Source organism: Maribellus luteus (genome assembly GCF_003576475.1).
Taxonomy (GTDB): Bacteria; Bacteroidota; Bacteroidia; order Bacteroidales; family Prolixibacteraceae; genus Draconibacterium; species Draconibacterium luteum.
This window is the reverse complement of record NZ_QWGR01000001.1, coordinates 634385-737606: the sequence shown is the minus strand read 5'-3', so window position 1 is coordinate 737606 and position 103222 is coordinate 634385. Positions and strand designations below refer to the sequence as shown.

Genomic DNA, 103222 nt, shown 5'->3' with positions numbered 1-103222 from the left:
TGGGCTACTTTCATTAACTGAGATCAACTTTACTAAAATGGAAAGGGTGCGAAGAAAATAAGTATGCAAATCCTAAAAGGATATATTGGCTCAGAGAGGTTAAAGTAGAGTATGACAAATTAATTTAACATACAACGCAAATCACTATACATCAATGCCATGCAAGGGTATCTCTACTTAAAACATTCAGCTATATTTCAACCTGCCTCCAGATTATTTTAGTTTTTCCTCTTCAGATATGGCATTGGTATGTCGAAAATAAAAAAGGTCACTTAAAGTGCGAGAATTAGTTGTTTTTTGCCTTTTCGGAATCGCGGATTTCAATCCTATTCCTGAAATAACGACTTAAATATTTGACATTTCTTTCACCTTGATAATCTAATAAAAAAGCCGAAGTAAAATTTCAGTACCTTTTATATTCTTATCATACCTAAAATTCCGTATTTCGATAGTTCCACACCACCTTCTGGTATGGAGCCACGAATCCCCCGTCATAAAATATTCGATGGCATTCCCAAAGATGAAAATCCACCATGAACTACGTCATTGGCTCCAAGTTGCATTTTGTGATTAACGACAAAGTGGAAATATTGAATTTTGTTATCACTTCCGAAGATACCTATGACAGGGAACCATTGAAGGACAAAAAGTTTATCAAAAAACTTAAAGAGAAACTCTATACTACAAAGGCCATGTCTCACAGAAACTTACAGAGATTTTGTTTATTGATGACTTGCACCTAATTACTCACATCCCTAAGAATTTGAAAAACGTACAGATAGAAATGAAAGACAAAGCCTTGCTCTGTAAACGACCCGTAATTTAAACTCTCGAAGATCAGCTGAAAAACATCCGCTCAATTGAACATTTCCGTCACCAGTTACTTAAAAACTCATCCCAAACCTGATCTCAGTCCTAATTGCTTATTGCTTTTTTTCTAAAAAGCCCGCAATAAAATATGAGGTGATTAAAACCGATCAAATTGCCCTGTTCTAAAATCGAACTCAGGTCAGTAGTATGCGGTATGCGATTGTTGTATTCTGTCATTGCAACCGAAAAATAATCAGAAGAAAATGAATTATTCCTTACTATACAATCTTCCATTTGTTGTTTCATTTCGTTGGGTTGTAATGTGCTGTCCAAAATATTTACTTCAGTCACATATTCATTCACTATGAAGTAATTATGTGTGACCAGCGAATCAGCATCTTCTTAAACACTTTATATGCCTCTTCTTTTCGGATATAGTATTTTTTCCCTTAAAAAACACCACTCTGGCCCTCTCTTCTATTTGATTATCCGACATAGATATTCAAATCATACAATACAAGGAAAGTAGTGAATATTATAACATTTTATCGACTCTCAATGTATTCTGGATTTATTTCGATAGGACTTGGTGCTTTTATCACCTTTCTCCATTCATTTAAACTCCTTAATAATTCCTCCACTATCTCAGGATGAGAAAAATTCAGATTATGTCTTTCCTCAATATCTGTTTTGAGGTTGTATAATTCAATATCATTATTCTCAAAATATTGAATCAACTTCCAGTCCCCATATCTTATCGCAGATCCGGGGCGGGTTCGGAATAGTGGGTCTTGAGTCTCCTCGTTTCCTCCATCCAGGTATATTGGGAAATGCCAGTATAAAGCCCTGTCTGCCGGCCTTTGGGATTCAGTCAACAAGGGCAGAAGACTAATTCCGTCTAAAATTTTATCACCAGGTTTATCAATATTGGCAGCATCCAATAATGTTGGATAAAAATCGAGGTTACTCACCGGAACATCTGACCGGGAGTTTCCACTAATTTTGTCTTTCCAGTAGAAAAATGTTGGGACCCTGATACCTCCTTCATAATAAGATCCTTTACCAGCGCGTAAAGGCCACTGCTTTGTTATATTGTAAACACCGCCATTGTCCGAAGTAAAAACAATGAAAGTATTATCCAATAGACCTTTTTCTTTCAGCTTTTTTATCAGGCGCCCTATTTGAGTGTCTATGTTTTCAACCATGGTTGCATATTTCATATTATCCTGACCATTCCATTGCTTCTTGTTCTGGTATTTAGGTAACAACGATTTTACCGGTTGAAGAGGTGAATGCACAGCATATGGTGCGTAATAGAGGAAAAAAGGATCGTTGTTAACGGAGTCAATAAAATCCAAAACATTGTCCATGATTTGGTTGGTCAAATAGTCATCTTCCGATATAGCTTTTATGGAAGGAACATTCTTATACGGAGGGTAATAACTTCCCGGATTTCCGGCATGGCTACCTCCGATGTTGTATTGAAATCCAAACGTTTTAGGATCGTCGGATAAATGCCATTTTCCGGCATGACAAGTAACATAACCTGCATTTTGCAAAACTTGTGGCAACAGTAGATTATCCTCGGAAATGTAATCATTGTTCTTTATCGGAATAAGTTTTCTATCCTGTTTTTTACCTCGTTCCGATGAGTCAACAGTGTAAATTCCATGTCTCGGAGTCCATTGTCCGCTCATCATACACGCCCTGCTTGGTGCACAATTCGATGCTCCGGCATATGCATTTGTAAAAGCCATTCCTTCAGAAGCCAGTTTGTCGATGTTAGGCGTTTCATAATATTCAGACCCCATAAAACCGACGTCACGCCATCCCATGTCATCAATGTTAATAATGAGTAGGTTTACTTTCTCCCTGTTTTGCTTGTCAGATGCAAATGATACGTTGTAAACAGAAAGTATCTGAACCAGGAGTAGTAATCGGAAAATAGTTTTCATCGAGAAAATCAATTATCAACTGGTTTATTATTCTGCATTGCTGTGGCTGCGTTTTCTGCCATTTCCATCATCTCTCCGACTACTTTAGGATTCGCCTCTGCTACATTGTTTCCTTCTCCCTGATCGTCATTAAGATCATATAGTTGAGGTGTTTCAAAATTGCCTGTCCAATGCTTACCCGGAAGAATAAGCTTCCAATTTTTGTAGCGAACGCTCATTAATTTGCCATTGGCTGTAAATCCATAAACCGCTTTATGTGGCGAATGGGCATCTTGTTCACCTTTCATTAATGGTTGAATGTCTTTCCCGTCAATTACCCTGTCGGTTGGAATTGAAGCACCGGCAACATCGGCAAAAGTGGTAAACAAATCCATTCCAGTAATTATTTCGTCACATTGAGTAGAAGCCGGAATATTTCCGGGCCACTTCATGATGCATGAAACACGGATACCGCCGTCGAAACGTTCCTGGTACTTACCTTCGCGCAGAATGTGATCACGTTTTTCATCGGTAAAACCGAATTTTCCGTAGCAGTTTTCCAGTTCTTCGTCGCGGTGCACCAGCGGACCATTATCTGAAGTAAATACAATAATGGTATTGTCTTCAATTTTCAGTCTTTTTAATGTATTCAGAATAATACCCACTGAGCGGTCAAGATATTCAACAGCGTCGCCATAGGCACCGGCTTTGCTTTGCCCCTCGAAACCTCGTGGTACAAAATAGGGAGTGTGTGTTTCTATGTTGGCATACTGAAGATAAAATGGTTTATCTTCCTGAACTGCACGATAAATGAATTTACAGGCTTCGCGTGTAAAAAGTGCCGGAAGTTCTGCCAGATCATTGTTGTCGCATCTTTTGATTACCTGAGCTTGCTCGATTAGCGGAATTTGAGGATCGCTGATTCCGTTCGGGCGCCAACCCGAGTTACCAATCCTCTCCGGACCGTGATCGTTGGGATACGGAATACCAAGGAATTCATCCAAACCGTGAACATAAGGCAGGTACTGGGGTAAATGCCCCAAATGCCATTTTCCGTATAAACCTGTAGTGTAACCTTGTTCCTTTAATAACTCGGTTATCGAAACTTCCAGTTCATCTTCCAGTCCGGTGGTTGAGTGCGGAAAAAGCACATACAACCCTGTATTGTTGTTAACCCTGCATGCATAACGCCCGGTTAAGACAGAAGCACGTGAAGGTGTACAAGTTCCGTGAGGGGTATAAAAATCAGTGAATTTCATCCCATCGGCAGCCATTTTATCTAGGTTAGGTGTCTTAATGTCTTTTGCGCCAAAACAGCCTAAATCGTCATAGCCTACATCGTCCGCAATAATATGGATGATGTTTGGCCTTGTTATTCCCTGAGCATTTATGAAGGGTGAAAAAAGGGCAACAAGAATTGAAATAAAGAATATGGTTTTTAAATACATAAGATTTTTTTTTGAAGTTTTGCTTTACTCTTCAACTTCTACATCATCGCCAAGCGCTTTCATTCTAAAACGCCCCGATTTAGCCATTTTGTGCTCTTTTTGCATGATATCTTCCATTTGTTTAATGATATCGGGATGTTCTGAAGCGACATCATTCAATTCCTGAATGTCGTTACTTAAATCGTAAAGCTCCAGTTTTAGATTTCCGGTTTTTATAATGTCTTTTCGAATGCCTTTCCAGTTTCCGATACGAACCGCCTGTTGTCCCCCATATTCCGGATATTCCCAGTAGAGATAGGGATGCTCGGGTTGCTCTGCGCCAAGCAGTGTTGGCAGAAAGCTCATCCCGTCGGCATTTGACGGAGAAGCGATACCTGCAATGTCGCAGAATGTTGGCATTACGTCCCAGAATGCAGAGATATGGTCTGAAACTTTGCCCGGTTTAATTTTATCAGGCCATGATGCAATCATCGGAACACGAAAACCGCCCTCGTGCACAAACCCTTTACCCCAGCCGTATTCGCTTTTGAACGGACCGCCACTGTCGAACCAGGGTGAATCTGTTCCGCCATTATACGTGGGACCATTGTCGGAGGTGAATATAATGAGTGTATTATCATAAACTCCCATATCTTTTAGTTTCTGAACCAGTTTCCCAATGTTTTCGTCGAGATAAGAAATCATTGCAGCATATGCAGCATGCGGGTAGCGTTGTGGAAAATAGCCTTTGTCTCCTAGATAAGGTTCTTCGTCGCCAAATTTTTTCACGTAATAGTCAATCCAGCGCTGCGGTGCCTGCAGCGGTGCGTGCGGGATCGTTGTGGCCCAATAAAAAAAGAATGGGTCATCTTTGTGTTCATCCATAAATCCCATCATTTCCGAAAACATAACATCCGGAGCATAATGTTGCAAGGTGTATTTTGAATAACTGGCTAAATTGTAAGGATCAGCTTCCGGATCGAGTTTGGTGTTAGGTGCAACCGTATCGTTGCCCAGGTATAGTCTTTTGTCATTTTTGTACAGATGAACCGGATAAAATGTATGGGCCTGTCGCTGGCAGTTGTACCCGACAAAGAAATCGAATCCTTTTTGGGTTGGAGTACTGGTGGTGTTTGGCGCTCCGAGTCCCCATTTCCCAATCATGCCGGTTGAATAACCTGCTTTTTTCATCAGACTTGCCAGTGTTTCTGTTCCTTCCTCCAATGGCCGCTGGCCCTCAAGCGTAGAATCAGCCAGCTGGGCTAAATAATTCCAAACGTCGCCTCTTTCTTTCCACTCGTCATTACCCCTAATTTGAGAATGACCGGTGTGTTGTCCGGTTAATAATACACACCGGGACGGAGCACAGACGGGTGCCCCCGCATAATGCTGAGTAAAACGCATTCCTTCAGCAGCAAGCTTGTCTATGTTCGGTGTTTCAATTAATTTTTGTCCATTGCAACCTACATCTCCATACCCTAAATCGTCGGCCAGAATATAGATAATGTTGGGTTTGTTCGCTTTGTTTTCTACTTTTTTATCCTGATTGGAACAGGCTGAAAGAAGTAGAACCAAGCATGAGATTGCCAGCACTGAGCTGCCTTTAGCAAATAATTTCATTTCAAATATGTTTTATCTTGTATACTTTTTCTGAATTAGTAGCTGATCACCTTTTCGGTTTCCAGCGTATTCCCTGTTTTTACCCTTGCAATGTAGATTCCCTTTTTTGCGGGAATTTCATTCATTCCGGGATTTAATTGTTGAATGGTCAGTAAACTTCCCTTTATATCGTATAGGTAAAAAAATGAAAGATCAGCTATATTAAGTTGGACTTTTATCATTTCATTGCCTGAAATCATGACAACTTTTTTTTTGTCTTTTTGAATAAAGATATCGGTTTTCAATCCACAAATATCACTGATCTCAGCATCTGACAGGCTTTTGCTGTATAAACGAACATCATCAATAGATCCCGGGAAATAATAATCGGCATACTGAACCGATCCGATGCGGATGTTATTTTCATTTACATCGGTATTTATACTCACATCCTGAGAGCGATATGACTCGCCTGTTCCATCCGGGCGATTAGAGTCATACTGTCCGTCGATATATATTTTTATGTCTTTCAATTTGTCTCCGTCAGCCGGATTATAAGTTACCGCAACATGATGCCATTGTCCGTCATTCAACCCGCCAGAGTATGATTGTACATTACAACTGCCAGCTTCTACCCTTATTCTTCCATTCTCAAAAACCATCAGGTTAAACATCTGTCCTTCTGAATTTCGACCCCATGATACGATGGTTTTTCGTGCCGGCCCCGTTGAATTGGTTTTAAACCATGCAGTAACAGTACGCTCCTTGTTCCCTTCAATGCCTTTGTATCCGGCAGACAGGTACTGATTGTTATTTCCCGGGGTCAGATAAGCTTCGTTGGAATTGCCATTTCGGTCACTTGTAAATTCAGGTGTATAATCGCCAAACGCTATCAAATTCCTTTTGTAAGAAGAAAGATCACTTAAATCGTTATCAAACGCATAATGTACCTGGAGATCTCCGGAGCCACTGTTTTCCGTCACAGTAATATAGCTGTTTTTTACGATCGAATCTTGTCCTGCTTCGTTGCTTACTTTCAATTTTACGCTATATGTTCCTGCTGAATTGTAGGTTACTGTAGGATTTTGTTCTGTACTGCTTGCAGGTTCACCCCCTTCGAATGTCCATTCCCATTTCAACGGAAGGTTTAAAGATGCATCACTGAAAAGCACAAAGCCACCTGTAAAAACGATGGTATTATTTGCTGTAAAATCAGCTTCGGGAGTCATCACAGGATTAACAGTTATGTTTTTACTTTTTTGGATGGTTCCTTCACTGTTGCTTACTTCCAATGTTATTTTATAAGATCCGGGCTTGTTAAAAACTACGACAGGATTTTGTTCAAATCTCACAGACGGTGAACTTCCTTCAATGATCCATTTAAAAGTACTAACCGGATCGTCGGGCGATGTGTTTGTAACGCTGATGGTCTCGGAAGTGAATACGTTGTCTTTATCAACCGTAAAATCGGCAACCGGCTGCTTTCCGTTTACTCCGTAGAGTAATGAGCGCCAGAAACCGCGGCCATCGGTAGAAATCGTTATAAAACTATCATCACGGTTATCACCGTAATAAATATCCATTCCCGATACACGTATTCCGGGTAAGTCTTTCGAATAATCAATCCAGGAGGTCATTGTGCTGTCCTTGTAATACACTCCAATATCGGTACCAATATAAATCCCTTCCTTCGCTGTTTTATCAAGTGTCATTTCCAGCAGTGCCACACCCGGAAGATTTTCCGTTATATTGCTCCATGTATTACCCTTGTCGGCTGATTTGTAGATTTGGCTTCCCAGTAAGATATAAACCAGGTTAGCGTTTGTGGGGTGTGTTGCAATTTCAGAAACCTGGCCTGAAGCTGGCAGCTTTGATGTCAGGTTCGAAAATGTTGGCAAACTTTCACTTGCATTATCACTCCTGTAAAATGTGCTTCCCCTCGCAACATACAAAATATTTCTATCGGCGGAACTTTGCTCCACTTTTTGTATTTTTTCAGAACCTCCAAAATTTGAAATCTTTTCCCAATCAACATTTGCAGCACGGGCATTTTTTGTGCGTTCTACTTCCAACAATCCAACATAAAGCATATTCGGGTCAGCATGATCCAGGGTTCCCGTTCCGGTATAATATCCCCGGTCGGCATCTTGTGCATTAATACGCTGAAAATGAAATCCTCCGTCTGTTGATCGGCTTATCTTTTCATATTTTAAATGATAAATATAGTTTTCGTTTGTTGGATCAATGATGCAGGTTGCTTCATCGCCTCCCCAAGGTGTAAACCATTCGCCGTTGTAGTTTAGTTTTACACCGCAGTGCATCGTGCCGCCTGCAACATTCGTTTTCATGGTTTGGCTCTGGGTACATTCATAAACTTCGGCAATGGGCAATCCATCGGTTAGCGGCCTGAATTTTTTGTCTTTCTGAAGTAAATAAACCCCGCCGTCGTTTACTGCAAAAATATTATTATCATGCGGAGAGTAAGCCCAGTTCAACTGGTCAAGATGCAGTCCGCCACCATCCGTAGTATTATCATTAAATGCCAGGCTCCAGGTTTTGCCTTTGTCTGATGATTTCCATGATTTTACTCCACCTGCATACACAATATCGGCATTTACCGGATCAGCACAAATAAAGAGGTTGTAATTGGGTTGCCCTCTTGAAATGGAACCATCATCGTTATACCCCGAAATACAAGGAGTGATGCCAGATTGTTTGGTGAAATTTAATCCTGCATCCATAGAAAGATAAAATCCTTCAAAAGAATCCTCTCCCAAATGATCACGAAGATTAATCAAGTATACATAATCAGGCTGGGCGGGTGTTATAGCAACTCCCATAAAACAACCTTTTTCGAAAGTGGTATTTTTTGTCCAAGTCTCGCCACCGTCGGCAGAACGGAAGAATTCGCTTGTGGCGCCATTGGTTGCTGCATACATTATTTCAGGATTTGAAGGGTGTGAATCAAGATCTTCCACTTTATCGGCCACCTGAACCAACGTCCAACTTGTTCCACCATCTGTTGAGCGGTAAATTCCAATCTCTGTTCCGGCGATTATCACATTCTGATTGTTGTTTTTCAATAATAACGATTTTGTTTCAGAACCTACCGGAGTTGGTTCCCAGCTTTCGCCATCATTGATTGATTTATAAACACCAAGATCGGTTCCGATATAAATAGTATTGGGATCATTATTATCAATTTCACAAACATACACCTGTTCTGTCAGGTTATCGGTAAGTGGTGCCCACGATGTTCCGTAGTTTTTTGTACGAAACAAACCTCCTTTGAACGTTGAAACAGAAAAGATACTGCTGTCAGTGGGATGAAATTCAATGTCTTTCACTCGTCCTCCATCTTTTTTCACACCCGAACGAGGGCCGACACCAATTGGGCCGTAGTTAAACCAGTTTCCCTGCATTTCAGCACCCGATTTTAGTTTCAGACGTTGAAATTCGGCGCTTACCTGCTTGGCCGAAATCACTTTTCCTGCCTCGTCAAGTCTGCGCGAGTTGACGGTATACCACTGTTCAAATTGTTTGCTGCGATCTCCTCTGAAATGTTGATGGTTCTCCCAGTACTGATCGAAAGCTTTACGGACTTCTGCCATTTTAACATCAGGTTGTTCCATCATTTCTATCCACACAGGATAATCATCAGTATAATTTTCGACTGATTTTTTATTCTGGCACGAAATCCCCCCAATGAATAAAATAATGGCAAGTATTCCTTTTATGGTTCTTGTTGGTAAGGTATCCTTCATTGTATTACAGATCAAAAACAGTTTAATATATTCATAACAGGTATCAGAGAGTTAGAAAAGAGGGCAGCAACAAACGCTGCCCATTAACTATCCTATGAAAAAACGGTCGGAATGTGCTCATCACTACCTTTTCTCTGTTAATTAATATCACTCAAGAATTTTATTTGCTCTGGCGTCAATGCAGAATCGTAGATACGAACGTCATCAATAAGGCCCTGGAATAAAGAACCTCCGAGTTGAGATCCAATATTAACATTGGTTTCTCCGGCAACACCGGTATCGATTATTGCATCCAATGTTGCATCTTCAACTCCATCAACGTAGAGTCTGATCGTTGTCCCGTCATAGGTAAAAGCCACATGGTGCCACGCGTTGTCGTTTACCGGAGTAACTCCGTTAATACCTCCTCCTTGAAATTCGTATCTGATCACTCCGGTATTTTGGTATTTAAACGACGACCTGCTTTTTGTGCCAGAGGCTCCCCAATGAACAAGCCCCGAGGTACTTCCCCATTCGGTTTTTATCCAACAGGCAACGGTTCTGGAATTAGCTCCGTTTATGCCGGTATAACCGCTGAGAGTAACATCTCCGGAACCCGTAAATTTAAGTGCAAGTCCACCGTATTTTGTCCGCGGTTCGTAAATGTTTGATCCGCCTTCGGGGGAAACTGAAACTGAACCTTCGTTGTCGAGGTTATTTTCGAAACGCATTTTTATGAGTGGCGTTATAGCGAGATCGGGAATATTGAGCGGAGTTACTTCGATGTACTTTGTTATTTCATCAGCTCCGGCATCGTTCCTAACCGTTAGTGTAACGGCTTGTTTACCTTCTGAAATAAACTCTACTTCTACGCTCTTCTGGTTGCTGTATGTAGGATTTCCGCCTTCTACGCGCCATGTGAATAAATACGGTGCGTTTTCTGAAGCGTCTGTAAATGTAACTACTTCTCCCACTTCTATTGAGAGGTCGTCATCGCTTGCCGAAAAATCAGCTATTGGCAGGTTCCCTGAGGGAGCAGAATCATCGTCATCACTGCAGGCCGTGATCCCAACAAGAAGTGTTGAGAGCAACAGGAAATATATATTTATCTTTTTCATGATTCAAAATTTATATAGTTATGCTAATCTGCTTATTTCCATCCCGGGTTTTGGTCTAATTGCGGATTCAACACACGCTCCTCTGAAGGAATCGGATACAGATAGTAGTAATCTTCGAAAGCCGGCGGAGTGCCTGAGACCAATTGCACATAACCTTCCGCGGCATTGTCTTGAATTGGGATTACTTTGCCTGCGTAATCACTTTGTTTGATCCATCGGCCCAGTTTTGGTTGAGTAGCCCATTCCATTTTTTTCCAGCGTCTCAGATCAGGAGTACGAAAACCTTCTCCCATAAGTTCAATGCCTCTTTCCCGGCGGATTTCCCATAAAATCGGATCAACTGAGGGATCACGTGAGGGATCAAAACTTGCATCAATTTCGGCAACAATGAGTGGCGCTACTTCTCCACGTTCTCTGGTTTTATTAATGGTAGCATCTGCAGTGCTTTGATTAAATTCCCCAAGTTCATATGCGGCTTCTGCATGATTTACCAATACTTCTCCCATGCGGAAGATAGGACCATCGTTAAAATCTTTGGATGATGTACGGTAACTTACGTTGCTGAAATATTTCCAGAAACGGTAACCTGATGATGTTTGTGTAGGTAAAAGCCCTGTGAAATTTGGTACTGAAGTGGTGATACGGTCTGACCAGTTTCTGTCGGGCAATTGTTTAAAAGGAGACGTAAGATCCTGATCTGGTGAAGCACCGCTTATCCGAACCATTTCATCAAACCATTCCTTGTCAGCTTCGATGCCAGTATGTGTCCAGTTACCGGTTCCTGAAGAATTTACCTTGTACGGAGGCGGTGTCATAATCAGAATACGTGTGTCACGGCCTCTGAATTCAGCGAAAGCGTCTTTGTCTCCCTGGTATAACGAACTGTTCCAGATTGTTTTGCCGTCTTTACAAAGGAACATGTCGATTCCTCTGCGTGTAATATCAATTTGCTCGTTCGTAGAACGCAAATTAGTTGATCCAATATGGTACCCGGCATCGTCCTGAATGTAATGACGATAAAGAATAATTCCCGGTTGGTTGATCAAATCTTCGCTGTTGAAAATCTGATCGTACACCGGCATTAAAGTAGGGTATTTACTAATAAGAATAGTTGACGCAGTCTTGCTGGCACTCAGGTATTTTTCTGATTCTCCCAGGCTGTGGTATTTTCTCCATGTACCTTCAAATAAACCGTAGCGCGACATTAAAGCACGGGCACAGTCAGCGTTAATAGTATTTTCACCATCACCCTCTTCTTTGATGTTATCGATGGCAAACTGAAGGTCGCGCAGAATATTTGACGCTACCTCATCGCGTGTAGAACGCGGACCATAAAGAATCTCTTCATCCTGTTCATTAATGGCATTCTCAACCCACGGAACGCCGCCATATTTCTCGAGTAGCTTGAAATACTCAAATGAACGGAAAAACAAAGCTACACCGCGCCAGTGTGCTTTTTCCAGATCAGTCATTTCTGAATTATCCAGATTGTCGAGCATTAGGTTTGAACGGCGAATATTTGTATAACCTTCTGACCAGTCTGCATCGGATGCAGGAATATTTTCCCTTCCCCAAAGATACGATTGTCCGTTAGTTGCGTAGCCGTTTTCAAGGAGGTCTCCGTCGCAATCCTGCAAAGATGGTCGGTGCCGTAAATTATTGGCGTAACCACCGGGATAGGGATTAAGCGTTTCATAAAATCCCCATGCAAAAACTTTACAGTTGTCATACGTTGAGAACATCGTGGCTTCCGACAATTCATCCTTGGGAGCCAGTGTTAAAAAGTCGTCATTACACCCGGAAATAAATATTAGGAGTAATAAGATTACTGATATGTTTTTTATACGATTCATCTTCATTTCTTTTAAAATTTAGAATGTCAGGTTTAATCCCACTGAATAATTTCTCATAAACGGATAGGCTCCATTGGCACTTTGATCAGGATCAAGACCCTTTGGAAGTTTATCGAATGTGTACAGGTTGTCGCCAGCAACAAATAATCGTAGTTTTTCAATTCCGACTTTACTTAACAATTGAGTCGGGAAGGTGTAGCCAAATGTTATATTCTGAATCTTCAGGTAGCGACCATCCGAAAGATATTTGGTTTGTGTATACCTGTTGCGTCCGTAATTGCTGTTTGTATTTCCTTCAGGATTTCCATAAATACGCGGATAAAAGGCATCCTGATTATCAGGTGTCCAGTAGTCGAGTTGATGCTTGTAAATATTATCAAATTCGCTTGGGTAGGGCCATATCACGTCTGAACTCAAGTTTAGATCGCGTTTCCCTACACCACTCAAAACAAAGCTGAAATCAAACCCCTTGAATTCGGCATAACCGTTAATCCCAAACTGGTACTTTCGACTGTTGTTGCCGATCACTTTGCGGTCGCCCGGACCAGTATGAGGAATCATGTTTCCGTCTTCGTCGTATTCAGTAATCAATGTGTTGTTTCCTGAATTTATGATTCCATCCCCATTTAAATCTTTGTACTTCACATCGCCAGGGAGTGGAACGGGAGCATTTTCGATGTAAGTTACACCTTCTTTTAACTGGCGGTCGGGACCATAAAGATGGGCGTCGAGTGTGCCTTCAACAAAGTCTCCGACAGTGTAATAACCATCTGTTACATAACCCCAAATTTCACCTACTTCTTGTCCAACATAGTAATTGTTGATTAACATACCTTCGTTTAAGAATTTTGTAATCTCTCCCCGGTTGTTTGACAGATTAAGGTTAATGCCATAGCGAAGATTACCTTTGCGATCGTGCCAGCCTAATTCCAGTTCCCATCCCTGAACCTTTAGATCCGCAATGTTTTGTTTTGGAGCTTCGGTTCCAAGGGTACCTGGCAGTTGAATACCCGCACTAAGCATTCCGATGGTTTTACGTTGATAAACATCAAGGTTGGCCTCCAGTCGATTCTGGAAAAAACTAATATCCATTCCAAGGTTGGCGGTTTGAACGCGCTCCCAGGTAAAACCTCCGCTTACAAGTTGTGCCGGATTAAACGACGTGTAACGCATATTCAGGTCACGATCGATCCAATACGGATTGTAAGCTTCATACCCTGCTATATAAGGATAATAGTCGCGTGAGCCCCCAGACCGAACCAGCTGATTTCCGATTTCGCCCCACGAAGCACGCAACTTAAGAAGTGTCAGTTTTTCAAAACCATCCATGAATGGCTCGTGAGCAATGTTCCAGCCTGCTGATGCTGATGGCAGAAACACAAAACGGTCACCTTCAGCAAAAGATGAAGATCCATCATAACGTCCATTAAATTCAAGAAAATATTTATCTTCAAAATTGTAGTTGACACGCCCAAAGTAGCCCATAACGGCCCAGTCGTAATAGTTGTCGCTACCATCGAATTCACCAAGAGCAAGGTTTAATGATGGTTGATCAACGGAGATCAGCGTTTTACGATTTACACTGAAGCCGTTGTATTCTTTCTTTTCCCGGTTATAGCCTCCAAGGAAGTTCAGACTATGATCGCCCTTAATCCATTTATATTTGGCATATAAATTAAAACCGTGATATTTATCATCCGATGAACTCCTGAAAAGACGGGTGTTTTCATAACGTTGTTGAACGGTACTGTTTTCTGTAAATTTGAAAGCACTTACAAAACCGGTTTGCTCTTCTACCCGGCTGAATTTATAGAACTGTTTTTCAAAAGTATATTCGCCTGTGAGCGTTAAATCTTTGGCAATAGTGTATTCCAACTTTTGGAAAATACGCAGATTGTCATTATTGGTATATCCGGGTTCAGAATATCTCACTACGTTCCCCGGAGAATCGAAAGGAAGAATATTTGAAGACTCGAGCCCCAGGGTTCCTGTTGGGTCAAGTAAATCAATATGCCCGGTTGGATCATACATCCGCAGTTGTACAGCTTCACTGTAAGTTGCTTGAGGTTGCGATTGCAGACTACTTCTGTAGTTGAATTGTGTAGAAGATTTCATCCGCTCAGTCAAATCAGCATTCAACAAGGCATTTGTAGTGAACTTTTCGTATTTGTCTTTATCAGTCACCATTACTCCATCCTCAAAACTGTAACCAGCGTTTATTCTGAACGAGATCTTTTCGTTGCCGCCGCTCATCGTGAAGTTATGAATGGTTAAGTATCCAAAATCATTGAGAAAGTCGCCAACAATATCCGACTCTCCCAGTGGATAATACTGTCCGGAAGGATCAACAATGATTGGATAGTTTTCTCCGGTAACAGGATCTTTAACATAGGTAAGTGATCCCGGATCTGTTTCATACAAGTCGAGGTATTCGATCCATTTGTCTACATTTTGCCCGGCGAAATATTCATATTGTCCCCATTCTTTAAGAGCTTCAACAAACTGCCGCGTAGTTGCTTTGTCAAGAAGCTCCATTGGTTGCGACAAACTGGCAGTTGTTGAATATTCAAATTTCATTGGTTGGTTTTTTTGCGCTGTTTTGGTAGTAATAAGTATAACTCCAAATGCAGCTCTAGAACCATATATAGATGAAGCTGCAGCATCCTTTAAAACCGAAACTGACTCAATATCACGAGGATTGATGTCGTTGATATCGTCAATGGGTACGTTGTTTACTAATATTAAAGGAGAACCTCCGTTAATAGACGTCATACCGCGAATGTTCAGGCTGGTACCCGTACTGCCGGGTTGCCCGGAAGTAGAAACAACCTGCAACCCGGCGCTAACACCTTGCAGTGCCTGCGCTGAGTTGACAATTGGACGATCTTTTAAAATCTCATCCATTTTTACAAATGAGGTGGCCCCGGTGATATTTTCTTTTTTCTGGGTCCCAAATCCCACCACTACCACTTCATCAATATCAGTTACGTCAGATACCATTGTTACATCCATTCTGGTGTTCCCATTTAACGGTACTTCCTGGACCTTAAAGCCTATAAAAGAAAAAACAAGTATAGCATCCGGACTATTCACTGTTATTTGATATTCACCATTAATGTTTGTAACTGCGCCGTTGGTTGTACCTTTTTCGAGTACCGTGACACCCACAAGCGCTTCCTGCTCATCGCTAATCACTTTCCCGTTAATTGTTGTGTTCTGCGAAAACACAGCTAAACCACAGAAAATGAAAATCAGAAGTAAGAGTTTTTTTTTCATATCATATTTGTTATAGTTAAGTATTCATTTTGTGTCAAAACTACATCCTTTTTCTCCGGACATCGGGGAATCTTTGTTCCACGCTTAGGACGCAGTAATTTATTGATAGAATATTTCATTCGTATTTTAGGCTAAATCATTCATTAAATAAGTTTATTTTCTTGGATTCAATCACTTATGTTCTTAATTTCGGGACGTTGGAGGAAGGACTCAGGATAGACTAACCTAATGATTTGACTTATGAAGAGACGTATTCTGACACTTTTTGTGTTCCTTTTTACTGGATTTCTGCCGTTATGCGCACAAGTGAACTTTACTCATATTACTATTGAAGATGGTCTTTCGCAGTCTAGTGTAAAATGCATTTTTCAGGATTCAAAAGGTTTTATGTGGTTTGGGACAGCTGACGGACTCAATAAATATGATGGTTATGATTTTATTACCTACAATAATAATCCTGATGACAAGTTCTCTATCGGAGGGAATGATGTATCATGTGTTTATGAGAATTCTTTGGATTCCATTCTTTGGATTGGGACGCAGGATGGTGGCCTAAACCGTTACGACAGAAAACTGGATCGTTTTATCTCTTTTCAAATAAGTTCAAAACAGTTACATCGAATTCCGTCCAATCATATTCGCGATATTTTGGTAAGCAGAGACAGTATCCTTTGGATTGCTTCTTTCAATGGTGGAATATTTTCTTTTAATCTTGCTGATACAACATTTTATCAGCCGGAGTTTTCGAAATCGCCGGCTTTTGTTAATACAAACTGTATTAAGGAAGATAAAACAGGCACTATATGGCTTGGAACTACACAGGGACTTTTTAAATGGAAATTGAACGATCGTAAGAAAGGGTTGGAACCACAAAAAGTAAAATTTGATTCTACCAATATGCCCGGAAATGTGCGGGCATTGCTTATTGATTATAGCGGTCAGATATGGATCGGAACCAATGCCCGTGGATTGTACGTGTATCATCCGGTATCCGGAGAGTTTAAAAAATATTTGGCATCTGACGATTTATCCATTATGCCATCAAACCAGATTCGTTCACTTATGCAGAGCCGCAATGGTGATATTTGGGCGGGCACCTTAAACGGTTTGGTAAAATTCGATGGTCGTTCTTCGGAAACAACAACCTATAGGAATCGTGAGGATAATCCCAATTCATTAAATAATAACATTGTTTATTCTCTTTTTGAAGATCGCTCCGGGATACTTTGGGCGGGGACCTATCTTGGTGGGATTAATAAATATGATCCATTGCAGGCACGTTTCCCCGTGTTTCGAAATATAGTAAAAGGCTATTCCTCCAGGATCAACGATACACGTTCGATAACTGTTGACGATCGTGGAAATTTATGGGTTGGCACCACTGAAGGCCTGATACAAATAAATGAGAAGGATTTGAAGGAAGGCAAACTGAACGGGAGAGTACATTTTGAGTATCAGTCTGTTTTTGAGGTTGTAAGTCTACCTGGCGTTGGAATGATGGTCAGCACTTCAAACGGAATTTATCTAGAAAATGCCTCGGGAAAGTTTATGAATTTAAGCCCTGATATTGACAAACAGACAGGTGAAAATATCATTAGTTTTTATACCTCTTGTTCAAGCTCAGACGAAGAAGTTTGGCTCGCTGCAGGGCAGGGATTACTATGTTTTCGCAGCCAAGATCGTCGTTTTAGTTATTACGCTCCTACAGGACCGGATGGTGAACGGATATCGTTAGCAGGATTGGCACTCTTGGAAGATTTCACCGATAAAATTTGGATTGGCACCCTTAACGGAGAGCTGTATTCGTTTGATAAACACACCCATGAGTTTGAACGAACCAGAATTGATAATGAGATGGCTAGCTTTACAAAAATATTCTCATTATGCCAGATAAAACCGGGAGAATTATGGATGGGGACAAACCGGGGATTGTACCAGCTTAACATGGAAACTTTGGCTATCAAGCGATTTCTCACGAGTGAAGGTTTGTCTAATAATGTTGTATATACTGTTTTGTCTGATGATAATGGTAACCTATGGACCTCCACAAATAAAGGTGTTTCCTGTTATCATACACGCGAAGGGTATTTTCAAAATTATACTCAAAAGGACGGATTACAAAGTAATGAGTTCAACCAGAATGCTTATTTCAAAGCTGCAAATGGTACAATCTATCTGGGCGGAATTGATGGCCTGAATATTTTTCACCCCAAAGATGTAATGGTTAATGAATTTGTTCCGCCAGTTATTATTACAGATATGGAAATTCAGTATCAAAGGATTTCTCCGGCGCAAAATCCTGATCTATTGAATGAACAAATCAGCGAGACCAAAGAGGTGAAATTGAGTTATAAAAAGAACACGTTTAGCTTTGAATATACGGCACTTAGTTACAGTTTGCCAGAACGTAATCATTATGATTATTGCCTGACGCCGGAAGGGGAAAGGGATAACTGGATTGAAGCGGGTAACCGGCGATTTGCCACTTTCACCAACATAGATCCGGGCACATATTCTTTCAAAGTAAAAGGATCAAATTCGGATGGGATATGGAATGAAGAGCCCGCATATGTGCGAATAATCATTAGGCCTCCATATTGGCAAACCTGGTGGTTTAGAATTATTATGACGTCGACTCTTCTAATATTTGTATATCTGTTTTTTTATCTACGATTACGCGCTGTTCAGTTGCAGAAAGTGACGTTAAAAAAACGTGTGGAAGAAAAGACACAACGGTTACTTGAACAAAAGGACCGAATTGAGGAGCAAAACCGTGAACTGGTTATTTTGAATGAGGATATGAAGCATAAGAACAAATTGCTTAATAGTCAAAACAAACAAATAAGTTTACAAAGGGATAATCTAGTGCTGATGGCGGATCAGCTTAAAGAAAATAACCAGGCAAAGATCCAGTTTTACACTACTCTTTCTCATGAGCTAAAAACACCACTAACTCTAATTCTTGAACCAATTAAGGAGATTCTGCAAAAAACAGATCGGCTGTCAAAAGGAGAAATCATAAAGAAACTAAGCATTGTCCAAAAAAACGCTGCGCGATTATTTATTACTGTTAATCAAATACTTGATTTCAGAAAGGCAGAGATTAATAAAATGGAATTAAGTGTCTCCAAGTTTGATCTGGTGGCTTTTGTTCGGGAATCAGCTTCGTTTTTCAACGATTTGGCCAGTAAGGGGAAATATGATTATGTGCTGCATGCAAAAGCAGAAAATATAAAAATATGGGCTGACAGAGATAAGCTTGAAAAGGTAATATTCAACCTGCTTTCAAATGCGTTTAAATACACTCCTGAAGGAGGTTCAATAGGAATACGGATCGAATTAAAAAAAGATGACCCCAAGACAGCCTTGGTATGTATCGAAGACAGTGGTGCGGGAATACCTGAGGAGAATTTATCCGGAATTTTTGAACGTTTTACACAAGCACACGGAGTACGGGTAAGCAACATGGCAAGCAGCGGATTGGGATTGGCCATTGCAAAGAAGTATATTGAGCTTCATAAAGGATCCATACAAGTAAATAGCGAGTTGGGGATAGGAACAAATTTCACAATAGAACTCCCACTTACTCGCGGCCATTTTGATGCTGATGTAAAATTTGTCGATGAATTCGTGTCAGATAAAGAAGTGTTGATCTCCAGCATTGGCAGTCTGCAAAAACAGGTTAGTAGCGGAGTTGAAACTTCTGAAGATAGACAGAAACCTCTAATGCTGTTAATCGAGGAGGATGTTGAACTACTGGTATATCTGAAAGAATATTTAACTCAGGATTTCCGGATAGAAGGGGTGAACGATCTTTTAAAAGGAGAAAAGTTTCTTAATGAGAAACACCCCGAAATAGTTATTTGCGATTTGCCAACTGATGAGAAATCGGCACTTGATTTTTGTCGGCGAGTCAAAAATGAGTTCAATACACTTCATATCCCATTTATTCTGATAACATCTGGCAGTAGTACTGATACAAATATTGAAGGACTCAGTGCCGGCTGTGACATACTGATAGTCAAGCCAATAGACATGCAAATTTTATTGTTTAGTGCCACAAACTTGATTGAAGGCAGAAAAAGACTTCGGAAGAAGTTTGATGCATTGGAGATAATCCCAGAAGGTAAAGATGTTAGCAGTGCCAATGATCAGTCTTTTCTTGATGAAGCAATCCGACTTGTTGAGGCTAACCTCGATAACACAAATTTTAATGTTGAAATGTTGTGCAAAGAACTAAACCTCAGTCAACCGCAGGTATACAGAAAAATTAAAGCACTTACTAAACTAAACATTACCGAGTTTATCCGAAACATCAGGCTTAAAAAAGCAGCTCAGCTTTTACGAACAGGAACACTTAAGGTGAACGAAGTGGCATATGAGACAGGTTTTAACGATCCGAATTATTTTACTAAGATTTTCACAAAAATTTATGGGATGACTCCCACCGATTATTGGAAATCATTTTAGTGTTTATGTGTAAAGTATCGATAGAATCGTTACAAAACTGAGTCCATTTTTATTTAGAGTATTTCTATCTTTCTTCAATGAAGAACAATATAAGAAAAATTAAAGCCCGAGAAAAGTCCGTAAAATCTATATCGAGTTGAGTTCTATAACAAAAGCGGCACTTAGATGTGAGATTTCTCGCCCAACAAGTTATAGTTAAATAAAAAGGTATGAAGAAGAAGGTTTTGCAGGACTGTCAAATAAATTTCAACGCCCTAAAATCCTTGTGAGTACTATGTTTGATGAAGAATTATAAAAGACAATTTTTAAAATTAGATAAAAATTTAATTGGGGGCCTCAACGAATCTCAAACTATTTGTTGCGTACCAAATGGTTGCGAATATCGCCAATGACCGTATGGAGAGTCTTAGATAGCAACAACGCCAAGCCCATTTTAAAAAGAAGAAAGAAGGCGGAATTTAAGCGATATAATAAATTAATACCAAGTGGGCGGATTCAGCTTAACAACACTTAGGAATAAAGCTTACCTGTTTACTGCGAATGATGATTGTTCCCGCTTGGAATCAATCAGGCTTTACGAGAGTTAAAAGTGCTAATGTTCAGTTCACCTTTTAGTAGATTTACTCGATGATTTCAGTTTCCAAATCCAGCGTATCCTAAATAGATTGGGGTACTGAGTTTTTCAATTTCAATTTTCAATCAATTAGAGCTACAGGACATTTTATAAAATTTAGATAGGTAAAGCCCCAAAAGTCCTGTCTTAAAGGGAAAAGTAGAAAGCACACAGCAGACCGATAAAATAGGATTTTGGCAGCATATTATTTTGAGCGAATCCTTACAGATTCTCAGAAAACTTAACCAAAGCTGGCAAGATTTTTACAATAACAAGCTGCCACATTATTCCTTGGAGGGAAAAACTCCCTTTCAGAAATTGAAAACCTTAGAAAAATATATACCAATTCAGCCTAAGTAACTTTATTATTTATGGATTCCGGTGAAACTATCTACCCAGGAAGATATTAATACTTGAAACTGAGAAACAAAAAATGACTCACAATGGGGATGTTTCTTTAATCTGTTGATATAGCACAGTTTAGTTCATTTAAAATATCTTTCAAAAGGTTAAATCCATTATCCACAAATTTTGTATCGTATGCCATTTTTTCCAATGAACCGTTAATAATTTCATTTTCAATTTTCAATACCCCGGAATCTGCTTTATACTTTGCCACTGCCCACTGAATGTACTTATTCTCGGGATATTTATTCAGTAACTCTTCATACAGATTTTGAGCATCATCTTGTTTGCCGTTTTCCTTTAAAATGCGCAATTGCAGGTATAATTTCGAATTTTCTTGTTTAAATTCAGAACATTTGTACCCCATCACTCTTTCTGCAAAATATGTTGCCATTTTTTTATTGCCTTTGCCCATGTATGCTACATGAAGAATGTAGTCTTCCAAACGCTCGTCAAGATCGAACGGCTGGCCTACCCCCAAATTTAAAGGCCATAGTTTTGCTTTTTCAGCCAGTTTTATAGCAAAACTGTATTCGCTATTTTTTAATGCCAACATAGCAGACCGTACACAAACCTCATTATACAAATCGCGACCAATAGTTGCCCCTTCGAAGGGTAATAATTCATAATTTTCCAGAAATTTTATAGCTTCTAAATATTTTTTTTCTCCACTCAAACATTGAGCATAACACAAACCTATTGCAGATTGCTCAGGTTGTGTATTCAGGAATGGCCAGATAATATTTTTAGCTTTTGCTGGCAAATCCTCAGCAAGGTAATATTCTGCTAGAGCCAACGCCGCTCTCCAGTTTTGAGGTTCTAATTCGTTTGCTCTTTTAAGACATTCGAGTTGCTTTTCTTTCGAATTCAACAAATTCATTTTTGCTAGGTAAAATCCTGGAAAATCGGGTTCGTTGCCACATGCAACAAATTGTTCACTGGCTTCTTCTATCCTCCCCTGGTTCCAGAGAATAAGTCCGTAATAATACCTGAATTTCCAATTTACATCATCCTTTAAAAGTCTTTGTAAAATACTGGCTGTTTCTGTTCTGTGTGGAAAAACGAATTCTGCAGGTTGCTGAGTAACTACATTTAAATATTCCGTCTGTTTTTGAGTATTTAAATGCGCCAACCATAAATTGACAATAGGATTTTCAGGAGCTAGCTCCAATACTTTTACTGCTTCCTGATTGCAGCCTTTTTCGTAATAGGAAATTGCCAAGTCAAGATAGGATTCATGTGGTAGTTCATTGCTGATTCCTGCTATAAACCTCTGTTTGTTATCCAAATTACCGGACAGCAAAAACGCTTCAAAATTGATGAAGTGGTTGATTCCATCCAGTTCTCCAATTTGCGTCAAAATCTCCTTTGCTTTATCAACATTCCCAGATTTTCGGTAAGCCAGTGCCAAATTTTGCATCGCTTCCAAATTATAAACATTATAAGCCAAAGCTTTTTGAGCATAATCTTGGGCTCTTGTCCAATCATTTTCTTTTAGGAACAAACCAGCCAATTCAGTTGCTGCAGCCGAGCGAAAGGCTACTTTACCCATGGCAATTGAAAATCCACTTTTGGCCGTGGAGATATCGCCAGTTTTTAGACAAACCAATCCCAACAAATAGTTGGCTTCTCCATCATAAGTGTCTATTGCCAATGCTTTGTGCACGAATGCCAATGCCCGGTCATAATCCATTTGGCGAAAATACCCAAGAGCAAGCCGAGTAATTGCCGGAAGAAAGCCAGCATCCTGCTCAAAAGCTTTCAAGTAAGCCGTTTTTGCAGCATCATAAACTCTTTGTTTCTCCAATTCCAGTCCTTTTAGAAATTGTCCGTACGCTGAATCCCAATTAAATTCTTTATTAGGAAGCATTGGACGGTTAACCAACGTTTCATTTTTATTGGAAGAATAAATAAGTTTATTTCCGCCCAAAATAATTTCTATTTCATCATTAGCCTTTACATCTATTATTGTTTCAAACAATTCTAAAGGTTTTAGTTCTATTTTTTCAGAAATAAAAAATTCTCCATTTTTGTAAATATAAAGTTCGTCGTTTATTTCTTGCAATGCACTTAAAACAACTTCCTGTTTTCCTTCATTATCCAATATGTTCAGCACTCCATATTCAGAAACGGCTTTCATTCCTTTTGTCCCTTTCAACGGAAACCAGATTTCATTCATAATATCAGCATCATGAGGAGCAAACTCTTTATGCTTAAATGGTGTTTTAGTACTACTACTGGCCGCTTGATTAAATAATTTTCCGGCCTGAAATTCGATGTATTGCCCGTCGGTATCGGTCATTAAATCTTTCCAAATCATACCTTCGGGAGCCAAGCCCCAAATCCAAAGTTTTTTACCTGGTTTTTCGTCAAAATCGCTGTAATGTCCAAATCCAAAATCTTCGTTATGCCAATAACCGCCAAAGTAATCGGAGTATGAATTCATTACGTGATACGATTTGTAACTACCAAAATTGTTGTTTTTGTACCAGTTGATTTCGCGTTCGTTATCGGTTGGCCAGTCACCGGTTTCTTCGCCATGTCCAATCCAGTTTTTCCCTGGATAGATAAATTCCAGGTCATCACCAGCTTTCGCGGCTGCATTCATCCAATGGTAGTAAGTGCAGGGCAATTCTGTATTATTAAACCAGCTTACCTTGGTTTCGAAAAAAGCTTTACCGGGCGATACTTTTATTTCCACATTCCATTTTGTGCCCGATGGCAAATCAATAGCACCAACCACACATGATACACTACCATCTTCATTTTCTTTTGTGGTGTAATCAACCGGAGTAGCGCAGGTTGGAATATGTCCAATATCTCCAAAATTGTACTCAAGCCCACCCGATGTCCAGGCTCCGCGCATTGCCACGTCTCTGAATTTAACCACATGATTGTAATAGAGAAATTCTTTCCCTGTTGACTTTTCGATGGCTCCCCAAATTTTTCCACCAATGTCAGGACAAACAAATACTTTTATGTATTCGTTTTCTAGCACCACCATTTTCCATTTCTGCTGAACTGCATTATTGGTATAGCCATGAAAATAAAAGTATGGGTATATTCGGTTAATTTCAGGTACCGGGTTCGGATCGGAAAATGGATATGTTTTGAACTCGATTAACTGTTCAGAAACTTTTGTTGTTTGTCCGAACACTATTTTACTGAACAACAACACTAAGATTATTACAAAAAGGTATTTTGAATGCTTCATACTCTGCTCTTTTTCATTCACCTGAACTTATAACTTAATATTTAAAATTCCTTCTTTGGGAATTTCGAACAGTTTACCATCGTGGAGGTGTTTGAAGGTACCTGTTGCTCCTGGGATTCCAGTTATTTTTGCCCAAACCAACATTCCATCCTTCCAGCTCATATCCACTACAAAACCGCCGCGTGCTTTCAATCCTTTAACATGACCATTTTGCCATGCAGTTGGTAAGGCAGGGAGCAATTCTAAAGTTCCTGTGTGCGACTGCAGAAGCATTTCAGCAATTCCGGCACATCCCCCCATATTTCCATCTAACTGAAACGGTGGATGAGCACAAAGCAAGTTGGAATAGCTACCACCTCCACTCATCATATCAGTTTTCTGTTCTCCGGTCGGGCGTAACAGGCGTTTGAACAATTTATAGGCTCGGTCACCATCTTTTAACCTTGCCCAAAAGTTCACTTTCCAGGCCAGCGACCAGCCGGTTCCGCTATCGCCACGGGCGTTTAGACTAACTTTTGCAGCCTCTGCCAAGCCAGGGGTGTTTTCAGTGGTAATTTGCTTTCCAGGGTGAAGAGCGTACAAATGTGAAACGTGGCGATGCTTGTTATTCGGGTCGTCAACATCCTCCTTCCACTCTTGCAATTGCCCCCAGTTTCCAATAGCTGGTGGGTAAATTTGTTCTCTTGTTTTTATTGCCTGTTGTTTAAATTCGTCATCAATACCTAAAACATTGCAGGCTTCAATGCAATTGTTTAATAAATCCCATGCCATTTGGTGATCCATTGATGCACCCCGCGATATTCCACCATGTTCGGGCGAATAAGAAGGAGAAGATACCAAATATCCATTTTCGTCTTCAACCAAATAGTCTATCCAAAAGAGTGCGGCTTCTTTCATTAGTGGAAATCCGGTTTCTTCTAAAAACTGTTTATCGCGTGTAAAATCGTAATGTTCCCAAACGTGCTGGCACAACCAAGCTGCCCCGCCCGGGAAAAATCCCCACGGGAATCCCCAGCCCGGTGCAGTATAACCAAATGGGTTATTCATTGTATTTACAATCCATCCGCGCGTTTTAAAAAACTCTTTTGCCGAAATTTTCCCGGGTTCAACTAAACTTTCCATATAATCAAATAGCGGAAGGTGGCACTCGTCTAGATTGGTAACTTCGGCTGGCCAGTACAACATTTGCTGGTTTATGTTCATGTGGTAATCGCATGCCCAGGGTGGATTAGTGCTGTTGTTCCATTTCCCTTGTAGGTTTAATGGCATGGTTCCGGGGCGCGAAGCAGCAATCATCATATATCGGCTGTATTGAAAGTAGGTTTGCTCCAACCCGGGGTCAGTTGAACCTTCTGCATATTCCATTAAACGTTGGCTTGTAGGAATCGAATCCCGATTGTTTTCTCCTAAAACTAACTCTACCCGAGTAAATAAATCCCGATAGTCTTTCTGATGCTCATTCCGTATTTCTGCGTATGATTTACCTTCTAGTTTTGACAGGGATCTTTTGTTGTCGGCAATAAAATCAAAGCCTTTATAATTTGGATATTTTAAAGTATAATCGGTTGCAGCAACGTGATAGATGATAAGGTATTTGGCATCCGTAACAAGTAAACTTCCCTTTTCAAACAATACCTCGCCATCGGTATCAATTTTCAAACAGGTTTCATATTGCATTCCGTTATCTTTAACTTCTCCCTGATGGGAGTATATTGAATTGGAAAAAGACTCTTTGTTTTTTTTGTGAGGCGATTTGTATTCAACCGAGTAATCTGCTTGGGTAGTACTTTCAAAACGATAAACCATTGCTTTTGCCGGGTAACTTCCAAAATACGTCCTTTTATACTTCTCTCCAGCAATTTCGTAATACACCCGCGCCTCAGAATTCGTAATATCAAGTTCACGTTTGTAACTGCTGGGAGTGCCTGCATGTTCAACCTCTATAAAAAGGTCGCCCATGGTTTGCTGTGCCCCGTAATCGCCAAACATGGCGCCTCCTTTTTCGTGTATCACACCGGTTAGCTGCCTGCTTGCCAGTTCATGGGCTTCATCCATTTTACCGGCATCCAGCAACTCCCGAACATTCTCAAGATTCTTCCATGCTTCTTCACGCGTACCAAAATTATATTCAGGATTTGAACCTGGCCCTCCACTCCAAAGAGTTCCTTCGGTAAACTGTATTTGTTCTTTATCAACTCCACCAAAAAACATGGCTCCCATATAACCATTTCCAATGGGTAAAGCTTCGGTCATCCAATCGGTGGCAGGTTTGTCATACCAAAGTTTTAGTGGCTTCTCACCTGTAGGTTGTTTTGAGCAGGCTGTCGTACACAACAGACTAATCACTACGAATAATATCAAAGTACTCTTCATAAGTTAAAATTTAGAATGGCAGTATTATAAATCCAAAAGAAACCGGTTTGTTCCCATTAATTGTATATTTTTTATGTGTTCGTGCCCCCCAGGAATCGTCGCCCCCAACTCCATGAATTTTATAATCAATATTGATGTTAATAAAATCGCGATGTTTTATTTCATAATCGTGTTTAGCATCTTCCAAATCACTTTCGAGGTATGGCCACGCTCGGAATGAAAAGGGCTTTATGCCATTTATTCTTATTCCTTCGCCCGATTCGTTTGTAAACTGAGCAAAACGTGTGTCGCAGCGGTTGCTGTTATCCTGGGGGGATATGTAGTGGGTTATGAAGTTGTCTAAATCAGAAGAATATTTACCTAAAAATGCACCATATTTTCTGTCCGGGTAATTTTCGTGTGGTCCCCTGCCATACCATTTTATTTTATCAAATTGTTTTGGAATGGCCATCCGAAAACCAAATTTTGGCATTAAGGGATTTGAATTTCCCGAAGGTTCATAACTTGCATCCACCTGAATTTTACCTTCAACATCAATACTATAAACCAATTTATATTCAGCCTCAATCTTATCTAATTCAAGATCGAATTCAACAGTTAACAGGTTACTTGTTGGATCTTTCCGAACATCATACTTTAGTACTTTCCTGTTTTGTGCAGCCTCTTTCCAATCGCCTAAGCGATTAACATATTCATTGCGCTGCTGATTGTTATTGGGTGGCTTCCAGAAATAGGGTTCCAATGCATGAACCAGATATTCCTGCCCTTTTACCTTGTAACTTGTCAATGCTCCATTTCTTGAATCAATAGATATACTAAATTCATCGCCATTGATTTCAATCACTTCTTTGCTTTCTTTAAACCGAACCGGATCATCCAAATTCCTATTCAATGAGCCCCAGTGATATGGGCTTAAAACAAATTGTTCTTTAGCAGCAATATACCCGGGATTTGCCCATGCTTGCTTTTCTTTTGGCGTAGCATATACCTGAAGAGTATATTCACCTGAGGACTTATTAATTTCAGGATAATCAAGTTCTAAGGTAACAACCTGATCTGGTTTTGCCTGAATATCCCTTAATTGTCCGGTTGTAACTTCCCTTCCATTTAACGACAATACCCAAGAGAAATCAAATTGATCTAAATCTATAAAGTCATACTTATTTGTAATTCTCAAGCTTCTTTTATCTTCTCCCTGTAAATCAAAGAATATGGATTCATGGACTTTTTGTACCTCGTAATAATGTGGATTCGGTATTCTGTCCGGTCCTATTAAGCCATTTATACAAAATTCACCATCGTTGGGAAAGTCACCAAAATCCCCCCCGAACGTAAAGAATTCATCATCTGCTAATTCAAGATTCGTCGGATCACTGGGATAACTCAACTTTCGTCCATCAATTGGTTTTGCCAATCCTTGATCTACCCAATCCCATATGGCCCCACCAACAAAGCGGTCAAAATCGTAAATAACATCCCAATAGTCTTTTAAATTACCCACCGAATTGCCCATCGCATGAGCGTATTCACGCATAATTAAAGGACGATCTGTATTCAATGCTACAAATTCAAGAACCTTATCCGGATGCATATAGGAGTAATCATACATGTCTGATACTTCCATATCACTATCACAAAACACAACAGCATTTGGGATTACCTGCCGGATAGCTTTTGCCATTGCCACAAAATTACGGCCGGCTCCCCCCTCATTACCTAATGACCAGATGATAACACTGGGATGGTTTTTATCTCTTTCTACCATTGACAAAGCACGATCAACATGCGCTTTTGTCCAATCAGGATTATCACCAATTACTTTATTACCAATTTCAAAATCATGCGATTCCTGATTTGCTTCATTCATTAAATAAATCCCATATTTATCGCACAGCTGATACCACTCCGGACAATTGGGATAATGGCTTGTTCTAACAAAATTTATATTGCATTGCTTCAATAATTCAATATCTTTTATCATGGTATTGTAATCAACTTGCCGACCTGTACGTGGATGATGTTCATGACGATTAACCCCTTTAAGTTTTACTAATTGGCCATTCACTTTAAAAAGATCACCCTGTATTTCCACTTCCCTGAATCCAAACCTGCAAGGAATATTCTCAAGCTCTATTCCATTTTTATCTTTCAATTTAATGAGTAACGTGTATAAGTTTGGTGTTTCGGCATTCCATTGCAAGGGTTTTTCAACCAGCATGCTCAATTTAATATTTGCTTCATTGCCAGCACCAATTTCAGGGCATTTATATTTCAGAATTGAATTACTCGATTGAATAATGTTTTGCTCATTATCATAAATAGCAGCCTCTATATTTACTTCTTTTAATTCAGATTGTGATGCATTTTTAATCTTTACATCAACGTTCAATTGTGCATCGATATATTTGTCATCAAAATCGGTACTAATTGCAAAATCGCTGATATGTACTTTATTCTTAGCCAAAAGCGTTACATTTCTGTAAATTCCACTTAAACGCCACATATCCTGATCCTCCAGATAACTGCCATCGGACCAGCGATAAACTTCTACTGCAACTTGATTTTGCCCTTGTTTGATGTATTGAGTAATGTTAAACGTAGCAGGGGTCATACTCCCTTGGCTATAACCCACTTTTTGCCCATTAATCCACAAATAAAAAGCTGATTTTACACCATCAAACCTTATGAACACTTCCTTGTTTTTCCAGATATCATTAATTAAAAAAGTACGCCTATAACTCCCAACAGGATTTCGCAATTCATAGTTTGTAAACTCCTCATCGGGTTCGGCAGTAACTCTTGGAGGTACCTTTCGAAACGGATATTTAATATTCGTATAGATTGGCTTACCATATCCCTGTGTTTGCCAATTTCCGGGTACTACAATCTCATTCCAATCCGCATAATTATACTCAAGCTCGAAAAAATCCAATGGCCGATCGTTGGGATTAGAACACCAGTTAAATTTCCACTTACCATTTAATGATTGCTCATTTTCCGATGGTAAAAAACTTAGCGCATTTTTTTCGTTATTGTAAGTTTTAAATGTTGCAGCAGTTGCTTCTTTGTTGATACCTATTATTTGTGGATTTTCCCAATCGTGTGGAATTTGAGCCTTCACCAAAGCAATTAGGAAAAACGAAATAAGAAAGATAATGTATCGCATTATTAATAATTTTTAGTACTGTTACTTTTGCCTGTTATTTATTTTTTATTCTCTGCCGTTACTTGGCCCGTAAGGCTTACTTCTTTTTGTCCGGGTTGTGAAATTACTACCCTCATATCAAGGCGTTCGTTTATACTGTATCTCATCGGCCTTTCAATTTTTACGATTCTCTTTTCGAATGGTTGAAGAGGTTCAATTTCAGCCGAAGCAAATCGTTCCCATTTGTCATTTCCCATTATTTCTATTTTCACACTTGAAGTTTCAGATGCAACTTGCCCGAAGTTTTGAACCTCAAGCTCAATACTTCCTTCTTCTTGTTGTGCAAAAATTTTGGGCAAACATGCTGACAGAGCAGACTGTAAATAATCAACACCTGGCAGGCGAGCATAGCCAAAAAGTAACTTACCATTAGTTGTTTTTCCTATGAGCTTTGCTGCAAAGTTATCTTCTGAAATCCCATTCCCTTGCCCTTCAAAAGTGAGTATTAAGTTCTTTCCATCTTTCTCAGAATCTAATAATTTACTCCCTTTTCCAAAGTTCACTTCTTCAGGAGCACCAAAACGCAATGAAGCCAGATTAATATCTCGATGTGGATTAAATCCTTTTTCTGCCTGAACTATAACTTTTATGGTTTTAGTTTCAGTATTAATGGGTTTTTCATTCAATATGGTAAGCAAACGGCCATAAGTTAAAGGAATACCGATATTTTTAGAACTGTGGTTATCGCTTCCCAAATCGTCCCATTTAATGGTATCAATTACGGCAAAATTTGCCTGAATTGCACGCCCGTATTCGTCCTGTAACATTTTTATACGTTCGTATTTAAACCAGTTTTCATTGGTTCCATCCTCGTATACTGCAATTCCGGGAATATATGCTTCGCCGGGGTCGAGTTTCCAGTTTATACCATCTTTCGAGCGCATGTAATATGCAATTCTCCCCAGCCAGTCGTGTACAATGGCATGATATTGAATGTTTGTTTTCCAGATAACAGGGTCTTCGTACCTCCCATCGTAAGGTGGGTAAACTCTGTTTTCGGTATATAAATTATAGGTCGACTGACCATCTTTACTAAACCAAATACTTCCGCCACGACACATCATTATATAAGAACCGTCTTCGCGTTGGGCAAAAGTAAGGTTCGACAAGCCATCCGGTATTTTTCTATCACGGGCATTAAATTCAAACTGCCGGTATTCCCAGGGGCCATTAATATTGTCAGAGTAGTAATGACCATCAATTACATAAATTATATATCCGCCATTTTTGAGTTTGAACACCTCCGGATTATGCCCTTTGCCAATTACATGTTTTACTTTAAATGGCCCTAAGCTATTTTCGCAAATAGCATGAACAACAATAGAACGAGACCATTCCATATGTCCTTTTGGGGCATCTTCGCGCCAACGACAAACAAATAAATGATACAGTCCCTCATCGTCTTTCAGCATGTTTCCTCCCCAGTACGACCATTCTTTTTCTTCGATGCCATTGTCCACATAACGTGGAATTACATCGTCGGCGCCCCAGATCTTATCTCTTAGTTCGCCAATTATTGGAATGGGTTGAAAACGGTCTAAAAAGCGTCCGCCTTCCACCAGATTATCCCATTCTTTTGGGCGCTCGCGTTCCGTAATTTGAGACCATACTTGAGTTGAAAACAGTATGATAAGTAGACTTAATATGATATGTTTTCCCATTTTTGAAAGATTGTTATCTGATTTTTTGAGATAGTTTTCTTTTGCCAATTATATACACCCAGTGAATTTTCTAAATTCTATTTTAAGTAAATCAGCCACCCTTTTCGAGCATCAACAGTTATCTTTTTTCCAATATTCCATTCCTTTGCTGTTTGAAAATCCTGAACCTCGGGTGCTATTAGTTTTACTTTTTCCGGATTTAACCCCAATTCTTCAAAATTAATTTTCAATGAAATAGTTTTTTGCGAATCGAAGAAGTTACCTATGGAGATAAGTGTTTTACCCTCCTTTTTATACACAGTAGCCTTCACATCGGGATGCGATGTTTTAACTGGACAAGAGTCTTCCCAGAAGCCAATCATTTCAGCATCCTGAATCTGAAATTCATCCCATATCTTCCAGATCGGGCGGGGATCACAAATGACGCCATCTGTCATCCAGGGGTGACGGACAGTCATACCATAAAGCATTCCAAGCCAACGGTTACCGCCCCGGTGAAGCATATCTCCCATCAAGCCAAACGGAATACCAGACACTTCAACCAGCCAATTTTCTGGTGACATCTCATCGTAACGAAAACTCTCCCCAAACCAAAGCTTATCGATGTAGGGGAAAAATTCTGCGTACTGCGTGGCCGGCCCCTTTGAAAAACCGGTATTCGAATGCAAGTCGAGCATACAACCGGGTTTAGTATTGTCAAGTACCTTACGAATACGTTTTACTGTTCGGCGATCGTATGATACATCATCGAGATATAATCCGTCAATGTCGACATTTTCGATCAGCCACTTCAGCCCTTCTATATAGTAGTTATACCATCGAGAATCTCCCGGAGAATTTACAACCGAGGCATCTGCGCTTTTATCGGCAAACCATTGGTACCACTGGGGACGATAACCGTATACCAAATGTTCGCGTAACCAGGGATAACCGCCCCCACTTCCATTACCCAAGATTTCGTTACCTAAACTGCGTAAAGCCCAAATCTCGGACGTATAATTGGTAAGCTCACGAATGGTATAATAAATTTTTACTTTCTGATTTTTTTCGTGCATTTTATCCACAAACCATTTCATGGAATCAACTGCTACAAAGGGATAATTAATGTGCGGATTGTAATTATTGGCATGGTGCAGGTTTACAATTTTCACTCCGCTTTCCAGATCCTCGTAAGATGGAGTTGGGTTGCCACCATTGTGATAGTAACGGTCGGTAAACTGGCTTTTATAGTTAATATCCTTTACCGGTGTAAGCAACATCGACCATTCAAACTCAATCTCCTCCCCTTTTGGCAACTTGCGGCTTCCTGAAAACACCTGCACCTTTACTTCACCATTTAAGCTCTTTATTTCAAAACCACCTTTGTTTTCATTGTACCACGACTCAGGGAAATCCGGCTTAAACAGGTTTAACATTGGCCCGTGGTATTCACCACCACGTAACTCACACCAAATTCCGGCATGTTCGTTCCCCACCCAAAAACTGTCGTGTGGGCCTTTCCATTTGGCTGTGTGTTTTTGTGGCACAGTGGTTCCGGGCAAATCCATGCCCATCATGTATTTGGGCACTTCGCTTTTAAATGGGATTTCCAGGCGGATATCTTTTGCTTTTACATCCTTTAAAGCCTTTAACTTTAATTTGTAATTTATAAATCCGTCGGATTCGATGGTTCCAACTCCCTCTATTTTTATATTTTCAGAAATACTTTCCCAAGAGCCAATCATTACTTCAGGTGAGTTTTTCTGCAATTGGACATTCTGAGGTGCCGAGAAATTCTCTGCGCCCTTTTGGGTTTCCACTACAAAGGAGATGGGCCGGTTTAGGATTTCGGTTTCTTTTACTTTTAACGAGCGCGGGAAACCGCTTTCCGACATTTGTAACGTTTTGCCTGTAAAGCCATAGGTTTGTTCTCCTAGAACAGAAATCGGCTGATAGTCTTTGGTTGGCTCATCATCAATGCCCAAGGTTGAGTTTAACCAACGGAGCCGCGAATGTCGCCAGGCTTCGCTATCGCCACGGTCAGCCAGCACTTCATTGCCAATCTTCAACGAAAGCTGTACTGTTTGTTTTTCCGTATCTTCAGCCCAAATGGTTGCTGTTCCCGTATAAGTTCCGGCTGGAATATCCTTCGAAATATCCACTCCAATCCACAGTGGCTGTACTTTCCCCTGAGCCAGGTCTACCCGCTTTACAAACGGATCGCCGTAAGGACCAATTCCCCCGGTATTGAAGCAAGTCAGCTTGTCGGCTGTAATTTCGCTGTCACCTTTTTGCAAGCCTGAAAACTCAATTTTTAGATCCTGCAAATCCTTTCGGGCAGCAAAAACACCTAGCTGAAAGGCATAGTATTCATTTTTAAGCGCTTCACCCTTAAAAACCGTTGAAGGACCACTTTCAATCCATTTTTGAGGGATCTCATCAAGCATACGAATCGGGAATAAACGATCCTCCGGGAAAATCAGGAAGTCTTGAGGATACCTGTTCAAGATAGAGTCCTTTTCTGACTTCAAAGCGATTACCTCCATGGGGTAAAAGCTGTCAAATTCGGTTCGCGACTGAAAATCAACCAGTTTTGCTTTCAACAGCTTGGCAACATCAAGCTTATGCTCCCAATCAGCTGCGGGCTTCGCTTCCGGTTTTAAATACCCTTTATTGTAAAACCCATAGTTCTCCTGAACCAAATAGGGCAAATAATAGAAAAAGTATTTCCCAGGCTTATTCAAAGGGCCGAAAGCCAATTTACACCGCTCATTATCCACCGCAATTCGATGAATATTCTCAATAGTGTCTCCACTTTCATGAATAATAGTGAATCGCCTATCAGCCGGATCTCGATCGTGCCGACGCCAATCAATATCAATCAAAGCGGCTTCTGCTGATTCTTCAACCTGAAGCACGGCACGATGGTTTCCAAGTGATTCTTCCCAAGGTGTATCGGGAACAGAATAAAACTTGTTCTCCTCCGGCTGACATGCTATAGATAAAAAAATCAGAAAGAATGCCCAATTAGGGCTAGTGGATATTCTTTGTTTCATTAGTTGATAGATTTTATATTAACAATTTCGCCTTCTTGCATTTCGATGACGATATTTTCGCCTTCAAGTTGATAGTCTCTATCAATTTCGAACTTACCAGAAAATGGATTTTGCATTCTGACCACTCCCCCCTTCTCTGAAAAAATCTTTACATTCTGAATAAAACCGTTTTCTTTGTTTGCCGAAATAACAAACGCTCCGTAGCCTCTTAATTTATCAAATGAACAATCTTTCCAATCTTGGGGAATTGCAGGAAATACTCTGATAACTCCAGAGTGACTTTGTAACAACATTTCCTGAATAGCCGATGCAAAAGCAAAATTTCCTTCCAATGTAAACGGGCGATAAATAAAATCGGAGTGTCCAGCCTTACACTGATCGCCGTTTACATGAAAAGAGTTTTTTAAGCAAAAACATTGTGAAAATGTACGCAAAACTTCAGCAGCCTTATCCCCTTCAAAAGCGCGGGCATATAAATTCCCCATCCAACTAAACGAATAACCAACCCATTGAGAAGAACCTTCCTTTTCTAGAGCTACCAGCGTATTTTCTATCACCTCCCGTTGCTCATCCCCTTTTGATATATCAAATAAACCCAGCGGATGATAAGCCATTTGATGCGAAAAATGACGATGCGATTCATCATACGGAAAACCTGGGGCAAACATTAATCCCGTTTCCGGATCTATTGCAAGTGTTGGACACTCTGATAAAATCTGCTCCCACTTTGCAGCTTCATTTTCCAATTTTAGTTCACGTGCCAGCTCAGCGGCCTTTTCGTAAGTCCAGCGGATCAATGCCAAATCGTAGTTTGTAGTCTGGGAAAACCATGCTTTCTTCGAGTTATTGTAGATCTCTGGACTTGAACTCAATAGTAGTTTACGTTTACCTTTGTCTGTTTTTATAGTTAAATTATCAAGAAAAACAGCCACATCTTTAATCCATGGGTATGTCCGGGTTTTAAGAAACTCTCTGTCCATTGAGTATTTCCAGTGCAGATAAAAATGATGAGCAAGCCAAGCCGACACTGTTGGACTGTAGGAATATTGAATCCATCCTCCCATAGGATCACCTTCAAGGGTTGTAACTCCTGGTACATTTAGCCCCTCTACTCCAAAATATGTTTTAGTATAATCTTTAAAGGTAGAGCGGTGTCTCCACATCCAGTTCAAAAATCCTTCTTCCAGTTCAAGATAATTTCCGGCATAAGCTGGCCAATAGCTTAGTTGAGTGTTCAGGTCGTGGTGAAAGTCACCTTTCCAAGGGGGAAGTTTTCCATGGTCAGCTGTCCAAACAGCCTGCAATGAGATGGGGGGAGTATTACTGCGTGCTGCTGCTCCAAACTTGTACATTTCAAGATTGTACTGCTTTTGAAGCAATGAATCAGGTATTTCGACCACTGACTTTGACCAATAATTTGCCCACCAGTCTTTATGCTTTTTTACAGAACTTTCATAACCAAGCTTCAATTCATTTTTTACCACTTCACTAGCTTTAGGCAATTTCTCCCAGTCTTTATTCTCCGAAGAAACTGACCAGCAACCAACCAGTTTATTCCCCTCTTCCTTCCACGAAGTATGTATTTGGTAAACAAAATCACCCCACCCTTTTTGATTGTACGTATAAGAATAATCGTTTTTTATAATTTGTCCTTGATCGTACCCTAATTCATCAAGATCATTACGCGATTGACTGGTATGACTTTCCTCATTTTTACGGTTATATGCAGGAGAAATTAATTCAATAGCAATGTGTTCTGGCAGGTTCTCGAATTTGTACCAGCCCAAAGGTTTTTCAGCATGAACAAAAGTAGTTAGCTTTGCTTTGTTCTCCCATTCAACCACACAAGTAGCTGTCTCAATATCAAGCCTTACTGTTTTTACTTTCCCTAAGGCTTCAATATCAAACTCAAGCGCCCCTCCCGGAATTTTTGAAGGTGCAGCAACCTTGCTATAAGCCGAATCAAATTCCTTTATTACAACATCATAATTATCTCTTTCCCAATGCTGATATACACTTGCATAATTCCATTTCTTGAAATCCATCCCTTCCATTGGACGCAAATCCCAAAGGTCGGCCCGGTCTAATGAAAACCGCATCTTCCCGTTTTTCTGCCACACCAATGCCCCAACCATTCCGTTTCCAAGTGGCATGCCTTCATCCCAAGTGGAAGCAAGTTCATGAAATACTAAAGTATGCGTTTCGTTTTTTCCAAATGCCTTTTTTGGCGAACAGGAAAAAAGGGAAACTGCAATAAATGCAATCAGAATAAGTTTCATATTATCTAGATTCATTTCGTTACTCAGTTTGATTATTTTTTCTTTGTATTATTGCTTTTACTTCTAACTTGAATTATTCGCAATGACATCTTGCAAGTCTAATATTCGGGTTCTTTTTCCAAGCCTATTTTATATCCTTTAAAAGCATAGAACACAATAAATAAAAGAGCTGGAACAAATAACCAATAAGCTTTTTGAATATCTAACGTTACATCTTTTAACCATCCGAAACATAAGGGCAAGATCGCACCTCCAACAATCGCCATAACCAAAACAGAAGCTCCAGTTTTGGTCAAGTTTCCCAGCCGAGCAATAGCCAAGGGCCATACAGCTCCCCAAACCAGAGAGATCGCAAAACTTACCAGAGATACAAAATGGATCGCAACCTGGGGAGGGAGTAGCACAATTAGAAACGAAAAAAATAATCCGGTAAGCGAACCGATTTGAAGAATGGCCAACTGTGAAATGTAGCGAGGAATAAGAATAATCCCCAATACACACCCCACTGAGGTGGCGACAACGGTATGCATAGTATAGCGCTCAGGATTATTCAGTCCAAGCGTATTGGCAAAATCTACCGGAGACACAAGAGCAAGTGTATCCACCCCAACATAAAAGAAGAGTGTCACCATTCCTAAAAGCAAATGCGGAAATTGCCAGATATGTTTTTTAGGAGGATCTATACTTTCTATTTTAGCTGATTCGGCTCTCTCTCTTTCTTCACCCTCTCCTTCTGCTTTTATTTCGGGCAGAGGAGCAAATCCAGTGGCAATTCCCAACAAAACAAAAACTCCAATAATAATGTAAAAGGGTAAATATATATCCGAGAGTCGAACATTAGCTTGTGACAAATCGAGAAAAAGGGCTAAAAATATAGGAGCAATAGCCCATCCAGTCCTGTTACTGATCACCATAATACTCATTCGCTTCGCTGCTGAATTAATCGGACCCAGTATCGTAATATAAGGATTTACCGCAGCTTGCAGCAACGTATTAGCAGCACCGCTAACAAAAGACGCGATCAGAAACAGGGGGAGACTTTCATACTTTGCAGAAGGAATAAACAGATACAAGCCAATTGCAAAAACAACAAACGAAATCATAATCCCTTTTTTATAGCCAAGTGCCTTTACCAACATGCCCGATGGATATCCTAACACAACAAAAGCACTAAAAGTCGCTGTTAATACAAGATAGGAATCAGCATTACTCAACGATAGCCCTTTTTGAAGGAAAGGAATTAGCAATCCATTGATTCCAAGTGCAAACCCAAGCAAAAGGAAAAGCATTCCTACAAACATTAAAGGGATCAGGTAATTGGAGTTAGTATGATTATTCATATTACATGTTTCCCTTTAGTGAATGAATTGTCTGACTCAAATTATACCGGTTTTGTTTTAGTGCCCGGTAGGCTTCCTCCTGGTCCAGATTGAATAAAACTTTTAAAACAGACTCTGCCCTCTTAATTAGTTTTTCATTAATACACTCCAGATCAGTCATGTAACAACCATGCACTTTACCCATTCTTACCATAACAGAAGTAGAAAGAAAGTTTAATACTTTTTTTGTTGCTGTCCCTGCTTTCATCCGCGTGGAACCAGCCAACACCTCATTTCCCGATCGAAGGGCGATTACGGTATCACAAAAAGATAAGCTTTCTGCAAATTCTTCCTGAATTAGCACACTATAGGCTCCAACCGACCTGGCAAAGCCGAGTGCCGACTGGACATAGTAAGCAGAGCCACTGGCCGATATCCCAACAACAACATCTTTTTCCGACAAGTTGGCATACAACAGGTCTGGGACGCTGCTCGCATCTTCCTCAAAACGGGTTTCAATATCGATGGCGGCATCTGCGATTCCCCCTGCAATGAAGGTTAAAACCTTTTCTCGCGGAAACCCAAATGTGCAGGCAATTTCTACCGTATCGATAGCTGCTAAACGCCCACTCGTTCCCGCTCCTACATAGATCAAACGTCCTCCATCGGCTAACTTCGCAGAAAGTTTCTCTACAACCGTTGCGATGTGTGAAACGGACATTTCCAGATTCAGACCAGCCTCCTGTTCTGCTTGCCACAATAAACGAATAAGATCGGTTGACGACAATTCATCCAGGCACAGCGTTTCTGCATATGGTTTTTCGGTTCCAAAATCAGTATATTCCCGCTGATAGCGTAAGGACTGAGCTTTCTCCTCGCCCATAGCCAGCAGAACACTGCCAATCAAAGGAAGAAGATTTCCCTCTGGAATAAGTTCAACTTCAACCCGCGAACTGGTAAGCAAAGATTCTTTCTTTAATTCGGCCATTAATAATTTAGCAAGCGGAAAGTCAACACTTGTTAAAGCATCGGCTAATCCTCCACCAACCAAAATTTTATCTACTCCATATATAATATGCGCGGTGGAAATAGCTCCTGCCAGATTTTTGATGTACTTTTCCCGAGAAACCTCATGTTCGCTTTTGGTAAAAATATTACACAAGTTTCCTTCATCATCCAACGCAGCCAAAGAAGACGCACTACACAAGTTATCGTAATAGCCATCCGAAGAATAAATGCATCCTAAAAGAGGCAGCGAGAAATTGGGGGTCCAACGTCGACCGTTGCGGGAAACAGAGAATCCAACACCTGTTCCAACAGGCATCACTCCGATAATCTTGTTACCACTCAGATACCCCAAAGAGGCAGCACCAATTGAAGCGGCCTCGGCATCATTGATTACCGTTACATTTACGCCAAAACTATTCTGCAAATAATCCATCCAACCCTGCTCTAAAAGCACCTGAAGATGTTTGGAGGCTGTTAAAAGCCGCGTGCCATGATAATCGACAATCCCCGCAGTTGAGATGCCAATTCCCCGAACACAGTCTCCCTCTTGAAGTAACCTGTTGAATAGTTCATTCAAAGCCCCTATAAAATCATCCGAAGTGGCATCTACTGCCAACCGGCTTCTAACTTTCACTACAGGTAGGGCTTTCATCAATTGAGGCAACGAATGGAATGGCTTGTTCCCATCCCACTCAACAGCCATTCCTTTAAGCCAGCTTCCTCCAATATCGATTCCGAGATAAATATTTCGAGTCATATTAATTGAGTCCTTATTTTTCAATGTTGTTCACGAGTAAAGTCAATATTCCTGCAGTCATTCAATCACTTACCGATCATTAACTCTACCCTTCCATACGACTCAGTTCCACCCTCACATTTCACCACAGCCCTGATGCTACATCCGTTGTTTCCACTCACCTCTGAAGAAATATTGAATCGATAATGATTTTTATGATTTGGTTTTCCTGCAAAGCCTTCGTGCAGATCTGTTGCAACAACTTTCCCATCTGCAATAACGGATACTTCCCGGATATCGAGACGATGGTTACCCCGTGTATAAACAAAGGTTACTCCATTCATCGCTTTCAATTGGGCTACGGTTATTGGCCATTCCACTACCTGCCATTCATCCCCCACGTTGGCCGGTGACCATTCTCCGATAGACTCGCCTGTTGCTTTCTTCACTTCAGGCAGTGGTTCACTCAATGCTTCCTTCAACAATTTAACAGCTGCAGCTACAGGATCGACATACGGTTCAATCTTACTGATACCACTTCCCTCTGCCCATTGTTCTTCCCATGGCACGGAAGCGAATTTTTCACCGTTTTTTAATGACTCCAGCACTTTACGCATTCTTTCGCGGTAGAAATCACGCACCAATCCACTCCATACCCTGCAGGCATAATCATTCACAGGAGGCCCCCATACCGTAATAATCCAACGTGCATTCACCTCATAAAATCTTTTTAGTGCTTCGCCACCACCATGTTTCGTGGTAAATTCCAACCAACGCTCCAAACGGTTTACTGGATGTGATTCCATTAATCGGTCAAGTTCAGTAAGAAGCTCCAAACCTCTCGCGCCGGCACGATCTCCCGTCTCAATATCTCCTTGCTGATAAGCATCCGATGCGACAACAAACCACTCATCAGCTTTTAATCCCAGGCTCAGTGCTGCCCGTTCAATGGCATCGGCTTGATAATTGGCAGAACTGCCCAGTTCTTCGGAACACGATAAAAACTTCAAGGTCGACTCCTGAAACTTAGGGTCATTATTTACACTTCCAATACGACATCGTCCTAACTGCCATCCAAATTGGGGATGAGGAACCAGATTGCTATAGCAGCTTTCGCGCAGCAATTTCCACGACGCATTCATATTAGGAGGACATCCACCATATCTGTTCAGGCTGTATTTATCAAGCCAGCCATCCAAGTCGATTGAATCATTAGACCAGGCCACATCTGCCAAAAGCTCGTAAACCACAGTATTGTTTTCCAAACCTTCGCCTGAAATGGTGAACCCCACCAGGTTCTTTTTATTGGGCGAATGCAACGCACGTGCTGCGCCTGAAGCGTACAGATGTAAATCACCCGTATAGGCTGTTTTCCCTCCCATATTTGGAACAAATCCATACACCCACTGCTTGCCATTGAAACTGTTCATGGGCTCCCAGTTGTTGTTATAATCGTTAGCGTAGTCGAGGATAATCACTTCATCATCCGGTACCCGGCTGAATAAAGCCTCTACTGTCTCGGGATTCCAGATATATCTCTGGTAGGCAAACATCCAACCCTGGATTACCCAAACGGCATCCGGATTACCTGACTTGACCGCCTTATAAGTTTTCTCTCCGTATTCTGCAAGAAGTTCAGTTACCGGCTTATCGCTTTCAGGTAGCTGAAGTTCATTAAAACTATCTACCAGGTAATAGTCTTCTTTACCAAATTCTTTCTGCCATTCTTCCATGAACATTTGGGTTATTGTGGCAAAAAGAGCCTGGTCCGGCCCCAGTAAAACCGGTCGTTTTTCCGGCGGGAAACCAGCATTCCAAAGAGTGGAATGTAACTCAGCTTCCGGATAAAGCCGTGCAACTGCGTTGGGAACAAACCCACCAAACGATTGCACTACTGGAGTCATTCCTAACTCCCGCATGCGTGCCAAAATTTTGTGCTGCAGGGCGATCTGGTCTTCATGCCATTCAGGAGGAAGGTAGCCTCCAAGATCCTGTACACAGCCCATTCGGTGCCAGGGCATGTGAGCCGGGCCTCCATAAAAATCTTCAATTTCCTCATCGGTAAGTCCGAGCCTTTCCCACACTCGTGTGGCTATGGCCTCAGTACCCACTGAAACCATCAACATATTAAATCCATGCATAGATTGCCAGTCGAGTTCCTGCTCCCATCGCTTCCAATCCCAGTAAGGAGTGGTGTAACCCGATGTGACTGCATTATAGGCATGTCGTATTTTAAATGGAGTTACAACTTTCTTAAGCTCTGCATCGGGCCACTCTTTTGGTATACGAAAATGAGGTCCGCTCCAGTCCAACATGCCCAACCCATTATCTTTAAGGTAATCGTACACCCCACGGGTTAGTGAGTTTACACTTGAGCCACACACTGTTAATTTTCCTTTTGAGGCCAAATAAGTGTATTGATCATTCCCTTCTTCTTTGGGCATAAATTCGAGATAAATATGCTCGATATCAGAATTAAGCGTACGTTGAAGTACTTCTTTTGCCGCCCTTACTTCATCTGGCAAGTTTTGATCTGTTTTTGACTGATTACAACCAAATGTTACAATGGCAAACATAACGAATATAAAACCCCTCATAGTTTTCACCCTAAATAAAAATAACTGAATTAATTTTTAACCTGAATTTAGAAATAATCGAATTTGAGGTTAATAAATTTGCTCCGACAATTAAAACATGAAGAAAAATGGACATCTTTATAGATACCCATTCTTCTTCTATCTCAAATTCAATTTATTTAAAAACCAATTTTGTATCGAACAATATAACTCCATTAGTTTAGAGATAATGCAAATCGAACGCTTTCGTGGTCGTATTCTATATTGAATATTTACCCTTTTCAGGAAACATTTCTACAACCACAAATATTCATCCTTTTTACTCTTAACTGCTGCCTTTATTTCAATACAAAGACGTCGGAATATAGACCAATATAAGGGTCATTCGTTTGTGATCGATAATTAATAGTAAACTTCTTGGCTATGGGATCATAACTGTTTACCGCACCAGGCACCATTTCGCCAACTATATTTCCGGCAGCATCATGTTGTGTTACGGTCACGCTGTTGTCTGCATTCACTTTAAGTCTAAGTGAATACCCACCCGTCCATATTGATGCTCCGTGTGATGCTACACAGGTCGTTTCGTCAAAAGAACTCAAGTACACCTCTCTGCTTGTATTGTAAAGATCACCCTGACCATCAAAATGGGTCCCGTCCCAATACATTATACCTGTACACGCATAAGCTCCCTCGTACTGATTAATTACGGGTAGTGGATTTACTTTAACTGTCCAAATTTTAGTGGTTTTCCCGTCGGCTGCAGTTACTTTGTATTTGCGTTCTACCGAAAAGTCACCGGGAACACCTAATTCTGGTGCACCATCAAGTGGTTCTACCTTGGAAGCCGGTGATAATTTAAAATATCCTGCAATATTTTCCAACGAAATAGATCGCCTGATTTCCTGGGTAAAGATTTGGGTGGGTGGCGGAATAGTTGCTGTTACCGTAATAATCGCATTTTCTGATGAAATATCAACGCTACTATTAAGTTTTGTAAAAACCACTGATTCAACACCATTGGCATTCTCTGTTGTATACCTGTGCTCCAAATCAAAAGAAGTGATCTCAACTTCATCATAGAGAGGGAGCTCTTCCAACCCCCAGTTTATGCAGGAAGTTAATGTAGAAACCAATATGGCCAATATATATATATTTTTTTTCATTTTATTAATTTTATGTTAATCATTAATTCCAGTCTGGATTTTGTGTTAGCTTATCATTTTGTCGGATTTCACCGTCAGGTACCGGGAAATACAAACGTTTTGGATATTCAAAATTCATAGAAACAGCCCATGGGCTTTCTATTACATTTACTAATCCATCCCATTGCATATCCAAGCCATGAAGTTTATAACCATCTAATTCCGGTATTGAGTTTGCTTCTTCTGCTTTTGCCCAACGTATTAAAGACCAATAACGGTCATCCTCCTGAACCATTTCAACACGTCGTTCAATTTTGTAGTATTTCCAGAAATCAGCTTCGGAAGCTCCGGCATCCAATGCAGGTAAACCTCCATGAGTTGTACGAGTTTTATTCATATACTCAATAGCCTTTGGAATATTTTTTTTGCGCCCATATGCTTCGGCCTTATTAAGATAGACCTCACCTAACCTGAAGATTGGTTCGGCCCAATCTACCGGATAATTATAAAAAAAGAAGTCTTGTTCATACATCCATTTACGGAACATATATCCTGTTTTTGACATACCCCACGTGCTAAGAGGATTAGAAGTCCAATGTGAATTACCACCCACTCTATAAGTAAAAATTGAATTTCTATATTGTGCCGAATCGTGAACTATCGATTGTTCAAAACGGGCATCACGATTTTGCCACATTAAGCGTGAAGGTTGCCCCTGAAAATCAACACCTGCTTTTTGCGAAACAACCCCGTTTTCATTAAATAGATAAGCATCTACCAATTCCTGTGAAGGCCAACGTTCGGGCCACGCATTAAAGATGTCATCTGGATCAAATTGAGGTATTGCCGTCTCAAGTAACTTTTCACCATTGTATACATTACACAGGTTTGCAAACATTCGTGTATCAATGTAGTTATTATGATCAGCGCCCGCCATAAATACGAAAATTACTTCGGGGGAAGATAGTGTACCGTTATAACTATTGAACATATTACTATAGACAGGATCAAGACTGTAGTTAAACTCTTCAACAGCATCTGCAGCTTCTATTACCTTGTCGTAGTCGGCATCTTGTAATGCCACCATGCTTTCAAAAGCATACGCTGCTGCCTTATTCAATCTACCTGGTGCCGCTGTTTCTCCCAATCCTGAGATGGCAGCTGAAATGTCATCATAAATGAAATCATAGACAGCCCTTTCGTTCGCTCTTGGTAATTGCATCTCATCTTCGGCTGTTAAAACGTTATCGACCAACATTACTCCACCAAATCTTCTAGCCATCCAGTAATACATCATCCCACGCAAAAGGTGGGTTTCGGCCAATAATAGTTTTCTAGAGCTTTCATTAATGGTAGACTCTTCATTCGAAAGCTTATCAATAGCAAGGTTGCACTTACGAATAATTCCATATTTATTCCAACCATAATCGTTTGTATTTTCTATCGACCCACTTTGCTCAGTACTACTTCCACTATTTGGTACGCTGTTATCTGTCCAGGTGTCTGTATTCTGATTTTTATAATGACCTATTACATCAGCATAAATGTCAAAAACAAATCCTTCGGCAAGTGGGCCGTCATTCCACACATCAATTTCCGAGAATTTGTCAAGGGGTTGTTTATTTAACAGGTCTTTTTCACAAGAAGTACTCAGCAGACCCACTATTGCTAGTATTATATATATCTTTTTCATTTAATATTTCTTTTGTAGTTATTAAAATGATACGCGAACTCCAATATTATAAGTTTTTTGTATCGGATATCCATAATTATCACTACTGGCGGTTTCTGGATCGATATAATACTTGTTTAAGGGCGAAATGGTAAACAAGTTAGTTGCACTTAAAAGTAATTTGAAGCTCCCTACGCCATCAACATTTTTTAATAATGTAGATTTTAGGTCATAGCTCAAGGCTAAACTTTTCATACGTATATACCATGCATCTTTTAACCAGTATGAAGAAGTTACAGTGTTATTACTTCCATTAACCCCTGTATTCATACTTGTTCTGGGGAACAAGGAATTTGGATTTTCGGCGGTCCAGGAATCTTGCTGAATTGTGTACAATTTATGGTTAATTTCGCTTTGCCACATGTATCCTAAATAAATCTGCCTGTTACTTGTTCCTTGAAATAGGGCCTCAAGTGCAAAACCCTTGTACCGGGCACCCAAGTTAATACCATACAGAATATGTGGGAAATCACTCTTCCCAATACGAGTAAAATCATCACCATCGATCCTTCCATCACCGTTGAAATCCTGATATTTAAGATCTCCAGGCTTAGTTTCTGTAGAACCTAACCTGTGCGGTGAATTAATAATATCATCAATACTCTGATAATATCCTAAACTGGTATAAGCAGAGGTATAATAATCTTTTTCGTGCGTTTGCCTGGTATAAGGATTTAGTAATGCAGTAGAGTCCTCGGTGTACATTTTTTCCCATAACTGATCATAATAGGATATGTTACCTCCAACATCAATTTTAACTTCACCAATCTGGGTATGGTATTGCATATTCAGCTCAAACCCACCTCTGCGATGTGCAGAATTGGTATTAATCTGAGGTAGTGATTTACCTAATGGAGTAATATAAGTGTCTTTTGGGCTTCCTAAATAACCTGTTGTTCGGTAATAAAACCAATCGAACGAACCTGATACTTTTCCTTCCAAGAATCCAAAATCAACACCCAGGTTCTTTGATTCTCTTTCGTACCATGAAAGGTCGTTGCTAACCAGATTGCCCTCGCGAAAAGCTGCTTCCCAGGTACCATCTACAAAATACCTGTCGGTTACCAAATCATATGCCGATATGTAGGCAAATCTGCCAACACCGGCGGTACTCCCCAGAATACCCCAAGAAGCTCTTAGCTTAAGCGAAGATAGATAAAGCTTTTCCAGAACGGGTTGAATAAATTCTTCCCTGTCTATATTCCAGGCGGCAGACACTGATGGGAAGAAACCATAACGTTTTCCATCCGGAAAGTTATCAGAACCATCATATCTAAAGTTTCCTTCAAGGATATACTTTGAATCAAAATCATATTTCATCCTGCCAATATAACCTACACTTGCTGATTCGCTAGCATTACCATTATTGTCTTTACCAACTGCAGAGCCCGCAAAAAGTTGATCAACAGCAGATGATAAAAAGTCTCTTCGTGATGCACTGAATCCATCATAACGAGATTCGCGCTGCGTATAAACCCCTGTCAATTCAACCGTATGTTTGTCAGCAAAAGTGCGAATATAAGTTGCATGGGCTTCAACATCGTACATATATGTTCTGGCTGATGATTGCGATAAACTTGCTTTTCCTAAATCTTCAGGAGTATTATCCCAAAGATATGTTTGTGCGCGATATTGTTGATTGGCATTCCAATTCTTATAAAAACTATTTACCAACTGATAATTGCCTAGAGCCTTAAAACTTAAGCCTTCAACCCCCGGGACATTCCAAACGAATTCCAAACGACCATTTACTCTGTTATTTTCGTCGTGCACATAACCGGCACCTTCTGCAGACTCGGCAAGTGGATTTTGCCCCGAATTATAATTTCCGTCCGGATTATAAAAATTGTAGAACCCACCAACATTTCTTACATGGCTCCATATTTCTCCAGTACCCATCGGAGGTTCTGTTCTTACACTTCTTTGAAGCGAAACATTCCCGTTTACTTTTAATCCAATCTCTTTAAAGTTTTGACTGATATTTGATCTAAAGGAGTATCTGTTTAACCCATGGTTATTAGCCTTGTAAATATTATCCTGACCAAAATAATCGAGAGACATGTATATATTTGTTTGATTGATTGTTCCATTTAAACCAATATTATGCCTGCGTTGTCCTGAGAAGTCTTTTGCTACTACACCAAATGGGTTTTGATTTGGATACCTCTCCGGGTCAAGATTGTTTTTCATGATGTCTAGAATATCATCACTTATAACCTGTGGCAATCCATCGTTATACGCAGCCTCATTTTTCAAGATCGCATTTTCATACGCTGTCATATACTCAGGAATCAGAGTGGGTTGTTGCATTGAAAAGTCACCACTATATGTTAAAGTAATTTTCTCGGAACTTCCTCTCCTTGTTGATATTAGCACAACCCCATTGGCTGAATTAAAACCATAAACCGCGGCAGCAGCAGCATCCTTAAGCATTGATATAGATTCAATATCTCCAGGAGGAAGCATTGAAAATTCATCTTTTGATGCTCTAATTCCGTCAATCACATAAATGGGTTCGCCACCACCTCGAAGTGAAATTGTTGGTAAAGAACCTGGTTCACCTCCATTATCACGAATAAATAAACCAGGAGTTCGACCAGCTAATCCACTAACAACTGATGTGTATGGAGCATCAGCTATTGCCTCTGTTGTAATTGTCGAAATTGAACTTGACATTTTCCGTTTAGTTGTTGTACCGTAGCCAATTGCCACCACTTCATCAATGCCGATCGCATCAGTTTGCAACGTTATATCTATAGTAGTCTGACTTTCAACTGCAACTTCCTGCGTAAGCATTCCAACAAAAGAAAACTGCAAGACGGCATTCTCAGGAACATTGGTTAATTGGTAGTTACCTTCTGAATTAGTAACTGTCCCCTGAATAGTACCTTTCACAAGAACCGTAACACCAGGAAGAGGTTCTCCAATTTTGTCTTTTACTGTTCCTGAGATAGATTTTTGTTGTTGTAGAATATTTTTGGAGTCTCCTTTTGAATTCTTTGAGCGCACCAAAATCAAGTTGTCTTTTACCTCCCAGGTTAAATTGGTATCGTCTAATAATTCATGTAAAATATCAGATAACTCTTTATTCTCTGTTCTTATCGATACTTTTTTCAACAGATCCTCCTGAGCATTGTCATAGAAAAAACGATAGGAACTTACATTCTCAATTTGTTCAAATACATCGAAAATAGTGGTGTTCTTGAGTTTCAAATCGAGCTTTCCGGTTTGCGAATAGCTATTTGCTGAAATTTGCATAATACTAATCAAAATAAACAGTGTCGTTAACTTCGTCATAAGCATTATTTTTCTCAATGAAGGGCAAACATACCTTTCCCCCTGTAATCTAATTTTTTTCATACATTTGTAGTGTTAAGTTTATGAATATACCCGGTTTATGGTATATTCTTTTTAATGAATAAGAAACGTAATGTTTCGGTGAAAGGCGGGAGATGTTGACGCATTTTCCGCCTTTTTTTCATAAGTTTTTGTTACATAGGCAATACCATTTTATTTATATTTGATATATAGTTTATTTTTCTCATAGCGGTATACTATTGGTTCTATCGATGTACTTTTTATAGCTTCGATAAACGTAAAGATATTATCGTTAACACTGATGGTACCACTAAACCTCTTTTGTTTTAATTCGTCATCTTCAAAAACAAGTTGAGTATTAAATATCCTGTCAATTTTTAACGCAAGGTCTTCCATAGTTTCGTTTCTAAACTGGTAAATACCTTTATGCCAGTAGTCGTAAAAACCATCAGGGACTCTTGATTCATAAAGCTTCCCTGTGGTTTTATCCCAAACTAAACTATGAGATGGCTTCACAACGTACGAATGGAAGCCACCTTTGTTATTTGCAATTTCAAATTGAATTCTACCTTCCACCAAGTCAGTACGAACCTCATTATCGTCGGGGTAAGCTGTTACGGAGAAATGTGTTCCCAATACTCTGATACGGTTTTCTCCAATATTTACAACAAAGGGTTTCCTCGGATTATGAGTCACTTCAAAATAAGCTTCTCCTTCAACTTCGAGTTCTCTGGTTCTTCCTATAAACTCAGATGGAAATTTTATTGAAGAATTATTGGACAACCAAACTTTAGTTCCATCGGGTAGATTAAAAGTAGAACGGCTTCCTTTGGGAACCGAAATCTCTTGGTAAACTATCTCTCTCGTGGGACTAAAAATATTGTCAATAACCAAAACAGATGCCATCAAAAGAAACAGAATCCCTGCGACCCGAAGTATATAATAAACAAAGGGGCTTTCTGTTTTTCTTTTTTCAAATTGCTTTTTACGATACAGATATTTTCTATAAATAGAAGTATTATCATGAGTATCACGAGAATTGTATTGCCAAATCTGCTGCAGACGATCGTACACATTCTTGTTTTGCTTATCTTCTAATAACCATTCTTCTACAGATGCGTTTTCGGCATTATTAAATTCGCCGGTTATTTTATTTGTAATACTTTCCCAGATTTTCTCGTTATCCATTCAAATAGCTCTTATAACTCTTATGACAGGAGAATTATTAAAATCTCCTAAAAGCAGCCTTAAAAAAGCTATATTTATTGAATAGAGGGTGTAAACAATTGAAACAGTATAATAAAACGGTCGTCGTCTCCCTGCTCTTTAAGATAATTCCTGATAGTATCTCCTATTTTTTTCATCGCAATGCTGAGTTGATGATTTATAGTTTTTACCGAAATATCAAGGAGTGCACCAATTTCTTTATACTTCATTTGCTCCACCTTAGCCATTTTATAAATGATTCTACATCTTGGAGGCAAATCTTCAATTGCTTTTTCAATAAAGACTTTCAGTTCTTTATTAATAAGTTCTGTTTCAGGACAAATGAGATCAATACCAAGGTCAACTTCCACATCTTCCAGAGAAATTGCTTTTTTGCGTTTTGCCTCATCCAGATAATTAAGCGAAGTATTGTATGTAGCCTTAAAAAGGTAAGCTTTAATATTTTCGATATTAATCAGTTCAGTGCGGTTTAGCCACACCTTAAAAAAAACATCAGAAACAGCCTCTTCTGCTATCGACTTATTCTTAATAAAAGAAAATGAAAACTGATAAAGCCGCACGGCAAACAGATCAAAAAATTGTTTGAATGCACGTTCATCATCCTCGTTTGCAATACGTCTTACCAGTAGTTTTATGTCCTGGTCTATTTTCAAGTTAGTTTTTTGAGTTTGTCAAAATTAGTCATTTTTTGAATTATAACTAATACGATCCATGATTATCAATTTTATTAGTTATATAGATATCAATACTCACATTAACAAAAGTCAGTCTATTATCCTGTTACAAAAATCTGCCTTTTGAAAATTCTGGTACAAAATTCCTGAATTACAATCGCACCATAGATGGCAAAGATGATTAAATCCAGTATTGTCCATAATATATTTCTTCCAGACTCTTAAATTTCTTTATTACAGTAAGGCCGAAAGTTTCTGTTATTCCAGTCCCACCTGGCTCGTTGGAAAATTACTTACGCGAAACCTTTCATTTTTAAAGTTAGACTTGAAAAATAGAAATATTATACGATCTTTTTCATGCCATCAGTTTTTTGATTATACCTTAAACTGAAAACTCATCCAAAATGAACGGCCATAGCCGTCAACACCCGAGCCATGAATCCGGTACGCCTTATTTAATATATTTTGTAACCCGACATTTACCGAAATTTTATCCCAGGTATATCCGGTTTTAAAATTCAATATGCTCCACCCAGGCGTTCCTCCTTCCGGAATGCGGTGATCGTCAATATCGCCAGACGAGAGTCGGTCCTGTGGGCTTGCGAATAATAATTCGGTTTCGCCAAAAATTCCGGCTTGAGAATATTGCAATGCCAGCTTTCCGTTTAACGGAGGAATTCGGCGCATTGGTTCGTCGTTTTCAAGATCTTTGCCATATAGCCAAGTGAGGTTATTGATAATTGCCAGTCGCCTGTTCAGCTGAAATCCCGATTCAAATTCAAGACCCACAATATTCGACTTTGCCACATTTGCTTTTTTATAAACGCGCTCGCCATCAATGAACTCCTCTCCTTTATATGTGGATTCCACGCGTACAATCTGGTCTTTTAAGCGCGTGTTAAATGCGGTGAATGCCATTGAAAATTGTTCTGCCGATTTTTTATAGCCACCTTCCACAGTAAATGTTTTTTCGGGAGAAAGATCTGACGAAGGAATTTCAATTCCGTAATCGAACGAGCCAAAAGTACTGATATCGTTAATATTTGGAGCCCTAAAGGCCGAGTGCGCAGAAACAATAAACTGCTGAGTTGGAGAGGAAAAATACTGGAGCGAGATGTTTCCGACCAGCGAATTGGGTTTAAGTTTGATTTCGCCAAATTCGTTATCGCTTGATCGTATTTGAAAAGTATTGAACCGGCCACCAAAGTTTAACTGCAAGTTTTTATGTTTTATGGAATGCTGGCTAAACAAACCGAAGTTCTGCATGCCTGAACCGTCGGGGTAAAGTCCGCGTGAAGGAGTTTGGCTACCAGTCGCCAAATCAGTGGTTGTTTTCCCCGACTCAACTTTGTCGGCATAAAATTCAGCGCCCGAAATTGCCTCCCAGTTTTTTTGTATCAGCGAGTTGCATTCCAGCAAAATTCCGTTGGTTTTAATCAAATCGCTTTCCTGAGTGAAAATGGTAGAATTTTCCTTTTGTTTTTTTCGGGTTTCATCTGAAAGTTGGTTTGAAAGCGTAAGCTTTACTTTTCGGAACCAATTATTTTCACTGTAGCGTTCTACTTTAACATATGCAAGCCGGTGAATCTGTGGGTCGTAACGATACAACAGATAGCCGCGTTGCGCCACCTGATCATAGCGTCCAACATTGTTTTGCCTGAGGTACTGTAATGCCGATGTTATTTGCCAATTTTCTGAAAACCTCGCTTTGGCTTTCAGGTTGAATCCATTTTCATCGTAGGCAGAAGGACGTTCGTAGTTCAAGGAGCCGCCTGCATAAATATCACCAAAGTCTTTGTAGTTCGCGCTTCCCGAAATGGCAAAATTTTTCGTTTCATAAAGCACTTCACCTAAGCCTGATTTTTCCATGCCTTTGTTCATGTACTTCAGCTGCCCCCGGCTGCCAAAACACGATTGCCCGGATGTATACTGAGGAGTTCGTGTGAGTACATTTATTACCCCGCCCAAGGCATCGCTGCCATACATTACTGAACCTTTTCCGCGAATAACTTCCACCCTATCGACCGAAAAAACATCGATGGTATTAAAATACTGATTGGGACCATAACGAAAGATGGCATTGTTCAAACGTATTCCGTCAATCAGCAAGAGGGTTTGATTTCCTGTTAGTCCACGTACAAACGGAGAGCCACCTCCATGATTGGTTTTTTGCATCCAAACACCGGTAGCACCAATTAATGCTTCCGCCATAGAACGGGGAGCATTGTTTTTTAATTCCTGCCCGGTAATTACAGAAACCGCGTCAGGCGTCTGAAACGACAAACGTTCGTTTCCGGTGGCTGTAACTACAATGCTTTTGTTTAACTGAATTGATGCAGGACGCAGTTGAATGCTGAGTCTTTTATTTTCATCCCGGTCGACTTCAACCTCCTGTGTTTCGAACCCGACACACGAAATCAGCAACCTTGCGTTTTGTTTTTCAGGAAGCGAGAGTAAAAAAAGTCCCCCGCTGTCGGAAACAGTTCCCTGCGCTGAATTTTTTACCAAAACATTTACATGTGCAAGTGGTTTGTTGGTTTCAGCATTTACAATACTACCTTCAATTACCTGCGAAAAAAGCTGCATTGTAGAAAATGCAGCTAATATTGTTAGGAAAATTTTCTTCATTTTAATCTTACTTTTCCCGGTTCTCAAGTCGGTCTTCATCTCTTTCCTTGCTTTCACGAATCATGTCATCTTTATTGTCCATCTCAGGTGCCTCTTCCAGCGCTTTCCAGTCAAAGTTTTCATCAAAAGGATCAAGTGCTTTCTGTGGCTCAAAAATGCGTGAATCAACCGCGATGGCATTGTAGGGAGCGTAGTTTGGCTTATCGGTAAAAAAATCGTGTAGATCGTTGGCTCCGGCATCGTATTGGTTGAGATAAGGCATTTCAAGGATATTCCAGAAGGTTTTAAAAATGCTTCCGAAACTGTAATGCATATGACTTACGTAGTCTCGTTTTACCCATGGCGAAACCAGCATCAGAACACTGCGGTGTGCATCCACATGGTCAACACCGTTTTGTGCATCGTCTTCCGTAATTACAATCAGCATGTTTTCCCAGTAAGGTGTGTGCGAGAGAAATTCCACAATTCTACCCACGGCCAAATCGTTATCGGCCATATAACTTTCGCGGAAAGGATATCCCGCATCCGGACGTTCGCCTGCACCATGATCATTCGGGATAATTACGGTGAGGAACGATGGCATTGTTCCATTTCCGTTCATCCATTTTTTGTTGAATTCTTTTTTGAACTGATCGATTCTGAACTGATCGGGAATGGCCGTATTGTAGGTTGGATATTGTTTCGATGTTCTGTCCCAGATAGGTTTTGGCAAAGGATAATTGACATAATGCCTGATTCCTTCGTATTTAAACTTTTCACTATATAATCCGGGTTCAAACATGATACTGAATCCGAAGTTAAAGAAGTCGATGTTGTTGCGTTCAAGGTGATCCCACATGGAACCGGCTTCGTTGTAATCTTCCGGATAAATGGCCCCGGCTGCGCCATTCATGCCATATATTCCAGGAGCTTTCGAGTTGAATTTGAAACTTCGGTTCCCGCCGTAACTGGCGGCAGTACAGGTTTCGCACCATTCGTTTGGGTAGGTATTTACCAGCCAGCGGTGGCCATCGGCTGAAACATCAGAGTCGACATAGAAATTATCTGAAATGGCGAAATCGTTTGCAAGTTTCAGGTGGTTTACCATTACATCGGCATTTTCAACAGTAACTGTTCTTTTATTGTTACTAAATGAAACTCCTTTGCCATATCGAGCCAACATAGGGTCGCCTTCACCTTTTTCAACCTGTCCGAAAACTTCGTCGTAAGTACGGTTTTCTTTTGATATGAATACAATGTGTTTTATCGGAGATTTTTTTTCGCCGGGATAAAGCGGTATCGGATTATTTCTTCGCGTTGCAAATTTTCCTGACGATGCCTTGTCGAAACTAAAATTGTTGGCTATTACCTGTTTCGTATATTCTTGTAATTGATTATCCGACGGGATATCCAATACCTGAACACTCCCTTTCATCAGAGATCCAATATAACTTCCTTCGAGGCCACGATTAAACGTTTCGCCACCGTTCGGTCCGCTACCAAAACCCTTTGCATTGGTAACAATCAATTTTTCCCCGTTGTTACTTACCTCCACTTTGGCCGGAAACCATCCGGTTGGGATGTAGCCAGTTACATCGAGTTTTTGAGCATCAATTACTGCTATGGCATTAATACCAGAACAAGCTACAAACAATTGTTTTTTGTCGGGCGAAAGCGCCAAGCCAAATGGAATGACACCACGGAATTGCTGTACACGTTTATCCGGTTTCAGATAAATGGTATTAACTACGGTGTCTTTCTCGATCGAGATAACCGAAATGTTGTCATTTGTTCCATTGGTAACAAAAACATAATCATCGGTAGCAACCAGCGAATTGGGGCTTGCACCTCCAACGGCAGGAATGTCTTCAACCAAAGCTCCAACCAAGTTACCTGTTTTTGTTTTGGCAATCACTTCAGGCTGGTCGGGATTTTCAATACTAACCGTAAAAACAGAAAAAGCTTCCGGAGCATTCATTTCTCCCAGACCCGGAACTGAAACACTGTCGTTTTTAAGGCCTTCAATCATCTCCTTGCTTCCATAAGCAAAAGCCGGATATTTCAGTGCCTTTTCATTCGCATTCTCGTTGGTAATTCCATCAATCAAATTGTATTGAAACATACCCACATTGGCAACATACACTTTCTTTTCGTCGGGCGAAAGGCAAATTCCAAACGGATATCGGCCAACCGGAATGCTGTGTTCCAGTGTGTTTGTTTTGGTATCAACTATCACCATCCGGAATCCGATTTGATCAACAGCATACAACTTCTTACCGTCTTTTGAGAGTACTAAATCGCCAATGTATCCATGCGTATAATCTGCATCTCCCGATTGAACAGAGCAGTCGATAAATCCCTGCTTCTCCCCTGTTATTACATCGAAAATGAAAATTTTGTTTTCCTGTCCGCCGGCTACGTAAACCTCACTGTTATCATTCGAAATTGCCAGACCCATAAAAACCGAAGCCAGCACTCCCCTGTCGGTAGATGGGCCGGGAGGAACCTGCTGCACCTCAGGATTTTCGGAAAGAATATCGCGAATAAAAGTTATTGAAAGTGGATTGGTTCCGGAGTTCGCCGTTACTGCAGTGTTGCCATCAGGACTTAAAGTAAGACCATAAGGATGCGGCGCAACCTCTATACTCTTACCTGCCGGTGTGAGCAGCCGTCCGTTGGGAATAACCGTTGTACCGGTTTTATCGATACTGGTAAACTGATTACCTGAAGGCGAGGTAACTATCCATGGATCAACTTTCGTGTTTTGTGTACAGGCAACAAGAAAAACCAAGGCAAAAAATGCCATTCTTTTCAAAATCATAGGTGTTGATTTTTAATTATTTACAAAAATATGATAATGCACAAAAATCAAATAAAAATTCTCTTATTTCCCCCAACCTAGATCAAGGTATTCCAAGTCAACATCGGCACCTTTAATAATAACTTTTAATAGTCGAAACTTAAAAATTTATATGCTTTTGAGCATGCATCAATTTAAGGTTCTCCCCCTCAAACGTCAGAAAATTTTCCATAAAATTAAGTTTAGTTTTTGGAGAGAACATCATCCCAATCGCCATACATATTATTTGGCAACACAATAAATTTGTCGCCGAAAGAAGACGCGCGGTTCTTTGTCCGCTCAGTCATTTCAGTTCTATCTAAATGATCAAAATAACTACTAAAATCTCCCATCTTGTCGCCAAGATACAAAACAACTTCACAATCTTCACCAATACTTAACCGTCTTGATTCTTTACTGTTATCTTTCAAATTCATTAGGAATACGTGTTCTTTGTCAGCATAAGGAAATCCCCATTTTTCAAGATTTTTAATTGTCGGCAGTAATTCTACTTCCAAACGGTTGCTGATATAATAAATGGTAACGCCCTTTTTGTCGGCATATTTCAAGAAATGACTGGCACCCGGAATCGTATCGCATTTTATTTCAGCAGTCCATTCAACCCAGGTAGAATCGCTATATACTTTTCCTTCCCGGGCAAGATTGATAAAATATGGACTGTTATCAAGAACAGTTTCATCAATATCCGTAACAATAACCAACTGTCTTCCTGAATCATTTTGCAGTTTTTCATCTAAGCGCAGGCGGGCAATATTGTATGCCTGATAACAGAGCGCTTTGTATTCGGCTGCTTGCTGTTGATATAATGCGCCCCATGCCTGTCCTGTAGGCTGAAGTTGTAGTTCTGAAAGTGGTTGAGCCTGATGCTTGCATGCTACACAACCAAGTAAAAAGATGATAATAAATATATTTATGATAGATATTTTCATTTATAATTATTTTAATGAATATGATACTAATGTTTTTAGTCAATAAGTTATGTTCCTACAAAGTAAAAGTAAAACGAGAAAACGGAACGCTAACGATTGTAGTTTTCGACAGATAACCTTTATCAATCAGGCTATTTTGCTTCCCAGCCATAATCGACATATTCCCAGCCGAAATCATCACCATTGATGCTGACCTTTAAATAGCCCTCTTCTGTTCCATGGTAATCACCGCCCCACCAACTGGCGGAAACTGCACCTGCGGTAATAAATTGCACTCCTTTTACTTTAATTTCTTCGTATAAATGCATGTCCCCTGCAATACCAGTTTAAGATTTTTCCCATCAAACATATCCCAGATTTCTTTAAAATTAGAAAAGGTATCGGCGCTTGTATATTTCCCGTCTAATGCCGGATAATAAACGGATAAAAAAGGAACGTGTGTTGCAATAACAATTGGTGTTTTAGCATCAATATTTTCCAAATCACTGCTAAGCCATTGTTTTTGTTCTTCATCGACAACAGAGTTGGCAGTATTCAAAACAATAAAGTGCCAACCTTTATGATCGAAAGAATAGTAGCTCTTATTTACATATTTTTCAAACAAGCCATCGTTATACAATTGATCATCATTGGGGCATCCCCAAAATCTGTCGTGGTTACCTATGGCTGCATAATAATCAACTCCGGCATTGTGGATAATTCTCGCATATTTTGAATATAGTGTGTGAGCAATTTGCGCGTCTTCTGTTTTGATGGCATCAATATCAACGTTGTCGCCGCCGGTCATAATAAAATCAACCTTTTGTTTTTTTGCATCTGCGATTGCTTTTTCTATACCCTGGAATCCGCCATGATTCTTTTCAAGATGGTTCTTATTCAGGTGAATATCTGTAAAAAAAGCAAAACTGAATTTTTTGTCGTTCTTTTTTGATGCGAACATTTGCATAGTAAGCAGTAATGCAAATGCCATTAAAAAGAATTTGGTCTTCATTTCGTTCATTTTTTCTCTAAATATAGGCCGAAGGTGTACACGCTTCGGCCTCTTAATCTAACTAATCTAAATCTATGCGAAAATTGCTTTTATTGGGATACTGTAAACGGATAATATTCTCCTCCTATATCGTAACCACTAAATTTCAAGTTCAAATGTAAAATGTTTGCAGTTGCATCGTAAGTCCCGGCAGGTCCTGCATGGAAAGTCATATCTGCTCCGTAAGACGAGAAATTCACATCGTTAAGCAAAGTAAGTTCTCCGGTAAAAGTATCAAAATCAATCTCGCCAAGCTGCAGTTCGAGTGTAACTACTGCTCCTCCATCGGCCCAAAATGCGAATGTAATGTTTACTCTTTGGCAGTCGTTATTAACTTTTACACCAGTGCAGGCAGCCGGGCTATAGCTTGCCCAAACTCCGTCAATGCAGGTAACATCTCCACCCCACCGGTCGGCCAAACATCCTACCGGAGGAATATATTCTGCCAATACAACAGTCCAGTCAGCTGAATTTCCGGTAGGCGCAGTAATACGGTATTTTGCCGGTTTTGAAAAATCGCCGTATTTCCCAAAACCGGGAGCACCTTCGAGCGGAACGGCAACACAACCCGGAGCCAAATTACCACGCAAATAAACGTTGGAATAATCTGCCGTTCGGTCTTTTATCCAGATTGTATCAATCTTTGTATCATTGTCAATCGCGTTTTCAAGTGGTAATTTCCCGTTTTCATTTCCTACAATAATTTCAAGAATTGCGGGATTGTCAGGAAGTTCGCCTTCCTGGTCGAAACTGGGAACACAACTTACTGCAAGAGAGAGAATAGCTATGAATTTTAAATATATCCTTTTCATAATAATTTGTTTTACCGGTTAAATTACTCCCATCCAAAAATTTGTGTCAGGTTTGGATTTACCGTAACATGAGTCTGTGGAATCGGGCGATAATAATATTTAGGCTCGAGGAATGTTCCTCTTTCTTTTACAGATAAAATATAACCTTTGTTGTCGCCGCTGATGTATACCGAGGCATCGCTATCTTGCTGACCAACACGGTAATAAATCAATGTTTCACCTTTTGAGTTAATTTCTTTGTCATTTGCTGCGGGAATAGATTCGCTTATATCAAGCAAAACAATATCTTCTGCACCATCACCATTCAGGTCATATTTCCCAAGTCCGGGAAAATACAAACCAACAGGTTCTTTTTCCAGAAGTTTACCTGCCGCCCAACGCATTAAATCATCGTAGCGGTAGCCTTCAAGTGCCAGCTCAATTCTTCTCTCCCTGCGAATTTCCAGGATTTCATTTTTCAGTGGTGAAGCTACATTCGGATAACGGCTTTCCTGCACCGATTCAACTGCCGGATTCAATGTCATGTGTGGCATTTGTACACGGTCTCGAAGTTTATTAATCGATATGTCCAGGTCATTCTGTGTTAATTCACCTAACTCGGCTTTTGCCTCAGCATAAATTAAAAGAATTTCGGCATAACGTAATGATGGAAAGTCGATACTGTTTTGAACTGTAGCATCTTTATCGTTTACAAATCCTTTAATCTGATGGTAACCTGTAAAATTCTTTTGAAGCTGCTGTTTGTAAATACCTGCCCCCTGGTCGAAACCGCTGCTGTTTATCAATTCCCAACCTGGATATGCGTAAGTTTGTGTTAATCGAGGATCACGATTTTCAAATTCTTCTACAAACAGTTTTGTTTCGTACCCCGGTTGTTGCGTATAGAAACTTCCATCCGTCATAAGATAAGCTTGTAGTAAGTCTTTTGATGGACAAACTTCGTAGTTCCCAAAAACAAACCCCCAGTAGCCGCTGTTCACAATTTGATCTTCAGCCAAACTGGCGAAAATGACTTCTGAGTTTCCAACCAGATTGGTACTAGTAAATAGTTTCAGGTAATCGCTGTTCGGGTTACCGGTGTTATAAATAGAAAAACCACCATTGTCCATTATTTCCTTCGCTGCATCACGTGCCATTTCTAAGTAGGTATTTGCAGTCGATTGTAATTCGAGTTCGGGATGGTATTTTCTAAATGTTCCCTCGTACAAGGCATGACGGGCTTTGTAAGCTAAAACAGTCCATTTGTCAACCGCACCAACGGGTTGACTGCTTTTTACATTTTTGCCTGCAAAATCATAATCTTCAAATAATTTCTGAACAACCAAATCCCGCGGATCTCGTGCCTTGTAAAGTAAGTCCTCATCAGATGTTCCAAGTACCTGGTCGTACCAGGGGATATCGGAGTAACGTTGAACCATTCCCATATAAAACCGGGCCCTAAAAAACCGTCCAACACCTTCGTAGTGAGCCAATAGGTCTTCCGACACATTTGCACCTCCAAAATTCTCGAGAAACAGGTTAATATTCCGCAACCTGCTCCAACTCCATCCTCCTGTAACCGTTGCCGATGACGGATTATCACTAAGCATGATGTTTTTTATCTCAGAAACACCCGTATTGGCCATGTTGTCTGAAGTATTGTATCCATCATTTGAATAATTCCAGACTCCGTCAAAACTATACAGGTTATAGAGAAATATTTTCAGGTCCTCCTCGGTTTTAAAGAAATTTTCTTCCCCAATAGAAGTTTTAGGAAAACGGTCCATGTATTCATCGTTGCATGCCGAAAACAGCACAATGAAAGCTATACTTAGTAGTGTTATTATTTTCTTCATGATATTTTAATTCCCGGTTATTAATTAAAAGTCGATGTTTACACCAAATGAATATCTTCTTTGGAATGGATAGGCATAGCCATGACCATTATCGGTAACTGCCTCAGGATCGAAATAATCGCCGACTTCTGACCACTCTGCCAGGTTCTCACCACTTACAAAAAAACGAACGCGGTCGAGTTTTACTTTTTGTGTTAAAGTTTTTGGAAGGGTGTAGCCAACGGTAACGTTTTTAATTCGGATGTAAGCTGCACTTAAAAGGTAATCGGTTTGTGGAGTTGCTAATCCTTTTGAAGAATTAAGCCCTTCACCCAGGTTTCTGTCGGCAAGCCAGGCCTGTAACACAGGATATTTTGCATCGAGGTTGGCATTGGCTAAACCTGCATCAATATAAGCTTGTGAGTGTTTTGCCATATCTGCCTCGCTGTCATCATGAGGACGATAGAAGTCGGTAAGATGTTCGTACCCACCGGCATATGGTTGCTGGTAAAATCCCCAGTATAAATAATGACGGGGATAATAGTCTTTTTTTGCAATCCCTTGTATGAAAGTACGAACATCAAATCCATTCCAGTTAAAGTCAAGATTTAAACCAAAACGAAACCGCGGCGAAGTATTTCCTATAATTTTCGCATCCTTAGGATCATCCATTGTCAGGCCTTTTTCAATTTTACCATTCCCGTCCTGATCAACGTATTTTGGCCAGCCCGGAACGATAGAAAGTGCTCCCCATGGGATCAAAGTAGTTTCATCTAAGGCCTGTGTTTCTTCAACCGTTTGATAAAAACCATCGCTTTCCAAACCCCAGATCTCGCCAAATTCCTGCCCAATGTAGTATTGACTCAGGTTTTTATTCGGATTATCGAAACCGGTGATCCAGGCCCGGCTGTCGGATAATATAAACCGGCTACTAAAATTGAAAGGTTTGCTGGCTAAATTAAAACTTGATTTATAAGTAAGGGTTAATTCCCAGCCATTTGTTTGCAGGTCGGCTGCATTTTCTTTTGGCTCACTTGCTCCCAGCACATCTGGCAGGTCTTTACCCTGGGTCAGCATCCCTGTTGTATTTCTTTGGTAAATATCGAATGCTGCATAAAGTTTGTCTTTTAAAATACCAAGGTCGGAACCAAAGTTTAATGTCGAAACAGTTTCCCAGGAGTAATTATCCGAAACCAGTTGAGGTGGCGAAACTCGTTGAGGCAACTCACCGTCAACCATATAACTGCCCTCACTGGCATTCATAGTTGGAATGTAGCCATAAGCTGTAACATTTTGGTTTCCGAGAGAACCATATGAAGCCCTTACTTTAAATGTACTGATAACATGTTCTATTGATTTCATAAAATTTTCGCGGTCGACACGCCATGCAACTGAGGCAGAAGGAAAAAAACCAAAGCGACTTGTCTTTGGGAACTTTGACGAACCATCGTAACGTCCGTTAAATTCTACAATGTATCGGTCGCGAAAGATATAATTAAGACGATAAAAAGCTCCACGAATTGCCCAGTCGGTAATACTTTCATCCACAAAATCCTCTCCTGTTGCCAGTGCAATGGTAGGCAGCGAACTCGATATTACCATATCTCGTTGTGCACTAAACCACTCAGAATTACTGTACTCCTGATTAAACCCGACAAGAGCAGTTAGTTGGTGATCGTTAAAGGTTTTGTTAAAGGTGGTGTAAATATTAAAAACATTGTAGGTGTCGAAGGTTGCACTTCGATAAGCTTCATTCACTCCAACTTCACGAATATCTTCGGGCCCGTAACCGATGTTGTATTTCGAATAGTACCATCCGTAATTGCTCGTTCCTTTACGGATTGTAAAATCAGAATTAACCTTTAGCGCACCATCGAAAAACCGTGCCTCTGCATTAAAGGTTGATTGTGTACTGTTGTATTTATTATCAACTTTTCCCCCATCTACGAGTTTTGCTGCCGCAATTCCAACTGCAGAGTTGGCCCAGGTACCATCCGGGTTTTTATCGTATGATGTTGGCGCAAAATTATACAAGTCCCAAATTGACAAGTATGATGGTTCATTCCTTTCGGTCATGGTAAACAAGGTATTGTTTCCAATGGTAAGCCATTTAAAAGGTGTATAATCTACCTTACTTCTGATACTGTATCTTTTAAAATTATCTTCCGCAAGTTTTAAAGCACCATTCTCATTGTCGTAAGAACTTGAAAGGTAAAAGCGTGTCTTCTCCGTTTTACCATCGAGTTGTAAATGATGTTTTTGCGAAAGGGTATAGTCATCTAAAAAGTAGTAGGTCCAGTCTTTGTTTCCCATATATTCCCAACTTGATGGGTCATTCGGATTTATGCGTACTCCCACCGTTTCGCCCGGATTATCCGACCGCTCTTTTGCCCATGCATATGTTTCGTCGCTATAGTTTATTACATCCCAGGGAGTGTTATCTGATGATAATTCCTGAAGACGCATATAAATGTAAGGATCGTTAATCTTATTCGGCAAAAGAGTTGGTTTAGACCATGACATGTTATTGTTGTAACTAATGTGAATCCCTTCTTTCGATCCAGATTTAGTAGTAATTAAAACAACGCCAAATGCAGCTCTGGCACCATAAATTGCAGCTGATGAAGCATCTTTTAATACCGAAATATCCGAAACATCCTCAGGAGAAAGCCGGTTAAGTTCCCATGCATCAGCGGGCACCCCGTCGATTAAAATCAATGGTTCACCTCCGTTAATCGATGTCATACCACGAATGTTAATTTGAGCGGCCTGCCCAGGTTCTCCACTCACGAAATCGATGTTCAGGTTTGGTGCAACACCTTGCAATCCCTGAGAAAGGTTAATAATAGGACGACTCTCCAGCTCTTTAGAGTCAATTGCATCTACGGCTCCCGACAGGTTAACCTTCTTCTGTACTCCATAACCCACCACAACAACTTCATCAAGTCCGGTTGTTTCTTCTGTTAATGATACATTAATCAGACTTTTGTTATTAACCGGAATCTCTTGAGTAGTCATTCCTATAAAGGAAAAAACAAGAATGCCGTCTGCAGGAGCATCAATTGCGTAATCACCGTCAACATTTGTTACCGTTCCTGTTGTGGTTCCTTTTACTATGATTGAAACCCCCGGCATGCCGAACTTGTCATCCTGTGTTATTACTTTCCCCGTAACATGTAGTTTCTGAGCACGGGAATTTCCGGCCAGACAAAGCAAAAAAATCAAGATAAAGATTGCTCGTGTCTTTATCTGATTTGCCTCTTCTTTTACACTTCTTTTTCTTTTCATAAAAGTTTAATTAATTCGACAAATATGGATTTGTTAAGTTTTTATTTGGTTACAAAACAATTAAAATAGTATTGCAACATGGTTAAATAAATTGATTGAACATTTATTTAATAAATACAAGTATAAAAATTAATTTTTTTAAAAACAAAATTGTTTGAATGTTCATTCAAACTAAAGAATTGGTTATTGTAAAATGTTTGTGTAGTTTTACGCTGTTAAATAAAAGAAATGGGAAGAAAAAGTTTAAAAGACACCCGGCAGAAAGAAATTGTAAAAGCATTTTATGCCGTTGCGAAAAAAGAAGGGCTGGAAAAATCTTCCATTGCCAAGGTTGCTGACTACATGACAATAAACCCGAGCCTGGTGATACATTATTTTAAGTCGAAACAGGATCTTGAAGTGGCTTTAATTGATTATATTCTTGAGCGTTATTTGAATATTTATAAATCAAACGGGAAAATTGATTCACAGGAAAAGTTGCTGGAATTAATTGATAAATTGTTTTCTAGAAAATGGAACCGTCTGTTCGACGATGGAGTTTTTTATAGTTGTTATGCAATGGTTTATCGCAATAAGCAATTTAAAGAAAAATTTAAGGAACTTCATGACTCACTCAGAACCAGTTTAAAAGAATCGTTGTTTGAGGCTCAGAAAAATAACTTGATACAGGAAGAGGATGTTGAAAAACTTACACAAGTAATTTTTGCCTTGCTTGAAGGAGCCTATTATTACCTAGGGTTGGTGGGAAACAAAGAGGAGTATGCATTAAAAGTTGAGTATTATAAACAGCAGGTACAAACACTTCTTCATATTAATAGTTAGCCTTCCTTTTTGACAAAAATCCGGTTTTTATTATTTTGTAAATACAGAAAAAAGCAATCACTGCCCATACTGCATTCACAAATAAGTTTGGGGTATCATTCAGGTAAACTGAATTTATCACCAAACATATTCCCCCCAAAGCATTTAAAATATGATAAATTACTTTTTCTGCCGATAATAGTTTTATACTAAGAAAAAGATAGGCAACAACAAAAATTATGGCTCCCAACCAGCCAATAGTTGAAAAATCAATCATATCGAAAAGTTTTACATCCAAAGAAAGTCATTTTTATTCATTAGTGTCCGGTAAAAATATTTTTACCGGACACTAATGATAATAATATTTCAATTCTTTTTAAAATTTATTAAAAACTGGCTATATTAACAAATGCGCAGCCTACTTGCCTTAACCTCGCCACAATTATAAAACTTAGATCAAACTTAAAATTCTCTTTTGTAAAACTATTCACAGATAGGAAACATAGAAATGCGATATTTTGTCAAACCGTAGGGGACAAGTGCAATAGTCGTATCTTTCCCCATTGACACAAAATCTTGTGGTAATGGCTGTAATTCTGTTGGTTCCCAATTAAACATTTTGGCTTGAACTCTTACTTTTAGAGGAGTACTTTCCATCTGCCAGTGCCAAGTTCGCTTCATTTCTTGTTTATGAATTACCTCCCTTAATTTCTTAGAATCTATATTCAGTGCAAAATTATATGTACCGTCATAAGCTTTCAATGTTGAATTCGTTCCCATGTCTGGTAGAGGTAAAGCTAATAACAATGGCCCATAATACAATGATTGAAAAGGATTATTAATAGAATCTAATTTTGCCTGTTCTCTGTTGTTTTTAAAATATTCAACTTGAGGATAAGGTGTCTCACGTCCATTAAAGATTTTCACATTCATCGGAAAATGGATGTTTACTTTGTCTTCTTTTTGCCATGTTCGTTTTATTACGGCAAACCCTTTTTCATTCGAATCCCAAATTATATCTTCACAATTTATTTGAATAGATGGATTCTTACACCATCCGGGAATTCTCAAATGCAGAGGGAATTCAGTTTTACTATCCGGAAAAACCGTTAAGGCAATATCTTCCTTAAACGGATAATCTGTTTCTGCTTTTATCCTGACTCCTACTCCATTGTTAACTGTAGTGCTTACGACCGAGGGACCATAAAGATTTGCAGCAATTCCATTGTCCAATGTTGTCATCCACATATGCATGATGTAATTCGGAATTGAACGATTTATATTTCCAACACAACACAAAACAGGATGGCCGGTAGGTCGAAAGGCGTATGGGTAACACCATGACCGGGAGCATAGGACAAACCGGAGGTTTACCAGCAGGAAACTACGTCTACGTTTTAGAGTTGGGTAACGGTCAGGTCGAGAAAAGTACAGTAATGATCAATTACTAATAACCTGAATTCGATATAAAATATATGGCACAGAAAGTCAGAAATGTGCAAGATTTGTGAAGAAAAATCAGAAAGAATAGCGGGTTATTTTGAGGAATTTTTGGTGTAAAGATTGTGCAATTCTGACTTTTCAGACACAGTTTATGAGATAGTGCTTATTATCAATTTTTAGTCTTGAGTTACCTTATGGATTTAGTGTACTTCTATAATTATATTTTCATCTTTTTTGAATTTTTATAAACTACGCTACAATACGATTTCAATCACATTTTTTTTCTGACCATAAAACGGAATAAATGCATTTCCCACTTCTTTTCCATTTATTTTTATTGATTGGATACTGTTTCCATGCCCCTGAATATTCACATCAAGATTTAAATCCCTTACCTGAAGATTATTCAATCTGATTTTATTTATCTCTTCTGGGACACAAGGTTCGATGTACACACCATCCTTTTCAATTCGAATACCTGCCATGCCATTCACAAACATTTTAATAAAAGTGGTAGCCGCCCATGTTTGTTTCTTTGCGGTCCACCAAGGTATAATTCCCTGTTTGTTGTTCTCCTGCAATCCCCCATATATTGCTCCTGTATTCGGATGATATATTTCGGCAAATTGCAAATCCCTGCATGCATGCTCTGCAAGCTTCAAAAACTCATGTCCGAAATTATCGCTCATTTTAGCATCGGCACAAATTTGTGCCCAAAAACCCTGTATCTGGGGCCAAACTGTTGCCGAGTGGCGTCCAAAATCGATGGTGTCGTTCGGGTTATATCGCTCTAAATCGGGCCATCCGCAAGGTATTCCATGTGGTGCTACATAGCTGTTCTTTATTATTACCTGTTTTTGTCTCTCATCGGCAATTCCAAACAATATAGCATATGCATTTCCCAGGGTTTCCTGGTTGTCGCAGTTGCCAAACGGCCCAATAAAAAAGTGGTACATTCCTTTTTTTTCGTTCCACAGATGCGTATTAATCGCCTCTTTTATTTTTTTTGCTTTTTCTGTAAAATCCTGATTTACCGGGTGCCCCAACTCTTCCGCAATATTATTAGCGACTATATATGCATTGTAATAAAGACAATTGGTTGACAAAGCCATCATCGGTATCCCAAATCCTTTGACAGAGACTTTATCCGGATGATACTCCGGCCAGAGATAGATAGCACTTTCGCCTCCTGAGTCACCATAGATTCCAGGATAAGCAGCCACTCCATCGCTCCATCCGGGACCCATAAAAAGGTTATATTCAGAGTTAAATTCCTGCTTTTCTAAATATACCAGCGAATTGTTGCTTGCCTCGAATGCCAGTTTTAGAAATTCGCGATCGCCCGTGTATAAATAATGATTCCAGGCTCCCGTAATCCAAACTACCGCATCCCAGTATTGCCCTCCAATGCGCAATCCATGCTTGTCTTCAACAAGTACTGAAAGTAATGTATTCTTGGCAATTTCAGGAATAATGTATGATCCTGCATTCCATGAATTAATTGCAGCATCTCTGGTCCACGGTCTGTCATAATCCAGTCCGGCAAGTATAACTGGCTTAACATCTTTTGTAATTGGAATATCAAAACCATGGATATTCGAAAAAAGATCGCCTATGGCTATTCTAAAAGCCATATTAATACTTGCATTATCAGTCTCAGCATGAGGAATGCGCAAAGTTGCGTTATTCGAACTTTGTTGAGCATTGCTAGAAACAACCAAAAATAGGATGAACAATGCTGACAAAATAAAAGGTCTGTTCGGTACAGAGTAATTCATAAATAATTATTGATTTTTCTTATTATTTATTAGAAGTATTTTTTCAGATTTAATTCCATACCATCGTCTCTTTCCTAAATATTGACAATTTTATATTCATACACCGTAAGTTACTCACAGACAGGAAACATAGAAATACGAAACTTTGTCATATTATAGGGTACAAGTACAATAGTTGTATCTTTCCCTGCTGATACAAAATTCTGCGGCAGAGGCTGTAATTCTGTTGGTTCCCAATCAAATTGTTTGGCTTGAACCCTTATTTTTAAAGGAGAATCGTCCAATTGCCAGTGCCAGGGTTTATTCATTTCTTGCTTATGAACGCTTGTCAATTCGTTTGTTTTTTCTGAATTCATATTCAATGCAAAATTAAACGTGCCTTTATATTCTTTCGATGTTGAGTTTTCACCTTTATCTGGCACAGGTAGAGCTAACAATAATGGACCATAATAAACCGATTGAAATGGATTATTAACTCGTTTTAAGATTGCCTGATTTCTATTATTCTTAAAATATTGAACTTGAGGATATGATGTTTCATTTCCTAAAATAATATTCACCTGCATCGGGAAATGGATGCTTACTTTGTCTTCTTTTTGCCATGCTCTTTTTATTAAGGCAAAGCCCTTATCATTAAAATTCCAAACTACATCTTTCCCATTTACCCGAATGGATGGATTTTTACACCACTCGGGCATTCTTAAATAAAGCGGAAATTCTATTTCACGTTCAGGATAAAGAGATAAGACAATATCCTCCGTATAAGGATAATTTGTTTCCGTTTTTATTGTAATTCCTACTCCATTACTTACTGTTGTTTTTACTTCCGAAGGACCATAAAGCGTTGCTGCAATGCCATTATCCAATGTTGTCATCCACATATGCATGATGTAATTGGGAATAGCACGATTTACATTTCCAACACAACACAAAACAGGATGTCCGGTTGGTCTAAAAATGTAAGGGCTGGCATCATGTCCGGGAGCTATTGGAGCTTCTGACGGGAAAACACCATTTATTCTGTTTGGGCTTTGGTAATAGCACATCGTTTTAAAATCGCTATCTACTGCCGCAGGAACAGCATTAAAGAAAACCTTCTCAATGGCATCTCCCCAATCACTGTCTCCTGTTATTTCAAATACTTTCTGATAGGTCCATGCCGAGGTTGAAACATTGCAGGTTTCAATATTTCGAGTCGAGCCAATTCCGGCATTGAATTCTTCAGAAGAGGCCACTCCACATGGCAAAATATGTTGTCCCAGCCATCTATTCGCGCTAAAAAAGGCCTCCAAGTATTTCTTGTTTCCAGAAAATGAATAAAGCATTGCGGGAATGCGAATATTTTCATAAAAGACAACGCCATGACGGCTCTCAAATTTTCCATCTATCCATTTATCAATCGTTTGATTGAAGGATGTAGATTTTGTCATTTCCAGAATCTTGTTTAAGATAGCTGTATCACCCGTCAGAGTATAAAGTTCAATCATTGGATCAACATTAACTGCTCCAGTAACCGGATAAATTTTTTCTGGCATTATTGGCAAAGGGTAATCACTGTATGCGTTCAATAAAGCCGTTAAAACTTCCTCTCTTCCAGTTGCCTCATAATAAGCCAGTAACGCTCTTGCCATATGAGAATGGGACCAACTATTGAATTCCCCTCTCGTCGTTTTCACTTCATTTACAAAATCTTTTGGTTTCCAGTAAATCAATGAATTCTCCGGATGATTTAAAACTCCCTCAACTACCGTATCTAAACGTGCCGATACTTTTCGGATTAATGCAGAATCGTTTAAAACATAAGCCAATCTCACGGCACCATCAAGCCAGTAAGCACATTGTTCCAATGCCCACCCCGTACCATCTTCCTCATTGGTGCCTTCAGCTTTAAATCCCTTCCCTTTCCATGCTTCTCCAAAGGTAGGGCTCCATTCGTCCAAGTGTCCAGTTATTCCATTGGCGGCCGATTCAGCCCAATCATTTAACCATCCTTCTGGGCGTATAGCTCCTGGTGGTAATGGAATAAAGGCAGGAGGAACTGCGATATGTTTATCTGTTTGATAAAACTCCTTTTTATAATCAATAAGGTTATGAATAGTATCTCCACTTTTATTACATGAGATAAACAATTGAAATCCTACAATAATACCGATAAAAATATTTTTCATTCTGATTTTGATTTTCGCTACATCATCCAAACAAGCCCCAAACTATTTGCCCATAGCAAATACGCTATTGTTTTATTTCAATCTTAATTGATTGTTTTTTCGACGGATCAAGCTCAATAATACTTGCTTCACCATCCAATGCCCAACCTTTTTGGTGTACTACAATTTTATCACAGGATGGATCAGAAAGCGGTTCAATTTTAAGCATCGCCGACTTTCCGTCTTCATCTACTTTAAGATTAAATGACAATTTTCCAAAAGGAGTAGCTATGTCTTTTAAGGAAGTTTCCATTCCTGCTTGAACCCATTCCTTTGGCAGCCCCTCAAACAGATGCAGCTCATTGCCCCTATCAATAGCAAGCAAGTGAACGGCTAACCGAATAAACTCAGCACTTGCCCAATTATGCGGCATATCGCCAACAAAGTGGCGGGGCAGGTCGCGAGGATTGTGCTCTTCTCTCCATGCCAATAAATGAGATGCATGATTGGCAAAGGCATATAAAGACTTTACAGCCCGGTCTCCCTCTCCCATCCAAAGACAGGCATGCCCGTAGAATCCGGCAAAGTAATTCCATATCCCATCAATAATCCATCCGGTTCCCATCACCATACCTTCCTGAAGTGTCGTATGTAGCATATCCATTGTTCCTTTTGCAATCGGATCATTTTGAGAAAAAAGTTGACCAGGATAAACGCCCTGACAAAATGCCCATTGTGCCCGTTGTGGCAATGAATGATATTTGGGATCCATTGGAATCGGCAGGTATCTATTTCCATAAGTATCGGTAACCATATCGCGATGGGCAGCTTTTTGGAAGGTTGCATAAAAATCATCATATTCCCTCTGCCATTCCCTGGCATCATCATTTTCACCAATCCATTCAGCAGCTTGCACAATAGCTTTAAATCCCAACAGATTCCAGTAAATGTTAGTATATTCCCCTTTGTCTTTTCCACCACCAAGGCCACCATCTATTTCTCCCGGAGGTATTAACCCATCATCCAATAAAATATCGTTTTCCAAAGTCATCTTTCGCATCTCTTTAATGAAACCAACTGTTTTTCGCAGTTGTGGCCAGATTGATCGTAACCAATCTTTATCCTGGGTCAACATGGCATGCCTTACACATGTCCACAGCACAATACCATTTTCTTTCCAGAAGGTCGGATTTAACTTCCCAAACTTCCCATTAGGCTGCTGAAACGACAACATGTATTCAATACCGTCACGGGCATCACTTCCTTTATCCACCATTGCCGAAGTTTCTAATAAAAAAGATCCATCAACAATCCAAAGTCCTCTATAACAGGTTGGTCCCACCTGAAAGCTGTATTTACCATCTAATATTTCGCGCGCCTGCCATATATTGCGCAATGAAGCATCAATCAAATCCTGAATACCCTGATCCGGAATCGAAATATGTCCGAAAGGAACCGGGGAGTTATTCTCCCAATAATTAATAATGTCTGTTCTGATTTTTTGTAGTTCTATAATTACTTTATCTGGACTTTCTTTTAACTGCTGTGCCAGTTCTGAAGTTTTTCCATTGTCGTAAATTGCCGCAAACAATATTGTTTCACCGGGTTGCAACAATGTTGGGCTAAATTCAACCAATGTTTTCTCCTCCCCCAGGTTTTGACGAACCCGTTTTACCTGATGACTCATAAAAAGGTGATGATCTTCGTTAACGGTAATAATTGAACTGTCAAGTGACACCTTAAATTCAGAATTAACTACAACCATAGGATTGAAGATCCTGATTTCGTTTGTGTTATTGGAGATATGTGTTAATATGATATCTTCACGTGGTGCTGTTTTACGCTCTTGCCAGTTTTGCTTTTTGCCAAAATAACCTAAGCCAGCAGAACTATAAGCAAATGCTTCTTGTTTTATCTTTAATCCATCGAGGGTCGCAGTTGTTTCAACAATTGGCACTTTAGGTGAGTATAATTTTTGTGAATCAAACTTCATGCCTTCATCTGCTAGAATATGGAATACAGTTTTAAAGCCCTCGCCATTGGCATAAGCAAAAAATTTTTTCCCACCAAAATCATACAATAATTGTCCTTCTGGACCAATTAGTGTTTTCGAAGTATCATCAGGCAGACAAATACTGGTTGCATGCCAGTCAGGGGCATATCTGAAATCGACTTTGAGTGAGTTCTGTCCATTTGTAACTATAAAACAGATAAAAGCTAAAATTGTAATAATAGTTGGTCTCATAATTTATTAATTTTATTGTTTTCAATTTAGATATATTTTCAACTCCTGTCTTTCTTCCAAAATCCTTCCATTTCTTCCAAGGTTTTTCCCTTTGTCTCTGGAACAAATTTCCATATAAAAGCGAACGATAATAAGGCAATCGCTCCATAGACCCAATAGGCAAAACCATGATTAAATTTGGCAATTAAAACCTGATGTTTATCTAAAACAGGAAAGGTTTGGGATACCATGAAATTCGAAATCCACATGGCTGCTGTTGCAATTGACATTGCTCGCCCCCTGATGCTATTTGGAAATATCTCGGCAATAAGCACCCAGGTTACAGGTCCCCACGACATAGCAAAAGAAGCGACAAACATCAACATAAATACCAGTGCGAAAATTCCATTACTATTCAGGAAAAAACTTGCACCAAGACAAATCATGGCACCCCCCATCCCGATTGCACCGATTAACATAAGTGGTTTTCGCCCAAAACGGTCAACATTTTTAATGGCTACAATAGTAAACAGCATGTTTGTCAGTCCAACAACAACCGATTGAAACAAAGCCTGATCTCCTTTTACCCCAATACTTTTAAATATCTCAGGAGCATAATAAAGAACTACATTTATTCCAATAAATTGCTGAAAAACAGCCAAGGCTCCCCCAATAAATAAAACACGGCATCCAAAACTTAATAGTTTTGGAGAAGTTGTTCCGAAGGAGTTTTTAATTTCCTTTAATTGAAATGCCATATCTCCTTCCTGAAGTATCTTACACATCACAGAGGCAGCCTTTTTTTCCTGTCCTTTAAGTACCAGCCATCTAGGACTTTCAGGAACTGTAAACAATAAAGAAAAATAAAGGATAGCAGGTATAGCTTCAGCACCAAACATAAATCGCCAACCTTTGGAAAGTTGCCATGAAGCATCTCCAATTTGCCCTATTTGGTAATTTACTAAAAAAGATATGAAAATTCCGATTACAATAGCAAACTGGTTCCATGATACTAATCGGCCGCGAACATTAGCTGGAACAATTTCAGATATGTACATGGGTGCCAGCATCGAGGCCAACCCAACACCAATACCGCCAACAATGCGATATAAAATAAACGGAATCCAGATGGTATGGTTGCCACTTCCAATAGAATCAATTCCGAGTTCGGGCATTGCAGAACCAAGTGCTGAAATAAAGAACAAAACAGACGACAGCATCATCGCTTTTCTTCGGCCCAATTTCAGACTTATAATACCACCACTCATAGCACCAACAATACATCCAATTAATGCTGCTGAAACAGTAAAGCCCAGCCACCAATTGCCAATCGTGCTTTCAAAATTCTGAGGTTGAATAAAAAATTGATCCAAAGCTCCAATTGTGCCTGAAATTACTGCAGTGTCGTAGCCAAATAGAAAACCACCGAGAACAGCTGTTGCTGTTATGAGATAAACAACTCTCGGCGTTTTTACGTTTCTGTTTTGTTCTGTATTCATGTGCAAGTTTAAATATGCATTACTTATTTATGTTTGAAAAAATACTCTTGTTACATTGGTCACTCTTCATCATGTGTTTATTTCTTATTCTTCTATTGTCCACAAGTACCTGATTTCTTCTTCTTTTTTCAATTTAAAATCAAGTTCATTTTCGAAATTTAATTTTACTTGTTTAAGCAATTGAAAAGAACCATTTTGCACATTTACCTTCTGCACTTTAATTACTTTTTTCTTCGAAGATAAACCGTTGAACTTTATTTTAAACGCATACTTTTCCCCTTCTTCTTTCATTTGAATTCTCATCCTTACATCCCCGCTTAACGGCAAGTTTTCGATCCCCTGCCAGTCGTTTGTAAGTTCAGCCGGTGTCAAGAAAAAAGTATTTGGGTTATCAGTGCGTTCAAAGCCCCAACATCCACGTAACAATGCATCGACAACCGAAGTTGTAATTCCTGAAGTAAAATAACCACGACCAACTTCAGGAGTTCCATTTCCCTCGAACCCATTACTCAGATTATTTCCGGTTCTCGGATCGTATTGCTCCCATATAGAGCCTGATTTTGCATAATCGCGCGCCATCATTCCATACAGATTCCGGCTCAATGCTGCGGCTTCGTTTTGAAAACCATAATTTACAAGCCCGCGAACCGTGTAGTATGTCTGAACCGGCCAGATGGTTCCACTCCAACTATCGGCAACAACAAAATAGGGAGAGTCAAATGGCGCACTTGGAAGACCATAAGGATACTTTGCACTTGGAGCATACTTAGCAGTGTCTTGCAAACGAGTAAGCAATCTATGGGCTTGTTCATTTGTAGCAACTCCTGCTATCATTCCATGAAATTCAATGGGAGAAGGAATCGGTTTGTATTTCAGTTTATCAGTAAGACACCAGAATGTTCCGTTCTCGTCGTCCCACATATACTTGCGAATCGCCTCAGTTAAACGGTTTGCCCTGTTGCTCCACTCGGCAACTTCATTCTTAGGCCGATCAATTACATCCGCTATTTTAGCCAGTTTTTGATAACGATCGACCAGGAAAAATTGCACATCGGGCCATATTGTTGGGGTATCATAAAATTCTTTTGGTCCATAATCGATGTTGTAACCAATATCCATTAAGGGTCCCTTAGGACTTCGGTTTCGCTCTGTTTCAAGCCAGCGAACATGCTTCACCATCAGTGGATAGCAAGAAGCCAGCATCTCCTTGTCTTGGGTAACCTGATAACAATCCCACAAAGCCATGGTGATATTTGCGAGTTGCGGAGTAGGATTGGCATATGCTCGATAAGGATTGGCTGACACTGTCAATTCCCCATTCTCTTTGGTGGCACTCAAAAAAGTCCGAAGTGTCCGTGCTCCAAGATCAGCATCCCAGTTGCAAAATGTATGAATGGATGCCGGACCATCCCAGTAGAAAGGTTCACGATATACATCCAACGATTCAACTTTCCAAACATCCTTAAAGTTCCCCTGTGCCGGATATATTCCACTTCTGATTAAATCAAAAGTATAAGACCACATTCCTTCCCATTCTGGCTCAACACCACTTAGGCGTGGCATACGGTCATACAGATAATGCCTCCTCGATTCGCAAATTTGTTGCAAATCGTCCCATTCATAACTAAACGAACTAACACTTTGAAGCGCTAACTGACGAAACCCTTCTTTGTCAGACCGGCGATCAATCGTTGCCTGTTGATCAGAAGCTATTATACCAGGTCCCTTATCCATATATTCTGGAATCGTTGCCCAACCGATATAAACATCTAAATCAAGCGTTCTTGTTTCTCCAGCTTCAAGATTCAACTCCCAACGATTAGACGCTACGTTATCTCCACGTTTTTCCCAACTGCCATTAGCTCCAACTGACACAATAACCGGAGGACCATCAACAAAAGAATAAGCAAAACCTTTACTTTCGTTATCTGACCATGGACGAATATCAAGATGAGCATTATTAATTTCAGTCCAGTCGAATTCAATGGTTATTTTCGATGGAATTTCCTTTGGATTGGTTACCTGGAGTGCCGTAATCCAGTGGCGTGCTGACGCCATAAGATCCAGCCGCTTTATTTTCACCGCTGGAGAAGAAACAGCCACCTGACGAAAATCGAATTGCTGCTCTACTTCATCCACCTTTATTGATTCAGGCGAAACACTTTGCCCATCAACCTTCACATTTAAATGTTGCTCATAAGGCCAGTTTCTCCAGGTTCGATGAGCCAGTACTGCGTTACCCATAGTCTCCCATCGCAAAAAATTCCATGCATCCTGATGTAACATTGTAAAAAAGCGAAAATCGTTTAAATAACAAGTTCCATAGGCAGCAACAAGGTCATTATCTGTGCGGTTGTTTACAAACTTTGTATTCGTTCGATCATTTGTAGGACCGTTGTTCTTATTAATCAGTTCAGAAGATACCGACCGTGAGACTTTATCTTTGAATTTCCGGGCAATTGCACTTCCTATTGAGAAGAACAGACATAATGCTAACAAAGTGTATTTAAATCCTCTTCCCATTTTTTTCCTTTTAATATTTGTAAACCTTTCAAGTATTTTAAAATCAAATTTATAAGTCACCAATCATCAAAATTGCTCTCTTTGTTTATGAGCATTTATTAGAATTCAAAATTATTGGTTCCTTTTTGAATTTTGTATTCTTCAACACGTCCCGATGAAAAGACACATAAAGTATATTCATCGTCAGAAATAACCTCAATGTTGAACTTGTTATGATTTGGATTAGCGATCAGACTGGTAGCAATCCCGTTAAAATGATAGTTTCTACAGCCCACCATTTCTGCCGAGTTAATATTCCAGTCAATCCTGTTTTCTGCAGCATTTGGTTTAAGGCCTATAGCATACTCCATCAAATACAAAATAGGGCCGATACCCGACCATCCCACAAAATCTTTTCTGGCAGGCTGTCCCGGCTCAATAGCATCAGCGGCATAGTTTTCCCAAATCGTACCAGTGTTTTTATAAACCGTATTTACATTCCTTAAATGGTTTAAGGCAATTTCTCTGGCTAATTTAGAATATCCATATTTTTCAAGACCACGAATTACCATCGTTTGAGTTGGGGCCCATACTGCCCCTTTCCAATAGCCCCCCATTGGATTGTAACCCTCCTGATCTGCCGCGACGGTTGGTACACGGTGCTTACGATTAAAAGTAGACGGATTGTTTAATTCTTGAACCATAAGTTTTGCTCGTTTTGCAGAGGGTACCTCTGCAAGCAAGGTCCAAAATCCGGCAATTGTTTTTACTGGAACAAACTCTCCGTTAAGTGTTAAATCGTAATAGAAGTTGTTTTGAGTATCCCACATCAAATCATTAATTCTTCTTTTTATTTTATCACCTTCCTTCTGAAAAAACCGAGCATCTTTTTTTAGGTTTAAAATCCTGGCTATGCGACTAAGATCGCTTGCTAGCATAGCCATTTCTGATGAAATATCTACCCCACAACCTCCACCCTTCAGGTAAGGATTCCGGGGAGAATTATCCATACTCGCCCAGTCGGTAATATAAAGACCATTACCCTGTTTCAAATACTTGTCAAGTGCACGATAATATTGCACCAGTGGATTATACACCAATGTTAAGCGTTCTTTATCGCCGCTGTATTGATAATGTTCCAATTCGGCCCATGAACAAATTGGATGATCAAGACGATCAAGAGTAAGATAAGATGGAGAAGGAACCTCTCTACCAACATAGGTAACCGGATTATGTGCAACTTTTTCAATTTCAATAAAATTGCCATCAGAGTCTTTTTTGTCATAATCGGAGTTAAATCCTTCTTGCTTATTTTCAATATCCCACCCTGTATAGGAATAGAATGACAATTTCTCTTTATTAAGATTGTGCTGAGGCACACCACCTGTAGTTTCATATAACTGACAGGACATCTCACCATTCTCAAACTGATGTGCATAGAAATTATCCAACGAACTAATGCCGGGAACAAGGGCATACGCAACATTGCAAAACATCGTCATAAAAGAAGTGTCCCACAAATAGAAACGTTCATTAAATGCTTCATCAATATAATTTGAAACATTCCCGGAACCTTTATAAGGTCGACGAAAATGGTCAAAAGCCATTTCCCAAGCTTTCCAGTATAACTCACCCCACTCTGTGTTTTCCTCAAAAACAGGTGAAGGCATCTTTTCTCGACTTTCGGCGAAATTAGGAAGGGGGCAAGACTGATATTCCTTTTTGGAGAAAAATACGCCTCCTTCGGGGTGATCGGGGTGATTTATCTCAATATAAGCTCCTGTATTCTGAGCCCAAAGGGAAAAATGAAAACAACACGCAATAAAAAAGATTATTAATTTCTTCATCATACTATGGTATAAAATTTGTCCAATACTGCTCTATTAAATGAGGCTTGGGCACAAATTCAAATATCCCCGGATTATCTTCAAATATTTTGTAAATACTCTTTTCTGGAGTAATGCCCAGTGACTCATAAGAGGCTGGTGATTTTTCGATTAATACAGATGGTGTATACGATTTATTGGGCTCCCATGTCAACTCATCTCCCTTGTATACAGGAAACCAGGCTAAGCCCTTATGTGCTCTTACTTCATCGTAATCAAATCCATACTCGCGATCGCACCAGGCTCCGAATGTTAAAGGAACGAAAGGATCGGCACTAATAGTGGCATGTGCCCAAAAAGGTGGTACAATAACCACATCGCCTGGTCCGGCATGAACAGCAAAACATCTTCCCGGATTGTCCTTTGCTGTTTCCTGCATGTAAATAATTGCTTTACCTTGCCATATTTCATATACTTCGGGGGTCGACCACCCTTTCGCATAAACTGATTTTGAATGAATGTGTCCCTGGCTTCGTACCGGCTCATCACCCAATTTACCTGCCGCATAGGTAACAACTCCAAAAAGCAAATGTAGCTCCTCCAGTACAGGCTTATGAATTTTCTTCCCTACATCCATTGCAATCGAATAAACAACTTCCGGTCCATTACAATGCGGATTCTTTAAACTTTTACGAATGGCATCTAATGTACGCTGCTCCACTTTCGGACCAAAACAATCATCCCCGTATTCGAATCCCAAAGGATTTATCAGGGCTTGAATATTTAAATTAGTATTGAATAGTTCCATTTAATTCTTTTCCTTTCTTATTAACCAAACAATCTTTATTCATCAATCCATCAAATATTCATTTCCAAGTATCAGGAATACACTCGCAGTCCAAGAAAACGATGCATCTCGCAAACCTTCGCCAGTTATGGGATTAAAGTTTTCTCTAAACCCACTTTTCACACATAGATCAATATATCTCTGTGCAATTTCTTTTGCAAATTCATGTTCGCCACACGCATTTAAACCATCTACAACAATCATAGTAGAAGGTGCCCAAATGGGACCACGCCAATAGCCATCTTCATTAAAAAAAGGACTTTTAAGATTTTCTGATGCCAAGCCCCATTCTGTAAGGTAGCCTTCAGTTTTTAAGTCATTAATCAATTGGGTTCGAATTTCAATGGGGAGTTTTTTACCTAAAATAATGGGATGATATGCTAAAAGACTTTGGCTTTTCTCATTGACTGTATTTTTGTCAATTTCAGTAGTAATGAATCGTTCTCCGTTCCATGTTTTTTCAATCATTAAATCCAAAAGTTTATCTGACTTTTCCTGCCATTTTTTTGCTTCTTCCGGCTTGTTGAATTTTTTTGCTAAGTCATGCAATAAATCTAATTGAAGGACGAGGTAGGCATATAAGTTAGCACTCTCAAAGTGGCCATAAGTATCGATGACGCCGTTTACGTCAAACTCGGTACCGTTATCCATACAATCATTGCCATTATGGTACTCTGGCAATCCATTATTATTTGAATCTCTATGGTCTAACCAATAATTCGTCCATTTCTCTAAGGACGTGTACATCTCCTGCAATTGAGCATCGGACAAATCACTGTTTTTCATCATCTTTCTTAATGTCCAACCGTGAATTGGCGGTTTTACATGAGCCCAGATAAGATGACTGTTACAAACCACATCTGGTAATTCTCCATTCTCTTTCTGGTAATCGAATATTACTTTTAATTGATTTAAAGCTAATTCCGGCAAATTATAGGAACAAGCCATTGCTGTAAAACAATTATCCCAGCTCCAAACATAGTGCAAGATGTTTTTGGACATTAAAATATTTCCATCTCTCTTGTAATTTCCACCTTTATTAATAATGTTAGACCAAAGTGCATAAGAAGCCAATTGTCGTGAATTACTGTATTTTTCAGGTAAGGTTGGCATTTTTAAAAGCCAATTTTGAAATTCTTCTGCAGAGGCATCTATACATTCCTGAAAACTTTTGGTTACATCGTAATTTTTCCAATTGCTATCTGTCTCGGTAATTCTAATGTCAAAATAGTTACCTGAGCCCTGTTTGGGAGTGAATTGACTGGCTTTTTTATCAAAAGTAAGTTTACCATGTATCGCAGAAAGAATAAACCTTGAAGTACCATAGGTGTTATCTACTTTTTGAATGTGATACGAACCATTTTTAGTTGATTCTACAGTAAGCGTTCCGTTCGCAAGTAGGTTATGATCCAACCCAAAAATCAAATTTTCGGAATTTCCTTTAATACGAAACACTTTATCCGTTTCATAGCTCATTTCTCCTAAAACGGAGCTTTCATGCATCAACGTAGCATGTGATGGGTTTGCAATGGCACTTGGGGTCAACGTATCGCCATTTACTGTATGAAAGAACTCTAGAATGGCGCTATTGCTACCAAAGGCCGAATTTCGAATATCCATAAGCACAAGGCCTTCAAATCTTTTATGGTTGAGTACTGCCAAACCTGAACCTGCATAGCTAAAAGGCACATCCTTTAAGTTAAATTCAACAAAAGATTTCACTTCATCTCTCGCCTTCCCTTTGATCCCATTCTTATGGGTACATGAGAGTAGCATAAAAATACTGGCAATGAAAAACCATTGCATTTTGCTCAATTTATTGTACATATTCTTTAATTCATTTGTTCATTAACTAAAATCTGTAATCATAACAGAACTACTATCAAATGCAATTAACTCCTTACATAAAGCTTTACAGTAGCCTATTGGGTCGATAGATTATTCATTTGGGCTATCGTGAAATAATGTACCCAATTCCAAAATTGTCTTTATACAAGTGAATAGTTTACATTTCATCTATTTTTTTAGTGCCTTACAAAAGCTTTTATAGTAGCGCATTCCTGTCCTTCCGACTCACCAAATGGACGTATTGTATAGCTTTTTACATTTGCAGGTACAATAAATGTTTCTGCATAATGCACTACAAAAGGCTCAAATGAATTATTAGGACTTTCGACAATCACCTCACGGCCCTCCACAAGATTTAATACATTAACGCTATCTCCTGTATCATGCAATACTGTTTTTGAAAACCAATGTCGTCGGGTTTCAATGAATTCCCGTTCGTGTAGTCCGGTTTTTTCTTCTATCCATCCATCGCCTTCTCCAATTTTTTCTACACGATTCCGAATGTTCTTTTCACTCCATTCCCGTGTCCGGGCCCACTGAATATTCTTTTTCCCATGTTCGATATTAATCGGACGAGGTCTTCCATCTAAGCCGAGACGTCCCCAATCCCAAAGCTTAAAAGTGAAGATGTAAGGGGTTGCACTAATTTCCAATACCATACTGTTTTTACCTGAACAATGTACTGTACCAGCAGGTATAAGAACATGATCATGCTTTTTAACCTCCCACTTTTGAACGTGCTTATCTGCATCAAATGGCAGCCCCGTCTTCTGTGCAGTTTGTAGTTCAATAATCATTTTTTCAGGCTCAATATCATCACGTAGTCCCAGGTAAACAAAGGCATCATCTTCCGCATCCAAAATGTAATAGCTTTCATCTTGCGTATAATGCATTCCGAATTTTTCTTGAATGTATTCGGTGAGTGGATGCACCTGAAGACTTAAGTTTCCGCCCTTCATGGTATCAAGCAAATCAAACCGAATTGGGAATTCATCACCAAAACGAGCATGTACCGGATCACCTAAAAGGGCTACCGGACGGAAAAACACCAGATTTATTGAAGGTGTTTCAAAAATGGTATCGCCAAATTTCAACAGCAAACTATTCTCTTCGGGAACGCAATCAAAACACCACGCAAAATTGGGTTCCGACTTATCCAAATCACAAATCTCTTTCATCCACTGACCACCCCATGGTCCCGGATCGAAAAACGGAACCACCCTAAACGGCTGACCAACTACAAGTTCAAACCCTTTCATCAAAGTCTCTCCCGAAATCATTTTCGGCTGATTGAACTTATTTGTATCTAAAAAATAATTTACGGAATCGAAAATTTCCTTTTTGTGTTGATCACTCACCCTCCAATCCACAAAAAAGGCTCTTTTATATTGTAAAGATGTTCGTTCATTATTATTATGAAGCCCCAGATTACTTGCTTCGTTTCGTCTGAAACGTTGCTGTATTTCCCACCTGGTCATATCTGCATATACAAGCACTTCAGGAGTAGAAGTGACTAAAGTAGCACCTGTTCCGTAAACAATGATCAAACCTCCTGAGTTTTCAATCTTTTCCCGAGCATTTTTAAGTTTTTCAGGATCGAAGTAATCGGAAAGAACCAATCGTGTCATTACACCAAAGATTTCATCATCTGTCACATCATCATAACTCATTTGAATGATTTCGTCCTCACTTTTAAACAAATCATTCGTATAAATGAAAGTATGGCTGTTAAAAATATCTGACACAACAGTAATAATTTCAGAATCGTTTACTCCCGGGTAAGTTTCAATTGCAATCACACTTCGTTCTTCATTAAAGAGATTAATGGCTCTCTCAATTTCCGTAATAACTTCTTTCCATCCAATCCATGTATTTACCTTCTCTTTTACTTCGATAAAAGGAGTCTTATTATAGTTTGAGATTTTATCTTTTAAATATTGCTTCATACTTTCTATATCTTTTGTGCCATGTGAAGTGCGCCAATAACTCCCGCACTGTCATTTAGGTCCGCACTCAATATTGCAACTTTCCCCCAAGGGGTCCATGCTAATTCATTTACTTTTTCCTCAATGTAAGGAAGAATTACATCTTTGCTATTCATGATACCGCCTACCAAAATCACAGCCTCTGAATCGAATGCATGGATATAACTAATTACCGCGGCAGACCAAATATCCAGACATTGATTTCGGACATCCAAAGCAACCTTATCATGATCTGCTAGTTCAAAGAGGTTGTTAAAACTAATTTCTTCCAGGTTAACCAATTTACTGGTACTAAAATCAGGATGATTGGACACAAGTTGTTTTAATACTACTGTTGATGCTTCCGCTTCAACACACCCCCTGTTACCACATGTGCAGAGCCGGCCATCATAATTTACTGAAAAATGACCTCCAAGATTTCCGGCCTGGAAATGTTTCCCTTTCAATAGTTTATTATCCATTACTACTGCCGTCCCAATACCCGTTCCTAATGTAATCACAATCAAATCAGTATATGGCACACCAGCTCCATGCCTCCATTCTCCAATGCACGCCATCCTGGCGTCATTTTCTAAATATATAGCTGCGCCAAAGTTTTCTTTTGCCCACTTATCCCAATCAAAACCAACCGCATCATTATATTTTGCATTAGTTGCAATCACCTTCTTGGCTTTGCTATTCACCAATCCAGGAAAAGCAAACCCGATACTGTTGATGTCATATTGAGATATTTCATTCTCGCTGCACATACCCACTGCAGCTTCTACAATAATTTTCATGTTGTATTGGAAACCTTTCTCCCTACTTGCTTTAACATTCTGAATTTCGATCAACTGATAATCATCAGACAAACCTATTTTAATACGCGTACCTCCAAGATCTATTCCCAAGTAATAACTCATCCTCTTTTATTCTTCAATAATTATTAGTTTTCCATCTTTCTCAACTACTCTGGCCGAAAAACCTTCCTTTTCTATTGAACCGTAGTCATGACCAGCATCAGATGGCCAACAGGCTCCAAACGATAACATCTCAACTCCGGTATTAATAACACGGTGAGCAGTATTCCCGGGAATATAATGTACACTGCCTTCGGTCATTTCTTCAGCCCATACTTTCCGCGTTTTATCCATAAAAAGCAATAAGCCTTTACCTTTAATTCCCCAATAAAACTCTGCTGTATCATTATTCGAATGGAAATGCCCCTTGGTCATAAAAAACTCACCGCCCACTTTACCAGGAAAGATCCGTGTAAGCCCAAAAAACAAACCTCCAGATTTATTATCTGCCACAGGGAAGTAGCAATCAACTTCATAAACCGGCTGCTGTGGGTCAAGTGCTGAAAATGCAACTTTATCCATAAATACAGCTTCCATATCACTAAGATAGCGAATACTACTTTCCACCTTTTTACCTTCCAATCTATTCGCCACTAAAAACATTTTAGAACTTTGTATTATTCCTTGTCTCATTCCATTTTACTTTTAATAAATCGTCGTAATTTATTTTATCTCCGTTGCTTATGAACAACAACCTGTTTTTTTTCAAGTTTGCATATAAGTAGGGGATGTTGAGTTATTGGCTCCCCTTTATATTAACTGACTATTCTCTGTCAAATTCCATAAAACAATGATTTCCATCTCATTAGCACATTAATACTATTATTCTTCACTATGCTTCCTCAATCACCTGCCAACCAATTGAATTGGCTAATTCATATGTTTTTTCTCTTAAATCTCCATAAAAAGTAACTCTATGCCAGCCCCACTTATCCCATTTTGTAAATAATTTTTCAATATCGCCAATTGGTTCAGCACAAAGCTTTGTCCGACATGCGCGGTCATCGGTATCATTATCAATTGCCTTTGCCTGATGTAATATAATTTCTTTTCGATTACTATCGATTTTCAGCGTAGTAGTCATATATCCTAATGGTAATATCGATTGGACAGCAGCTCCTTGTCGATCTTCAGAGTGAGTCATTATATTAAATGGATTACTGGGGCCATCTGCCCCAAACATTTTGTTAGGAGCTACGCAATGGGCATAAATTATTTGATTTTTCGACGTATCAATAACAGGATCAGAAATGTATCCTGGACGTCCTTGGGTCATTATTGTGAATGCTACCATAGTTGCTGATGAATTAATATCGCACTCACAAGCTCCAATAAGCCCTTCATTATTCAATTCGTGAAATCCCAGGCATGGATAAGCATTGATATGATTACCATAAAAACCACCAAGGCAATTTACTGTAATCGCATTTGCATTGTGTTTTTTCAGTACTGATTTCATTCCTAAATACATAGCTGCTGAGTTTTGAAGTTCTTTAAAAGGTACGTCAGCAACTTCAGAAGCACTAGTTTGCCATTTCTCAGCTATTGCACCAGCTTCATCATTATTTGCATTTTCCCAAGCATGATTAACTTCTGAGAATGATACATATCCAAGTGGTATCCCCATTACTGATTTAGCACTTCCAGAATCTTGATTCCGGACGGCGAGTATTTTTGATTTTTTCATTCGACGTTTACACTCATCTATAGAAAGTGTTTTCAAATCATCGGTTTTGCAAGCTAAATTCCCAGGAGATGGAGTCATTTTCATTCGAGCGAAGGTTGTAGCGGTAGCAAAATCTTTTAAAAAACCATCTTTTCGTATTGTTTCGAAGCAATTTACGGCAGCTATTACGTCTTCTATCTTTGAAGATGACACAAATCCTACGTTTTGCTTTTTCTCCCGCAAAAATTTTGCATTGTAAACTAAAAACCCCCCACTTCCTCCATATTGAAAGTCAACATAAAGTACGGGTTTATTTGAATTAGATATCGTTTGAACAACCTTATTCCAGCAATTCATCTGATAAATAATGTAGCCATCAATTTTTTCCGTTTTATCCTTATTCAGAATATCTTCAGCATTTTTCGGTCCTGTTGCTAAAGTTGAAATAAACTCGGTATTTGGAAATTCATGACGTAGAATTGAGTTGACATTATCGATAATTGGTTTAAAGTCAAAACCAATACAAGGCCAATCTGGTCTGTCTTGCACAATTTCATGTAATGAATAAATAATCCTTATCTTCAAATTATTAACTTTTTTCACCGTTTTTGAAGCTCCAAACGAAAAAGGAGATATTGCCATACACGCACTGCATGCTGCACAAGATGTAATAAATCCTCTACGTGAAAGATTTTTTACATTTGTTTTTTTAAAGTAATTATTTCGGATCATTTTGCTTATTATTGATTACTAAGGCATAAAATATTTATATCTAACAAGCTAGTACAGAATCTACAAGTAATTCGTAGCCCAGAGTATTTCCTTGTAAAAAGAGAGGGATGCCTTAGGAAAGTTGGAACTAATTCCAAAGCATCCCCATAATTCCTTAATTATTAGTATCCGGGATTTTGAGCCAAGTCAGGATTTGCACTTATCTGACTATAGGGGATTGGATAAAGATTGTGCTTTTCATCCTCCCATGAGCGATCATAAAACTCCCAGGTTCCTTTAATAAATCTTCCGAAGCGTACCAAATCCGTACGACGAGTACCTTCACCATAAAGCTCCCAACCACGTTCAGCAATTAGTGCATCTAATGTTAATGTTGATGCTGTATAAAGTTTTGACGGATCATCAAATGCCCTGGAGCGAACTGAATTAACCAAATTAACTGCTTCAGCGTTTGCAACGCCTCCATTTTTACGCATTAGCGCTTCTGCCTTCATTAGTAAAACATCAGCATATCTGAAAACTGCAAAATCATTTCCCATCGAAATATCACAAGGGCCATACTCATATTTAGCAAAACGGGCTCCCATAAATTCGAGGGCATACGAAGGCCCATATTCAATACCATCATCAGGATTATAAATATTTTCATAATCAATAGTTAGATTTAGTGGTTTCCCATTGCTTTCTTGAGAGCAGAATAATTCTTCACCGGATTTCCCATACTGTTGTCCAATCAACCAACCATCAAGGCGCTTATCTGCAGAATCAAATGAATGTATAAAAGCCGGAACAGCAGTAAACCCATTCCATGGAGTCATTTTAAAATCGTATTTTGCTCCATGAGCATAATGTAATGCTCTCCATGCGAAAGTAAGATTTACCCCCCATGAATTGGTATACAATTCATCATATGGGATCACAAAAATGTTTTCTTTTGATCCTTCATTTTTGATAAGAAAATTATCAAAATATTTGTCAGTTAGTGAATATTTTTCAGATGCAATAATTTTATCGCAATATTCAATTACTTTATCCCATTGGGGCGTAGCAGACCAAACTTCCGCATTTAAATAATATTTCGCCAATAAGGCATACCCAGAGTATTTATTAAACCTTCCGTAAGTAGATGCATCAACTTTTTCTGAAAGATTCTCAACATTAGCTTCAATATCATTCACGGCATAATTAAATACTTCTGCTCTTTGAACCGTTGGTGGTGTTTCATCTTCAACTATCCAACTAGTAACAAGCGGAACATTCCCAAATAGATCAATAAGATTATAATATCCAAAACCACGGATCATTTTTAATTCAGCTAAGAAAAGAGACTTCAACTCTTCATCCATACTTTCTATACCTTCAAGCTGATAAATAATTTTATTTGAATTATTTACTAAAGCATATTGGTCATTCCATGCTGAATTAAATAGTCCCATTGAAGGGATCCATTTATGTGAGTTCATTAACGGCCAATTTGAACCTGCCCAATGACCTAATGCTTTTTCAGGTGTTAAAGTTTGGTCTGTTGAATGGGTTGATAATTCCCAAGTTGAATTTGTAAATGCCCTCAAGTTTCCATAAACAGGAGCAATTGCTGCAATTACCTCGTTTTCTGTTTTGAAAAAATCTTCCTGTAATATCTCGCTATAAAGATTCTCACTCAAATCGGTACATCCGTAGGCAAAGACTAACAGTGATACTGTAAGTAATATTTTTGATATAAATTTCATAAGTAATTAGTTTTAAAAAGTTAAATTAACACCAAAAGTAAAGGTCTTAGATCTGGGGTAATTATTTCGTCCATCAAAACCTGGTCCAAGTCCATTAATCTCGAGCTCTGGATCTACACCCGTATATTTTGTAATGGTATATAAATCCTGTCCGGAAATGTAAATCCTAGCTTTATTTAACAGATTATTATTAAGGTTAAAACTATATCCAAGAGTTACGTTGCTTAACTTTAGGAAACCTCCATTTTCAACGTTATAACTGTTGTATGACGGTAGGTCAAAGAGTTCTATATCCTTAGCTGAACTTAATACATTAATTGGTAGTTGGTAAGCATTATTATGCGTTAAGCTTAACAGATTATAAATGTCATACATGAAAGCTCCTCGTAGCATAAATGAAAAATCGAAGTTTTTATAAGCAAACGTATTAGTGATTCCAGAATGGATTTTAGGCAAACCATTGCCCATTACTTTTTTATCATCGGCAGTTGCATCAGTAATTGGTATTACTTCCCCATCCTTGTTTTCTACTAACCATTTCCCCTGGTCTGTAAAACCTGCAAAGATGTAGCCAAACATATTTCCAATAGGCTGACCTTCTTCGAGACGATAAGTAGGCACACCGCTTAATCCATATGTGTTAATTGTTAATATATCTTTATAGCTGAATGGGTATTGCTCATTAGATAATGAAACAAGTTTATTTTTATTATAGGATATATTAAAATCAATAGTCCATGTAAAATCCTTTTTTTGGATTGGTAAAGCATTAATCGAAAGCTCAATACCTCTGTTTTGCATTTCACCTACATTAGTTGTGGTTTGATTATAAATATTAGGTGGAGTAGGAACGCTGTAGGTGTAAATCAAATCTTTTGTTAAACGATTATACACATCAATATTTGCATTAACCCTGTTGTTAAATACTGAGAAATCCAATCCAAAGTTTAGCTCATGTTTTGTTTCCCAACGTAGGTCAGGATTTGGGTTTGAAGCAGGTACCACTCCTGGAATCCAGCTCCCGTTATATAACATTCTTGGTCCTGATTGCAACCGAACTAAAGAAGCATAAGGATTTGTCCCCTGATTTCCGGTAACTCCATAACCAATCCGCAGCTTCATATTGTCCAGCCACCCAACACTGCTCATAAATTCTTCTTCTGACACCCTCCAACCTGCAGAAACAGATGGAAACCAGCCCCACTTATTGTTCTTACCAAATTTTGAAGATCCATCCCGGCGAACGCCAACTGTTAAAAGATACTTATCCTTATAAGAATAAATCCCTCTACCAAAAAATGAAATTAATTTACTGCTGTTTTTATAGCTACTCATTGAAGCCATACCGTCAAGTAAGTAGTCTCCTGCTCCAATATTATTGTATTTATACTGATCAGTAATAAAATTACTATTCCCTGCATAAAAGCCTTCATTTGTAAAGTCTTCGTACGAATATCCCCCCAGAACATCCAGACGATGTACCTCTTCGATAACTTTTGAGTAATTTAATGTAAATTCAATATTCCTATCCAATGCCTGATCATAATTTCTAGATGCCCTTCCGTTATACCCCCCTATGACACTATGCGATGACTCTTTATAATCGTAATACCCTTTTAGTACATGATTTTTCTGGATTGCCCCCATGACAGTGGCTTTAAGCCCTTCGACTATCTCGTATGAAATGCGGGTGTTCCCCAACAATTGCGTCATCTGGTTATCCTGATCTGTCTGATAAATCATCCCAACGGGATTAAAGTCTTCCCACGCATAAGTTTCATAAAATGTACCATCTTCATTATATACTGGTAAAGTTGGATTACGTTTTAATGCATGAGAATACAGGGAATAATCTGTCGGACTATAGTTCCCTGTATTTGCCGACAAGTTAAAAGAGACATTTAAGCGATCGTCTAAAGTCGAATGTGAAATATTCAGATGGCTTTTCAACATATTCTGACCAGACCTTTTCATTACTCCCTCAATTTCCCTATAATTAAGTGAGGCAGCGTAGATTGTCTTATTATTACCTCCGGAAACCGATAAATGATGCACCATGCTAACCGGATCTTGTGTCATTTCCTCAAACCAATCAGTATCTCCTCCATAATCCACCATTGAACTACCTTTCGCTTGTTTCTCCGGATTACTGGAACTAATATATTCTTGTGCCAAGTCCTTGAATTCAGTTGCAGACAACATATCTGGAAGTTTGGATGTTTCATAGGTTACATAACCTGAGTATTCCACTCTCATTTTTCCTTCTTCACCTTTCTTCGTTGTTACAATTATAACACCATTAGTTCCGCGTGTCCCATAAATAGCGGCGGCAGAACCATCCCTTAATACGTCTATTGACTCAATATCTTCCGGTGCAATTGAGTTCAGGTTCCCGCCAGGAAACCCATCAATAATAACAAGTGGTTCACTATTCCCGGAAACAGTAGATATTCCGCGTAGTTGTATGGATACATCTTTATTCGGATCACCGTTTACACGCTGTATTGCAAGGCCTGCAACCTTCCCTTGTACAAGCTGCAAAGGAGAGGAGACAATTGCCCCTTGATTAAAATCATCTTTAGTTACATTAGCAATTGATGAGGTTATTTCCTTTTTCTTCTGTGTTCCATACCCAATTGCTACTACTTCCTCTAATCCAATTGCTTCTTGTTCCATAACAACATCAACCTGAAGTTGACCAGAAAACAAAATTTCCTTAGTCTTCATACCTACAAAAGAGAATACAATGTATGCTCCTTGCTCAATATCTGAAATAGAATATTCTCCATCCGTATTTGTAACCGTTCCCTGAGTTGTCCCTTTAATAACAACAGTGACACCCGGCAAAAATTCTCCAGACAAATCAGTAACTTTCCCCTTGATTGTATGTACCTGTTTTACTCCTCTAACTTGTTGCGAATTAAATTCTCCAGCCATAGCTTGAAAGTAACTAAGGGAAAACAAAATAATTATTAAAGAAAATAGTCTTAGAAATCTGTAAGAATTTAAGCCAAATCTAAGAACACAGCAATATGCCACCTTTAGATCTCGTTCTTTTTTCATAAGTTTATAATTTATAATGTTAGTAATTCAGTTATCAGTTTGTTAATTTTTAGAACTCAATAGTATTCAGGTAAAGCTTTACTTTTGAAACATATACAAATCTATCTCAACGTCAGCTCATCATCAACCATGTAAAATTCCAAAACCAATGGTATTTTACCTTAAAATACCCACATTTGTAAAAAATAAGATCAATTCTATAATTGTATGGATTTATTATTTCAACATCTTGCTCCCTCCACTGACAGTTCATTCAAGATTCATCATGAAAAATTGTCCCATTTTATTGTCCCCTGCCACTATCATCCGGAAATTGAAATAATGTATATCCTTAAAGGAACGGGAACTCGATTTGTGGGTGATAATATTGAGCAATTTGATGAGGGTGATTTTGTAATGGTTGGGTCTAATATCCCACATGTATGGAAAAATGATTATAAGTACTATCAAAAGAATATAGACCTACATGCAGAATGCCTAGTCCTATTTATACCTCCCGAAATTCTTGGTGAACCTTTGTTGTCATTGCCAGAGATGGCCAAAATAAAAAGACTATTTGAAAAGTCAAATCGCGGTATCAAATTTAGCGGCAAAAGAAATGTTGAACTCAAACAAATAATGAATGTTATATTTGAGAGCAATGGAACCAACAGGTTAATTAATGTTCTGCAGTTGCTTCACAAAATGTCAACATTCAAAAATGCGGTTTATCTTAGCAGTATGGGGTACCGAGCTAATTTGTCTCCTCGTGATTTTGGTCGGTTAACTCATTGTATTGAATATTTGATGGCTAATTTTCATAAAAAAATTGAATTAACCCAAGTTGCAGACATAGCAAATATGACACCCAACTCTTTTTGTCGTTATTTCAAGAAAAGAACAACAAAAACTTTTTCTGAATTTGTAATTGAGTTAAGAGTAGGCAAAGCATGTCAATTACTAAACGAATCCGATAACAAAGTGATTGAAATTGCCTTTGAAAGTGGATTTAACAATCTTTCAAATTTTAACGAACACTTCAAAAAGATGACTGGAATGAGTCCTAAAGAGTATCGGAATATAAATAGAAACAGTAACCATTTAAAGAGTAAGACCCTTGAATCATCTCTATAAAAGACCTAACAAGAAAAAAGGTTAATTATTAAAAAGAAATAAGCCTCACTGCGGCACCACCTCCAGGCGCGACTTTTATGGTTAAAGTTGATTCGGCATCCACCTGAAGAAGTCTTATCTGATAGTCTTCCCGGTTGGTTATAAAATGAGTTTCGGGAGCGTCCTCATACAAAAAGGCCTGGTATTGTACTCCAGGCTTCAAGAAATCCAGTTTCAGATTCAAGGTTCTCGGCTCACGGGTTGTCAAGCTTCCAAGATACCAATTCTCTCCTGCACGTCGCGCGACTGTAATATGGCTTTCTATATGCCCATCAATAACTTTATACTCATCATATCGTTTGGGCAGATTTGTTACAAAATCAAACAGATCGGCTTTCTCCTTATAATTTTCAGGGGAATCGGCTAATACCGATATGCCACTATGGAATACGACCAACTTGGCATTTTCGGCAGTCACCGTTCCAGGAATAAAACGAAATACTTTTGGACGAACTTCATTCCCTTCAAAACCATACCATCCGCTACACATATCAAGTGGACCGGCAAGCATATTAATAAAAGCCGCCGAAACGGCAGTTTCCGGATAATAGGAATATTTTGCATCGGCCTGACTATGGCAATATTCGCGCGTAAGAACATTGGGCCAGGTACGATCGTCGCCATTAGGAGGTATCGGGGTATCATGAAAATTTACCGTTAATTTATACTTCGCACAAAGCTCAACGACCCGACGAGTTTGCAATACTTTTGCTTGTCCCGTACCAGTCATAAAACCATACTTTACTCCCGAAGCTCCCCAATCGTGAGATTGCTTAAGCACGCGCTCTAATCCGAATTTATTCGCCCCCACATCATTGAGATATAAGATGATTCCGACTCCCTTTGTTTTGGCATATCTGAAGTTTTCCACAATATCAATTTCTCCTGCCGATTGCGTTGGATCTGATTTTTCACTGAACTCCGGACCGTACCAATCCGCATCCATCAAGAGATAATCGACATTATTTTCTGCTGCAAAGTCGATAAAACGTTTATGTGAAATTGTATTCAGTCCATATACAAAACCATCCGGAGCAGTGAAGCCCCACACACGCCAATCCCACATCGAAAGACCTGGTTTTATCCAGGAGGTATCTTCTATTTCACACGGCGGATTCAGATTTTGGAGTAAGTTGCTCTCGACCAAATCGCCAGGCTGCTTACCAATCATGATCACGCGCCACGAGGTATGCATGCCTGTTTTTGCATTGGAAGGTCCCTGCAGGTCGCATTGAAAAGCATTGGCTTTGCCTGCACGCTTGATTTTAAAATTCGCAAAATCAGAAATCGCTGCTTCATGAATACCGAAATACAAATCGTTGGCACATTCGAGCACCATGGGAGCAAACCCGGGATCTTTAGCGGCATTAATAGAGAGAGGCCCCAAATTATCACGTTCGCCATTGGCCGACCACCAGGTGTAGTCATCGGTAAAGGCAAACTCCGAAAAATCTTCTTCGATGACAAACTCCTTCAAATTTTCCTGTTCCGGGAAAGCATACCGAAAAGCAATTCCATCATTGTAGGCTCTAAACTCAATCGTTAACTGTTTGCGATTACCCTCGGCCTCTTCTAGAAATAGTCTCATTTCATTATACTGATTTCGTATAAGCCGGTTTTTCCACCAAGTCATTTCATAGGTTTCATCCACTTTTCGATTTTGGGTATCGACAACATTGAATCCTCCTTGATAAGCAGGATCCAGTTTCAGACCCAATGCAGCATTTTGAATAGGCGTTCTATCACCGACAACTACTGTATATACTGGCTTTCCATGGTCTAACGAGATCAAGGTTTCGACATTGCCATCAGGCGATAGAAGGTTATAATCTTTGGCTTGTACCATAAACGACAGCATAGTCAAGACAGCAAAAAAACAAATCTCATAATTATTTTCTTTAGGTTTAATTAATTTCTGTTCAGGTTTATAATTCATGACTTTAAAAAGTAAACACTCAAATTCTCCTGCCCCCGATTACTCCCAGCCAATAATCAAATCCTTTTTCCGAGAAGACGGAGCCACTTCAAGCCTCTCTATTTCACCATTTCGAATCATTCCTTCAAGAACGGTATTCCAAGGAGCGTACAGTTTGAAATCGACGTCCCACTCTTTGGGCCATGCCGGCAATAAATAGATTTTATCTCCATCGTATTGTACCAACATACGCTGAAGTGCAATCATGGCAACCGAACCATGATCCTGATCTGGTGTCCAGTCGTAATTTGGACCCCACATGGCTGGAAATCGATAAGCCTTATTGCTCGTATTTAAATTGGTCGTTGTCAAAGCAGCAGCTTCCTCTGTCAATCCTAAATATGCTGCTTTAATTGCATTTTGTTGCCATCCGCCTGTCTCTTTTATTGCTCTGTTTTCAAATGTATTGCGAGCTATTTCTAAATCAGGTTGCCCAATGCCATAGGCCCGATATGGGAAAATTGCGTATAGTTCCGGATTCTCCACATTCTGCTTCCCACTATATTCCTGAGCTGGTGCCAGCAACATCTTCCCATCAACTTTCCGCATAGGTATTTCGGGCAATTCGGCAATTAATCTGCTGTATTGTTTTCGTTGTTCATCTGTAATTGCAGTTTCCGGCAACTTCAATAACTCAGAACAAACCTTAGTTATCCCAACGATTTCGGGTAATGGGTTTACTGCAGTATTGTATGTTTCCAGAGCCATTGCCGGGTCAAACAATATTTTACCATTTTCGTCCCGTTCCCAGTGCTGATCAAAAAATGTCATCACTTCTGTGACCACTGGTAGGATAAGTTCTTTTAGTGTTTTTTCATCTTTGGTAAACGCATAATAGTCCAAAGCCATGAGAGAAAATTCCAATCCACTCTGCCAATAATAGCGTATGAACCTATTGACGGTGGTTCCCAATGGCAAATCGTCAGGCCTGTCATGTCCATAGTTTGACTCGGCAAATGTTCCCCAATGACGCATTGTCTCGATATAAAAAGCACCATCGTGCCCGTAGTAAGTTTTTGTAGCAAATTTTCGAATATCCAGCACATCTCGGTACATTTTAAACAGTGGCTTCATCAAGTCAAAGTCGCCAGCTTCCAGCATCGTCCAATAGGGCAACCTTGTATTTTGCCACCAGTAAGGTCCTCCCCACTGCCGGAAATCGGCATCAAAACCTGCAAACCTGTTATCCAGATTTTTAGTATCCACCGTAAAAATAGAACCATTGAATTTTATCGGCGAATTCCCTCTTCCTGAACAGGCATTCATGTAACGTTGCAAATTGTAGTTTTTTGAAACATTGGCAACTTTTTCTTTATCTTCGTTGTTTGGTGTGTTCACAAAAATGTGGCTCCTGTTCCAAAACGACTGCCACCAGCTTGAATGGGCTTTCAATCGGTTTTCCCGGGATTCAGATGTTACTTTTCTGGCAATATTGCCTATCTCTTTTCCCCATTTATTCAGACTTTTGGTTTGATCAGTTAGTGCAAATACCGATACGGAGAATTCTGCGACTGCTACTTTTGATTCTAATTTTGCCGGTGTTGTTTTTAGCAGTTTATCTGAATGTATTAAACCTCCGAAAGTAGTATGCAACAAGGGGTCTTTGCCTTTTTTCAGGTATCCCTCCAATCCCTGCATAGTCAGGTTATTTTTCCATATCGAACGTTCATTTCTGTGCGCCCACATAACGCTTCCCTTGTCGTTCTCAAAAATGGTATCTTTCTCAACAATAACTGTTTTCAATCCATAGGCGGAGTGAATTTCTGTATTATCGGCGATTTCTCTTTGTTCCAGTCGCCATGGTTCTGTTGTTACCGAGGCAGTAATTTTTTTTTGACTTTTAACGTCAAGTTCTACTACCGGATGATTGGCATCGACCCAGACATCGATGGATACCTTCTCTTTTGCATTGCCGGCTTCAATATGTATTACCCCATCTTTCAAAATTAATTCCTGTGAAAAAGGTTTTCCCGTATTAAAAGGGTTGGGCGAAAGCGACAGTCTTACTTTCCCCAGTTTTAACAGCCGGGCATTTTCGCTCCAGGCATCGGTTTTTGAAAGGTAAAACAGTAAATCCCCATTTTCTTCTACCCAAAGATTAATCCCGATATCGCCATTACCTGCCGGCATGGAGCCTAATGAATTTTTAGAAGGTGAATCCCAAACGACATTGCAATCATCTATCACATTGACAGACTGCACCTTACTCAACTCTCGAACGATGATTTTAACCGATTGATTTGCCATTAAATGATAGCCTTCGGATTTCCAGTGGAACCTGTCCAATTTTGCCATATGCAGTTTATCCACAACCAACCCGTACAAATCGTTTATTGGAATGTTGTATTTATTCATCACACCGGCTGCCCATTCATTTCTTTGGGTAATGGTAGGATTGATTTCCTTGTTTAGTTCAGCCTTATCTTGCTCGGTAACTGGTGTTGTACTTGCCCAAATCAACTTTGTACCTTTTGCATTGTCAATTAGGGTTTGAACATACTTTTCAAGCAACGGAACATATTCATGGTCTTTAATCCGTCCCTCCGGCCAACCATGCAACCCGATATTAAACTGAATAACATCGTAATTATTAGACGAAACGACCTTGGCTAAATCGGTGAAAAGATGCTCGCTATTCAAATGCCTAGGCGTTAACCAGTAATCAACATTAGCTAACTTTTTAAGGCTGTCGATTACACTTTGATGAAAGCCATTCATTACCGAATCGCCAACCAGTAAAACATTTTTCAGACTGTCTTTTTTCTCTTTTGCCGGATAAAACTTCCAGGGGCCTCCTTCAGAATGTAATCCATGTTGCTCTTCGGTCTGACTAAACAAACTACTTGTTGTAAGAATAACAAAGCAAATTGAGATGAGTAAATAACGCATAGCTCAATTGATTTTATTTTTTTCTGATGATCACAGCTAAACCTGAGTTTTCTACCAACGTTTTTGTCAAGATCGCTTTTTGATTTACTGAGATTGTCTCCATAGTCACCTTATTATCTTCCAACCCACTTGCATCTTGTGAGAAGATGGTTGCTTCATAAGCCTTCCCCTCATCCAAGAAGGAGAATGAAATTTCAAGCGCATGAGCCTTATTGGCTGTTAACGATCCAATAAACCAATCCTCTCCGCTTCTCCTGACAACGGTTGCGTATTCACCAATCTCACCTTCCAATACTTTTGTTTCATCCCATATGGTGGGCAGAGCATCATAAAAACCAAGTTCTTCACTTTCTTTAATTATCCCTTCAGCTGAGCCGGCTCCCCCCTTTTTATGGGGCGATCCTTCGGGACGATCGTACCAATAGACAAATTGCCACGGACTGTAAAGCATGATCGCTTTTGCCATTTGCCCAGCCTTACCTCCCATTTTTCGAGATACACGAGGCGCCAAAAAGCAGTTCGTATTGTCTCCTGCACCGGCAATCATACGGGTAAAAAGGGTAATCAAGGTATGCTCGGTAGAAGGACTCTCTTCGTCGCCACGAATGCCTTCCTGGGTTATCAAGTTAGGATAGGTGCGTGAATAGCCGGTTGGTCGATATTCATCGTGCACATCAACCATTAATTCATATTTCGCGGCTTTACGAATTGCATCGTGCAACCACGAAGTCCACTCCTGCGGCCCCACATTCACAAATCCATATTTTATCCCTGCAACTCCCCATGACTTTAATAAAGGAAGGACTTCGTCCAGCTGCTTTTCTAGTGCACGACGGTTGACATACAAAATTATTCCAACATCTTTTTCTTTTGCATAGTTAATTACATATTGCAGATCAAGAGGTCCCGGTGACCGATTGGGATCGACAGTAAAAGTGGTTGCATCAGATGCATCGTCGTATTCATTTCCATACCAACCGGCATCAAATTCTACAAACTGAAGATTGTGTTTTACGGCAAAGTCAACGCAAGCAATCCCTCCTTTTGTGGTCAACGTAACTTCTCGAATTACTTTCCCCGGTTTTATCCACGAGACATCTACCAGTTGATTGGGTTCATTCAGGTTCTCAATGAAATAGTTATTTTCAAGCAATTCGCCAGGAGATGCTCCTACCATTACGTACCGCCAGGGCGTGGTGAATTTTGCTTTTTCAAGATCTACACTGCTTGACAGATCAACCTGTAATGACAAAGCTTTCAGAGAATCTCTTCTAAATTTCATCCGTGCAAAATCCACTGACGCAGCTTCCCCCATCGCTAAAAAGGATTTTTCGTTCCGTTTAACAACAAGCGGCCGTTCACTGACTCCATCGATTTTACTGATATTTTCTTTTTCGTAAACCCCTTGAGCTTTATCAGTAACCCAAGCGTCATAATCATCCTGAAAGTTGAAGGCTGTTAACTCCCTGATAAGTATTTTATTGGAGAATGATTTTTCATCAAACAAATAGCGAAAGGCAACCCCTTCATCATACACCCGACACAGTAGTTTCAAATTTTGATTTTTATCGTTTTTAGTTGTCAGGTTAATTTCAAGTTGATTATACCTGTCGCGAACAGTATTGCGTTCACCGTAAACAGGCTTCCACGTTTCATCAAAGGAAGTTTGTTTTATACTGCTTATCTGATCATAGCTCAAACTATCTTTTTCATTAAAAACAAAGCCCCCGACATTTACATCTAAAATTGCTTCTTTTGAATTATACACGCTTAACATCAAACCTGAATCCTCAGATGTAATTTTAGCCACCAAGTTTGAAGAGGGACTATTAACTTCAATATTTTGTTTGGTACATGATATATGAAGAATTATCAGGAATAAAATAAGAAACAAAAGATATCTATTCATAATTCATAAGTTTTTGTGCAAATTTCTTTGCGGTTGGATTTTGGATATGCAACAAAACCCTGTACGATTAGTTAAGAGTCATGCTGCCACTCTCTGATTATTATTTATTAATTCAAATTCTTCCATTGTTTTGTATCCCAAAGCAGAGTGTCTCCTTCTACGATTGTACCAAGTTTCTATCCATTTGAATAAGGATAATTTTGCCTGGTCCTGAGTTGAAAACTGATTTTTATAGACAAACTCAACTTTTATTGTTTTAAAGAAACTTTCGGCAACTGCATTGTCCCAGCAATTTCCTTTTCTGCTCATACTTCTTTTAACCCATTTGTTTGTATTCAACACATTGGTAAATGCCGAACAAGCATATTGAATACCCCTGTCTGAGTGAAAAATAAGTTTTTGCGTAATCGGTCTGTTTCTAATTGCCATTCGCCATGCAGCAATTGTAGATTCTTCTGCACTCAACCCTCTGCTCATTGCCCATCCAACAACCTTACGGTCAAACAAATTAATAATAACCGTTAAATACAGCCAGCCTTTGCTGGTTCTGATGTAGGTAATATCGGACATCCAACCCTGAGCTGGCCTTGCTACCGTAAATTCCCTGTTTAATACGTTGGGGGCAACAGGATAGCCATGTCTGGAATCGGTAGTTGCTACAAACTTTCTTTTTCGTTTTGCCCGTATTCCTGCCGCTTTCATAATCCTTGCGGTTCTCTGTCTTGACACCTGAAATCCCAGTGTATTTAATTCTATAGCAATCCGTGGACTCCCATAGCTGCCAGAACTGGCCTCAAAGACTTTATTTATATTCACCAGCAACTCTTCATTTTCAAGCCAACGTTTAGATGGGCCACTTTTCATCCATCGGTAATAACTGCTTCTGCTTATTTTGAACACTTTACACATCATCTCAATAGAAAATCTGGGGCGGTGGTCACTTATAAACTGGTAGATTTCCCATCGCTCACGGAGAAGATGCTGATTGCCTTTTTTAAAATGTCCCTTTCCATCTTTGCATCCCTTAGCTCCTTTTGCAATCGGGCATTCTCACGTTCCAAATCTGTCATCTTCGGATTTCCATGGCCTGGAAAGCTATTCTTGTCATATTGTTTAAACTCTTTACGCCAACGTAAAGCAATGCTCTCTCAATTCCTAGTTCTTCCGCAATCTCGGTGGCATTGCCTCTGGCATAAGAAAGTTCTACTGCTTTTTTCTTAAACTCCTTGTCAAACTTTTTTCTCATCTGATTCATAATTGTAAGTAAAAATAGCACTTAACTTACCGTACAGTCAAATGTAGCACTTCCATCGGATTCAAACTACCCATTGTAATCAACGACAAAGGAGAGATCCTTGATTTTCTTTTCCCCCAAGGAAATGTTGACGACCGGGAACCTCTGAAAAACAAAAACTTTCATGATAAAATCTTCGGGAAACTGATAGGTGACAAAGGGTATATATCTAAATCACTGTTTGATGAACTGTTTATCGATGGTATTCACCTGATTACCAGGATTCGAAAAAACATGAAGAACTCACTGATGCTGCTGCAGGATAAAATCCTGCTTTGCAAAAGGGCTCTGGTTGAAACAGTAAACGATGAACTGAAAAACATCTATCAAATCGAACATACCAGACACCATAGCTTTGAAAACTTTCTAACCAATCTGCTCTCGGGGTTAATTGCTTATTCCTTTTTACCTAAAAAACCAACTCTAAGAATGGAAGAAATCATTGAACAAAGTGATATCTGCACATTCGCTTAGATCGAACTCACGTTAGTTAATAAATGACAGCAAATAAAATGAACTAAAACAGGGATAGCAATCAAAATCAATGAGAATATTTAATTATCAATTAAACATGAAATCCAAATTGGTACAATCCTACTAAAAATGAAACAACACCCAGTGGCTATTCGGTCTGACCGGTTCTTTGTCAATTTTGGGGAATTACCTTGACTGACTTTCTGCGGAGCAGTTCAAAACTTGCACTCCCATACATTTGTTAATGCTTCTAATCCTGTTAACATGTCCTTCAATGTCTTATTATATCTTTTGTAAATATGTTCATCCATATAAACGAAAATACGCTTTTTCAAAAAGTCATGAAAACCTTTAGGTTTTCAAACTTTCCTATATTACCCCCGAGGCAAGTCATGAGGAATTCTATTGATTAAATTATGAGAATGACCGAAGTTTTAAAATAATTGTGAAATAATACTGACAAGGCAACCATAGTCTCGACTTAACGCTAATTTTTAGTAAAAATAGCACTCGAGAAGAGGCTTTTATTTTTCACTTCTAACAAATATTGTCCATCATTAAGAAATGAAACATCAATGGGAGTACTCATATAATCATGATGTACCAGTTGGCTGTTCATGGAATAAATAAAATATTCATTATATGTCTGGTCGTTTTTTACAAATATTTCATGCGAAGTCGGATTGGGATAAATTTCCAACTCAGTATCGAAAGTCTTGAAACGAAAACCGGTTACAAAGCTGGTATCAAACACAAAAAAACTAACTGAATATTTCCTAACGCAAAATTGCGTTTGGTAGTCAATTCTCGTTTCAAAAGGTAAAATTTCAACAAAATTATCAGGTCCGCCACCGTTGGTAGTCGATGTAAATCCGTTTACATAAAACTTTTTATCGTCTTCTTGAATGGTATTAGCATACACCTCGTACCACCAGCATTTTCCAGACAAGACTTCATCACTCAATTTTAGATTGAAACTTTGCTCCGTACCTCCGGGATTAATCACCATCAGCGCATATTTCCCATCACTAAAACGCGAACCAAACGCCCGAAGGGTGGAATTAGTTGTGCTGGTTTTTACCAGTTGATCGCCAAATGCCTTATCCAGATAATGGTAAATTAAATAAGCCTGCCGCACCGAGTAATCCTTCTGGTCGGGATCGTCAACAGCAAAAAGGCCATGGGTCCCCACTTTCCACTGCCACTCACCTGCCCATCGTGTTGCCAGTCCATAGCCACTTTCGATCATGCGTCCCAATACCTCGGCTGTGAAACAGGCATTTAAAAAGGTAGTGGTATGCGGTCCACGGTTGTTGTATTCCGTCATTGCAACCGGAAAATGATCTGCTGGAAATAAAGTATTCCTTACAGTACAATCTCCCATTTGCTGTTTTATTTCATTGATCTGCAATGTGCTGGCCAAAATATTTTCTGTAGTAGCATCTTCAAACGCTGTGAAATAATTATGGGTAATCAGGAAGTCAGCATCGTTTTTCACCTCTTTCATTACCTGGTCGTTCCAGTTGTCATTTTTAGGCCACATTACCGCACCAACTTTAATCGAAGGGTCAGCTTCCTTCATTTTCATTGCGAAAGCCCTGAAATCTTCACCATATTCCTTTCCGGTAACCACACTGCCATTTACATCAAAGCCAACTTCCCATTTTCCGTAGCATTCATTTCCCACTTCCCAGTATTTAACATTCGCACCGAGCACATTATTTACATAATTCACAAAATCAGCAGCATATTCAGCTGCCTGATTTACACGAGATTCCCTCGTTCCTTCAGAAGTAATTCCGTAACGTGCATAAAAATAATTTACTACTATTGTTGCCTCTGCCCCCATTGAATCGACAAAAGCTACAAATTCCTCAATATTCAAATCGGATGACTTTGTACCATCAATTGGATCTACTGTAATACGAAATTTGTCGGGAATATTTCCGTCCCAGAAATATGTGTTACTCCCGCTTCCTGCCGGGAAGCGAAAAGCCCCCATTCCTGAATTCTTATAATTATGAAGACGTTCTGTGAACATTTCAGTACCACTGCGAAAAGTGGTATTTAAGCCAAGCTGAACCGGCAGAACAGGTGCCAAGGTGTCGGCAGGTGAGATACTTATGGTGTTTTCTGTAGAACCGGACGGCAGTTGTTTTTGTATACTCTCTGTCGGATAGGAAAATGTTTTCGCCTTCCAGGTTTCCCTGAAAAAACTAGATTCCTGAGCATTTATCGTTGATACGCCTAATACAATAATCAACAAAATAGTTATGAAATTAAGCTTCATCATATTTTTATAAAGGAATAATTCATCACCTCATCCATACTTTCCCAATCCAATAAAACGACATACCGACCACGTTTTAAGTTTCCCACATAAATCTCATCACCAGGATATTGTGCTTGCAAAACAAGTCTGCCATTTAGGTCATAAATCCGAAGATTTGTTTCTTCTTTTTTATGAACGGGCAGATTAAGGTAATCCTTCACCGGATTTGGTGCAGGT

The 103222-nt window shown here is 39.4% G+C and carries 53 protein-coding genes and 4 pseudogenes (1 of these 57 only partly in view); 6 read left to right on the top strand and 51 right to left on the bottom strand.

Annotation, left to right across the window (positions count from 1 at the left end; translation table 11 throughout):
- Nucleotides 1-533 precede the first annotated feature (533 nt).
- Nucleotides 534-826: pseudogene (locus D1614_RS26460) on the top strand (transposase).
- Between the two features lie 529 nt (nt 827-1355).
- On the opposite strand, the gene D1614_RS02760 reads toward D1614_RS26460, so the two are convergent.
- The 7 genes from D1614_RS02760 to D1614_RS02730 all read right to left on the bottom strand — a co-directional run bounded on the left by D1614_RS02760 (nt 1356) and on the right by D1614_RS02730 (nt 15760).
- On the bottom strand, nt 1356-2765 hold the full coding sequence (locus tag D1614_RS02760; protein ID WP_119436328.1) for a sulfatase: 1410 nt from the start codon (nt 2763-2765) through the stop codon (nt 1356-1358).
- 8 nt (nt 2766-2773) lie between these two features.
- Nucleotides 2774-4192 (bottom strand): sulfatase family protein, encoded by a 1419-nt coding sequence (locus tag D1614_RS02755; protein WP_119436327.1) that lies wholly within the window; start codon nt 4190-4192, stop codon nt 2774-2776.
- Nucleotides 4193-4216: 24 nt separating this feature from the next.
- A complete protein-coding gene (locus D1614_RS02750) occupies nt 4217-5791 on the bottom strand; it encodes an arylsulfatase (RefSeq protein ID WP_119436326.1) in 1575 nt (524 codons plus the stop codon).
- Nucleotides 5792-5826: 35 nt separating this feature from the next.
- On the bottom strand, nt 5827-9534 hold the full coding sequence (locus D1614_RS02745; RefSeq protein WP_119436325.1) for a LamG-like jellyroll fold domain-containing protein: 3708 nt from the start codon (nt 9532-9534) through the stop codon (nt 5827-5829).
- 137 nt (nt 9535-9671) lie between these two features.
- A complete protein-coding gene (locus tag D1614_RS02740) occupies nt 9672-10631 on the bottom strand; it encodes a LamG-like jellyroll fold domain-containing protein (RefSeq protein WP_119436324.1) in 960 nt (319 codons plus the stop codon).
- Nucleotides 10632-10663: 32 nt separating this feature from the next.
- Entirely contained in the window at nt 10664-12484 is a 1821-nt protein-coding gene (locus tag D1614_RS02735; protein WP_119436370.1) for a RagB/SusD family nutrient uptake outer membrane protein, read from the bottom strand.
- 18 nt (nt 12485-12502) lie between these two features.
- Nucleotides 12503-15760 carry a SusC/RagA family TonB-linked outer membrane protein gene (locus D1614_RS02730; RefSeq protein ID WP_119436323.1) on the bottom strand — a complete coding sequence of 1086 codons (3258 nt, stop codon included), beginning with the start codon at nt 15758-15760 and terminating at the stop codon, nt 12503-12505.
- A gap of 240 nt (nt 15761-16000) precedes the next feature.
- Here D1614_RS02730 and D1614_RS02725 point away from each other — a divergent pair, with 240 nt between their 5' ends.
- Entirely contained in the window at nt 16001-20230 is a 4230-nt protein-coding gene (locus tag D1614_RS02725) for a hybrid sensor histidine kinase/response regulator transcription factor (protein ID WP_119436322.1), read from the top strand.
- A 757-nt stretch (nt 20231-20987) separates the two neighbouring features.
- Nucleotides 20988-21203 (top strand): annotated as a pseudogene (locus D1614_RS26455) (integrase core domain-containing protein); the annotation flags it as partial.
- A gap of 97 nt (nt 21204-21300) precedes the next feature.
- On the opposite strand, the gene D1614_RS02715 reads toward D1614_RS26455, so the two are convergent.
- The 22 genes from D1614_RS02715 to D1614_RS02615 form a co-directional block, all read right to left on the bottom strand.
- On the bottom strand, nt 21301-24462 hold the full coding sequence (locus tag D1614_RS02715) for a DUF5107 domain-containing protein (protein ID WP_147383980.1): 3162 nt from the start codon (nt 24460-24462) through the stop codon (nt 21301-21303).
- Nucleotides 24463-24489: 27 nt separating this feature from the next.
- Nucleotides 24490-26835 (bottom strand): glycoside hydrolase family 95 protein, encoded by a 2346-nt coding sequence (locus D1614_RS02710; RefSeq protein ID WP_119436319.1) that lies wholly within the window; start codon nt 26833-26835, stop codon nt 24490-24492.
- Nucleotides 26836-26845: 10 nt separating this feature from the next.
- Entirely contained in the window at nt 26846-30001 is a 3156-nt protein-coding gene (gene lacZ, locus D1614_RS02705; protein WP_119436318.1) for a beta-galactosidase, LacZ type, read from the bottom strand.
- Between the two features lie 38 nt (nt 30002-30039).
- Nucleotides 30040-31701, bottom strand: a complete 1662-nt coding sequence (locus tag D1614_RS02700) for a glycoside hydrolase family protein (protein ID WP_119436369.1) — start codon at nt 31699-31701, stop codon at nt 30040-30042.
- Nucleotides 31702-31778: 77 nt separating this feature from the next.
- The gene (locus D1614_RS02695; RefSeq protein ID WP_119436317.1) at nt 31779-34736 is read right to left on the bottom strand and encodes a glycoside hydrolase domain-containing protein; all 2958 of its coding nucleotides are present in this window, start codon (nt 34734-34736) and stop codon (nt 31779-31781) included.
- Nucleotides 34736-37030: a glycosyl hydrolase family 95 catalytic domain-containing protein gene (locus tag D1614_RS02690; RefSeq protein ID WP_206609909.1), complete on the bottom strand. Its 2295-nt coding sequence runs from the start codon at nt 37028-37030 to the stop codon at nt 34736-34738. Before D1614_RS02690 ends, D1614_RS02695 begins: the two co-directional genes overlap by 1 nt.
- An 83-nt stretch (nt 37031-37113) precedes the next feature.
- Nucleotides 37114-38355 carry an MFS transporter gene (locus tag D1614_RS02685; protein WP_119436315.1) on the bottom strand — a complete coding sequence of 414 codons (1242 nt, stop codon included), beginning with the start codon at nt 38353-38355 and terminating at the stop codon, nt 37114-37116.
- Between the two features lies 1 nt (nt 38356).
- Nucleotides 38357-40099 (bottom strand): N-acetylmuramic acid 6-phosphate etherase, encoded by a 1743-nt coding sequence (locus D1614_RS02680; protein WP_119436314.1) that lies wholly within the window; start codon nt 40097-40099, stop codon nt 38357-38359.
- Nucleotides 40100-40164: 65 nt separating this feature from the next.
- Entirely contained in the window at nt 40165-42603 is a 2439-nt protein-coding gene (locus tag D1614_RS02675) for an alpha-N-acetylglucosaminidase (RefSeq protein WP_162304387.1), read from the bottom strand.
- A gap of 389 nt (nt 42604-42992) precedes the next feature.
- Nucleotides 42993-43820 (bottom strand): DUF5018-related domain-containing protein, encoded by an 828-nt coding sequence (locus D1614_RS02670; RefSeq protein ID WP_119436312.1) that lies wholly within the window; start codon nt 43818-43820, stop codon nt 42993-42995.
- Nucleotides 43821-43842: 22 nt separating this feature from the next.
- On the bottom strand, nt 43843-45492 hold the full coding sequence (locus tag D1614_RS02665) for a RagB/SusD family nutrient uptake outer membrane protein (RefSeq protein ID WP_119436311.1): 1650 nt from the start codon (nt 45490-45492) through the stop codon (nt 43843-43845).
- A gap of 21 nt (nt 45493-45513) precedes the next feature.
- Nucleotides 45514-48891 (bottom strand): TonB-dependent receptor, encoded by a 3378-nt coding sequence (locus D1614_RS02660; RefSeq protein WP_119436310.1) that lies wholly within the window; start codon nt 48889-48891, stop codon nt 45514-45516.
- Nucleotides 48892-49041: 150 nt separating this feature from the next.
- Nucleotides 49042-50037 (bottom strand): FecR family protein, encoded by a 996-nt coding sequence (locus tag D1614_RS02655; RefSeq protein WP_119436309.1) that lies wholly within the window; start codon nt 50035-50037, stop codon nt 49042-49044.
- A 74-nt stretch (nt 50038-50111) separates the two neighbouring features.
- A complete protein-coding gene (locus D1614_RS02650) occupies nt 50112-50729 on the bottom strand; it encodes an RNA polymerase sigma-70 factor (protein WP_119436308.1) in 618 nt (205 codons plus the stop codon).
- A gap of 396 nt (nt 50730-51125) precedes the next feature.
- Entirely contained in the window at nt 51126-53378 is a 2253-nt protein-coding gene (locus D1614_RS02645) for a TonB-dependent receptor (RefSeq protein WP_162304386.1), read from the bottom strand.
- 7 nt (nt 53379-53385) lie between these two features.
- Nucleotides 53386-56178: a bifunctional YncE family protein/alkaline phosphatase family protein gene (locus D1614_RS02640; RefSeq protein WP_206609908.1), complete on the bottom strand. Its 2793-nt coding sequence runs from the start codon at nt 56176-56178 to the stop codon at nt 53386-53388.
- Nucleotides 56179-56399: 221 nt separating this feature from the next.
- Complete coding sequence (locus D1614_RS02635; RefSeq protein ID WP_119436306.1) at nt 56400-57146, bottom strand: 5'-nucleotidase, lipoprotein e(P4) family; 747 nt, start codon at nt 57144-57146, stop codon at nt 56400-56402.
- A 131-nt stretch (nt 57147-57277) separates the two neighbouring features.
- On the bottom strand, nt 57278-57421 hold the full coding sequence (locus D1614_RS25620) for a hypothetical protein (RefSeq protein ID WP_155523329.1): 144 nt from the start codon (nt 57419-57421) through the stop codon (nt 57278-57280).
- A gap of 5 nt (nt 57422-57426) precedes the next feature.
- Nucleotides 57427-58137: a metallophosphoesterase family protein gene (locus D1614_RS02630; RefSeq protein WP_162304385.1), complete on the bottom strand. Its 711-nt coding sequence runs from the start codon at nt 58135-58137 to the stop codon at nt 57427-57429.
- Nucleotides 58138-58226: 89 nt separating this feature from the next.
- Nucleotides 58227-58988 (bottom strand): DUF5018-related domain-containing protein, encoded by a 762-nt coding sequence (locus D1614_RS02625; RefSeq protein WP_119436304.1) that lies wholly within the window; start codon nt 58986-58988, stop codon nt 58227-58229.
- Between the two features lie 23 nt (nt 58989-59011).
- A complete protein-coding gene (locus D1614_RS02620; RefSeq protein WP_119436303.1) occupies nt 59012-60823 on the bottom strand; it encodes a RagB/SusD family nutrient uptake outer membrane protein in 1812 nt (603 codons plus the stop codon).
- Between the two features lie 24 nt (nt 60824-60847).
- Nucleotides 60848-64090, bottom strand: a complete 3243-nt coding sequence (locus tag D1614_RS02615) for a SusC/RagA family TonB-linked outer membrane protein (RefSeq protein WP_119436302.1) — start codon at nt 64088-64090, stop codon at nt 60848-60850.
- 228 nt (nt 64091-64318) lie between these two features.
- On the opposite strand from D1614_RS02615, the gene D1614_RS02610 reads away from it, so the two are divergent.
- Nucleotides 64319-64912 carry a TetR family transcriptional regulator C-terminal domain-containing protein gene (locus D1614_RS02610; RefSeq protein ID WP_119436301.1) on the top strand — a complete coding sequence of 198 codons (594 nt, stop codon included), beginning with the start codon at nt 64319-64321 and terminating at the stop codon, nt 64910-64912.
- On the opposite strand, the gene D1614_RS02605 is transcribed toward D1614_RS02610, so the two are convergent.
- The 16 genes from D1614_RS02605 to D1614_RS02530 form a co-directional block, all read right to left on the bottom strand.
- Nucleotides 64902-65189 carry a CBU_0592 family membrane protein gene (locus D1614_RS02605; RefSeq protein ID WP_206609907.1) on the bottom strand — a complete coding sequence of 96 codons (288 nt, stop codon included), beginning with the start codon at nt 65187-65189 and terminating at the stop codon, nt 64902-64904. The two genes, D1614_RS02610 and D1614_RS02605, sit on opposite strands and share 11 nt — an antisense overlap.
- A gap of 185 nt (nt 65190-65374) precedes the next feature.
- Nucleotides 65375-66139, bottom strand: a complete 765-nt coding sequence (locus D1614_RS02600; protein WP_241558065.1) for a beta-L-arabinofuranosidase domain-containing protein — start codon at nt 66137-66139, stop codon at nt 65375-65377.
- A gap of 449 nt (nt 66140-66588) precedes the next feature.
- The gene (locus tag D1614_RS02595; protein WP_162304383.1) at nt 66589-67968 is read right to left on the bottom strand and encodes an MGH1-like glycoside hydrolase domain-containing protein; all 1380 of its coding nucleotides are present in this window, start codon (nt 67966-67968) and stop codon (nt 66589-66591) included.
- A gap of 254 nt (nt 67969-68222) precedes the next feature.
- Entirely contained in the window at nt 68223-70280 is a 2058-nt protein-coding gene (locus tag D1614_RS02590; protein WP_147383978.1) for a beta-L-arabinofuranosidase domain-containing protein, read from the bottom strand.
- 64 nt (nt 70281-70344) lie between these two features.
- Nucleotides 70345-72504 (bottom strand): glucosidase family protein, encoded by a 2160-nt coding sequence (locus D1614_RS02585; RefSeq protein ID WP_119436297.1) that lies wholly within the window; start codon nt 72502-72504, stop codon nt 70345-70347.
- A 38-nt stretch (nt 72505-72542) separates the two neighbouring features.
- Nucleotides 72543-73982 carry a D-xylose transporter XylE gene (gene xylE / locus D1614_RS02580; protein ID WP_119436296.1) on the bottom strand — a complete coding sequence of 480 codons (1440 nt, stop codon included), beginning with the start codon at nt 73980-73982 and terminating at the stop codon, nt 72543-72545.
- A gap of 84 nt (nt 73983-74066) precedes the next feature.
- Nucleotides 74067-76505, bottom strand: coding sequence for an MGH1-like glycoside hydrolase domain-containing protein (locus tag D1614_RS02575; RefSeq protein ID WP_147383976.1), 2439 nt, complete (start codon nt 76503-76505; stop codon nt 74067-74069).
- A gap of 98 nt (nt 76506-76603) precedes the next feature.
- The gene (locus D1614_RS02570; RefSeq protein WP_119436294.1) at nt 76604-78334 is read right to left on the bottom strand and encodes an MGH1-like glycoside hydrolase domain-containing protein; all 1731 of its coding nucleotides are present in this window, start codon (nt 78332-78334) and stop codon (nt 76604-76606) included.
- A gap of 1 nt (nt 78335) precedes the next feature.
- Nucleotides 78336-79118: a glucose-6-phosphate isomerase family protein gene (locus D1614_RS02565; protein WP_119436293.1), complete on the bottom strand. Its 783-nt coding sequence runs from the start codon at nt 79116-79118 to the stop codon at nt 78336-78338.
- Between the two features lie 42 nt (nt 79119-79160).
- Nucleotides 79161-80984: an amylo-alpha-1,6-glucosidase gene (locus D1614_RS02560; protein WP_119436292.1), complete on the bottom strand. Its 1824-nt coding sequence runs from the start codon at nt 80982-80984 to the stop codon at nt 79161-79163.
- A 197-nt stretch (nt 80985-81181) separates the two neighbouring features.
- Nucleotides 81182-82951: a class I mannose-6-phosphate isomerase gene (locus tag D1614_RS02555; protein WP_119436291.1), complete on the bottom strand. Its 1770-nt coding sequence runs from the start codon at nt 82949-82951 to the stop codon at nt 81182-81184.
- A 5-nt stretch (nt 82952-82956) separates the two neighbouring features.
- Entirely contained in the window at nt 82957-83892 is a 936-nt protein-coding gene (locus D1614_RS02550; protein ID WP_119436290.1) for an ROK family protein, read from the bottom strand.
- 6 nt (nt 83893-83898) lie between these two features.
- A complete protein-coding gene (locus D1614_RS02545) occupies nt 83899-84462 on the bottom strand; it encodes a glucose-6-phosphate isomerase family protein (RefSeq protein ID WP_119436289.1) in 564 nt (187 codons plus the stop codon).
- A gap of 199 nt (nt 84463-84661) precedes the next feature.
- Entirely contained in the window at nt 84662-86227 is a 1566-nt protein-coding gene (locus D1614_RS02540; protein WP_147383974.1) for a hypothetical protein, read from the bottom strand.
- Nucleotides 86228-86388: 161 nt separating this feature from the next.
- On the bottom strand, nt 86389-87957 hold the full coding sequence (locus D1614_RS02535) for a RagB/SusD family nutrient uptake outer membrane protein (protein ID WP_119436287.1): 1569 nt from the start codon (nt 87955-87957) through the stop codon (nt 86389-86391).
- Between the two features lie 12 nt (nt 87958-87969).
- Nucleotides 87970-91020, bottom strand: coding sequence for a SusC/RagA family TonB-linked outer membrane protein (locus tag D1614_RS02530; RefSeq protein ID WP_119436286.1), 3051 nt, complete (start codon nt 91018-91020; stop codon nt 87970-87972).
- A 207-nt stretch (nt 91021-91227) separates the two neighbouring features.
- Between D1614_RS02530 and D1614_RS02525 the strand changes: the two genes are divergently transcribed.
- A complete protein-coding gene (locus D1614_RS02525) occupies nt 91228-92133 on the top strand; it encodes an AraC family transcriptional regulator (protein WP_119436285.1) in 906 nt (301 codons plus the stop codon).
- A 28-nt stretch (nt 92134-92161) separates the two neighbouring features.
- Here the strand turns inward: D1614_RS02525 and D1614_RS02520 are convergent, their stop codons facing one another.
- From D1614_RS02520 to D1614_RS02505, 4 genes and pseudogenes are all read right to left on the bottom strand, one after another.
- Nucleotides 92162-94108: a glycoside hydrolase family 97 protein gene (locus D1614_RS02520; protein WP_119436284.1), complete on the bottom strand. Its 1947-nt coding sequence runs from the start codon at nt 94106-94108 to the stop codon at nt 92162-92164.
- A gap of 39 nt (nt 94109-94147) precedes the next feature.
- A complete protein-coding gene (locus tag D1614_RS02515; RefSeq protein ID WP_147383972.1) occupies nt 94148-96865 on the bottom strand; it encodes a DUF5703 domain-containing protein in 2718 nt (905 codons plus the stop codon).
- 184 nt (nt 96866-97049) lie between these two features.
- Entirely contained in the window at nt 97050-98945 is a 1896-nt protein-coding gene (locus tag D1614_RS02510) for a glycoside hydrolase family 97 protein (RefSeq protein ID WP_119436282.1), read from the bottom strand.
- Nucleotides 98946-99023: 78 nt separating this feature from the next.
- Nucleotides 99024-100200, bottom strand: a pseudogene (locus D1614_RS02505) (IS3 family transposase).
- A 57-nt stretch (nt 100201-100257) separates the two neighbouring features.
- On the opposite strand from D1614_RS02505, the pseudogene D1614_RS02500 reads away from it, so the two are divergent.
- Nucleotides 100258-100713 (top strand): annotated as a pseudogene (locus D1614_RS02500) (IS982 family transposase); the annotation flags it as partial.
- A gap of 487 nt (nt 100714-101200) precedes the next feature.
- Here D1614_RS02500 and D1614_RS02495 read toward each other — a convergent pair.
- The gene (locus D1614_RS02495) at nt 101201-103006 is read right to left on the bottom strand and encodes a T9SS type A sorting domain-containing protein (protein WP_119436281.1); all 1806 of its coding nucleotides are present in this window, start codon (nt 103004-103006) and stop codon (nt 101201-101203) included.
- Nucleotides 103003-103222: the final stretch of a sulfatase-like hydrolase/transferase gene (locus D1614_RS02490; protein ID WP_119436280.1), read on the bottom strand. It continues 1529 nt past the right edge of the window; the window shows 220 of its 1749 coding nt (coding positions 1530-1749); its start codon lies off the right edge, out of view — the gene reads right to left on this strand; it ends in the stop codon at nt 103003-103005. The genes D1614_RS02495 and D1614_RS02490 overlap by 4 nt, the downstream gene beginning before the upstream one ends.

Coding starts and splice junctions, on each gene's coding strand:
- D1614_RS02645 (WP_162304386.1), bottom strand. CDS start 53,378: ATGAAGAAAATTTTCCTAACAATATTAGCTGCATTTTCTACAATGCAG.
- D1614_RS02520 (WP_119436284.1), bottom strand. CDS start 94,108: ATGAATTATAAACCTGAACAGAAATTAATTAAACCTAAAGAAAATAAT.
- D1614_RS02585 (WP_119436297.1), bottom strand. CDS start 72,504: ATGAGACCAACTATTATTACAATTTTAGCTTTTATCTGTTTTATAGTT.
- D1614_RS02635 (WP_119436306.1), bottom strand. CDS start 57,146: ATGAAAATATCTATCATAAATATATTTATTATCATCTTTTTACTTGGT.
- D1614_RS02595 (WP_162304383.1), bottom strand. CDS start 67,968: ATGGCTTTTAGAATAGCCATAGGCGATCTTTTTTCGAATATCCATGGT.
- D1614_RS02600 (WP_241558065.1), bottom strand. CDS start 66,139: ATGTGGATGACAACATTGGACAATGGAATTGCTGCAAATCTTTATGGT.
- D1614_RS02545 (WP_119436289.1), bottom strand. CDS start 84,462: ATGAGACAAGGAATAATACAAAGTTCTAAAATGTTTTTAGTGGCGAAT.
- D1614_RS02620 (WP_119436303.1), bottom strand. CDS start 60,823: ATGAAGAAAATAATAACACTACTAAGTATAGCTTTCATTGTGCTGTTT.
- D1614_RS02540 (WP_147383974.1), bottom strand. CDS start 86,227: ATGATCCGAAATAATTACTTTAAAAAAACAAATGTAAAAAATCTTTCA.
- D1614_RS02550 (WP_119436290.1), bottom strand. CDS start 83,892: ATGAGTTATTACTTGGGAATAGATCTTGGAGGTACGCGTATTAAAATA.
- D1614_RS02560 (WP_119436292.1), bottom strand. CDS start 80,984: ATGTACAATAAATTGAGCAAAATGCAATGGTTTTTCATTGCCAGTATT.
- D1614_RS02690 (WP_206609909.1), bottom strand. CDS start 37,030: ATGAATCTAGATAATATGAAACTTATTCTGATTGCATTTATTGCAGTT.
- D1614_RS02525 (WP_119436285.1), top strand. CDS start 91,228: ATGGATTTATTATTTCAACATCTTGCTCCCTCCACTGACAGTTCATTC.
- D1614_RS02615 (WP_119436302.1), bottom strand. CDS start 64,090: ATGAAAAGAAAAAGAAGTGTAAAAGAAGAGGCAAATCAGATAAAGACA.
- D1614_RS02665 (WP_119436311.1), bottom strand. CDS start 45,492: ATGAAAAAGATATATATAATACTAGCAATAGTGGGTCTGCTGAGTACT.
- D1614_RS02730 (WP_119436323.1), bottom strand. CDS start 15,760: ATGAAAAAAAAACTCTTACTTCTGATTTTCATTTTCTGTGGTTTAGCT.
- D1614_RS02725 (WP_119436322.1), top strand. CDS start 16,001: ATGAAGAGACGTATTCTGACACTTTTTGTGTTCCTTTTTACTGGATTT.
- D1614_RS02710 (WP_119436319.1), bottom strand. CDS start 26,835: ATGAAGAGTACTTTGATATTATTCGTAGTGATTAGTCTGTTGTGTACG.
- lacZ (WP_119436318.1), bottom strand. CDS start 30,001: ATGCGATACATTATCTTTCTTATTTCGTTTTTCCTAATTGCTTTGGTG.
- xylE (WP_119436296.1), bottom strand. CDS start 73,982: ATGAATACAGAACAAAACAGAAACGTAAAAACGCCGAGAGTTGTTTAT.
- D1614_RS02555 (WP_119436291.1), bottom strand. CDS start 82,951: ATGAAGCAATATTTAAAAGATAAAATCTCAAACTATAATAAGACTCCT.
- D1614_RS02565 (WP_119436293.1), bottom strand. CDS start 79,118: ATGGAACTATTCAATACTAATTTAAATATTCAAGCCCTGATAAATCCT.
- D1614_RS02510 (WP_119436282.1), bottom strand. CDS start 98,945: ATGAATAGATATCTTTTGTTTCTTATTTTATTCCTGATAATTCTTCAT.
- D1614_RS02655 (WP_119436309.1), bottom strand. CDS start 50,037: ATGGATAACGAGAAAATCTGGGAAAGTATTACAAATAAAATAACCGGC.
- D1614_RS02670 (WP_119436312.1), bottom strand. CDS start 43,820: ATGAAAAAAAATATATATATATTGGCCATATTGGTTTCTACATTAACT.
- D1614_RS02735 (WP_119436370.1), bottom strand. CDS start 12,484: ATGAATCGTATAAAAAACATATCAGTAATCTTATTACTCCTAATATTT.
- D1614_RS02700 (WP_119436369.1), bottom strand. CDS start 31,701: ATGGGAAAACATATCATATTAAGTCTACTTATCATACTGTTTTCAACT.
- D1614_RS02515 (WP_147383972.1), bottom strand. CDS start 96,865: ATGAATGGCTTTCATCAAAGTGTAATCGACAGCCTTAAAAAGTTAGCT.
- D1614_RS02715 (WP_147383980.1), bottom strand. CDS start 24,462: ATGAAGCATTCAAAATACCTTTTTGTAATAATCTTAGTGTTGTTGTTC.
- D1614_RS02575 (WP_147383976.1), bottom strand. CDS start 76,505: ATGGGAAGAGGATTTAAATACACTTTGTTAGCATTATGTCTGTTCTTC.
- D1614_RS02630 (WP_162304385.1), bottom strand. CDS start 58,137: ATGAAGACCAAATTCTTTTTAATGGCATTTGCATTACTGCTTACTATG.
- D1614_RS02740 (WP_119436324.1), bottom strand. CDS start 10,631: ATGAAAAAGATAAATATATATTTCCTGTTGCTCTCAACACTTCTTGTT.
- D1614_RS02625 (WP_119436304.1), bottom strand. CDS start 58,988: ATGAAAAGGATATATTTAAAATTCATAGCTATTCTCTCTCTTGCAGTA.
- D1614_RS02610 (WP_119436301.1), top strand. CDS start 64,319: ATGGGAAGAAAAAGTTTAAAAGACACCCGGCAGAAAGAAATTGTAAAA.
- D1614_RS02750 (WP_119436326.1), bottom strand. CDS start 5,791: ATGAAATTATTTGCTAAAGGCAGCTCAGTGCTGGCAATCTCATGCTTG.
- D1614_RS02755 (WP_119436327.1), bottom strand. CDS start 4,192: ATGTATTTAAAAACCATATTCTTTATTTCAATTCTTGTTGCCCTTTTT.
- D1614_RS02745 (WP_119436325.1), bottom strand. CDS start 9,534: ATGAAGGATACCTTACCAACAAGAACCATAAAAGGAATACTTGCCATT.
- D1614_RS02570 (WP_119436294.1), bottom strand. CDS start 78,334: ATGATGAAGAAATTAATAATCTTTTTTATTGCGTGTTGTTTTCATTTT.
- D1614_RS02685 (WP_119436315.1), bottom strand. CDS start 38,355: ATGAATAATCATACTAACTCCAATTACCTGATCCCTTTAATGTTTGTA.
- D1614_RS02680 (WP_119436314.1), bottom strand. CDS start 40,099: ATGACTCGAAATATTTATCTCGGAATCGATATTGGAGGAAGCTGGCTT.
- D1614_RS02495 (WP_119436281.1), bottom strand. CDS start 103,006: ATGATGAAGCTTAATTTCATAACTATTTTGTTGATTATTGTATTAGGC.
- D1614_RS02695 (WP_119436317.1), bottom strand. CDS start 34,736: ATGAAACAAAGAATATCCACTAGCCCTAATTGGGCATTCTTTCTGATT.
- D1614_RS02590 (WP_147383978.1), bottom strand. CDS start 70,280: ATGAAAAATATTTTTATCGGTATTATTGTAGGATTTCAATTGTTTATC.
- D1614_RS02760 (WP_119436328.1), bottom strand. CDS start 2,765: ATGAAAACTATTTTCCGATTACTACTCCTGGTTCAGATACTTTCTGTT.
- D1614_RS02640 (WP_206609908.1), bottom strand. CDS start 56,178: ATGATTTTGAAAAGAATGGCATTTTTTGCCTTGGTTTTTCTTGTTGCC.
- D1614_RS02535 (WP_119436287.1), bottom strand. CDS start 87,957: ATGAAATTTATATCAAAAATATTACTTACAGTATCACTGTTAGTCTTT.
- D1614_RS02530 (WP_119436286.1), bottom strand. CDS start 91,020: ATGAAAAAAGAACGAGATCTAAAGGTGGCATATTGCTGTGTTCTTAGA.
- D1614_RS02660 (WP_119436310.1), bottom strand. CDS start 48,891: ATGAAAAAAATTAGATTACAGGGGGAAAGGTATGTTTGCCCTTCATTG.